Origin of the sequence: Frigoribacterium sp. MCBA15_019 (assembly GCF_001864945.1) — a bacterium.
Classification (GTDB): Bacteria; Actinomycetota; Actinomycetes; order Actinomycetales; family Microbacteriaceae; genus Frigoribacterium.
Genome location: NZ_MJGS01000001.1, coordinates 16,148 through 131,188, shown reverse-complemented (window position 1 = coordinate 131,188; position 115,041 = coordinate 16,148). Strand labels below are relative to the sequence as shown.

At 70.5% G+C, this 115,041-nt stretch carries 109 protein-coding genes and 1 tRNA gene (1 of these 110 running past the window's edge); 45 read left to right on the top strand and 65 right to left on the bottom strand.

The features are described from left to right. Nucleotides 1-62, bottom strand: partial view of a hypothetical protein gene (locus BIV04_RS00630; protein WP_071253345.1) — the beginning only. It extends 175 nt beyond the left edge of the window; only the first 62 of its 237 coding nucleotides appear in the window; its start codon is at nt 60-62; its stop codon lies off the left edge, out of view. Next, complete coding sequence (locus BIV04_RS17330) at nt 62-436, bottom strand: DUF3099 domain-containing protein (protein WP_071253343.1); 375 nt, start codon at nt 434-436, stop codon at nt 62-64. The genes BIV04_RS00630 and BIV04_RS17330 overlap by 1 nt, the downstream gene beginning before the upstream one ends. Before the next feature lie 205 nt (nt 437-641). On the opposite strand from BIV04_RS17330, the gene fabG reads away from it, so the two are divergent. Beyond that, the gene (fabG, locus tag BIV04_RS00620) at nt 642-1,352 is read left to right on the top strand and encodes a 3-oxoacyl-ACP reductase FabG (protein WP_056045191.1); all 711 of its coding nucleotides are present in this window, start codon (nt 642-644) and stop codon (nt 1,350-1,352) included. Between the two features lie 60 nt (nt 1,353-1,412). Here the strand turns inward: fabG and serB are convergent, their stop codons facing one another. After that, a complete protein-coding gene (gene serB, locus BIV04_RS00615) occupies nt 1,413-2,051 on the bottom strand; it encodes a phosphoserine phosphatase SerB (RefSeq protein WP_071253341.1) in 639 nt (212 codons plus the stop codon). A 53-nt stretch (nt 2,052-2,104) separates the two neighbouring features. Then, nucleotides 2,105-3,346, bottom strand: coding sequence for a glucose-1-phosphate adenylyltransferase (locus BIV04_RS00610; RefSeq protein ID WP_054146106.1), 1,242 nt, complete (start codon nt 3,344-3,346; stop codon nt 2,105-2,107). Nucleotides 3,347-3,393: 47 nt separating this feature from the next. On the opposite strand from BIV04_RS00610, the gene glgA reads away from it, so the two are divergent. The 3 genes from glgA (at nt 3,394) to BIV04_RS00595 (ending at nt 5,741) form a co-directional block, all read left to right on the top strand. Further along, the gene (glgA, locus tag BIV04_RS00605; RefSeq protein ID WP_054146191.1) at nt 3,394-4,578 is read left to right on the top strand and encodes a glycogen synthase; all 1,185 of its coding nucleotides are present in this window, start codon (nt 3,394-3,396) and stop codon (nt 4,576-4,578) included. A gap of 10 nt (nt 4,579-4,588) precedes the next feature. Then, nucleotides 4,589-5,374: an ABC transporter ATP-binding protein gene (locus tag BIV04_RS00600; protein ID WP_054146107.1), complete on the top strand. Its 786-nt coding sequence runs from the start codon at nt 4,589-4,591 to the stop codon at nt 5,372-5,374. A 118-nt stretch (nt 5,375-5,492) separates the two neighbouring features. Next, nucleotides 5,493-5,741: a type B 50S ribosomal protein L31 gene (locus tag BIV04_RS00595; protein ID WP_043594989.1), complete on the top strand. Its 249-nt coding sequence runs from the start codon at nt 5,493-5,495 to the stop codon at nt 5,739-5,741. Nucleotides 5,742-5,896: 155 nt separating this feature from the next. Here BIV04_RS00595 and BIV04_RS00590 read toward each other — a convergent pair whose 3' ends face one another. Beyond that, a complete protein-coding gene (locus BIV04_RS00590) occupies nt 5,897-6,619 on the bottom strand; it encodes a 3'-5' exonuclease (RefSeq protein WP_052505248.1) in 723 nt (240 codons plus the stop codon). 54 nt (nt 6,620-6,673) lie between these two features. Then, a complete protein-coding gene (gene treS / locus BIV04_RS00585) occupies nt 6,674-8,413 on the bottom strand; it encodes a maltose alpha-D-glucosyltransferase (RefSeq protein ID WP_071253339.1) in 1,740 nt (579 codons plus the stop codon). Between the two features lie 70 nt (nt 8,414-8,483). On the opposite strand from treS, the gene BIV04_RS00580 reads away from it, so the two are divergent. Together BIV04_RS00580 and BIV04_RS00575 are read left to right on the top strand one after the other, a co-directional pair. Then, a complete protein-coding gene (locus tag BIV04_RS00580; protein WP_255364097.1) occupies nt 8,484-9,389 on the top strand; it encodes an alpha/beta fold hydrolase in 906 nt (301 codons plus the stop codon). Then, nucleotides 9,386-10,474, top strand: coding sequence for a glycosyltransferase family 1 protein (locus BIV04_RS00575; RefSeq protein ID WP_071253337.1), 1,089 nt, complete (start codon nt 9,386-9,388; stop codon nt 10,472-10,474). The genes BIV04_RS00580 and BIV04_RS00575 overlap by 4 nt, the downstream gene beginning before the upstream one ends. A gap of 25 nt (nt 10,475-10,499) precedes the next feature. Here the strand turns inward: BIV04_RS00575 and BIV04_RS00570 are convergent, their stop codons facing one another. Both BIV04_RS00570 and BIV04_RS00565 read right to left on the bottom strand, forming a co-directional pair. Further along, nucleotides 10,500-11,147 (bottom strand): histidine phosphatase family protein, encoded by a 648-nt coding sequence (locus tag BIV04_RS00570; protein ID WP_071254579.1) that lies wholly within the window; start codon nt 11,145-11,147, stop codon nt 10,500-10,502. A gap of 29 nt (nt 11,148-11,176) precedes the next feature. Beyond that, nucleotides 11,177-12,019, bottom strand: coding sequence for an NAD-dependent protein deacetylase (locus tag BIV04_RS00565; protein WP_071253332.1), 843 nt, complete (start codon nt 12,017-12,019; stop codon nt 11,177-11,179). A gap of 103 nt (nt 12,020-12,122) precedes the next feature. On the opposite strand from BIV04_RS00565, the gene BIV04_RS00560 reads away from it, so the two are divergent. Together BIV04_RS00560 and BIV04_RS00555 are read left to right on the top strand one after the other, a co-directional pair. Then, entirely contained in the window at nt 12,123-12,950 is an 828-nt protein-coding gene (locus tag BIV04_RS00560) for an RNA methyltransferase (protein WP_071253330.1), read from the top strand. Then, nucleotides 12,947-14,179, top strand: coding sequence for a D-alanyl-D-alanine carboxypeptidase family protein (locus BIV04_RS00555; RefSeq protein WP_143048487.1), 1,233 nt, complete (start codon nt 12,947-12,949; stop codon nt 14,177-14,179). The genes BIV04_RS00560 and BIV04_RS00555 overlap by 4 nt, the downstream gene beginning before the upstream one ends. 54 nt (nt 14,180-14,233) lie before the next feature. Here BIV04_RS00555 and BIV04_RS00550 read toward each other — a convergent pair whose 3' ends face one another. Then, nucleotides 14,234-15,022 (bottom strand): SGNH/GDSL hydrolase family protein, encoded by a 789-nt coding sequence (locus tag BIV04_RS00550; RefSeq protein ID WP_071253326.1) that lies wholly within the window; start codon nt 15,020-15,022, stop codon nt 14,234-14,236. A gap of 22 nt (nt 15,023-15,044) precedes the next feature. On the opposite strand from BIV04_RS00550, the gene BIV04_RS00545 reads away from it, so the two are divergent. From BIV04_RS00545 to BIV04_RS00530, 4 genes are all read left to right on the top strand, one after another. Continuing rightward, nucleotides 15,045-16,247 (top strand): acyl-CoA dehydrogenase family protein, encoded by a 1,203-nt coding sequence (locus BIV04_RS00545; RefSeq protein ID WP_071253324.1) that lies wholly within the window; start codon nt 15,045-15,047, stop codon nt 16,245-16,247. A gap of 79 nt (nt 16,248-16,326) precedes the next feature. Continuing rightward, nucleotides 16,327-17,610: a DNA polymerase IV gene (gene dinB, locus BIV04_RS00540; protein WP_071253322.1), complete on the top strand. Its 1,284-nt coding sequence runs from the start codon at nt 16,327-16,329 to the stop codon at nt 17,608-17,610. An 11-nt stretch (nt 17,611-17,621) separates the two neighbouring features. Beyond that, nucleotides 17,622-19,478: a DEAD/DEAH box helicase gene (locus tag BIV04_RS00535; protein ID WP_071253321.1), complete on the top strand. Its 1,857-nt coding sequence runs from the start codon at nt 17,622-17,624 to the stop codon at nt 19,476-19,478. Nucleotides 19,479-19,496: 18 nt separating this feature from the next. Continuing rightward, nucleotides 19,497-19,751, top strand: a complete 255-nt coding sequence (locus BIV04_RS00530; protein WP_043594977.1) for a hypothetical protein — start codon at nt 19,497-19,499, stop codon at nt 19,749-19,751. On the opposite strand, the gene BIV04_RS00525 is transcribed toward BIV04_RS00530, so the two are convergent. From BIV04_RS00525 to BIV04_RS00475, 11 genes are all read right to left on the bottom strand, one after another. Further along, nucleotides 19,700-20,266 (bottom strand): hypothetical protein, encoded by a 567-nt coding sequence (locus BIV04_RS00525; protein WP_071253319.1) that lies wholly within the window; start codon nt 20,264-20,266, stop codon nt 19,700-19,702. The two genes, BIV04_RS00530 and BIV04_RS00525, sit on opposite strands and share 52 nt — an antisense overlap. A gap of 91 nt (nt 20,267-20,357) precedes the next feature. Next, complete coding sequence (locus BIV04_RS00520; RefSeq protein WP_255364096.1) at nt 20,358-20,906, bottom strand: adenylyltransferase/cytidyltransferase family protein; 549 nt, start codon at nt 20,904-20,906, stop codon at nt 20,358-20,360. Nucleotides 20,907-20,944: 38 nt separating this feature from the next. Beyond that, nucleotides 20,945-22,393: a hypothetical protein gene (locus BIV04_RS00515; protein ID WP_071253317.1), complete on the bottom strand. Its 1,449-nt coding sequence runs from the start codon at nt 22,391-22,393 to the stop codon at nt 20,945-20,947. Beyond that, complete coding sequence (locus tag BIV04_RS00510; RefSeq protein WP_255364095.1) at nt 22,390-23,211, bottom strand: CDP-alcohol phosphatidyltransferase family protein; 822 nt, start codon at nt 23,209-23,211, stop codon at nt 22,390-22,392. The genes BIV04_RS00515 and BIV04_RS00510 overlap by 4 nt, the downstream gene beginning before the upstream one ends. Beyond that, complete coding sequence (locus BIV04_RS00505) at nt 23,208-24,470, bottom strand: glycosyltransferase family 4 protein (RefSeq protein ID WP_071253315.1); 1,263 nt, start codon at nt 24,468-24,470, stop codon at nt 23,208-23,210. Before BIV04_RS00505 ends, BIV04_RS00510 begins: the two co-directional genes overlap by 4 nt. 77 nt (nt 24,471-24,547) lie before the next feature. Beyond that, nucleotides 24,548-26,119, bottom strand: a complete 1,572-nt coding sequence (locus BIV04_RS00500) for a sugar transferase (protein WP_083396027.1) — start codon at nt 26,117-26,119, stop codon at nt 24,548-24,550. A gap of 696 nt (nt 26,120-26,815) precedes the next feature. Further along, nucleotides 26,816-27,829 carry a glycine betaine ABC transporter substrate-binding protein gene (locus tag BIV04_RS00495; protein WP_071253313.1) on the bottom strand — a complete coding sequence of 338 codons (1,014 nt, stop codon included), beginning with the start codon at nt 27,827-27,829 and terminating at the stop codon, nt 26,816-26,818. Continuing rightward, on the bottom strand, nt 27,826-28,614 hold the full coding sequence (locus tag BIV04_RS00490; RefSeq protein WP_083396026.1) for an ABC transporter permease: 789 nt from the start codon (nt 28,612-28,614) through the stop codon (nt 27,826-27,828). The genes BIV04_RS00495 and BIV04_RS00490 overlap by 4 nt, the downstream gene beginning before the upstream one ends. Continuing rightward, the gene (locus BIV04_RS00485) at nt 28,611-29,873 is read right to left on the bottom strand and encodes an ATP-binding cassette domain-containing protein (protein ID WP_071253311.1); all 1,263 of its coding nucleotides are present in this window, start codon (nt 29,871-29,873) and stop codon (nt 28,611-28,613) included. The genes BIV04_RS00490 and BIV04_RS00485 overlap by 4 nt, the downstream gene beginning before the upstream one ends. Continuing rightward, nucleotides 29,860-30,510: an ABC transporter permease gene (locus BIV04_RS00480; protein WP_255364094.1), complete on the bottom strand. Its 651-nt coding sequence runs from the start codon at nt 30,508-30,510 to the stop codon at nt 29,860-29,862. The genes BIV04_RS00485 and BIV04_RS00480 overlap by 14 nt, the downstream gene beginning before the upstream one ends. 243 nt (nt 30,511-30,753) lie before the next feature. Then, nucleotides 30,754-32,142, bottom strand: a complete 1,389-nt coding sequence (locus BIV04_RS00475; RefSeq protein WP_071253308.1) for an LLM class flavin-dependent oxidoreductase — start codon at nt 32,140-32,142, stop codon at nt 30,754-30,756. 82 nt (nt 32,143-32,224) lie between these two features. On the opposite strand from BIV04_RS00475, the gene BIV04_RS00470 reads away from it, so the two are divergent. Further along, complete coding sequence (locus BIV04_RS00470; protein WP_255364093.1) at nt 32,225-33,436, top strand: MFS transporter; 1,212 nt, start codon at nt 32,225-32,227, stop codon at nt 33,434-33,436. On the opposite strand, the gene BIV04_RS00465 is transcribed toward BIV04_RS00470, so the two are convergent. After that, nucleotides 33,437-34,894, bottom strand: a complete 1,458-nt coding sequence (locus BIV04_RS00465; protein ID WP_056226540.1) for an MFS transporter — start codon at nt 34,892-34,894, stop codon at nt 33,437-33,439. A gap of 81 nt (nt 34,895-34,975) precedes the next feature. Between BIV04_RS00465 and BIV04_RS00460 the strand changes: the two genes are divergently transcribed. Continuing rightward, on the top strand, nt 34,976-35,548 hold the full coding sequence (locus BIV04_RS00460; RefSeq protein ID WP_071253305.1) for a TetR family transcriptional regulator: 573 nt from the start codon (nt 34,976-34,978) through the stop codon (nt 35,546-35,548). An 89-nt stretch (nt 35,549-35,637) separates the two neighbouring features. Here the strand turns inward: BIV04_RS00460 and BIV04_RS00455 are convergent, their stop codons facing one another. The 5 genes from BIV04_RS00455 to BIV04_RS00435 form a co-directional block, all read right to left on the bottom strand. Continuing rightward, nucleotides 35,638-36,969, bottom strand: coding sequence for an NAD(P)/FAD-dependent oxidoreductase (locus BIV04_RS00455; protein WP_071253303.1), 1,332 nt, complete (start codon nt 36,967-36,969; stop codon nt 35,638-35,640). Nucleotides 36,970-37,083: 114 nt separating this feature from the next. Continuing rightward, nucleotides 37,084-37,371, bottom strand: a complete 288-nt coding sequence (locus tag BIV04_RS00450) for a hypothetical protein (RefSeq protein WP_071253301.1) — start codon at nt 37,369-37,371, stop codon at nt 37,084-37,086. A 97-nt stretch (nt 37,372-37,468) separates the two neighbouring features. After that, nucleotides 37,469-38,446, bottom strand: a complete 978-nt coding sequence (locus tag BIV04_RS00445) for an aldo/keto reductase (RefSeq protein ID WP_071253299.1) — start codon at nt 38,444-38,446, stop codon at nt 37,469-37,471. A gap of 54 nt (nt 38,447-38,500) precedes the next feature. Beyond that, nucleotides 38,501-39,418, bottom strand: coding sequence for an alpha/beta hydrolase fold domain-containing protein (locus BIV04_RS00440; RefSeq protein ID WP_071253297.1), 918 nt, complete (start codon nt 39,416-39,418; stop codon nt 38,501-38,503). Between the two features lie 168 nt (nt 39,419-39,586). Then, a tRNA-Leu gene (locus tag BIV04_RS00435) sits at nt 39,587-39,671 on the bottom strand. A gap of 109 nt (nt 39,672-39,780) precedes the next feature. Between BIV04_RS00435 and BIV04_RS00430 the strand changes: the two genes are divergently transcribed. From BIV04_RS00430 to BIV04_RS00410, 5 genes are all read left to right on the top strand, one after another. Further along, nucleotides 39,781-41,109, top strand: coding sequence for a M20/M25/M40 family metallo-hydrolase (locus tag BIV04_RS00430; protein ID WP_071254569.1), 1,329 nt, complete (start codon nt 39,781-39,783; stop codon nt 41,107-41,109). A gap of 28 nt (nt 41,110-41,137) precedes the next feature. After that, nucleotides 41,138-41,980 carry an undecaprenyl-diphosphate phosphatase gene (locus BIV04_RS00425; protein ID WP_056045103.1) on the top strand — a complete coding sequence of 281 codons (843 nt, stop codon included), beginning with the start codon at nt 41,138-41,140 and terminating at the stop codon, nt 41,978-41,980. Then, nucleotides 41,977-43,239 (top strand): cysteine--1-D-myo-inosityl 2-amino-2-deoxy-alpha-D-glucopyranoside ligase, encoded by a 1,263-nt coding sequence (gene mshC, locus BIV04_RS00420; RefSeq protein WP_071253295.1) that lies wholly within the window; start codon nt 41,977-41,979, stop codon nt 43,237-43,239. Before BIV04_RS00425 ends, mshC begins: the two co-directional genes overlap by 4 nt. Before the next feature lie 130 nt (nt 43,240-43,369). After that, nucleotides 43,370-44,713, top strand: a complete 1,344-nt coding sequence (locus tag BIV04_RS00415) for a sensor histidine kinase (RefSeq protein WP_143048486.1) — start codon at nt 43,370-43,372, stop codon at nt 44,711-44,713. Further along, entirely contained in the window at nt 44,710-45,405 is a 696-nt protein-coding gene (locus BIV04_RS00410; RefSeq protein ID WP_071253288.1) for a response regulator transcription factor, read from the top strand. Before BIV04_RS00415 ends, BIV04_RS00410 begins: the two co-directional genes overlap by 4 nt. A gap of 57 nt (nt 45,406-45,462) precedes the next feature. Here the strand turns inward: BIV04_RS00410 and BIV04_RS00405 are convergent, their stop codons facing one another. Further along, nucleotides 45,463-46,374: a PAC2 family protein gene (locus BIV04_RS00405; protein WP_071253286.1), complete on the bottom strand. Its 912-nt coding sequence runs from the start codon at nt 46,372-46,374 to the stop codon at nt 45,463-45,465. A gap of 121 nt (nt 46,375-46,495) precedes the next feature. On the opposite strand from BIV04_RS00405, the gene BIV04_RS00400 reads away from it, so the two are divergent. The 9 genes from BIV04_RS00400 (at nt 46,496) to lnt (ending at nt 56,795) form a co-directional block, all read left to right on the top strand. After that, complete coding sequence (locus tag BIV04_RS00400; RefSeq protein WP_255364092.1) at nt 46,496-47,188, top strand: HAD family phosphatase; 693 nt, start codon at nt 46,496-46,498, stop codon at nt 47,186-47,188. Between the two features lie 67 nt (nt 47,189-47,255). Further along, complete coding sequence (locus tag BIV04_RS00395; protein ID WP_071253280.1) at nt 47,256-48,293, top strand: tRNA (adenine-N1)-methyltransferase; 1,038 nt, start codon at nt 47,256-47,258, stop codon at nt 48,291-48,293. A gap of 105 nt (nt 48,294-48,398) precedes the next feature. Further along, a complete protein-coding gene (locus BIV04_RS00390) occupies nt 48,399-49,328 on the top strand; it encodes a hypothetical protein (protein ID WP_071253279.1) in 930 nt (309 codons plus the stop codon). A gap of 24 nt (nt 49,329-49,352) precedes the next feature. Then, nucleotides 49,353-50,375 (top strand): YafY family protein, encoded by a 1,023-nt coding sequence (locus tag BIV04_RS00385; RefSeq protein ID WP_071253278.1) that lies wholly within the window; start codon nt 49,353-49,355, stop codon nt 50,373-50,375. Continuing rightward, entirely contained in the window at nt 50,368-51,360 is a 993-nt protein-coding gene (locus BIV04_RS00380; protein WP_071253276.1) for a YafY family protein, read from the top strand. The genes BIV04_RS00385 and BIV04_RS00380 overlap by 8 nt, the downstream gene beginning before the upstream one ends. 104 nt (nt 51,361-51,464) lie before the next feature. Next, nucleotides 51,465-51,758, top strand: coding sequence for a twin-arginine translocase TatA/TatE family subunit (tatA, locus tag BIV04_RS00375; RefSeq protein ID WP_071253274.1), 294 nt, complete (start codon nt 51,465-51,467; stop codon nt 51,756-51,758). A 78-nt stretch (nt 51,759-51,836) separates the two neighbouring features. After that, nucleotides 51,837-52,592 (top strand): twin-arginine translocase subunit TatC, encoded by a 756-nt coding sequence (gene tatC / locus BIV04_RS00370; protein ID WP_071254567.1) that lies wholly within the window; start codon nt 51,837-51,839, stop codon nt 52,590-52,592. A 4-nt stretch (nt 52,593-52,596) separates the two neighbouring features. Then, nucleotides 52,597-55,092: an RNA helicase gene (locus tag BIV04_RS00365; RefSeq protein ID WP_071253272.1), complete on the top strand. Its 2,496-nt coding sequence runs from the start codon at nt 52,597-52,599 to the stop codon at nt 55,090-55,092. A 74-nt stretch (nt 55,093-55,166) separates the two neighbouring features. Beyond that, entirely contained in the window at nt 55,167-56,795 is a 1,629-nt protein-coding gene (gene lnt / locus BIV04_RS00360; protein WP_083396025.1) for an apolipoprotein N-acyltransferase, read from the top strand. A gap of 84 nt (nt 56,796-56,879) precedes the next feature. On the opposite strand, the gene BIV04_RS00355 is transcribed toward lnt, so the two are convergent. The 4 genes from BIV04_RS00355 to BIV04_RS00340 all read right to left on the bottom strand — a co-directional run bounded on the left by BIV04_RS00355 (nt 56,880) and on the right by BIV04_RS00340 (nt 59,773). Next, entirely contained in the window at nt 56,880-57,245 is a 366-nt protein-coding gene (locus tag BIV04_RS00355) for an RNA polymerase-binding protein RbpA (protein ID WP_043594952.1), read from the bottom strand. 116 nt (nt 57,246-57,361) lie between these two features. Beyond that, the gene (locus tag BIV04_RS00350) at nt 57,362-58,150 is read right to left on the bottom strand and encodes a glycerophosphodiester phosphodiesterase family protein (protein WP_071253270.1); all 789 of its coding nucleotides are present in this window, start codon (nt 58,148-58,150) and stop codon (nt 57,362-57,364) included. Next, nucleotides 58,150-59,289, bottom strand: coding sequence for an SPFH domain-containing protein (locus tag BIV04_RS00345; RefSeq protein WP_083396024.1), 1,140 nt, complete (start codon nt 59,287-59,289; stop codon nt 58,150-58,152). The genes BIV04_RS00350 and BIV04_RS00345 overlap by 1 nt, the downstream gene beginning before the upstream one ends. Before the next feature lie 4 nt (nt 59,290-59,293). Further along, on the bottom strand, nt 59,294-59,773 hold the full coding sequence (locus tag BIV04_RS00340) for an NfeD family protein (RefSeq protein WP_071253268.1): 480 nt from the start codon (nt 59,771-59,773) through the stop codon (nt 59,294-59,296). 124 nt (nt 59,774-59,897) lie between these two features. Here BIV04_RS00340 and BIV04_RS00335 point away from each other — a divergent pair, with 124 nt between their 5' ends. From BIV04_RS00335 to BIV04_RS00310, 6 genes are all read left to right on the top strand, one after another. After that, nucleotides 59,898-60,665 (top strand): SDR family oxidoreductase, encoded by a 768-nt coding sequence (locus BIV04_RS00335; RefSeq protein WP_071253266.1) that lies wholly within the window; start codon nt 59,898-59,900, stop codon nt 60,663-60,665. Between the two features lie 13 nt (nt 60,666-60,678). After that, nucleotides 60,679-61,143 (top strand): NUDIX hydrolase, encoded by a 465-nt coding sequence (locus BIV04_RS00330; protein WP_255364091.1) that lies wholly within the window; start codon nt 60,679-60,681, stop codon nt 61,141-61,143. 141 nt (nt 61,144-61,284) lie between these two features. Next, nucleotides 61,285-61,785, top strand: a complete 501-nt coding sequence (locus tag BIV04_RS00325; RefSeq protein ID WP_071253263.1) for a hypothetical protein — start codon at nt 61,285-61,287, stop codon at nt 61,783-61,785. A 12-nt stretch (nt 61,786-61,797) separates the two neighbouring features. After that, nucleotides 61,798-62,385, top strand: coding sequence for a GTP cyclohydrolase I FolE (gene folE / locus BIV04_RS00320; RefSeq protein ID WP_071253261.1), 588 nt, complete (start codon nt 61,798-61,800; stop codon nt 62,383-62,385). Beyond that, nucleotides 62,378-63,319, top strand: coding sequence for a dihydropteroate synthase (folP, locus tag BIV04_RS00315; protein WP_255364090.1), 942 nt, complete (start codon nt 62,378-62,380; stop codon nt 63,317-63,319). The genes folE and folP overlap by 8 nt, the downstream gene beginning before the upstream one ends. Beyond that, nucleotides 63,316-64,080 (top strand): pyrimidine reductase family protein, encoded by a 765-nt coding sequence (locus BIV04_RS00310; protein WP_071253259.1) that lies wholly within the window; start codon nt 63,316-63,318, stop codon nt 64,078-64,080. The genes folP and BIV04_RS00310 overlap by 4 nt, the downstream gene beginning before the upstream one ends. Before the next feature lie 71 nt (nt 64,081-64,151). On the opposite strand, the gene dhaM is transcribed toward BIV04_RS00310, so the two are convergent. From dhaM to dhaK, 3 genes are all read right to left on the bottom strand, one after another. Next, on the bottom strand, nt 64,152-64,838 hold the full coding sequence (gene dhaM / locus BIV04_RS00305) for a dihydroxyacetone kinase phosphoryl donor subunit DhaM (RefSeq protein WP_071253257.1): 687 nt from the start codon (nt 64,836-64,838) through the stop codon (nt 64,152-64,154). A gap of 2 nt (nt 64,839-64,840) precedes the next feature. After that, on the bottom strand, nt 64,841-65,491 hold the full coding sequence (gene dhaL, locus BIV04_RS00300) for a dihydroxyacetone kinase subunit DhaL (RefSeq protein ID WP_071253255.1): 651 nt from the start codon (nt 65,489-65,491) through the stop codon (nt 64,841-64,843). A 98-nt stretch (nt 65,492-65,589) separates the two neighbouring features. After that, nucleotides 65,590-66,591, bottom strand: coding sequence for a dihydroxyacetone kinase subunit DhaK (gene dhaK, locus BIV04_RS00295; RefSeq protein WP_071253253.1), 1,002 nt, complete (start codon nt 66,589-66,591; stop codon nt 65,590-65,592). A gap of 198 nt (nt 66,592-66,789) precedes the next feature. Between dhaK and BIV04_RS00290 the strand changes: the two genes are divergently transcribed. Continuing rightward, complete coding sequence (locus tag BIV04_RS00290; protein ID WP_082383341.1) at nt 66,790-67,527, top strand: MIP/aquaporin family protein; 738 nt, start codon at nt 66,790-66,792, stop codon at nt 67,525-67,527. A gap of 157 nt (nt 67,528-67,684) precedes the next feature. Beyond that, nucleotides 67,685-69,205, top strand: a complete 1,521-nt coding sequence (gene glpK, locus BIV04_RS00285; RefSeq protein WP_043594942.1) for a glycerol kinase GlpK — start codon at nt 67,685-67,687, stop codon at nt 69,203-69,205. Nucleotides 69,206-69,283: 78 nt separating this feature from the next. Here the strand turns inward: glpK and trpD are convergent, their stop codons facing one another. Then, nucleotides 69,284-70,339: an anthranilate phosphoribosyltransferase gene (gene trpD / locus BIV04_RS00280; protein WP_071253252.1), complete on the bottom strand. Its 1,056-nt coding sequence runs from the start codon at nt 70,337-70,339 to the stop codon at nt 69,284-69,286. Between the two features lie 106 nt (nt 70,340-70,445). Between trpD and BIV04_RS00275 the strand changes: the two genes are divergently transcribed. Genes BIV04_RS00275 through BIV04_RS00260 form a run of 4 tightly spaced genes read left to right on the top strand, consistent with a single transcriptional unit; the run spans nt 70,446 to nt 74,690 of the window. Beyond that, nucleotides 70,446-71,090, top strand: coding sequence for a heme-copper oxidase subunit III (locus BIV04_RS00275; protein WP_082059958.1), 645 nt, complete (start codon nt 70,446-70,448; stop codon nt 71,088-71,090). Nucleotides 71,091-71,111: 21 nt separating this feature from the next. Beyond that, a complete protein-coding gene (locus BIV04_RS00270; RefSeq protein WP_054146200.1) occupies nt 71,112-71,927 on the top strand; it encodes a c-type cytochrome in 816 nt (271 codons plus the stop codon). A 37-nt stretch (nt 71,928-71,964) separates the two neighbouring features. Then, nucleotides 71,965-73,032 carry a ubiquinol-cytochrome c reductase iron-sulfur subunit gene (locus BIV04_RS00265; protein ID WP_083396023.1) on the top strand — a complete coding sequence of 356 codons (1,068 nt, stop codon included), beginning with the start codon at nt 71,965-71,967 and terminating at the stop codon, nt 73,030-73,032. A gap of 47 nt (nt 73,033-73,079) precedes the next feature. Next, nucleotides 73,080-74,690 (top strand): cytochrome bc complex cytochrome b subunit, encoded by a 1,611-nt coding sequence (locus BIV04_RS00260; RefSeq protein ID WP_055977003.1) that lies wholly within the window; start codon nt 73,080-73,082, stop codon nt 74,688-74,690. A gap of 1,296 nt (nt 74,691-75,986) precedes the next feature. On the opposite strand, the gene BIV04_RS00255 is transcribed toward BIV04_RS00260, so the two are convergent. The 5 genes from BIV04_RS00255 to BIV04_RS00235 all read right to left on the bottom strand — a co-directional run bounded on the left by BIV04_RS00255 (nt 75,987) and on the right by BIV04_RS00235 (nt 81,206). Beyond that, nucleotides 75,987-76,403, bottom strand: a complete 417-nt coding sequence (locus BIV04_RS00255; protein WP_054146161.1) for a cytochrome c oxidase subunit 4 — start codon at nt 76,401-76,403, stop codon at nt 75,987-75,989. Between the two features lie 5 nt (nt 76,404-76,408). Then, nucleotides 76,409-78,154, bottom strand: coding sequence for a cytochrome c oxidase subunit I (ctaD, locus tag BIV04_RS00250; protein WP_082059957.1), 1,746 nt, complete (start codon nt 78,152-78,154; stop codon nt 76,409-76,411). 11 nt (nt 78,155-78,165) lie between these two features. Beyond that, entirely contained in the window at nt 78,166-79,023 is an 858-nt protein-coding gene (coxB, locus tag BIV04_RS00245) for a cytochrome c oxidase subunit II (protein WP_082059956.1), read from the bottom strand. A gap of 246 nt (nt 79,024-79,269) precedes the next feature. Next, the gene (erpA, locus tag BIV04_RS00240) at nt 79,270-79,632 is read right to left on the bottom strand and encodes an iron-sulfur cluster insertion protein ErpA (RefSeq protein ID WP_043594936.1); all 363 of its coding nucleotides are present in this window, start codon (nt 79,630-79,632) and stop codon (nt 79,270-79,272) included. Nucleotides 79,633-79,790: 158 nt separating this feature from the next. Further along, nucleotides 79,791-81,206, bottom strand: coding sequence for a dipeptidase (locus BIV04_RS00235; protein WP_071253250.1), 1,416 nt, complete (start codon nt 81,204-81,206; stop codon nt 79,791-79,793). 41 nt (nt 81,207-81,247) lie between these two features. Here BIV04_RS00235 and BIV04_RS00230 point away from each other — a divergent pair, with 41 nt between their 5' ends. Beyond that, nucleotides 81,248-81,826 carry a DUF3043 domain-containing protein gene (locus BIV04_RS00230; RefSeq protein ID WP_054146162.1) on the top strand — a complete coding sequence of 193 codons (579 nt, stop codon included), beginning with the start codon at nt 81,248-81,250 and terminating at the stop codon, nt 81,824-81,826. A 94-nt stretch (nt 81,827-81,920) separates the two neighbouring features. Here the strand turns inward: BIV04_RS00230 and BIV04_RS00225 are convergent, their stop codons facing one another. From BIV04_RS00225 to hisD, 3 genes are all read right to left on the bottom strand, one after another. Further along, complete coding sequence (locus tag BIV04_RS00225) at nt 81,921-82,973, bottom strand: quinone-dependent dihydroorotate dehydrogenase (RefSeq protein WP_255364089.1); 1,053 nt, start codon at nt 82,971-82,973, stop codon at nt 81,921-81,923. Next, nucleotides 82,970-83,452: a transcriptional regulator NrdR gene (gene nrdR, locus BIV04_RS00220; RefSeq protein WP_071253248.1), complete on the bottom strand. Its 483-nt coding sequence runs from the start codon at nt 83,450-83,452 to the stop codon at nt 82,970-82,972. The genes BIV04_RS00225 and nrdR overlap by 4 nt, the downstream gene beginning before the upstream one ends. An 83-nt stretch (nt 83,453-83,535) precedes the next feature. Next, nucleotides 83,536-84,846 (bottom strand): histidinol dehydrogenase, encoded by a 1,311-nt coding sequence (hisD, locus tag BIV04_RS00215; RefSeq protein ID WP_071253245.1) that lies wholly within the window; start codon nt 84,844-84,846, stop codon nt 83,536-83,538. A gap of 33 nt (nt 84,847-84,879) precedes the next feature. Here hisD and BIV04_RS00210 point away from each other — a divergent pair, with 33 nt between their 5' ends. Continuing rightward, nucleotides 84,880-85,398: a flavin reductase family protein gene (locus BIV04_RS00210; RefSeq protein WP_071253243.1), complete on the top strand. Its 519-nt coding sequence runs from the start codon at nt 84,880-84,882 to the stop codon at nt 85,396-85,398. A gap of 41 nt (nt 85,399-85,439) precedes the next feature. On the opposite strand, the gene dnaE is transcribed toward BIV04_RS00210, so the two are convergent. The 21 genes from dnaE to BIV04_RS00105 form a co-directional block, all read right to left on the bottom strand. Continuing rightward, complete coding sequence (gene dnaE / locus BIV04_RS00205) at nt 85,440-88,904, bottom strand: DNA polymerase III subunit alpha (RefSeq protein ID WP_071254552.1); 3,465 nt, start codon at nt 88,902-88,904, stop codon at nt 85,440-85,442. A gap of 98 nt (nt 88,905-89,002) precedes the next feature. Then, complete coding sequence (locus BIV04_RS00200) at nt 89,003-89,926, bottom strand: RluA family pseudouridine synthase (RefSeq protein ID WP_071253241.1); 924 nt, start codon at nt 89,924-89,926, stop codon at nt 89,003-89,005. Then, nucleotides 89,923-90,594: a signal peptidase II gene (lspA, locus tag BIV04_RS00195; RefSeq protein WP_071253239.1), complete on the bottom strand. Its 672-nt coding sequence runs from the start codon at nt 90,592-90,594 to the stop codon at nt 89,923-89,925. The genes BIV04_RS00200 and lspA overlap by 4 nt, the downstream gene beginning before the upstream one ends. Before the next feature lie 4 nt (nt 90,595-90,598). After that, a complete protein-coding gene (locus BIV04_RS00190; RefSeq protein ID WP_071254550.1) occupies nt 90,599-91,375 on the bottom strand; it encodes a DivIVA domain-containing protein in 777 nt (258 codons plus the stop codon). A 145-nt stretch (nt 91,376-91,520) separates the two neighbouring features. Further along, nucleotides 91,521-91,823, bottom strand: coding sequence for a YggT family protein (locus BIV04_RS00185; RefSeq protein ID WP_071253237.1), 303 nt, complete (start codon nt 91,821-91,823; stop codon nt 91,521-91,523). Nucleotides 91,824-91,916: 93 nt separating this feature from the next. Beyond that, nucleotides 91,917-92,444, bottom strand: coding sequence for a cell division protein SepF (locus BIV04_RS00180; RefSeq protein WP_054146793.1), 528 nt, complete (start codon nt 92,442-92,444; stop codon nt 91,917-91,919). A gap of 37 nt (nt 92,445-92,481) precedes the next feature. Beyond that, on the bottom strand, nt 92,482-93,180 hold the full coding sequence (locus BIV04_RS00175) for a YggS family pyridoxal phosphate-dependent enzyme (RefSeq protein WP_071253236.1): 699 nt from the start codon (nt 93,178-93,180) through the stop codon (nt 92,482-92,484). Between the two features lie 6 nt (nt 93,181-93,186). Next, nucleotides 93,187-94,347 (bottom strand): cell division protein FtsZ, encoded by a 1,161-nt coding sequence (gene ftsZ / locus BIV04_RS00170; RefSeq protein WP_054146791.1) that lies wholly within the window; start codon nt 94,345-94,347, stop codon nt 93,187-93,189. 138 nt (nt 94,348-94,485) lie between these two features. Then, complete coding sequence (locus tag BIV04_RS00165) at nt 94,486-95,529, bottom strand: FtsQ-type POTRA domain-containing protein (RefSeq protein ID WP_255364087.1); 1,044 nt, start codon at nt 95,527-95,529, stop codon at nt 94,486-94,488. A 148-nt stretch (nt 95,530-95,677) separates the two neighbouring features. Further along, nucleotides 95,678-97,108: a UDP-N-acetylmuramate--L-alanine ligase gene (gene murC / locus BIV04_RS00160; protein WP_071253234.1), complete on the bottom strand. Its 1,431-nt coding sequence runs from the start codon at nt 97,106-97,108 to the stop codon at nt 95,678-95,680. Continuing rightward, on the bottom strand, nt 97,105-98,220 hold the full coding sequence (locus BIV04_RS00155; protein WP_071253233.1) for a glycosyltransferase: 1,116 nt from the start codon (nt 98,218-98,220) through the stop codon (nt 97,105-97,107). The genes murC and BIV04_RS00155 overlap by 4 nt, the downstream gene beginning before the upstream one ends. Beyond that, nucleotides 98,217-99,524 carry a putative lipid II flippase FtsW gene (ftsW, locus tag BIV04_RS00150; RefSeq protein WP_071253231.1) on the bottom strand — a complete coding sequence of 436 codons (1,308 nt, stop codon included), beginning with the start codon at nt 99,522-99,524 and terminating at the stop codon, nt 98,217-98,219. The genes BIV04_RS00155 and ftsW overlap by 4 nt, the downstream gene beginning before the upstream one ends. After that, nucleotides 99,481-101,046, bottom strand: a complete 1,566-nt coding sequence (gene murD, locus BIV04_RS00145) for a UDP-N-acetylmuramoyl-L-alanine--D-glutamate ligase (protein ID WP_071254546.1) — start codon at nt 101,044-101,046, stop codon at nt 99,481-99,483. The genes ftsW and murD overlap by 44 nt, the downstream gene beginning before the upstream one ends. Beyond that, nucleotides 101,043-102,146, bottom strand: a complete 1,104-nt coding sequence (mraY, locus tag BIV04_RS00140) for a phospho-N-acetylmuramoyl-pentapeptide-transferase (RefSeq protein ID WP_071253225.1) — start codon at nt 102,144-102,146, stop codon at nt 101,043-101,045. The genes murD and mraY overlap by 4 nt, the downstream gene beginning before the upstream one ends. Next, nucleotides 102,143-103,549, bottom strand: a complete 1,407-nt coding sequence (gene murF / locus BIV04_RS00135) for a UDP-N-acetylmuramoyl-tripeptide--D-alanyl-D-alanine ligase (RefSeq protein ID WP_071253223.1) — start codon at nt 103,547-103,549, stop codon at nt 102,143-102,145. The genes mraY and murF overlap by 4 nt, the downstream gene beginning before the upstream one ends. Then, nucleotides 103,546-105,096, bottom strand: coding sequence for a Mur ligase family protein (locus BIV04_RS00130; RefSeq protein WP_071253221.1), 1,551 nt, complete (start codon nt 105,094-105,096; stop codon nt 103,546-103,548). The genes murF and BIV04_RS00130 overlap by 4 nt, the downstream gene beginning before the upstream one ends. Before the next feature lie 14 nt (nt 105,097-105,110). Beyond that, nucleotides 105,111-106,877 carry a penicillin-binding protein 2 gene (locus tag BIV04_RS00125; RefSeq protein ID WP_255364086.1) on the bottom strand — a complete coding sequence of 589 codons (1,767 nt, stop codon included), beginning with the start codon at nt 106,875-106,877 and terminating at the stop codon, nt 105,111-105,113. Nucleotides 106,878-106,951: 74 nt separating this feature from the next. Then, nucleotides 106,952-107,608: a hypothetical protein gene (locus BIV04_RS00120; RefSeq protein ID WP_071253219.1), complete on the bottom strand. Its 657-nt coding sequence runs from the start codon at nt 107,606-107,608 to the stop codon at nt 106,952-106,954. After that, a complete protein-coding gene (gene rsmH, locus BIV04_RS00115; RefSeq protein WP_055973037.1) occupies nt 107,605-108,555 on the bottom strand; it encodes a 16S rRNA (cytosine(1402)-N(4))-methyltransferase RsmH in 951 nt (316 codons plus the stop codon). The genes BIV04_RS00120 and rsmH overlap by 4 nt, the downstream gene beginning before the upstream one ends. A 101-nt stretch (nt 108,556-108,656) precedes the next feature. Next, nucleotides 108,657-109,088, bottom strand: a complete 432-nt coding sequence (gene mraZ / locus BIV04_RS00110; protein ID WP_055973040.1) for a division/cell wall cluster transcriptional repressor MraZ — start codon at nt 109,086-109,088, stop codon at nt 108,657-108,659. A 272-nt stretch (nt 109,089-109,360) separates the two neighbouring features. Continuing rightward, entirely contained in the window at nt 109,361-109,762 is a 402-nt protein-coding gene (locus tag BIV04_RS00105) for a DUF3040 domain-containing protein (protein ID WP_071254542.1), read from the bottom strand. 110 nt (nt 109,763-109,872) lie between these two features. On the opposite strand from BIV04_RS00105, the gene BIV04_RS00100 reads away from it, so the two are divergent. Next, nucleotides 109,873-110,994, top strand: a complete 1,122-nt coding sequence (locus BIV04_RS00100) for a polyprenyl synthetase family protein (protein WP_071253216.1) — start codon at nt 109,873-109,875, stop codon at nt 110,992-110,994. A 61-nt stretch (nt 110,995-111,055) separates the two neighbouring features. Here BIV04_RS00100 and BIV04_RS00095 read toward each other — a convergent pair whose 3' ends face one another. After that, entirely contained in the window at nt 111,056-111,412 is a 357-nt protein-coding gene (locus tag BIV04_RS00095) for an Rv2175c family DNA-binding protein (RefSeq protein WP_055973046.1), read from the bottom strand. Between the two features lie 193 nt (nt 111,413-111,605). Between BIV04_RS00095 and BIV04_RS00090 the strand changes: the two genes are divergently transcribed. Then, on the top strand, nt 111,606-112,955 hold the full coding sequence (locus tag BIV04_RS00090) for a LysM peptidoglycan-binding domain-containing protein (protein ID WP_255364085.1): 1,350 nt from the start codon (nt 111,606-111,608) through the stop codon (nt 112,953-112,955). A gap of 87 nt (nt 112,956-113,042) precedes the next feature. After that, a complete protein-coding gene (gene pknB, locus BIV04_RS00085) occupies nt 113,043-115,001 on the top strand; it encodes a Stk1 family PASTA domain-containing Ser/Thr kinase (RefSeq protein WP_071253214.1) in 1,959 nt (652 codons plus the stop codon). Nucleotides 115,002-115,041: the final 40 nt, after the last annotated feature.

The following is a 115,041-nucleotide window of genomic DNA, read 5'->3' as shown; positions in this document are numbered from 1 at the left end:
CGTGCCTCGGCTCGACACGAGGCGCGAGAGCACTGCACGCCGACGGGATCGAGGCCGAGCATCAGGCGCTGCGCCGATCGTGATCCGCCTCGCCGGGCGCGTCGTCGGCCGAGGCGGCGGGGCCGGCAGGACCTGCGTCGCCGTCGACCACGGTCGGCCTGAACGGCGCCTGCGGCTCGCGGTAGAGCTCGATGCCGCCGGGACTCTCGACCGCGTCGCCCGCCTCGTGGCCCACGTTCGCGAAGACGACGGCGATGTAGGGGATGACGACGGCGCCGATGACGGGCAGCAGGGTCCACCAGCCGAGGGGGAAGACGAAGCAGAGGGCGATGCAGACCAACCTGATGCCCATCGCCACCAGGTACTTGACCATGCGGGAGTGCCGGTCGTCGGTGGGGGAGGGCGGGAGGGACGTGATCGTGTTCGAGGCCTTCACGGGGCACACCTCGATGTCGGGAAGAGGGCGGACGCACCACGGACGGGTGCCGGACGGATCTCGGGGACGAGACGCCCGGGGGAGCGCTTCGATCCTAAGACCCGGGTCCGACAGTAGGCTGGTCGGCGGCCTGCCGATCACAGGTTCGCCGATCCGCGCCGCGACCTCGCGGCCACCGTCGAGATCGCTCACGAGGAGACAACCCATGACCACGCCCCGCACCGTCCTCGTCACCGGCGGCAACCGAGGCATCGGCTTCGCCATCGCCGAGGAGTTCGTCGCCCAGGGTCACCGCGTCGCCGTCACGGCCCGCAGTGGGCAGGGCCCCGAGGGCACGCTCACCGTCGTCGCCGACGTCACCGACGCCGCGTCGATCGACGCGGCCTTCAGCACCGTCGAGGCCGAGCTCGGGCCGGTCGAGGTCGTCGTCGCCAACGCCGGCATCACGAAGGACGGTCTGCTCATGCGCATGACCGAGGACGACTTCACCTCGGTCGTCGACACCAACCTCGGCGGCGCCTTCCGCGTCGTCAAGCGGGCCTCCAAGGGCATGCTCAAGGCCCGCTTCGGACGAATCGTCCTCGTGTCGAGCGTCGTCGGCCTCTACGGCGGCCCGGGTCAGGCCAACTACGCCGCCTCGAAGGCGGGCCTGGTCGGCTTCGCCCGTTCGCTGACCCGCGAGCTCGGGGCCCGCGGCATCACCGCCAACGTGGTGGCACCGGGCTTCGTCGAGACCGACATGACCGCCGTCCTGCCCGAGGCGCAGCAGGCCGAGTACAAGAAGAGCATCCCCGCCGGCCGGTACGGCACCACGGCAGAGGTCGCCAAGACGATCACGTGGCTCGCCGGTGACGACGCCGCCTACATCTCGGGGGCCGTGATCCCGGTCGACGGCGGCCTCGGCATGGGCCACTAGGTCCGACCACGCAGGAGGCGCCGGTCGTCCCCTCGAGGGATGCCCGCCTCCTGCCGCGGGTCAGCCGCGCAGTCCGAGCAGGGGCAGCAGCTGGGAGAGGTCGTTCGTCCCGACGACCACGTCGGCTCGCTCGCGGACCCGCGGCTTGGCGTTGAACGCGACAGAGAGTCCCGCGACCGCCATCATCTCGAGATCGTTGGCCCCGTCGCCGACGGCGACGGTCTGCGCGAGGCCGACCCGCGCCTCCTCGGCCCATCGCCGCAGGGCGGCGGCCTTGGCGTGCGCGTCGATCACGGGGCCGGAGACCCGTCCGGTCAGCCGGCCGTCCCGCACCTCGAGGCGGTTGGCCCGGCGGAAGTCCAGGCCCAGGTCGTCGGCCAGCGGGTCGAGGGTCTCGTGGAACCCGCCCGACACGACGCCGACGAGGCCACCTGCGGCGTGGACGCCGTCGAGGAGTTCACGGACGCCGCGGGTCGGCGTGAGGCGCGAACGCACCTCGGCGAAGACGGACTCGGGCAACCCCTCGAGGGTCGCGACGCGCTCGGCGAGGCTCGTGGCGAAGTCGAGCTCACCCGCCATCGCCCGGGACGTGACGTCCTCGACGCGTTCTCGCGAACCGGCGGCGTCGGCCAGCAGCTCGATCACCTCGTCCTCGATCAGGGTGGAGTCGACGTCGAGGACGATGAGGAAACGCGGCACGTCGACAGCCTAGGGCCGCCGACGCACCGCGTCGCTCGTGTGACCTGGTACGACTACTGGTCGACCCGGACTCCCTTGCCGACCACCGTGATTCCGGATGGCGTGACGGTGAAGCCGCGGGCCCGGTCGGCCTCGGGATCGACTCCGACGGAGGCCCCGGCCGCGATGACGACGTCCTTGTCGAGGATCGCCCGGTTGACGACGGCGTTCGGGCCGACGTGCGCCCGCTCGAAGACCACCGAGTCGACGACCCGCGACCCGCTGTCGAGGGTGCACCAGGGGCCCAGGACACTGCGTTCCACGTGCGCACCCGACAGCAGCGAGCCCAGCGACACGATCGAGTCGATCGTCGTGCCGAGGTTGCCGTGGCCGTCGCGGACGAACTTCGCGGGCGGCGAGTTGAGCTGCTGGCTGAAGATCGGCCAGTCGGTGTTGTAGAGGTTGAAGATCGGCAACGCCGAGATCAGGTCACGGTGCGCGTCGTAGAACGAGTCGATGGTGCCGACGTCGCGCCAGTAGTACCGGTCGCGCTCGGTCGACCCGGGCACCTCGTTGCGGTTGAGGTCGTAGACGGCCGCGTCACCACGGGAGACGAAGTCGGGGACGATGTCGCCGCCCATGTCGTGGTTCGAGTCGGGCTTCTCGCCGTCGCGCAGCACGGCGTCGATCAGGACGTCCGCGTCGAAGACGTAGTTGCCCATGGACGCCAGGATCTCGTCGGGGGAGTCCGGTAGGCCCGTGGCGTCCGTCGGCTTCTCGAGGAACCGGCCGATGCGGGTCGGGTCGTCGGAATCGACCTCGATGACGCCGAACTGGTCGGCGAGGGAGATGGGCTGACGGATCGCGGCCACGGTGACCCCGGCGCCCGAGGCGATGTGCGCCTCGATCATTTGGGAGAAGTCCATGCGGTAGACGTGGTCGGCACCCACCACGACGACGATGTCGGGTTTCTCGTCACGCAGCAGGTTGAGGCTCTGCAAGATGGCGTCGGCGCTGCCGGCGAACCAGCGCTTGCCGAGCCGCTGCTGGGCCGGGACCGAGGCGACGTACGCGCCGAGCAGGCCCTCGATGCTCCAGGTCTGCGAGACGTGGCGGTCGAGGCTGTGCGACTTGTACTGGGTCAACACGACGATCTGCCGCAGACCCGAGTTGATCAGGTTCGACAGGGCGAAGTCGATGAGACGGTAGTTGCCACCGAACGGGACAGCGGGTTTCGCGCGGTCTGCGGTCAGCGGCATCAGGCGCTTGCCCTCGCCACCAGCCAGGACGATGCCGAAGATCTTCTTTGATGCCATGGGGCCAGAATGGCACGATTCGCGGTCGCACGACTACGGTGAACCACGTGCGAGTCGATGTCATCACCAAGGAATACCCGCCCAACGTCTACGGGGGCGCGGGCGTCCACGTCGTCGAACTCGTTAAGGCCCTGCGTCAGGGCGTCGAGGTGCAGGTGCGGGCGTTCGGCGAGGTCGACCCCGAACCCGACACGACCGGGTACCCCGACCTGCCCCAGCTCGATCAGGCGAACGCGACCCTGCGCACCCTCGGCGTGGACGTCACCATGGCCCAGGACGTCGCCGGAGCCGACGTCGTCCACAGCCACACCTGGTACGCGAACGCGGCCGGCCAGCTGGCCCAGATGCTGCACGGCGTCCCGCACGTCCTGACGGCCCACAGCCTCGAGCCGCTCCGCCCCTGGAAGGCCGAACAGCTCGGAGGCGGCTACCGCGTCTCGAGCTGGATCGAGCGCCAGGCCTACGAGACCGCCGATCGCGTGATCGCCGTCAGCGACGGCATGCGCCGCGACATCCTGCGCTCCTACCCGTCGATCGACGAGTCGAAGGTCCAGGTCGTGTACAACGGCATCGACCTGGAGGGGTGGCAGCGCGTCGACGACGCCGAGCTGGTCCGGGGCCTGGGCATCGACCCCGACCGACCGTCGGTGGTCTTCGTCGGTCGCATCACCCGCCAGAAGGGTCTCCCGTACCTGCTGCGCGCGGCGAAGCTGCTGCCCGCCGATGTCCAACTCGTGCTGTGCGCCGGTGCGCCCGACACCCCCGAGATCATGGCCGAGGTCACGGGCCTGGTCCGCGAGCTGCAAGAGGAGCGCACCGGGGTCGTCTGGATCGACACCGTGCTGCCACGGCACCAGCTGAGCGCGGTGCTGAGTCAGGCCACGACCTTCGTCTGCCCGTCGGTCTACGAGCCCCTGGGCATCGTCAACCTCGAGGCGATGGCCTGCGGCGTGCCCGTCGTGGGGTCCGACACGGGCGGCATCCCCGAGGTCGTCGCGGACGGCCTGACCGGTCGCATCGTGCCCCTCGAGCAGGTGCAGGACGGCACCGGAACCCCGGTCGACCCCGACCGCTTCGTCGCCGACCTGGCTGCCACCCTCACCGAGGTCGTCTCCGACCCGGCCCTCGCGCGCCTCATGGGCCGGGCCGGCCGCATGCGGGCCGAAGAAGAGTTCTCGTGGTCACGGATCGCCGAGCAGACCCTGGGGATCTACGAGGGCCTGCTCAACTAGGCTGAGCAGCATGCCTACCGTCCTGCAGCTGACCGATGTCTCGATCGTCCGAGGCGGCACCGCCGTCGTCGACAAGCTGACCTGGACGGTCGACTCCGACGAGCGCTGGGTCGTGCTCGGGCCCAACGGTGCCGGCAAGACCAGCCTGCTCCAGGTGGCCGCCGCGCAGAGTCACCCCTCCTCGGGCGAGGCCAGCATCCTCGGCTCCGACCTCGGCTCGGTGGACCTGTTCGACCTGCGGCCGCGCATCGGCTTCGCCTCGACGGCCATCGCCCGTCGCATCCCCGCCAAAGAGAAGGTGGTCGACGTCGTCCTGACGGCCGCCTACTCGGTCACCGGACGCTGGAACGAAGAGTACGAGGGCGTCGACGTCCGTCGGGCGCACCGCGTGCTCGACGAGTGGAAGCTCGACCACCTCTCGGACCGCACGTTCGGCGAACTGAGCGACGGCGAGCAGAAGCGCGTCCAGATCGCCCGCTCGGTCATGACCGACCCCGAACTGCTTCTGCTCGACGAGCCGGCCGCGAGCCTCGACCTGGGCGCCCGCGAAGAGCTGCTGCAGATGCTGTCGGGCTACGCCTCGTCCGAGGGCGCTCCGGCGATCGTCATGGTGACCCACCACGTCGAAGAGATCCCCCGGGGCTTCACGCACGCCCTGCTGCTCGACCACGGCTCCGTCGTCGCGGCCGGTCCGCTCGACGAGGTCATCACGGCCGAGACCCTCGGCGCCACCTTCGGCGTCGAGCTGCGCGTCGAGTCCGACGGGGGCCGGTACTCGGCCCGCGCAGCCGGCTGACCCGCGCCTCCTACGATCCGGGCCGTCGGTCTGGTATCGTTGACAGCTGGTCCGCAGCGTCGCTGCGCGTGCCTCCTGAACTCACCATCATCACTCGTTCGCTAGACCTAGGACAATCATGAAGACCGACATCCACCCCGAGTACAAGCAGATCGTCTTCCGGGACCTCGCGTCGGGCGCCACGTTCCTCACGCGCTCCACCACGACGAGCGACAAGACCATCGAGCTCGACGGTGAGACCTACCCGGTCATCGACGTCGAGATCTCGTCCGAGTCGCACCCGTTCTACACGGGCAAGCAGCGCATCCTCGACTCGGCCGGTCGCGTCGAGAAGTTCAACTCGCGCTACAAGAACTTCGGCAAGTAGGCCTCGGCCAACTGCCCTGTCAGAGGCGGTCCACTTCGGTGGGCCGCCTCTTTCGCGTCCCCGGGCGACACACCTCAGGTAGGGACGCGACGTCAGGCCACCTGGAGGGCACGGACGGCCCGGAAGGCCCGAGGAGGCGCGGGGCACGACCCCGCTCAGGCGAACGGCAGCGGGCGGTGCGGCCAGTCGCCGTGCGCCGTGAAGGTGGGGTCTTTCGCACGGCGCATGTACTGCTGGAAGCTCTCGGCCTGGGTCGAGCACCAGCCGACCTGGAGGTCGTGCAGCTCGGTGACGGGCACGTCGAGCCGGTCGGGGTACCGCTTCGCCATGGCCTGGGCCACGCGACCTGCGGCGATCGCGTCGGCCCCGGCATCGTGCGCGTCGTCGAGCGACACACCGTAGACCGCGGCGGCGGCCTCGAGGGTGCGCTTGCCCTTGCGGTAGGTGTCGACGGCCTTGTCGATGACGAGGGGGTCGACGACGCAACCGATCTCGCCGACCTCGCCCAACGGCTCGACGCCGTGACGACGGGCCTCGCGGTCGAGCAGGGTGAGGTCGTACGGCGCGTTGTAGACGACCAACGGCACGCCACGGGCGAAGACGGCCCGGATGGCCGCGACGATCTCGGCCACGACCTCGGCGGCCGGACGCCCCTCGGCGCGGGCCCGCTCGGTGGAGATGCCGTGCACGGCACTGGCCTGCTCGGGGATCTCGACGCCCGGGTCCGCCAGCCACTCGCCGTGCGCGACGGTGGCCCCGGTGGCGTCGATCAGGCCGACGTGGGCGGTCACGATGCGGGCCGTCTCGACGTCGATGCCGGTGGTCTCGAGGTCGAAGACGCCGAGCGCCTGCCACCAGGCGGCCGGCGGCTCGCCCACGGCCGCGAGGTCGGGAGCGGTGCCGGTCGTCTCCGTGTCAGTCACCCTGCGAGTTTAGGAGGCGCCACCGACAGCGGGTGCCGCCGCAGCGGGCACGTCGCCGACGTGCAACCAAAAGAACGCCTGCGTCCCGAGGGTCAGCGTGACCTTCCCCTCGTCGTCGAACGAGGGGAACTGCGCACCACCGAACAGGTCGAACAACGTGCGCCCGGCGAACTGCGGGGCCACGATGTCGACCGAGGTCGGGTTGTGACCGAACGAGAACACGCAGAGGATGTCCTCGGCCGAGTCGCCGAACTGCGTCCCGGCCCCCTCGTACGAGCGGACGAACGACAGGACGGACTCCTGGTTGGTCTCGAGCACCTCGAGGGTGCCGAGGCCGAACGTCGGGTGGGCCTTGCGCACGTGGATGACGTTGCGCACCCAGTGCAGCAGCGACCGTGACTGGGCCAGCTGACTCTCGACGTTCACCAGGTTGTAGTTGTAGACGAGCGACTGGACGACCGGCAGGAAGAGCTTGCCCGGGTCGGCGGTCGAGAAGCCGGCATTGCGGTCGGGCGTCCACTGCATGGGCGTGCGGGACGAGTCGCGGTCCGGCAGCCAGATGTTGTCGCCCATGCCGATCTCGTCGCCGTAGTAGAGGAACGGGCTGCCGGGCAGCGAGAACAGCAGCGCGTGCACGAGTTCGAGTTCGGCGCGCGAGTTGTCGAGCAGCGGGGCCAGACGGCGGCGGATGCCGATGTTGGACCGCATGCGCGGGTCGTAGGCGTACCAGCCGTACATCGCCTGCCGGTACTCCTCGCTGACCATCTCGAGGGTGAGCTCGTCGTGGTTGCGGAGGAAGACGGCCCACGCGGCCCCCGGCGGAACCTCGGTGGTCTCGGAGAGGATGCGCTTGAGCTCGTCGGCGCTCTGGGCGCGGAGCGAGTAGAAGATGCGGGGCATGACCGGGAAGTCGAAGGCCATGTGGCACTCGGGCTCGTCCTCGGTGCCGAAGAACGCCGCCGTCTCGGCCGGCCACTGGTTGGCCTCGGCGATCAGCACGCGTCCGGGGAACTCTTCGTCGACCATCGCGCGCAGGCGCTTGATCAGGTCGTGCGTGGCCGGCTCGCCCTCGCCGTTTCCCTCTTCGGTCTCGAACAGGTAGGGGATCGCGTCGAGCCGGAGGCCGTCGACGCCCATCGACAGCCAGTGCCGGACGACGTCGAACACGGCCTCTTGGACGGCGGGGTTCTCGAAGTTGAGGTCGGGCTGGTGCGAGAAGAAGCGGTGGAAGAAGAACTGACGGCGCACCGGGTCGAACGTCCAGTTGGACTCTTCGGTGTCGACGAAGATGACGCGGATGTTCGAGTACTCGTCGTCGGTGTCGCGCCAGACGTAGAAGTCGCCGTAGGGACCCTCGGGGTCTTCGCGGCTCTGCTGGAACCACTCGTGCTGGTCGCTCGTGTGGTTCAGCACCATGTCGATGACGATGCGCATGTTGCGCTCGTGCGACTTGGTCACGAGGTCGCGGAACTCGTCGAGCGTGCCGAACTCGGGCAGGATCGCCTTGTAGTCCTGGATGTCGTAGCCGCCGTCGCGCAGGGGCGACTGGAAGAACGGCGGCAGCCAGAGGGCGTCGACGCCGAGCCACTGCAGGTAGTCCAGGCGGGTGAGCAGACCTTGCAGGTCGCCCGCCCCGTCGCCGTTGCTGTCGACGAACGACCGCACCATCACCTCGTAGAACACCGCCCGGCGGTGCCAGTTGGGGTCGAGGGTCAGTCCGGGCTGCTGGATCGGGGCAGTGAAGCTCACCCGCCCACCCTACGGGCGCGCGCCCCGGGGCGCGCACTCCGCCCAGCGCGTCGCTCGTAGACTCGGGCCCGTGATCGTCCGACCCCCGCGCGTGAAGTCGCCGTACCGTGCCCGCCTCGACGCCCGACCGGTGCGCGACGACGCCGTCGAGGTCGCCGGCAGCCTCACCCGCTACTGGACGTACGAACCGCCCGAGGGGCAGGAGGCGCGGGTCACCGTCGTCGCGGTGCACGGCTTCCGGGGCGACCACCACGGTCTCGAACCCGTCGTGGCGCACCTCGACCACGTGCGGGTGGTCATGCCCGACCTGCCGGGCTTCGGCGAGTCGAACCCGTTGGACGGAGAGCACAGCGTCGCGGCGTACGCACGCTGGCTGACCGCGTTCGTGGCGACCCTCTCGCTCGGTGACGACGTCGTGGTGCTGGGACACTCGTTCGGCTCGATCGTCACGTCGGCCGCGGTGGCCGACGGACTCCGCGCCTCCCGGTTGATCCTGGTCAACCCGATCGCCGCCCCCGCCCTGCAGGGCCCGCGCGGCGTGGTGACCCGCCTGGCCGTCTTCTACTACTGGGCCGGCGCCGCCCTGCCCGAGCGCGCCGGGCAGCAGGTGCTTCAGAACGCCGCCGTCACGCGGATCACGAGCCTCGCGATGGTCAAGACGCACGACCGGGCCCTGCGCCGGTGGATCCACGACCAGCACGACAGCTTCTTCTCGCGGTTCTCGGACCGTCGCGTGGTGCTCGACGCGTTCCGCGCCTCGGTCTCGAGCGACGTGAGCACGTACGCCGCCCGCGTCACCGTGCCCACCCTGCTGATCGCCGCCGACCGCGACGACATCACGGCCCTGCCGGCGCAGCACCGGCTGCAGGCGCTCTTCCCCGACGCGACGCTCGACGTCATCGAGGGGGTCGGCCACCTGATCCACTACGAGAAGCCGCGCCAGGCCGCCGCCGCGATCGAGGCGTTCGTCCGATGAGGGTCGTCGTCGACTGCCGGTACGTCCGCGTCGGACGCCACGACGGCATCAGCCGGTTCAGCGCCGGCGTCGTGTCGGCCCTGGCCGAGCGCCACGAGGTGACGATGCTCGTCAGCGATCCACGCCAGCTCGACAAGCTGCCCGACCAGCCGCACCTGCTCGTCAGCGCGCCCACGAGCGTCCTCGAACCCCTCGTGGCCCGGCAGGTGAACCGACTGCGCCCCGACGTCGTCTGGTCGCCCATGCAGACCATGGGCTCGGCAGGGCGCCGGTACCCGCTCGTGCTGACCCTGCACGACCTGATCTACTACACGAACCGCACGCCACCGCCCGAGTTCGCCCTGCCCATCAAGCTGCTGTGGCGGCTGTACCACCTGGCCTGGTGGCCGCAGAGGGTGCTGCTGAACCGGGCCGACGCGGTCGTCACGGTGAGCCGCACGACACGTGACGAGATGCGACGCCACCGGCTGACGCGGCGTCCCGTGACGGTGGTGTACAACGCGGCCGATCCGGTCGGCGCGGTCGAGCCGCGCAGCGCACCCGCACGGCGCGACCTCGTCTACATGGGGTCGTTCATGCCGTACAAGAACGTGACCGCGCTGGCCAGGGCACTGCCGTTGCTCGACGGGTACCGACTGCACCTGATGAGCCGGGTGTCCGAGGCCGAGCGCGCCTCCTTGACGGCCCTGGCACCCGCCGGGGCGCTGGTCTTCCACGACGGCGCGAGCGACGACGAGTACCGCGAGACCCTGCTCGGTGCGACCGCCGTCGTGACGGCCTCGCGCGCCGAGGGGTTCGGCATCCCACTCGTCGAGGGCATGGCGCTCGGCACGCCCGCGGTGGTCAGCGACATCCCGATCTTCCGCGAGATCGGCGGCGACGCGGCGCTCTACTTCGACCCGTCGTCGCCCGCGTCGATCGCCGCCGCCGTTCGCCGGCTCGAGGGGGAGTGGGAGGCGCGCTCGGCCGCGTCGGTCGACCAGGCCGCCCGGTTCGATTGGCGTGACTCGGCAGACGTGCTGCTGCGTCTGCTGGCCGACGTCGCCGCGACGGGCAGCCACCGGCGTCGGCGCTGGGGACGCTGACCGGCCAGCAGCTCGGGCAGGGGACTCAGGCCGGGTCGGCCGCGTCGCGCTCGAGGGCGTTCTGGTACTCGAAGGCATAGGTGCCGGGTCGTTCGGACTCGACCTCGATCGGGTCGTCGAACTCCCGCAGCGTCAAGGCGTCGCCCACGAACTCGAACGAGTGGATGGACCCGTTGCGGATGGGCACGCCGAGGTGCGCGTCGGTGTCGGGGGAGACGTGGTTCACCACCGCCCGGATGACCGCGCCGTGCGTCGCGACGACCACGGACGCGCCGTCGCCGTACCGGGCGGCGATCGCGGCGAGGGCGGGCAGCACCCGCGCGACGAGGGCCCCGCGGCTCTCGCGACCGGGCACCGGGGTGCCCGTGGGGAACCGTGCCTCGACCTGTTCGCCGGTCAGGCCCTCGGCGTCGCCGTAGCGTCGCTCGGCGACCTCGGGGACGAGCTCGGGCGCGGTCAGGCCCAGGCGCTCGGCGATGATCGACCCGGTCTCGGCCGCCCGCGAGAGAGGGCTGGCGACGACGGCGTCGAACCGACGACGCGCGAGCAGGTCGCCCGCCTCTCGGGCCTGCGACCGACCGAGGTCGTTCAGGGGGATGTCGGTGGAGCCCTGGATGCGTCGTGCGCGGTTCCAGTCGGTCTCGCCGTGGCGGACCAGGTACAAGAGCGTCATCGTTCCTCCGGTGGGCACGGCCCCGGAGGTCACGCGACCAGGTGCTCGGCCAAGGCCGCCAGGGTCTCCGACGTGCCGGCGTCCAGCTTAACCGTGGCCCGCGAGTCGCCCTTGGTGACGCCCCGGTTCAGGACGACCACGGGCAGTTTGCGGCGCGTGGCCTGGTCGAGCAGGCGGATGCCGCTGTTGACGACCAGCGACGAGCCAGCGACGAGGAGCGCCTCGGCACCGACGACCATCGACCGCGCCTCGGCGAATCGCTCGGTGGGCACGAACTCGCCGAAGAACACGACGTCGGGCTTGAGCAGGCCACCGCAGACCGTGCAGGTCGGCACGACGAACGCGTCGATGTCGTGCACCTCGACGTCGCCGTCCGGGGCGAGTCGCACCTGGTCGGGCTCGTCGATCCACGGGTTCTCGGCCGCGAGGCGCGCCGCGACCATGTCGCGGGCGAACGCCTGGCCGCAGGTGAGGCAGACCACGCGGTCGACGGTGCCGTGCAGGTCGACCACCCGGCGCGACCCGGCGCGGACGTGCAGGTTGTCGACGTTCTGGGTGATCACGCCGTTCGTCACGCCGGCGGCCTCGAGCCGGGCCAGCGCCCGGTGCCCCTCGTTGGGCCCGGCCGCGCGGAAGGACTTCCAGCCGAGGTGGCTGCCGGCCCAGTAGCGCTTGCGGTAGCCCTCGCTCGAGAGGAACTGCTGGAAGGTCATCGGGTTGCGCGGGGGAGCACCTGCGCCCCGGTAGTCGGGGATGCCCGAGTCGGTGCTGACCCCGGCCCCGGTGAGCACGGCCACCCGGCGCCCGCGGAGGGCCTCGACCGCGGCCTCGAGGGCCTGCTCGTCGGTGGGGACCGCGGGGGCGTTCGACACGGGTGGGACTCCTTCGGGTGCGGTGACGCTAGCCTAAACGCGTCCCCCTCCGAATCGATTCCAGCGGTCGCCCGTCCGCCGGGGCCGTCCCCCGTGGAGCACCGTGCACGTCACCCGCATCACCGACCTCGACCACGAGGCCCTCGCCGACTACAACCGGCTCACCGACGTCGCCCTGCGGCGCGTGTCCGAGCCCGAGGGCGGGCTCTACATCGCCGAGTCCACCAAGGTCATCGAGCGGGCGCTGCGGGCGGGCCACGTGCCCCGGTCGGTGCTGATGACCGACCGCTGGCTGCCCGACATCGAGCCCCTCGTGGCCGACCACGAGGGCGAGATCTTCGTCGGCGACGCGGCCCTGCTCGAGACCCTCACCGGCTACCACCTGCACCGTGGGGCCCTCGCCGCCATGCACCGTCCCGAGCTGCCCTCGGTCGGGTCGGTGCTCGACGGCGCCCGGCGCGTCGTCGTGCTCGAGGACATCGTCGACCACACGAACGTGGGCGCCATCTTCCGGGCCGTCGCGGGCCTGGGGGCGGACGCCGTGCTGATCACCCCGCGCTGCGCCGACCCGCTGTACCGTCGCAGCGTCCGCGTCAGCATGGGCACCGTCCTGCAGGTTCCGTGGACGCGCCTCCCCGAGTGGCCGGCCGGAGCCGGGCTGCTGCGCGAGGCGGGGTTCGAGGTGGCCGCCCTGGCGCTGAGCGACGACGCGGTGACCCTCGACGCCTACGCGGCCGCGCCTCCGGACCGCGTCGCCCTGCTGCTCGGCACCGAGGGTGACGGGCTCAGCCGCGCCGCCCTGCAGGCCGCCGACACCGTCGTCACCATCCCGATGCTGCACGGCGTCGACAGCCTCAACGTGGCCGCCGCCTCGGCCGTGGCCCTCTGGGCACTCCGCGTGCCGACGGGCGGGTCGGAGGCGGTCGCGTGACCGGCGTCGACGGGCGACGTCGCCCGGGTGTCGTCCGGAGGCGCGTGGGCGTGATCGCGCTGCTCGCCCTGGTCGTCGCCGTCGGCGGGTACGTCCCCCTCGCGCTGCTCAGCCCGCTGGCGCCCGCCGCGGCGGACGTCGCCGCCTACACCGCACCGGCCGAGGCGAGCCCCGACCTGACCTTCCCCGCGTACGGCGCGACGGCGGTCGAGGCGATCGGCTGGGACGACAGCCTGACGACGAGCGGCGACGAACGGCCCCGCCCCATCGCGAGCATCAGCAAGGTGGTCACGGCCCTCGTCGTCCTCGACGAGAAGCCGCTCGACGGCGGCGACGGCCCGACCCTGACCTTCGGCCCGGCCGAGGCGGCCCTGGTCGACGCGTACCGGGCGCAGAACGGCAAGGTGGCGCCGATGGCGGCCGGTCAGGCCCTCACCGAACGCCAGGTCCTCGAGGTGATGCTGATCGAGTCGGCGAACAACTACGCCGAGGTGCTGGCCCGGTGGGCGTTCGGCAGCGACCAGGCGTTCGTCGACGCCGCGGCGTCCTGGCTCGCCGACCACGGCCTCACCTCGACCACGCTCGTCGAGCCGACGGGGCTGTCACCCCAGAACACGAGCACCTCGACCGACCTGATCGAACTCGGCCGGCTGGCCCTGGCCGACCCCGACGTCGCCCGCACGGTCGGCACGACGACGACGACCGTGCCCGGCATCGGCGAGATCAGCAACAGTAACGAACTGCTCGGGCTGGACGGCGTCGTCGGCATCAAGACGGGCACCCTCGACGAGGCCGGGGCCTGCCTGTTGTTCGCGGCCGACTACACGATCGGGGGGCAGCAGGTCACGGTCGTGGGCGCCATGCTCGGTGGAGTGGACCACGACCAGCTGGACCGTGACGTCCAGGCCCTGCTCGCCAGCGTGGCCGATCGTTTCCGGACCGTCACGCTGACCACCCGCGGCGACGCCTTCGCCGACTACGACCTGCCCTGGGGCGACGCCGCCCGCGCAGTCGCCGCGGAGGACGCCAGCGTGCTCGTCTGGGGCGACGAGACCGTCAAGGCCTCGGTCGAGACCGACGACGTGGGGGCGGCCCCGGCCGGCACCCGCGTCGGTGACGTCACCTTCACCGTCGACGGAGAACGGCACGTCGTGCCCCTCGAGCTCGACTCGACCATCGGCGAGCCCGGGGCGTGGTGGCGGCTGACGCACCCCGACGAGGTGCTCTGACGCGACCGCTCGGACTGCGACCGTTCTCACCGTGACCGCTCGGACGCCGACCGATCAGACGTCGTCGCGGTAGACCATCGTGACGGCGTCCGGCCGCTTGGCCTGGACGAAGTCGCCCGACGACTGGTGCCGGATGCGGCGCACGACCCAGGGCACGAGGTACTCGCGGGCCCAGCCCATGTCGTCGGCCCGGGCGCTGCGCCACGGTCGACGCTCGAGCGGCTCGGGCGAGTAGGGGGCGAGGTCGTTCTCGACCGCGAGGGCCTGCAGGACCATCCGTGCGATCGTGTGGTGGCCGAGAGGGCTGAAGTGCAGCCGGTCGGGTGCCCACATCCGTGGGTCGACGAGCTGCCGCAACGCCCACATATCCGCCACCACGGCGTCGTGCCGCAACGCGATGGCGTGGACGTGTTCGTTGTAGATCGCCACCTTGCCGCGGAGGCGACCGAGGACGGGGGTGAGGCCGATGTCGGGCCCGGTGAAGACCACGACCGTGGCGCCGTCGGACCGCAGCCGTTCGACCAGCCCCTCGAAGCGCGCGGCGACCTCGTCCGGGTCGGTGCCGGGGCGGATGATGTCGTTGCCCCCGGCCGAGACCGAGATGAGGTCGGGTCGCAGGGCGAGAGCGGCCTCGGACTGCTCGTCGTCGATCTGCTTCAGAAGCCGTCCCCGGACGGCGAGGTTCGCGTAGGCGAAGTCCTCGGTCGAGGAGCCGAGCACCTCGGCGACGCGGTCGGCCCACCCCCGGTGGCCCCCGGGGGAGCGCTCCTCGGGGTCGCCGATCCCCTCGGTGAACGAGTCGCCGAGGGCGACGTAACGGGACCACGGGTGTTGCTGACTCATGCGACCAAACTACTCTCGACGCGTGCCCGCACCGAAGCCCGCCTCCGCGTCCGACCCGACCCGCGCCTCCTGGTCGCCCGACGAGCTGCTGCCCGACGGGCTGCTCGAACGCTTCCGGGGGAGGGCCGCGCGCCACGACCACGAGAACACGTTCCCCCACGACGACCTGGCCGAGCTGCGCGAGCGCGGCTACCTGCGGGCCTTCGTCCCGACCGACCGAGGAGGCGCGGGTCTCGGACTCGAGCAGGTCGCGTCCCTGCAGTCGCGCCTCGCGACCGCGGCCCCGGCGACCGCGCTGGCGGTCAACATGCACCTGGTCTGGACCGGGTGCGCGGCCGTGCTGCAGGCCCGGGGCGACGACTCGCTCGACCTCGTCCTCGAGGACGCCGCGCACGACGAGGTCTTCGCCTTCGGGGTGAGCGAGCCCGGCAACGACCTCGTCCTGTCCGACTCGACGACCTCGGCCGAACCCACGGGCGACGGCGGCTACCGGTTCACCGGCACGAAGGTCTCCACCTCGCTCTCGCCGGTCTGGACGCGCCTCGGCGTCTTCGGACGGGACGACTCCGACCCGGACTCGTCGACCCTCGTCCACGGGTTCGTGCACCGCGACCAGCCGGGCCACGCCTCGCTCGAGGACTGGGACACGATCGGCATGCGCGCGACACAGAGCCACACGACCCGACTCACCGGGGTCGAGGTTCCCGCCTCGCGCATCGTCCGTCGACTGCCCGTGGGCCCGAGCGCCGACCCGTTCCTCTTCGCCGTCTTCGCCGTGTTCGAGACGACCGTCGCCGCCGTGTACCGGGGCATCGCCCGCCGGGCCCTCGAGCTCGCCGTCGAGTCCGCACTCGGGACGACCTCGCGGCGCGCCGGGGGAGCGGCCCGGGCACTCGACCCGGTCGTCCGGTGGCGCGTCGCCGACGCGGGACTGGCGGTCGACGGGCTCGAACCCCAGGTGGACCAGGTCGCCCGGGACGTCGACGCGCTCGTCGACCACGGGGCCGACTGGCCGAGGCTCGTGGTCGGGCTCAAGACGCGCGCCACCGAGACGGCCCGCGCGGTGGTCGAGCAGGCGGTCACCGTCGCCGGGGGCTCGTCGTACCAGTCGTCCTCCGAACTCGGACGCCTGCAGCGCGACGTCCTCGCCGGTCGCTTCCACCCGTCGAGCACCGACTCGGCGCACGCCACGATCGCCGCCGCGCTGCTCGGACCGGGGTCCTGACGGGGTCGTTCTCCGGGGCGACCCAGGGCGCCGCGGCCCGGGCGACGCCGATGTCGGTGGCGCATGTGAGGATGCTCCGGTGAGCAAACAAGACGGCAGCGGGCGGCTCGTCACCACGGTGCCGACCGACGACGCGACCGCGCCGATCTTCCACGTCGACATGGACGCCTTCTTCGCCTCCGTCGAACTGCTCGACCACCCCGAGTTGCGGGGCCGACCCGTGGTCATCGGGCACCGCTCCGACCGATCGGTCGTCACGGCCGCCACCTACGAGGCACGCAAGTACGGGGTCAACTCGGCGATGCCCATGGCGATCGCGTTGCGTCGCTGCCCGCAGGCGATCGTCCTCGAACCGCACTTCGAGAAGTACCAGCACTGGTCCTCGCGCGTCATGTCGATGTTCGACGACGTCACGCCGCTGGTCGAGCGCCTCGGCATCGACGAGGCGTTCCTGGACGTCAGCGGATCGATCCGCCTCATGGGCTCCCCGTTCGAGATCGCGACGGCGCTGCGTCGACGGGTGCACGCCGAGACCGGCCTGCATTGCAGCATCGGTGCCGCGTCCACCAAGTTCGTCGCCAAGCTCGCCTCGAGCGTCGCCAAGCCCGACGGGCTCCTGCTCGTACCGCACCGCCACACCCTGGCCTTCCTGCATCCTCGGCCGATCAGCGCCCTCTGGGGCGTGGGCGGCAAGACCGAGCAGGTGCTGCTCGACCGCGGCCTGCGAACGGTCGGTGACGTCGCCGCCGCCCCCCTCGACATGCTCGTCCATGCGGTCGGGCCGGCTGCCGGCGCGAAGCTGCACGACCTGGCGTGGGGCCGCGACCCGCGCAGCGTCCACACCGAGACGGCCGAGAAGAGCGTCGGCAACGAGAACACCTTCGGCACCGACGTCGTCGACCCGGTCGTCGTCCGGCGCGAACTCCTCCGCCTGAGCGACAAGGTCGGCACCCGCCTGCGGGCCGCCGGTGTCAGTGGTCGCACGGTCGTGCTCAAGCTGAGGACGACCGACTTCGTGACCATCACGCGATCACGCACGCTCGCCGATCCGACCGACCTCGGTCGCCGCATCTACGACGAGGTCGTCTCGTTGTACGAGGCCACGGGCAAGCAGCACGAACGCATCCGGCTCGTCGGCGTGCGCGTCGAACAGCTCAGCGAGGGGACGGGCGGCGACTCGCTCGGCCTGTGGGACGACGACGCCGACTGGCGCGAGGCGGAATCGACCATGGACGCCCTCCGGGCCAAGTTCGGGTCGGCCATGCTGACGCCGGCCTCGCTGCTCGGCGCCTCGCGACGTCGGCCCGGCGCATCCGGTCGGGACGCGGGCGCCGCGTCCGTGGACGACGCCGGTCGAGGGTAAACTCGGGTCGAGTGAGCACCGCCAACGCATCCGACCCCGCCGGGGGTGAGCAGAACCTCGACGGCACGTCGTCCGACCCGCTCGACGTCGGCGTCTCGGCAGGCAACTCGGCTGCTGAACACCTCTCGCCCGCGTTCCCCGAGCGGGCCGCCTGGGGCACCGCCAGCAAGTTGCGCGCCTGGCAGGCCGACGCCCTCGAGCTCTACTTCTCGACGATGCCGAGGGACTTCCTCGCGGCGGCCACTCCGGGTGCCGGCAAGACGACCTTCGCACTCCGCCTCGCCACCGAGCTCCTGTCCCGCGGCGAGGTCGACCGCGTCGTCGTCGTCGCCCCCACCGAGCACCTCAAACGCCAGTGGGCGGACGCCGCCGACCGGGTCAACCTCCGCCTCGATCCGATGTTCAAGAACGCCGACGGCACCTTCGGGCGGCACTACCACGGCATCGCCGTCACCTACGCCCAGGTCGGCATGAAACCCGAAGTGCACAAGGCCATCACGACGGCCGGTCGCACCCTCGTGATCCTCGACGAGGTGCACCACGGCGGTGACGCGCTGAGCTGGGGCGACGGCATCCGCGAGGCCTACACCGGCGCGACCCGCCGCCTCTCGTTGACGGGCACCCCGTTCCGGTCCGACACGGCGCCGATCCCGTTCGTGCAGTACGCCCCCGACGAGCACGGCATCCGCACCTCGAGGGCCGACTACTCCTACGGCTACGGTCGCGCCCTCGCCGACGGCGTCGTGCGCCCCGTCCTCTTCATGGCGTATGCCGGGCAGATGCGCTGGCGCACCCGGATGGGCGACGAGATGAGCGCGTCCCTCGGCGAGGCCGTGACGAAGGACATCACGGCTCAGGCCTGGCGCACGGCACTGTCGCCCCAGGGCGACTGGATCCCGGCCGTCCTCTCGGCGGCCGACAAGCGTCTCACCGAGGTGCGCCGGGGCGTTCCCGACGCCGGCGGTCTCGTCATCGCCACCGACCACACCGCGGCTCGGCAGTACGCGGCCGTGCTGCAGAAGATCACGGGCGAGCGCCCGACCGTCGTCCTGAGCGACGAGAAGGCCGCCTCCGACCGCATCCAGGCCTTCTCCGACGGTGACAGCCGCTGGATGGTCGCCGTCCGCATGGTGTCCGAGGGCGTCGACGTCCCCCGCCTCGCCGTCGGCGTGTACGCCACCTCGGCCTCGACGCCGCTCTTCTTCGCCCAGGTCGTCGGTCGTTTCGTCCGTGCGCGGCGGCGGGGTGAGACCGCGTCGATCTTCCTGCCGAGCGTGCCCAGCCTGATGGCCCTGGCCAACCAGCTCGAGCTGCAACGCGATCACGCACTCGACCGGCCCACCGACGCCGACGACGGGTTGTTCGCGCCCGAAGAAGACATGATGGCCGCGGCCAACCGTGACGAGAAAGCGTCGAGCCTGCTCGAGCAGCAGCCGTTCGAGGCCCTGGACTCGCAGGCCTCGTTCGACCGGGTGCTCTACGACGGTGGCGAGTTCGGTACCGGAGGCGAGATCGGCAGCCTCGAAGAACTCGACTTCATCGGCATCCCCGGTCTGCTCGAGCCCGATCAGGTGCGCGACCTGCTTCGACAGCGCCAGGCCACCCAGGCCCGACGGGCTCCGAAGACGGGGTTGCCCACGACGACTCCGGTCGACGAGGCCCGGCCGCTCTACCAGACCATCAAAGAGCAGCGGCAGGAGCTCAGCCGGCTGGTGTCGATCTGGTCGCGTCACTCGAACGAGCCGCACGGGCTGATCCACGCCGACCTCAGGCGCATCAGCGGGGGCCCGTCGGTCGCCCAGGCCAGCACCGACCAGATCCAGAAACGCATCGACGTGCTCCGCGGTCGTCTGGGCCAGCGCGCCTGACCCGGGTACGATCGACCGATGCTCGACGAGAACGTCCCCGATCGGTGGACCGTGCGCGCCGACCCCGAGGCGGCACCCGAGGCGGTCGTCGAGCGCTTCGGCGGCGGGTACCGGCTGAGCCGGTGGAGTCCGACCGACGCCGAGCCGGCCCGGCTGGGCGTCTACACGTCCCCTGAACTCGCCGAGACCGCCTGGTGGCGACTCGTCGACCGCGAGCAGGGTCAGGGCAGGCGGACGATGTCGACCAGGCGGACGGGGCTCGAGGACGCCTGAGGGACGCCGCCCCGGGCCACGCGGGCCTCGGTTCCGCTGATCGGGTCGAGCACCGACACGCCGTCGTCGACGCACAGCAGCACCGGTCGGACCTCGAACGGTCGTCCTCGGCCGAGTGCATGGAGCCCCTCCGCCCACCGACGGTCCGAGGGACGAGGCGTCGCGGCCCCGACCCTCTCGAGGACGAACGCCACGGTCCCGGCGCCGAACTCCGTGGCGACGGCTGCCAGGGCATCACCGTAGTGGTCCAGGGCGGAGGTGTCGGGCACCTCGGGGATGCCCTCGAGCGGCACCATGAGGGGCAGGGGGACGTCGTCGTCGTCGAAGAACAGCGTCCAGAGCTGACGACGCACCGCCACGGGGACGATGGCCTCGACGTGCCGGACGAGGTCGCGGACGTCGCGGACGGGCGCGTGCGGATCGGCGACCCCTGCCGGGTCGGACGCGTCGCGGGACCCGATCGCGTCGGCGGGAGGGCGGTCGAGGGTGGTGGCGAGGACCGAGGTGAGTGTCATGGGTCGAGCATCTCGGGCCGCCACCACGCTCGGGGGGTTCTCCCCAGCCGCACCCGTCGACGACGGTCGATGCCCGGCTGGGGAGGACCGGTCAGCCCTGGAGCCGGACGGAGTCGCCGACGGTGACCGGTTCGGCGCCGTGGCCCGGTGCACCGGAGAGGGCCCGGAGCGCCCGGCGGAGGACCGTGCTGGACGTGCTCATCGTGTACGGGAAGTACACGACCTCGACCCCGACCGCGCCGAACTCACGTTCGAGTCGGAGGCCCTTCTCGGTGCCCCGCCAGTCGTCGCCCTTGAAGAACACGTCGAAGCGCAGCTCACGCCAGACGTCCATCTTGTCGGGCACGGTCTCGGCGTGGACGCCGTCCACGACGTCGATGTGACGCACGATCTCGAGTCGTTCGGCGAGGGGGACGACGGGCGAGATCCCCTTCGTCACCTGCAGCATCTCGTCGGACACGACCCCGGCGATGAGGTGGTCGCACTGCGCGGACGCGTGCCGCAGCAGGTTCAGGTGGCCGATGTGGAACAGGTCGAAGGCGCCGGCCGCGTAGCCGACCCGGCCCGCGCCTCCTCGTCCGTTCCCGACCTCGACGGGGTCGAGGGCGAGGCCGGTGGCGGGGGTGGGGATGACGTCCACGGGTGTGGTCCTCTCGTCAAGGTGGTGCTCGGGTGTGGTCACGACAGGGCACCGGGCCGACGTCGGAGGCGGGGGAGGTCCTGGAGCGGACGGGACCCGCCGGCGTGGTCGACCAGGTCGGCGATGCTGAACGAAGGAGCGGGTTCCTCGACGGGGTGACGGACGTCGTCGTCGAGCCAGGTGGCACGCACCAGGACCCGGCGCCACGGGGGCACGCCGGTCAGCACGACGCCCACGGGCCGGACGTCCAGGCTGAGCAGCTCGGCGCTCAGGCTCCGGAGGGACTCCACGGTCGTGACCCCGGAGCGGACGACGAGCAGCACGCCGTCGACCTCGTCGGTCACGCTGCGCAACGCGAGCGGGTGGGAGTCGCTCGAGGCCTGGACGACGGAGACGTCGTAGTCCTCCCGGAGGGCGGCAAAGAACGCGTGGGTCCCGGAGCGGACCAGGTGGCGGGACGACGCCACGACCCCGTCGGGCACCGGCACGCGGTCGTACCCGTGCCGATCGGCCTCGACCTCCTCGGGCACGGCGCCGACGGGCACCGTCGACGGGCGCGAGAGGGTCCGGGTGTCGAAGTCGGACTGGACCAGGGCGCAGGTGGCACCGAGTTCGACGACGGCGCGCGCGAGGCCGCCGTCGACGCCGACCGCCTCGCGGACCGAATCCGTGCGTGCCAGCAGGAGCGTGGCGGGCAGCGCGCCGCCGCGCAGTGCCCGCGTGTTCTGGACGACCTCGCGCAGGGCCGTGCGGGTCCGGGCGGAGGAGACCCCGGTGACCGGATCGTCGCCGTGTCGGAGAGCCCCGGGGAGCTGTCCCACGACCGGGAGCCCCGTGATCCGGCGGACGTCGTCGACCGTGTCGACCGTCGGTCGGGCACGGGACAGGACGAGCGCGCCGGCGAGACCGACGGCCAGGCCGGCCAGGAGTCCCGAGAGGACCGTGAGCGCGAGGCCGGGTTCGTCGGGCGTCGTCGGCACGGCCGCGGGGGAGGTCAGGTCGAGTGCGACGGTCTGACCGCCCGACCCGGCCTGCGACTCGACGCGGTCCACGACAGCCGAAAGGCTCTCGGCGACGTCGTCGGCCAGCGAGGCCGCTCCGTCGGCCGTGCCGGCCGTCGTCTGCACTCGGAGGACGGCGGTGCCGCCCGGGTTGACCACCGAGACCCGTTCGGCGAGTTCGTCGACGGGGACGCCGAGGTCGGCCGCGACCGGCCCGAGGACCTCGGGGCTCGTACCCAGCTCGGCGTAGGACGACACACGCTGCTGCGCGAACTGCCCGCGGGCCGCCAGGCCCGATTCCGGCGACTCGACGCGGACGAGGAGGGTCGCCTCGGCGCGCCATCCCACCGGGGCGAGCTGCGACGCGCCGACGCCGGCGGCCACCCCGAGCAGGGCCGCCACGCCGACGAGTGCGGCATGGCGTGACACGGCCCGACCGAGGCCGCCGACGAGGGCACGTCGGGCCGGGGCGCCCTCGCGACTCACGGCCTCGACCCGATCGACGGGGGCGTCACGGACTTCAGTTCGCGGAACCACTTCGGCAAGGCGAGGACGAGGTAGCCGGCGTTGGCGACGAGGAGGGCGAGGTAGACCACGGTGAACGCGGGCGGCCAGGCCAACAGGACGAACGCGAGGCACATCAGGCCGTAGTCCGTCGGGACGACGGCCAGGGAGTAGAGCAGTCCCGTACGTCGTCCCACGGGCGCGGCGACGCCCGTCCGGACCGCCTCCGCGCGGCGGAGCTGGTCGGTCAGGACGATGGCGAAGAAGGCCACCGTCGCCACGACCTGGTAGACGAGCGGCGCGGCCAGCAGGGCCTCGCGACCGTCCGGTTCACGCAGCCACGACGCGAAGACGGCCAGGTGCAGCACCGCGATCTTGGTCGCGTCGATGACGTGGTCGAGCCATTCACCCGCGGGGCTGCCGCCACCGCGGAGGCGGGCGACCTGCCCGTCCGCCGAGTCGAGCGCGTATCCCACGACGAGGAGCAGGACGACGGCCAGGGCCGTGCCGATGCCGGACGGCGCGAGGGCGAGGACGGCGATGCCCGCGAAGGTGCACGCGGCACTCAGTGCGGTGACCTGGTTCGGCGTCGCACCCAGCGTGTAGGCCACCGCGGCTGCCCAGCGACCGAGGCGGCGGTTGACGAAGCGGGAGTACGCGGGCGCACCCGTCGACGGCTTCTGGGCCGACGCGAGGGCGGCGAGGGCGGGTCGCACGGCACGGGGCACGGCCGGTCGGGCCGAGGCCGCCTCGGCGGTCGCGGTCGCCTCGGCGGTCGCGGTCGCGGTGGTGTCGCTCACGAGGCCACCGCCAGCGAATCGACGTCGGCCGTGTGCAGTTCGCGCGTGACGACGGCACCGATGCGGCGGCGCATGCGTTCCGGCGTGAATCGCTGCAGGTAGGCCTCGCGAGCGTGGCGCCCGGCGACGGCCAGGGTGACGACGTCCATCGACGCGAGGATCGACGTCAGGCCGTCGACGTCGCGACGGTCGAAGAGCCAGCCCGTGCGGCCCTCGTCGACGACCTCCTCGGGACCGCCGGAGCGGCTGGCGATGACGGGACGCCCCTGGCTGAACGCCTCGAGCGTCACGAGTCCGAACCCCTCGAGGGTGTCGGTCGGCAGGATGACCGCGTCGGCGTCGCGCAGGTAGGGCGACGCGTCGTCGACCTCTCCCACGACGGTGACCGTCTCGGGCCGCGAGACGATCGCGGCGACCAGAGCGGGCACGTCCACGGAGGAGCCGACGGCCGGGGGACCGCCCAGGACGACGAGCTGGCCGGGGCAACCCGCCGCGTTCCAGGCGGTGAGAAGCGTCGCGTGGCCCTTGTGACCGTTCCATCGGCTCGCCACCACGTACTGGGGCACACGACCCTCGGTGCGCTCGATCGCGTCGATCGACCGGTCCGAGACGCCGTTGTGGACCACGACGGCGCGCGAGTCCTCCGAGAGGCCGGACGAGTCGAGCACCGAACGCGACACGGCGACCAGCGAGGTGCAGGCGCGGGCCAGGGGACGGAGGCCACGTCGGTCACCGTCGCTCCAGGGCTCCTGCAGGTGTCCCACGACGCGGCGGACACCCATGGCCCGGGCGACGGGAGCCACGACGAGACAGGCGCTCGTCGCGCAGTAGACGAGGTCGAAGTGGCGTCCCGACAAGCGGAGCGCCGTGCGAGCCGCGTCGCGGGCCAGACGGACGAGTCCGAGCGGCCCGAGCCGGGTCCGGCGAAGGATCGGCAGGGGCGTCCGCTCGACGCGCGCCCCGAGCTCGCGCAGCCTCGGGCCCAAGGGCCCGACCGCGACGTCGGAGGGCAGCCAGACCGTGACGTCGAGGTCGTCGCGGGCGGCGAGCTCGCCGACCACCTCGAGGACGATCCGGTCCGAGCCGTACATCTCGTCGGACGAGTGCACGAGCAGCACGCGGCTGCGACGCGATCCCCTCCGGCGGCGGGGGAGCTCGGGCAGGTCGACGCCCGGGCTGGCGTCCTCCCGCGTGGCCGGTGCGGCGGTCGCCGCCGGTGCGGACTCGCGGTCCCGGTAGTGCCTGATGTCGACGGACATGCTTTCTCCCCTGTCGTCGTGAGCGTGGTCCGGGCCCGTGAACGGCCCGTGGTGGTCTCGGATGCTGCTGGAGGGGCTCAATACGCTCCCCGGTGTTCGAAGAGCACGCGCACGGTCCGCCACATGATGACGAAGTCGACCGTCAGCGACCAGTTCTCGACGTAGTAGAGGTCGAGGCGGACGCTCTCCTCCCAGCTGAGGTCGCTGCGCCCGTTCACCTGCCACATGCCCGTGAGACCGGGCTTGATGTAGAGACGTCGGTGGACGTGGTCCTCGTATCCCTCGACCTCGCGCGGGAGGGGCGGCCGGGGCCCGACGACGCTCATCTCGCCCCGGACGATGTTCCACAGCTGGGGCAGCTCGTCGAGCGACCAGCGGCGGAGGACACCGCCGACGCGGGTGACCCGGGGGTCGGACTTCATCTTGAAGAGGAGGCCGGCGCCCTCGTCGGCCTGCGTCAGGTCGGCCAGGCGGCTCTCGGCGTCGACGACCATCGAACGGAACTTCAGCATCTCGAAGGTGCGCCCGTCCCGGCCGACCCGTCGCTGACGGAACAGCACCGGGCCGGGGCCGTCGAGCCGCACCGCGAGGGCGACCACCGCGAACACCGGCGCGAGGACGACGAGGGCGGCGGACGCCAGCACCAGGTCGGACAGACGCTTGAGGGCGTGCCTCGGGCCGTCGAACTGAGGCAGCTCGACGTGCATCAGGGGAAGACCCTCGACCGGACGGTAGTGGATGCGCGGCCCGGCGACGTTCGTCAGTCGCGAGGCGATGACGAGCTCCGTCGCGCGTCCTTCGAGCGACCATCCGAGGTCGCGGAGGTACTCGCGGCCACGACCGGGTTCGCCGGCGACGATGACGCTCTCGGCGCCGAGACGCCAGACCGCACGGGGGACGCCGTCGAGGTCGGCCACCACGGGGACGACACGGCTTCCGACGACGATGCCTCGCGGGTCGGCGTCCGGGACGGCGGCCCCGACGACGTCGTACACGGCACCGCTCGTCTTGTCGATGCGACGGACGACGTCGGCGATGTCGTCGCGCGATCCCACGATGACCGCCCTCGAGAGGTAGTGGCCCTTCGCACGCTGGCGCTCGAGCCAGCGCCGCATCGTCCACCGGCCGACGACCAGGCCGGCCCCGCCGACGGGCAGCGCCACCAGGAAGTACCCCTCGCCGCCGATGTGCCCGACCGAGGCGAACCCGATCGCCACGACGGCGAAGGCCCAGACGCTGGCCGTGAGCAGGCGCTTGTACTCGACGACGCCGCTGCCCACGACCGCGAGGTCACGGGTGCGGTGCAGCGTCAGGCACAGGGTCCAGACCAGTCCCACGACGACGGGCAACCCGGGCGAGCCGACCGACTCGACGAGGGTGGACGCGTCCGAGCCCCGACCGGCGGCGATGGCGCGCGCGGCATCGACCGCGACGGCACCGACGATGCTCAGGGTCAGGACGACGGTGTCGACGAGGCGGAGACGGCGCCGGTAGCGGCGGGCCCAGGCCGCGCCGGACTCGGCGTCGTGGGTCGCGGCCGGGGAGGCGAGGGGCGCCTCCGACTCGGGCAGGTCGAACGGGGGGTCGATCCGTCGGGGTGACGACGGTCCGACCAGGACTGAGCGGAGTTCGCTCTGCGTGCTGGACATCGGGTCTCGGGTTCGGGTAGGGGACGGCACGCCCACGTCGGTGGTGGCGACGGGGCGGTGGCGGGCGGTCGATCGAGGTTCGGGTTCGATCGACCGCCCAGGCGTCGCGCCGGAGCACGGGCGTCACGAGGGTGCGGGACGTCCGGCGGGGCGGCGACGGGCGCGTCGGGCAGCGGGTCTGCTCGACGCACGATTCGGGTCGGTGCGGTGATGCGGGAGCAGATGCTCCCGGTGAGAGGGTCGGGTTTCTCGGTTCCTGGTGATTTCGGGTCGACCAGGAGGATGCTGTGACTCTAGTTCGGGGGGCACCCGACACAAGAGCCTATCAAGACCCCCCGTTCGGGGGCGGTCGTGTCCCCCCTGTTGCCGACACCCGAACGGGTGACTCTCGACCCCCGTCGTGTCACCCGTGCGGGGGTGACAAGGAGCCGTGAAACGCGCCGGCGCGGCGTGTCCCTCCGCGGGCAGGACGTGGAGACCACCGCGGTCTCGGCGAAATGCCTGGTCAGATGCCGGTACTCGCTCACGGATCGATGCCCGACACGCTCACGGGGACGGCGTTCACCATCCCGACAGGTGTCGTTCATCTCGCCCCGTCCCCCTCCTGGCGGACACCGATGGGGTACAGACGGAGAACGCCCCCCGACCGATCGGTCGAGGGGCGCATCACCCGTCACAATCACCCTCGTCCGCGTGTCACGGACGGGTGACGAATCCCTGCTCGACCATCCAGTCGAAGGCCACGTCGGCCGGCTCCTCACCCTCGACGTCGACCGCCAGGTTGAGGCGACGCATCTCGGTGTCGGTGAGGGCGGGCGAGATCTCGTCGTACACCTCGGCCAGCTGCGGGTACTCCTCGAGCGTGGCCGTCGAGAGCACCGGTGCCGCGTTGTAGGCGGGGAAGAACCCACGGTCGTCCTCGAGCACGTCGAGGTCGAGAGAGTCGATCCGACCGTCGGTCGTGAACACCTCGCCGAAGTTGCAGCTGCCCCGGTCGGTCGCGGTGTACACCGTGCCCGTGTCGAGGATGCTGACGTTGCTCGTCGGCACGCCGTCCGCGGCCCCGAGTTCGAGCCCGTAGGCGGCGAGCATGGGGGCGAAGCCGTCGGCCCGCGAGTTGAACTCGGCCTCGACGCAGAAGGTGCGCTGGTCGACGGGCAGGTCGGCGATCTGCGAGAGCGACGTGATGTCGCCCAGCTCGGGCACGGCCTCCGCCCGGACGGCCATGGCGTAGGTGTTGTTGAGCGGCGCCGGCTCGAGCCAGGTCAGTCCGTTGTCGGCGTCCGCGTCGCGGACGGCCTCGTACTGCTCCTGCTGGTCGGGGATGCCCTCGGCCTCGGCGAGGTAGGTCAGCCAGGCAGTCCCGGTGTACTCGTAGGTCATGTCGGCCGTGCCGTCGAGCATCAGCTGTCGTACCGCCACCGACCCCGGCACGTTCGTCATGTCGGTCACCTCGAAGCCCGCTGCCTGGGCGGCGAGCACCGCGATCTTGCCGAGGATGAGCTGCTCGGTGAAGTTCTTCGCCGTCACGGTGATGGCCGCGTCGTCGGGCAGCCCCTCGATGACGCGGATCGAGCCGGGCGCCACCGCGGGCACGAACGCCGTGGCCGGCTGCAGGCCGCACCCGGTCAGCGCGAACGTCGCCGCGGCGACGACGGCGAGGGACGAGGAGGCGCGGCGCAGCCGGCCGGGGAGGCGGGAGGTGGTCATGCGCGGAGTCCCTTCGGACGGGCGACGTACTCGACGACGCGACCCAGCCAGTCGATCATGAGGGCGAGGAGGGCGATGAGCAGTGCCCCGGAGACCAGGACCCGCGGCATGAAGAGGTTCACCCCGGTGGTGATCAACAGGCCCAGCCCGCCGGCACCGATGAAGGTGGCGAGGGCAGCCGACCCGACGAGCAGCACGAGGGCCGTGCGGATGCCCGAGAGCATCACCGGGACGGCCAGCGGAAGCTCGACCTTGAGCAGGACCGACGACGCGCTCATGCCCATGCCTCGACCGGCTTCGACGAGGCGGGCGTCGACGCTCTGCAGGCCGATCATGGTGTTGCGCAGCACCGGCAGCACCGCGTACAGCACGAGCGCGACGACGGCCGCCCAGAAGGTGAAGCCGAGCCAGAACGCGAGCAGCACGATCAGACCGATGGCCGGTGCGGCCTGCCCGAAGTTCGCGACGACCAGCACGGGCCCGCTGATGCGGACGAACGGGCGCCGGGTGAGCAGCACCCCGAGGGGGATGGCGAGCACGAGCACGATCGCCGCCGACACGAACGTCAGGGCGAGGTGCTCGCCCGTGTAGGCCAGCAGGTCGGAGGGGTTGAGGGTGGTGCGTTCGGCCGTCGTCAGGTCGGCCGTGGTCAGCCAGACGACGAACGCCGCGAACACGGCGAGCACGGCCACGGGTTGCACGAGCAGTCCGAGCCACGCCGGGCGGGGCGTACCCCGTCCGGACGAGCGCCCGTCGACCGAGGCCGGGGCGACCGTGGCGGTCACGCCGCGTCCTCGTCATCCGCGGGGGCCCCCGGCACGACGTCGAACGAGCCCGTGTTGGTGCCCACCGGCGCGTCGTGCTGGGCCTCGGCGGCCGACGCGCGTGCCCGGGTGATGGCCTCCATCACGACCTCGACCGTGATGACGCCGATGAAGGCGTCGCGCCGGCCCGTGACGAGTGCGGCACCCGCACTCGAGACCAGCATGGTGTCGAGCGCGTCGTTCAGCGTGGCGCCGCTGCCGATGACGGGCAGGTCGGCGTCGGGTGTCGAGCCCAGCACGCCGAGACGGCCGAGCTGCCGGCGCGAGGGCCACGAGACCGGTCGCTCCCGATCGTCGACGACGACCGCGTGGCCGTGGCCGGCCGCCTCGACCCGGGCGAGGACGTCGGCGGCGGACTCGCCCGAGCGGGCGACGACGGCCTCGGCGAGGTCGACGTCGCGGACGCGCGTCAACGTCAGCTGCTTGAGGCCGGCCCCCGACCCGATGAAGTTCTCGACGAACTCGTTCGCCGGCTCCGCGAGGATGCGCTCGGGGGTGTCGTACTGCACGATCCGCGCGCCTTCGGAGAAGATGACGATCCAGTCGCCGAGCTTGACGGCCTCGTCGAAGTCGTGGGTGACGATGACGATGGTCTTCTGCAGCTCGTGCTGGATGTTGATCAGCTCGTCCTGCAGGCGCTGACGGGTGATCGGGTCCAAGGCACCGAAGGGCTCGTCCATCAGCAGCACGGGCGGATCCGCGGCCAGTGCCCGGGCGACGCCGACGCGCTGCTGCTGACCGCCGGAGAGCTCGCGCGGGTACCGGTCGCGGTACGTGGCCGGATCGAGCGACACGAGTTCGAGCAGCTCGTCGACGCGGGCCGCGATGCGCTCCTTCGACCAGCCGAGCATCTTCGGCACGATCGCGATGTTCGCCGCGACGCTCATATGCGGGAACAGTCCGCCGGCCTGGATCACGTAGCCGATGCGACGGCGCAGCTCGTCGCCGTCGATCGAGGTGACGTCGTCGTCGCCCAGGACGATGCGCCCCTCGGAGGGCTCGATCAGCCGGTTGATCATCTTCAACGTCGTGGTCTTGCCGCAGCCCGAGGGCCCGACGAGCATGACGATCTTCCCGGCGGGGATCTCGAGTGTGATGCCGTCCACGGCCGGCTTCGCCTGGCCGGGGTACCGCTTCGTGACCTGGTCGAGGGTGATGCTGCGACCCGAGACCTCGTCCGAGGGGGACGAGGAGGTGCGGGTGGGGTCAGTTCTGGACACGGATGCCTCTCGAGACGGTCAGGCGGCCGAGGCCGACGAGGAGGAGGTCGAGGACGAGGGCGAGCAGGACGACGCCCACCACGCCCGTGACCACGGAGGCGAGCGCGTTCGCCCCGCCGAGTCGGGACAGGCCCGAGAAGATGAAGCCGCCGAGGCCGGGCCCCAGCGCGTAGGCCGCCACCGCGGCGATGCCCATGACCATCTGCGCACTCACGCGGATGCCCGTGAGGATGATCGGCCACGCGAGGGGCATCTGCACGGTCGCGAGGGTGCGGAACCGGCCCATGCCGATGCCCCGTGCGGACTCGACGACGGAGCCGTCGACCTCGTGGAGTCCGACGACGGCGTTGCGCAGGATCGGCAGGGCGGCGAAGAACGTCACGACGATGACGGACGGCGCGACGCCGAAGCCCGCGAAGGGGATCAGGAGGCCGACGAGCGCGAACGAGGGGAGGGTCAGCCCGACGGCGGAGACGCCGTTCGCCAGCGCGTAGAGTCTCGGGCTGCGGTGGACGAGGGCGGCGAGGCCGACCGAGATGAGCACGGCCAGCACGAGGCACTGCACCACGAGGGAGAAGTGCTGCCACGAGGCGAACCAGATCTGGCTCCACCGGTCCACCACGAAATCCCACGCCACGCAGACCATCTCCCCATCACCGGCAACGACCGTCAGTCCGAACGGCCGCTCCTCTGGAGGCGACCGGCGTCCACACTAACCGCGGCCACCGCGCCGCGTCATGTCGCCGACCACCCCCCATGGGGCTCGAGACTTCCCTCCCGTTATCGAATCGAGTAGAGGAAAGACCAGGTGACGACGGCGTGTCGGCCTCAGCCGACACGCCGTTGTAACGATCCTCGGATTCCGCCCGGGAGGCCTCCCTCAGGGGGCCGACACCCCGGAGGTGACCTTGTACCGCGCTCCGTGGTGCTCGTCCGGCAACCGGTCGCCGCGGCCGAACAGCTTTTGCCGCAGGGTGCCCGGCTCGTACTCGGTGGGGTAGACACCCCGGGCCTGGAGAACGGGGATCACGTGTTCGACGACGTCCTCGAACGTGCCGGGCGTGATCGCGTAGGCGAGGTTGAACCCGTCGACGTCGGTCTCGTCGACCCATTCCTGCAACTGGTCCGCGATCTCCTCGCCGGACCCGACGATGCGGGGCCCGAGACCGCCGATCCCCGCCGCCTCGGCGATGTCGCGGATCGTCCACTCCTTGCCCGTGTCGCCCTCCTGCGCCTGGAAGTTCGCGAGTGCCGACTGGATGGCGTTGCTCTCGACGTCACCCACGGGGTCGTCGAGCGAGTAGGTCGACAGGTCGACGCCCATCCAGCCCGACATCAGCGTCAGGGCCCCTTCGTGGGAGGCGTAGCGCCGGTACTCGTCGTGCTTGGCCCGGGCCGCCTCGGGGGTGGCGTCGGTGATGATCGTCAGCAACGTGTAGATGCGCGCGGAGTAGCGGTCCCGACCCGCGGCCTCGAGGGCGTCCCGGATCTTCCCGACGGTCGCGGCCAAGCGTTCCTTGGTCGGGGCGGCCACGAAGATCGACTCGGCGTTGCCGGCGGCGAAGCGGATGCCCCGCGGCGAGGCACCGGCCTGGTAGATCACGGGCGTGCGTTGGGGGCTGGGCTCGGCGATGTGGATGCCGGGCACCTTGTAGTAGGTGCCGTCGTGGCCGATCTCGTGGACCTTCGTCGGGTCCGTGAAGACGCCCGATTCGCGATCGCGCACCACGGCGTCGTCCTCCCACGACCCCTCCCACAACTTGTAGAGGACCTCGAGGTACTCGTCCGCCTGGTCGTAGCGGGTGTCGTGGTCGAGCTGGTCGTCGGCACCCATGTTGCGGGCGGCGCTCGGCAGGTAGCCGGTGACGACGTTCCAGCCGACCCGCCCCTCGGTCAGGTGGTCGAGCGTGGACATGCGCCGCGCGAACGGGTAGGGGTGCTCGTAGGCGGTGCCGGCCGTGATGCCGAAGCCGAGGTGCTCGGTCGCGGCGGCCATGGCCGAGACGAGCAGCACCGGGTCGCCGACCGGGGTCTGGGTGCCGTTGCGCAGGGCCGCGTCGTGGTTGCCGCCGTAGACGTCGTAGGTGCCCAGCACGTCGGCGATGAAGAGGCCGTCGAAGACGCCCTTCTCGAGGAGGCGCGCGAGGGAGGTCCAGTAGCTCAGCTTCGTGTAGTCGGCCGAGCGGTCGTCGGGGTGCCGCCAGAGACCGGGGGACTGGTGCCCCACGCAGTTCATGTCGAAGGCGTTGAACCGGATTCGTCGAGTCATGAGGCCATCCTCACGACCCGGGCTCGTGCTGTCGTCCGCCCTGACACACGACGTCACACTCCACGCCCCGTAGCCTGTGTCGGTGCTCCCGTTCCGCCCCCGCCTCGCCGACGTCGACCGCCCCCGTCTCACCCGCGACGTCTACGTCCTCGGCGTGATCGCCTTCTTCGTCATGGTCGGCTTCGGCGTGGTCGTCCCCGTCCTGCCGGTCTACGCCCGCAGCTTCGGCGTCGACCACGCCCTGGTGGGCGCCGTCCTCTCGGCCTTCGCCCTCATGCGCCTCGTGGCGAGCCCGTTCGTGGGTCGACTCATCGACCTGATGGGCGAGCGGGTCGTGCTCTCGGTGGGCATCGGCATCGTGGCGCTGTCGAGCGGGCTCGCCGGGCTCGCCCAGACCTACCCGCAGCTGCTGCTGCTCCGGGGTGCGGGCGGCATCGGCTCGGCCATGTTCAGCATCGCGGCGATGACGTTGTTGCTCGGTGCGACCGACCCGTCGCTCCGAGCCCGGGCCGTCGGCTTCTACCAGGGCGGGTTCCTCGTCGGCGGCATGGCGGGTCCGGCACTCGGCGGACTGCTCGCCACCATCTCGTTGACGGCACCGTTCTTCTTCTACGCGGGCACGCTCGCCGTGGCCGGCCTGGTGGGCGTCGTGCTGTTGCGCCGGGCTCCGCAGCAGTCCTCGACGACCGTCACCGCGCCTCCGGTGCCCCTCGGGGTCGTGCTGCGCGACGTGCGGTTCCGGACCGCGTGCGTGGCCAACTTCGCGCAGGGTTGGTCGTCGCTGGGAGTGCGCAGCGCCCTCGTCCCCGTCCTCGTGGTCGAGGTCCTGCGCGGACCGACGGCGTGGACGGGCCTGCTCTTCGCCGCGTCGGCGGTGGCCCAGACCATCGCTCTGGCACCGGCCGCGCGCTTCGTCGACACGGTCGGCCGTCGACCGGCCGTGATCGGTGCGTTCGCGGTGGCCGCCGTGACCCTGTTCGCGGTGTCGCTCGCCCCGGACGTCTGGACCCTCGGTGCCCTGCTCTGCGTCTACGGCGTGGCGACGGCGTTCATGGGCACCGCGCCCGCGGCGCTGGTGGGCGATGCCGCGGGCGCCCGGGGCGGTCGTCCGGTCGCGATCTTCTCGATGTGCTCCGACGTCGGGGCGATCGCCGGGCCGCTCGTCGCCGGGCTGCTGGTCGACACGGTCTCGTACCCGGCGGCGTTCGGCGTGGCGGCCGTCCTGCTGGCGGTGGCGGCCGGGGCGGCGGTCCGTCTGCCCCGGACCACCGCCGCCGCCCCGACGCCCGCCTGATCAGCCGAGGTGGACGGGCGCCTCGGTGGGCAGCAGGTCCTCCTTGCGGCCTCGGATGAGGAAGAACGAGATCGGCGCCGCGAGCAGCATGGCGATCGCGGCAGCCAGGAACGCCACCGAGTAGCCGTCGACCAGAGCACCGAGCGGCCCGCCCACCGTCGACGTCGAGGACGCGACGGCTCCGGCGTAGAGGTTCGTGAACACGGCCAGACCGATCGATCCGCCGATCTGCATCATGGCGTTCGAGGTCGCGCTGGCGGCACCGGCGTCGTGCGGGGCGACCCGGCTGAGCGCCAGGTTCTGCATGGGCACGAAGACCCCGGCGAGACCGACGCCCATGACGAGCAGGGCCGGGAGCACCTGCACGGCGTACGAGCCGTCGGCCGTGATCTGCGTGGCGAGCCAGAGCAGCCCCGCCCCGGCGACGAGCGGCCCGACGATCATCATCGGGCGAGGGCCGACGACCGGCAGCAGCTTGGTCAGCAGGGGAGCGCAGACCATGATGACGAGCGTCATCGGCAGGCTGGCGAGCCCCGCCTCGAGCGGACCGAAGCCGAGCACGATCTGCAGGTGGAAGGTCAGGTAGAGCAGGGCGCCGATCATGACGCTCCCGACGATCAACTGCACCAGGAAGGCCCCGCCCCGGACGCGGTCGGCGAGCACGCGCATCGGCAGAAGCGGGTGGTCGCTCCGTCGCTCGACGACGACGAACAGGGCGAGCAGGCCGGCCCCCAGGGCGATGAAACCGATGACGACGGCCGACCCCCAGCCGTCCTCGGCCCGGGTGAAGCCGTAGACGAGGCTCGCGAGGCCGGCGGCGACGACGATCGTCCCGACGACGTCGAGACGATTGCGTCCCTCGGCCCGGCTCTCGCTCACCACGAAGGCGGCGGCGACGATGGCGACGAGCACGATGGGCACGTTGACGAGCAGGCACCAGCGCCAGCTGACGAACTCGGTCAGCACTCCGCCGAGCACGAGCCCGACGGCGGCACCCGCGCCCGAGATGGCACCGAAGACCGCGAAGGCGGTGTTCCGGTCACGGCCGGACGCGAAGGTCGTGGTGAGCACGGCGAGGGCCGCGGGGGCGAGCAGGGCGGCGAACACGCCCTGGAGGCCACGGGCGAGGATGAGCTCGCCCCCGGTCTGCACGAGGCCGCCGAAGGCCGAGGCGGCCCCGAAGCCGACCATGCCGACGATGAAGGTGCGCTTGCGCCCCCAGAAGTCGGCGATGCGGCCGCCGAGCAGCAGCAGGGCGCCGAACGCGAGCGCGTAGGCCGTGACGACCCACTGGCGGTTCTCGTCGCTGAGGCCGAGGTCGGCCTGGGCGTCGGGCAGGGCGATGTTGACGATGGTGCCGTCGAGGACGACGACGAGTTGCGCGAGGGCGACGATGACGAGCACCCACCAGCGGCGCGACGAGCGCGTCTCGGTGGGAGCGGGGGCGACGGTGGTCACTGCGGTACCTGTTTCTCTGAGTGGACGACGAATTACCCTACCTACTAGTTGGTTGGTTCGTAAGTCGGCTACGGTGATCCGATGCGAACCGATGCCGCCGAGACCCGTCGAGCCATCCTCGCGGCGGCGACCGCCGAGTTCTCGCGACACGGGCTGGCCGGGGCGCGCGTGGACCGCATCGCGGCCGAGGCCGGCTGCAGCAAGGAGCGCCTGTACGCCAACTTCGGCGACAAGCGTTCGCTCTTCACGACCGTCCTCAACGGCACCTTCGAGACGATGGGCGACGCGGCGTCGCGCCCGGCCGTGAGCATCGAGGAGTTCGCCCTCGCCGTCTTCGACCACATGCAGGCCCACCCCGACCACAGCCGTCTGATCGCCTGGGCCCGACTCGAGGGAGAACACGACTGGGAGGCCTCGGTCCCCACCCTGCGCGCCGTCCAGGACGCGGCCCTGTCCCAACTCGACCGCCTCCGTGACGACCCGGCCGTGACGGTGTCCTGGAGCAGCGACGACATCTTCGCCCTCGTCATGTCGCTCGCCCGCGCCTGGCAGAACCTCCCCGGTCTCGGCGAGGCACACCCCGGTGTGGTCCTCGACCCCGCCCTGCAGCGCGAGATCGTGCGCGAGGCCGTGCGGCGCCTCACCACCGCCTGAGACGGACCCGGGGCAACCGACCGCACCGACGACGAAGGAGGCGCGCCCCGGTCACCCGGGACGCACCTCCTTCGCACGGTCGGTCGCGTCTACTTCTTCGCGTCGACCTTCGGGGTGACCTTGAGGAAGCCCGCGCGCGGGTCGCCGAGGCCGACCAACGGGGTCGTGTCGCGGCCGCCGACAAAGTTCGTCACCCAGCCGGACAGGATGCGGAACTTGCGGTTGAGCGTCGGCATCGCGTACAGGTGGTAGCCGCGGTGGGCCATCCAGGCCGGCACGTTCTTGAGCTGCAGGCCGAACATGCTGGCCGCGCCCTTGCCGATGCCGTAGCTCGCCACGGTGCCGAGCGACTCGTGGCGGTACTCCTTGACGGGCTCGCCCGAGAGGGTGGCGATGACGTTGTCGGCCACGGTGACCGCCTGGCGCACGGCGTTCTGCGCGTTCGGCGGGTAGTACGCGGGCTGCTTCTCGGCCAGGAGGTCGGGGACCTGCGCGCCGTCGCCGAGGGCCCAGACACCGTCGAGCTTCTGGCCGTCCTCGGTCTGCACCTGCAGCGTCGCGCTGACGTTGACGTGCCCCTTCGGGCCGAGGGGCAGGCCCATGTCGCCCAGGACCGGGTTCGGCTTGACGCCGGCCGTCCAGACGATCGTGCCCGCGGGGATGGTCTCGCCGTCGCTCAGCACGACGTCGCCGTCGATGCACGAGGGCATCGTCGTCTTCAGGCGGATGTCGATGCCGCGGCCGCGGAGCTGGCCGAGCGTCCACTTCGAGAGCTCGGGGCCGACCTCGGGGGCGACGCGGTCGAGGGCCTCGACCAACACGAAGCGCAGTTCGTCGCGCGACAGGTTCGGGAACGTGTCGACGGCCGAGTTCGCGGCGTCGGACAGCTCGGCGAGGGCCTCGACGCCGGTGTAGCCGCCACCGACGAAGACGACGGTCAGGAGCTTGCGACGGACGGTTGGGTCCTTGACGCTGGCCGCCTCGGCGATGTTGCCGAGGATGCGGTCACGCACGTACTGCGCCTCTTCGACGCTCTTGAAGCCGACGCCGTTCTCGGCGAGTCCCGGGGTCGGGAAGGTGCGGGTGACCGCGCCGAGGGCGACGACCAGCTGGTCGTAGGCGATGTCGCTCGACTCGCCGTCCGCACTGGTGACGGTGACCTTCTTGGCCTCGCTGTCGAGCCCGGTGACGGACGCCTCGACGACCTTCGTGCGCTTGAGCGTCTTGCGCAGCGGCACGGTGACGTCGCGCGCAGCGATGTGGCCACCGGCGACCTCGGGCAAGAACGGCTGGTAGGTGAAGTACGGGGCCTGGTCGACGAGGGTGATGCTCGCCGCCTGGGGTGGGTGTCGCTTCTGCAGCTCGAGTGCAGTGGTGAGCCCGGCGGAACCGCCGCCGAGAATTACGATTCGCTTGGTCATGTATGTGTTCCTCCCTCAGACGACCGTACCCCCGGGGCCGGTCGACGGGACGCCACGCGCCGAACGGCCCGGCACCCGCAGGGGGCCGGGCCAGGGAGCCGGTGGGCGGTGGGGTCAGCGGCCGCCGTCGACGTCGCTCTGCGTGAACGACCCGTCGGGCTCGCCGTCGTGGGGTCCGCCGTCCGCGGCGGGCTCGTCCGGCACCTGGGCGTCGACGTACGAGCCGTCGCCCTCGCTCGTGCCGGCTTCCTCGGTGTAGGTGCCGTCGGCCTCGCCGTCGTGCGGACCGCGGGTGCGGGCACCGTCCTCGAGGTCGTCGTCGACGTACGAGCCGTCCTCACCGGAGGTGGGTCCGCCCGTGCTCGACCGGTCGTGCTCGTGGTGGTTGGCGTCGCTGCCCATGGGTGCTGCCCTTCGTCGAGGTCGGCCGGCGTCCTCGCCGCCCGTGCCGCTCACCCTAGACCGACGCGACCACGATCGACCGGGCGGAGCGGTCGCGTCAGAACCCTTCGTTCTCGCGCGTCACGTAGGGCGACTCGAGCGCGTCCAGCTCCTCGTCGGTGAGCCACAGGTCGACCGAGGCCACGGCGTCGTCGAGGTGCTGCATCTTCGTGGCTCCGACGATGGGCGAGGTGACCGCCTGCTGCTGCCGGACCCAGGCCAGCGCGACCTGCGCGCGTGAGACGCCCCGCGCCTCCGCGACGTCGGCGACGGCACGGGCGACCGCACGGTCGCCGTCCTCGCGCTGCTTGTAGAGCGTCTGACCGAAGCGGTCGGTCTCGGTCCGGGCCGTGGTGGCGTCCCAGTCGCGGGTCAGCTTCCCGCGGGCCAGGGGCGACCACGGAAGAACGCCGACGCCCTGGTCGAGGCAGTAGGGGTGCATCTCACGTTCTTCCTCGCGCTGGATCAGGCTGTACTGGTCCTGCATCGAGACGAAGCGCGTCCAGCCGCCGAGGTCGGCCGCGTGCTGCATCGAGGCGAACTGCCAGGCCCACATGCTCGAGGCGCCGATGTAGCGGGCCTTGCCGGCCTTGACGACGTCGTGCAGCGCCTCCATCGTCTCCTCGACCGGCACCTCGGGGTCGAAGCGGTGGATCTGGTACAGGTCGACGTAGTCGGTGCCGAGCCGGCGCAGGCTGTCGTCGATCGCGCTCATCACGTGGCCCCGGCTGAGCCCGGCGCCGTTGGGCCCGGGGCGCATGCGCCCGTGCACCTTGGTCGCCAGCACGACCTCTTCGCGGGTGGCGAAGTCGCGCAGCGCCCGGCCGACGATCTCCTCGCTGGTTCCGTCCGAGTAGACGTCGGCGGTGTCGAAGGTCGTGATGCCGAGCTCGAGCGCCCGGGCGATGAACGGGCGGCTCTCGTCCTCGGGCAGGCTCCACTCGTGCGTGCCGCGGTCGGGCACGCCGTAGCTCATGCAGCCGAGGGTCACCGCCGAGACGGTCAAGCCGCTCGTGCCCAGTCGTGCGTACTCCATGTGTGCTCCCTCTCGTCGTGGGGCGGGGCACCGACGGCCGCGCCGACTGCGACCCTACGCGCGGGGCGGCGCGGCCCGACCCGCGGTGGACGCGTCGCCGCGGACGACCGAGGCGGCGTGTCGGAGGGCCCGCCGCGCCTCCGGCGTCCAGGGCGCACCGACGAAGACGTGGAACGCTCCGCGGTAGAGCCGCAGCTCGGCGCGTCCACCCGCAGCGGTCACGCCGCGGACCAGCCGCTTCACGTCGGGCGTGAGCAGGTCGCGGTCGCCGGCGTAGGCGGACACGGGAGGCAGACCCGAGAGATCGCCCCGCAGCGGGCTGACCTCGGGCGAGGCCGGGTCGCGGTCGCCGGCCCACCATCGACCTGCTGCGACGAGGCCGTCGCGCCCCAGCATGGGGTCGATCCGTGCGACCTCCTCCACCTCGGCGGAGTCGAGCAGGGCGTCCACCCACGGCGAGAAGAGCACGAGGGCGTCGGGCACGGGCCGACCGGCGTCGCGTTCCCGCATCGCCGCGACGAGGGCGAGCGCCCCGCCCGCCGAGTCGCCGGCCACGACGACCCGGGACGGGGAGGCGCGGCGCACGTCCTCGAGGACGGCGTCCAACAGCGGCAGCACCTCGTCCACGTCGTGAGCCGGGGCGAGCCCGTAGAGCGGCACCGTCACGACGGCCCCGGAGGCGCGGACGAGTCGGGCGAGGAGGTTCCAGTGCGTGGTCAGGACGGGGTGCACGTAGGCACCGCCGTGCAGGTAGACGACGTGCACGCCGCTCGGGACCCGACGCGGCCGGAGGGTGACGACGCGGACCTCGCCGACCCGCGCCTCCTCGACGGTCGCGACCCGCCGCACTGCCCGCGTGGCCGGGGCCCCGGAGCCCTGACGGGCGACGGAGCGCACGAGGGAGTCCTCGGTCTCGGTCGAGCGGGGGCGGAAGCGCAGCAGGGCACGCGTGGCGGCCATCGAGAGCGACATGTCACGACCCTACGCACGTGCCGGGGGAGGGCGGGCGACCCGGGAACCCGACCCGGGAACCAAGGAAGGCCCGGACATCAGAGATGTTCGGGCCTTCCGTCGCTTGCGAACAAGCATCTGTCTCAACACAGATCTGGTGAAACGCCTCTCGAGAGAAGATGTTTCGAGTGTCCGAGGGGGGACTTGAACCCCCACGCCCTATACGGGCACTAGCACCTCAAGCTAGCGCGTCTGCCATTTCCGCCACCCGGACTGGATGGTGCCGACCGAAGCCGACACGAAAGATTAGCACGGCTCGGAGGGCCCTCGTGACCACGGGCCCGTCCGTCGGCGAGAGGGGCACGGCAGGTAGCGTGGAGCGCATGACGACGACCCCCACGAGCACCGGCCCCACCGAGTCCGAGCTCGACGAGACGGCCCGCATCGCCCGCGACCTCATCCGCTTCGACACGTCGAACTACGGCGGCGGGCGGTCGAACGGAGAAGCCGACGCGGCCGAGTACGTCGAGGCGGCCCTCCGCGACCTCGGCCTCGAACCGCAGCTGTTCGAGTCCGAACCCGGCCGGGTCAGCGTGATCGCCCGGGTCGAGGGTGCCGAGCCGTCGAAGCCCGGCCTGGTGGTGCACGGACACCTCGACGTCGTGCCGGCCGACCCGGCGAACTGGTCGGTCGACCCGTTCGGCGGCGTGGTCCGGGACGGCATGCTCTGGGGCCGTGGCGCCGTGGACATGAAGAACATGGACGCCATGATGCTGACGGCCGTCGGCGACATCCTGCGGGCGGGCGAACGACCGGCCCGCGACCTCGTGCTGGGGTTCCTCGCCGACGAGGAGGCCGGGGGAGTCCTCGGCTCGCACTTCCTGGTGAAGGAGCACCCCGGGTTGTTCGACGGCGCCACCGAGGCGATCAGCGAGGTCGGCGGCTACTCGACCTTCATCGACGGTCGCCGCTCGTACCTGCTGCAGACGGGCGAGAAGGCCCTGATCTGGGTCAAGCTCACGGCCAGGGGAACCGCCGGCCACGGCTCCCAGATGATCGAGGCGAACGCCGTGACGCGCCTGGCCGAGGCCGTCGCCGTGCTCGGCCGCCAGCAGTGGCCGATCGTGCTGACGGACACGACCACCGCGCTCCTGGGCGAGGTCGCCCGCATCCTCGACGTCGACGTGCACGAGGTCGCACCCGACGAGCTGGTCCTGCGCACCGGCACGGCCAAGGGCTTCATCCGCGGGTCGCTGCGGACGACGACGAATCCCACGATGCTGACGGCGGGCTACAAGCACAACGTCGTGCCCGACACGGCCGAGGCCCTGGTCGACATCCGGTGCATGCCGGGGCAAGAACAGTCCGTGCTCGCCGAGGTCCGGGCGCTGATCGGCGACGACGTCGAGATCGAGACGATGCACACCGACATCGGACTCGAGACGCCGTTCTCGGGCCCTCTGGTCGACGCGATCACCGCCACCCTCGACCGCCACGACCCGGGGGCACCCGTCCTGCCGTACCTGCTCTCGGGCGGCACCGACAACAAGGCCCTCAGCCTGCTCGGCATCGCCGGGTACGGCTTCGCCCCGCTCCGGCTCGACGAGGGCATGGACTTCCCGGCCATGTTCCACGGCGTCGACGAACGGGTGCCGCTCGACGCACTATCCTTTGGCAGTCGCGTCCTGCGGGACTTGTTGTCGACGTACTAGCAACCCCCGCACCAGAAGGGTCACCCGCGTGGAGCATCTCCTCCAGGCACTCCTGCTCGGCCTCGTCCAGGGCCTCACGGAGTTCCTCCCCGTCTCGTCCAGTGCCCACCTGCGGCTCGTCGGCCTGTTCTTCAGCGATCCCGGAGCGGCGGCCGAGTTCGACCCGGGCGCCACCTTCACCGCCATCACGCAGCTCGGCACCGAGCTCGCGGTCGTCATCTACTTCCGGCGCGACATCACCCGCATCGTCTCGCGTTGGTTCGCCGGTGTGACCGGCAAGATCCCGCGGACCGACCCCGACGTCCGCATGGGCTGGCTCGTGATCATCGGCACCGTGCCGATCGTGCTCGTGGGCTACGTCGCGCAGGAGTACATCCGCACGGTCTTCCGCTCCCTCTGGATCGTGGCGATCGTGTTGATCGTGTTCGGCGTGCTGCTCGGCCTGGCCGACCGTCTCGGCAAGAAGACCGAGCGCTTCGAGGACATGCGCTACGGCCACGGCATCGCCGTCGGCGTCGCCCAGGTGTTGGCGCTCTTTCCCGGCGTGTCGCGGTCGGGTGCCACCACGACCACGGCACTCGCCCTCGGCTACACGCGGCCGGCCGCCGCACGGTTCTCGTTCCTGCTGGCCGTGCCCGCCGTCTTCGGCAGCGGGCTCTACGAACTCGTCCAGAGCTTCAGCGACCCCGGGCCCTACTCGCTGGGTGAGACCCTGGCCGCCACGGTCGTCGCCTTCGTCGTCGGCTTCGTCGTCATCGCGTTCTTCATGAACTACATCTCGCGCCGCAGCTTCGCCCCGTTCGTGGCCTACCGCATCGTGCTCGGCGTCGTCCTGCTCGTCCTGCTCGGGACGGGCGTGGTGGCTGCATGAGGTCCTGGGCCGAACCCGTCGTCCCGCGCCTCCCCGGCCTCGGCGACCTCCCGGCACTCCACGACACGTCGACCGGCACGGTGCACCCGACCGAGGTCGACGGTTCGCGGGCCGGCCTGTACGTGTGCGGCATCACGCCCTACGACGCCACCCACCTGGGTCACGCGTCGACGTACCTGGCATTCGACACGCTTCTGCGCGTCTGGCGCGACGCCGGGGTCGAGGTGGTCTACGCGCAGAACACGACCGACGTCGACGACCCGCTGCTCGAGCGGGCGACGGCCACCGGCGTCGACTGGCGCGAGCTCGCCGACGGCCAGACCGACCTGTTCCGCAGCGACATGCAGCACCTGGCCGTGGTGCCGCCGACGCACTACGTCGCGGTGACCGAGGTGGTGACCGACGTCGCCGACGCCGTGGCGCGCCTTCTCGATCGTGGTCTCGCGTACCCCGTGCCGACCGACGCCTCCGGTGCGGGCGACGACCTGTACTTCGACGTCCGGGCCGCCGAGCGCGACACCGACTGGCACCTGGGCCTCGAGAGCCGGTACGACGCCGAGACGATGGCCCGGTTCTTCGCCGAGCGCGGTGGGGACCCCGACCGCCCCGGGAAGCGCGACCCGCTCGATCCGCTGCTCTGGCGCGCGGCCCGTGACGACGAGCCGTCCTGGCCCACCACGCTGGGGGCGGGCCGCCCGGGCTGGCACATCGAGTGCACGGTCATCGCCCAACAGCACCTCGACGTGCCGATCACGGTCAACGGCGGCGGCAGCGACCTGGTGTTCCCGCACCACGAGATGAGCACGGCGCACGGCACGGCCCTCACCGGCCGCTCCTATGCCGTGCACCACACGCACACCGGCATGGTCGCGTACCAGGGCGAGAAGATGAGCAAGTCGCTCGGCAACCTCGTGAAGGTCAGCGAACTCGTCGCCGCGGGCCACGACCCGCGCGCCGTCCGGCTCGCCCTCCTGGCGCACCACTACCGCTCCGACCGGGAGTGGTTCGACGCCGACCTCGTCGCCGCCGAGCAGCGCCTCGGCCGCTGGCTCGCCTGGGCGGCCACGAGCGAAGGAGGCGCGGTGCCGGTCACGGCCCTCACCCCCTTGGTCGTCGCCCTGCGTTCCTCCCTCGCGGACGACCTCGACACGCCGTCGGCACTCGACGCCGTCGACGCCGTCGTGAGCCGGGCAGGGGCCCCGTCCGAGGTCGACGTCGACGCCGTCCAGGCGCTGCTGGGCATCGACCTGCGCGCCTGAGCGCGTCCGGGAGCACGTACTCGCCCGACCGCGCGGGACGACTCGGGAAAACAGGTCGCCCGTCCCGTTCTCCATGCGTATGCATGAGTGTTCCTCAATCAGCACGGACGTCTGCCCTACGATGGTCGGCGTGGAACCGTCGATCACCGCTCCGGCCTCGGCCGCGACGTCGAGCGACGCCCGCCGCCCACTGACCCGACGCGACACGCGCGTCGACCTCTGGATCGCGGCGCTCACCGCCGTGCTCGGCCTCGCCACGCTCTGGCTCAGTGCCGTCATCGTCGCGGACACCGACGGGGCGACTTCTCCGTCGATCGTCGAGAGCGTGATGTGGCTCGTGGGCCTCTGCGCGCCGCTCGCCTTCCGTCGGCAGCGGCCCGTGGCCGTCCTCGTCGTCGTGTCGGCCGTGTTCCTGGCCGCCCAGCTGCGGGGCTATCCCGACACCCTGACGCCGTCCATCGTCGAGTTCGTGGCCATCTTCACCGCGAACGCCTGGGCGGCCCGGCGCGCCCGAGCGCTCGTCGTGAGCGTCGTCGTGACCGCGGTCATGTTCGTCTGGCTCGGGGTGTGGCTGCGCTCGGTCTACGTGTCCGACGCCGAGGCCCCCGACCCCGTGACCCTCGCCACGATCGCCTACACGCTCGTGTCGAACGGCATCGTCCTCGTCACGGCCATCGCCTTCGGCCGAGCGGCCCGCGTGTCGGCCACCAGGCTGCACGCGCTCGAACGCACGGGGGTCGAGCTGCGAGCCGCACACGAACTCGTCGCCGACCGGGCCATCAACGAGGAGCGCACGCGCCTCGCCCGCGAGTTGCACGACGTGGTCGCCCACCACGTCGCCGTCATCGGCATCCAGGCGGGGGCGGCCCGGCGGACCCTCGACCGGCCCGAGATCGCACGGGGTGCCCTCTCGGCCGTCGAGGGCACGGCGCGCACGACCATCGACGAGCTCGACCGCCTGCTGTCCGTGCTGCGGTCGCGCGACGGCGAGGCCGGGTCCGCCCCCGCGGGCCTCGGCGCCCTTCCCGAACTCATGGCCGACACGCGCGCACTCGGTCTCGAGGTCCGGTTCTCGGTCCACGGCGACGCGCACGACGTCCCCGAGAGCATCGGGGTCACGCTCTACCGCATCACCCAAGAGGCGCTCACCAACACCCTCAAGCACGGCAACGCCTCGCTCGCCGAGGTGCAGCTCCGCTACGGCGACCGCACCGTCGAGGTCGAGGTCGTCGACGACGGCCGTCCCGGCCCCACGCCCTACCCCGGGGCAGGCCCACCGCAGGGCGCGGCCGCGTCCGGCGCCGGACTGGGCCAACGGGGCATGCGCGAACGGGTCGACCTGCACGGGGGCGAGCTGCAGCTCGGCCCCCGACCGCGCGGGGGCTACCGGGTGCACGCCGTCCTGCCCGTGAGCGCGTGCGCCGACGCCCGCCCCCGCGACCACGTCGCCACCGACCCCTCCGGAAGATCATGACCGACACGACCGATCCCGTCACCGTCCTGCTCGTCGACGACCAGGACCTCGTCCGCACGGGTTTCCGCATCATCCTCGACACCGCGCCCGACGTCCGCGTCGTGGGCGAGGCCTGCGACGGGCTCGAGGCCGTCGACCTCGTCCGGCGGCTCCGCCCCGACGTCGTCGTGATGGACATCGAGATGCCCGTCCTCGACGGGCTCGAGGCCACGCGTCGCATCCTCGCGCAGTCTCACGAGGGCGGCCCGGCGGTCCTGGTCCTCACGACCTTCGGCCGGGACGACTACGTCTTCCGGGCACTTCAGGCGGGGGCGAGCGGCTTCCTGCTCAAGACGGCCACGCCCGAGGACCTCATCGAGGCGATCGCCGTCGTGCACCGCGGCGACGCACTGCTCTCGCCCCAACTCACCCGTGCCGTCGTCGAACGCGCCGTGGGCGACCCGGCGACGGCGCGGGTCGTCGTGCCCAGTCCGGCCCTGGCGACCCTCACCGAACGCGAACGCGAGGTCCTCGACCGGCTGGCCTCCGGGGCCTCGAACGCCGAGATCGCCCGTCGGCTGTTCCTCGGCGAGGCGACGGTCAAGACCCACGTCTCCAACGTGCTCGGCAAGCTCGGCCTCCGTGACCGGACTGCGGCCGTGGTGTTCGCCTACGAGAACGGCGTCGCCGTCCCGGGAGAACCCGCCACCTGAGCGAGGTCGCCGAGCCGGGCCGTCGAATCCGGTCCGACGGGGTCACGGCACGGTGACTCAGGGGACCGGGGGATACCGCGGGTCGTCCGGTCGGCCGTCCCCGCCCTTGCCGTCGCGCCGCCGCAGGTACCGTTCGAACTCCTGCGCGATGGCCTCCCCGCTCGCCTCGGGGCTGTCCACCGTGTCGCGAGCCTGCTCGAGCTGCTCGATGTAGCCGGCCATGTCGTCGTCGTCGGCCGCGAGGGCGTCGATGCCGGACTCCCAGGCCGTCGACTCGGCGGCGAGCTCGCCTCGGGGGATCGTCACGCCCGAGAGTTCGTCGAGCTTCTCGATGAGCGCGAGCGTCGCCTTGGGCGACGGGGCGTTGTGGACGTAGTGCGGCACCGAGGCCCAGATCGAGAGGGTCGGCACGCCGGCGGCCTCGACGGCGTCGGCGAGGACCGACAAGATGCCCACCGGCCCCTCGTAGGTGCTGCGCTCGAGGGTGTACTCGTCGCGGACGGCCTCGTTCTCGCTGCTGACGAAGACCGAGATGGGCCGCGTGTGGGGGACGTCGGCGAGCATGGCCCCGAGGAACACCACGCCCGTGACGTCGTGCACGTCGATCAGGTCGACGATCTCGGCGGCGAAGCCCCGCCAGCTGCGTGACGGTTCGGCCCCCAGCAGCACGAGAACCTCGGTGGCGGGCGACGCGGGGTCGCGGGGGAGGACCGTCGCGGCGTCGGCGGCCGCGTGCAGCTGGATGCGGGGCCACACGAGGGTCCGCACCCCGTCGTCGTCGAGCCCCACCTGGGGCCGGTTGAACTGGTAGTCGATGTACCGTTCGCCGTCGAGCTCGGCCACCGGTTCGAGCGAGAGCGTCTCGACCAGGCTGCGCGCGACGCCGCTGGCGGCCTCACCGGCGTCGTTCCAGCCCTCGAAGGCCACCACCAGCAGGCGTCCCGCAGCGAAATCCGACGTGTTCGTCAACCTGAGTCCTCACCGTGCCGGAAGGGCGTCCGGCGCTTGACCCTCCACGATAGACCGTGACCGCCACCAGGAGGCGCGGGCCGGGAGGCCACGCCGGTCACGCCCGGTAGACTCGTCCGCCGTGACCGAAACCCTGCCTGCCGCCGTCCTGTGGGACATGGACGGAACCCTCGTCGACACCGAGCCGTACTGGTTCCTCTGCCAGGTCGAACTGGTCGAGTCGTTCGGCGGCACCTGGAGCCGCGAGGACGGCGACGCCATGATCGGCAGCGGCCTGTGGCAGTCCGCCCGCGTCCTGCAGTCCCACGGCGTCGACCTGTCCGAGGACGAGATCATCGACCGCCTGACCACCGCCGTCCTCGAGCGTGCCGCGGTCGAGATCCCCTGGCGTCCCGGCGCGAAAGAGCTCCTCGCCGAGCTCCGCCGCGAAGGAGTCCCGACGGCCCTCGTCACCATGTCGATCCGTCGCATGGCCCAGTTCATGGTCGACGCCATCGAGTTCGAGGCCTTCGACGCGATCGTCGCCGGCGACGACGTCGAGCACGCCAAGCCGCACCCCGAGGCCTACCTCCGGGGCGCCGCACTGCTGGGCGTCGACCCCGCCGACTGCATCGCCATCGAGGACAGCACTCCCGGCCTGGCCTCGGCCGTGGCCGCCGGCACCGTCGCGATCGGGGTCGAGCACCACGCGCCGCTCGCCGACGACGGCCCCTACATCCGTCGCGACACCCTCGTCGGCACCACGGTCGGCGACCTCCGCGAGCTGCACCGTGCCGGGCGCGCCGTCCGCGACCAGGCGACCTCCGACTCCTGACCCCGGTGCGCACGCCGCGCCTCCTGCGCCCCTCGGGGTGCGACCCGATCGAAAGCAGCACCCCCGCATGACCGCGTTCCGCCGCCAGTCCGGCCCCTTCGTCGAAGGCGACAAGGTCCAGCTCACGGGCCCCAAGGGCAAGATGAACACCATCGTGCTGACCCCGGGCGCCGTGTTCCACACGCACCGCGGCATGATCGCGCACGACGACGTCGTCGGCCTGCCCGACGGGTCGGTCGTCCCGAGCACGACCGGCGACGAGTACCTCGCGCTCCGTCCGCTGCTGAGCGACTTCGTGATGTCCATGCCCCGGGGCGCCGCCATCGTCTACCCGAAGGACGCCGCACAGATCGTGGCGTTCGCCGACATCTTCCCCGGCGCGACCGTCGTCGAGGCGGGCGTGGGGTCGGGTGCGCTGTCGCTCTGGCTGCTGCGCGCCGTCGGCCCCGAGGGACGCCTGGCGTCCTTCGAGCGCCGTCAGGAGTTCGCCGACGTGGCCGAGGGCAACGTCGCGAGCTTCTTCGGCGCCGAGCCCGAGAACTGGTCGGTCACGGTCGGCGACCTGGCCGACGAGCTCCCGGCGGCGATGCCCGACGGGACGGTCGACCGGGTCGTGCTCGACATGCTCGCGCCGTGGGAGAACGTCGACGTCACGGCCGACGCGCTCAAGCCGGGCGGCTTGGTGATCTGCTACGTCGCCACGGCCACCCAGCTCTCGCGGACGGCCGAGGCCCTGCGTGCCTCGGGGTCCTTCACCGAACCCGACGCGTCCGAGACCCTGGTCCGCGGCTGGCACGTCGAAGGCCTCGCCGTCCGCCCCGACCACCGGATGATCGGGCACACCGGCTTCCTGATCACCGCCCGCCGGCTGGCCCCCGGCGCGGTGCTCCCGCAGCTCAAGCGCCGCCCCTCCAAGTCCGACTACAGCGACGCCGACGTCGAGGCCTGGACCCCCGGGGCCCTCGGCGAGCGGTCGGCCAGCGACAAGAAGCTGCGCAAGACCGCCCGCCAGGCCCGGACGGCCGCCGACGCCGCCATCGCGGCGACCGGAGCCGTCGACGTCGGCACCACCGACGGGCCGTCGACCGGTTCCACACCGGCCTGAGCGTCACGGGGCGCCCCGATCGCCCCCGCTAAGCTGTCCCCGCATCCGAACGACCCGACCGGTCGCCCCACTCGACCCCCGGTCGCCTCCACGAAATGAGTCCCCGTGCGCAAGATCCCCGCCCTCGTCGTGACGGTCGGCCTGCTCGCCTCGATGACGGCCTGCTCGACCACGGCCGGACCCGGCTCGACCGGCTGCCCCCCCACGGGCGACGCCGCCTCGGTCGTCACGGCGACCGGTGACTTCGGCACGAAGCCCGACGTCGACGTGCCGACCCCGATCGTGACGAAGAAGACCGAGGTCTCGACGCTCATCGAGGGCGACGGCCAGCGACTCGTCGACGGCACCCCGGTCGTCATCGACTACACCCTCTTCGACGGCTCCACGGGGCAAGAACTCGAGGACAGCGGCTACGACGGGTCGACGAACGTCCCGTTGACCGTCGGCGGCCAGACCCTCGCCCCGCTCGTCGACGCGCTCGAGTGCTCCACGGTGGGCTCGCGCGTGGCGGTCGCCGTCAAGGCGAGCGACCTCTCCGCATCGATCAACGGTGCCGCCGCGACCCCGAACGACGACCCCGACGCCGCCTACGTCGCCGTGGTCGACGTCAAGCGGGCGTTCCTCGCGAAGGCCGACGGGGCCCTCCAGCTCGGCGCGAACGGCCTCCCGGCCGTCGTCACGGCGCCCGACGGCGCACCCGGCATCACGATCCCCGCGGGCGACGCACCGGCTGACGAGGTCGTGCACCTCGTCCGCAAGGGCCACGGCACGACGCTGACCGCCGACGACACGGCCGTGGTGCAGTTCACCGCCGTCACCTGGAGCCAGCCGTCCACGGTCGCCGGTTCGACCTGGACGAACGGCGGTTCGGCGACGCCGGTCGACCTCGGCGACGAGCAGATCCCCGACGACATCCGCTCGGCCCTGGTGGGGCAGCAGGTCGGCTCGCAGGTCATGGTCGTGCTCCCCGCGTCCGCCGAGAGCGGCGGCTCCGCCTACGTCTACGTCTTCGACGTGCTCGGGGCGATCCGATGACGCTGCCCTGCTGAGCCGGTCGCCGTGCCCGCTGCCCGCACCCCCCGCGTCCCCGTCGAAGAGCGCCTGTTCAGCCTCGTGCTGGCCCTGCTCGCGACGGATTCCGGGCTGAGCAAGACCGAGATCCTGTCGACCGTCCAGGGCTACCGCCAGAAGTACTCACGTGCCGGCGACAACGCCGCTCTCGAGCGGCAGTTCGAGCGGGACAAGGACGACATCCGTGAACTCGGCGTCCCCCTCGAGACGATCGACGACCCCTCGGCGGCGGGCAACAACCAGGCCTTGCGCTACCGCATCCCGCGCGGGGCGTACGAACTGCCCGAGGACATCTCGTTCTCCTCCGAAGAGACCGCTCTCCTCACCTTGGCCGCGATGGTCTGGCGCGAGGGGTCCCTCTCGCACGAGTCCCGACGGGCCCTCCTCAAGCTGCGGTCGCTGGGGGGCTCCGCCAGCGTGCCCGAGCTCGAGTACGCTCCTCGACTCCGATCCCGGGACGCGGCGTTCGAGCCCCTCCGCACGGCGCTCGACCGAGGCGTCGTGGTGCGGTTCGACTACCTCAAACCCGGTGACGAGTCCGCCCGTCGACGCGAGGTCGCCCCGGCGGCACTGGTGCAGCACCACGGTCGCTGGTTGGTGTCGGCGGTCGAGGTCGGCACCGGAGCGCTCAAGACGTTCTTGCTGTCGAGGGTGGTCGGTCCCGTCCAGCTGACGTCCTCCCCGTACACGCGCCCCGACGACGCCACGGCCGAGCGCGCGCTGGCCGACCTCGAGCAGGTCTGGCGCGACCGAACCGCGACCCTCCGCGTCGAGCCGATGTCCGACGCCGAGACCCGACTCGGCAAACGTCGCGGCACCACGCGCGTCGATCCCGACACGCTCACCGTCCACTGGACCGACGAACACCTGCTCGCCGACGAGCTGGCCTCCTTCGGCCCCGAGGTCACGGTCGTCGAGCCCGAGAGCCTGCGCTCCCTGGTCCGGTCCCGTCTCGCGACCGTGCTCGCCGCGCACACCGCCGACCCCGTCGAGGGGAGGGCCCGTGGCTGAAGCCCGAGGTGCCCTCCACGCGGCCGACAAACTCGCCTTCCTGCTGTCGCTCGTCCCCTGGCTCATGGACCACGAGCGCGTCAGCGTGGCCGAGGCCGCCGCCCACTTCGGCGTGAGCGTGGCCGAGATCCGTCGAGCGGTCGAGCTCATCGCCGTCTCGGGCATCCCCGGCGAGACCACCCAGTACCAGCACGGCGACCTCTTCGACATCGCCTGGGACGACTTCGAGCAGAACGACGTGATCGTGCTGACCAACCTCGTCGCCATCGACGACTCGCCGCGGTTCTCGGCTCGCGAGGCCGCCGCACTCATCGCCGGGCTGCAGTACCTGTCGTCGCTGCCCGAGAACGCCGATCGCGCGGCCATCGCCACCCTGATGAGCAAGCTCTCCCGAGGGGCCTCCAGCGAACCGAGCCAGGTGGCCGTCGACCAGTCCGAGACGAACGAGGTCCTGGGTCTCGTCGGACGGGCGGTCGAGGCCGGTGTGCAACTCGAGTTCGACTACCGCGGCACCCGCGGCGTCGCCGAACGCCGCAGGGTCGACCCGCTGCGGGTCGAATCGGTCGACGCCGATTGGTATCTCAGGGCCTGGGACCACCTGCGCGAGGCCCCCCGCACGTTCCGGCTCGACCGGATCGCCGCACCGGCCCTCACCTCGACGCCCATCGCCCATCGGGCCGACGACGTCGCCCTGCCCGAGACGCTCTTCGAGGGGTCTCCGGACGACCTCGTCGTGGTGCTCGACCTCGACGCGGCCGCGGCGCCGCTCCTCGCGGACTACGGCCCCGACGAACCCGAGCCCCTCGAGGACGACCGCGTGCGGCTCCGACTGCGCGTCAACCGCCTCGGCACGCTCTGTCGCCTGGTGGCGGGGCTGCCGGGTCGCCCCGAGGTCGTCGCGCCCGAGTCGGCACGCACGGCCGTGGCGGACTGGGCCCGCCGCGCGATCGAGAGTTATGACGCCGACCCGCCCCGCGCCTCCTAGGCTCTCCGGCTCCGCCGGCGCTGTGGATCGTCTGCGCCGCGCCCGTCGCGGCCGACCCCGCACGATAGACTGATCGTCACCCTGCCCCGCAAGGAGACCCCATCATGTTCGGAAACGCACTCTCAGGCTGGCACCTGATCATCATCCTGGCGATCGTCCTGCTCCTCTTCGGTGCGCCGAAGCTCCCCGCCCTCGCGAAGAGCATCGCCCAATCGATGCGCATCTTCAAGAACGAGGTCAACAGCGACAAGAAAGAGTCGGCAGTCGACGACGACTTCGACGACCGTCCGGTCCGTCGCTCCGACGACTCGACCGCCCGGTACACCGACGGGTCGACCGCTCGCCGCTCCGACGACGGCTACCCGTCGCCGAATCGCGACGTCCCGCCGAAGTCCTGACGCGTGGCCACGACGACGACTCGTGGCGACAGCACCCGGGGGAGGGGCACCGGCCGCAGCCGTGGCCGCGACGGCAAGATGTCGCTCGGCCAGCACCTGCTCGAGTTGCGCAAGCGCCTCTTCATCTCTGCCCTCGCCCTCATCCTGGCCGCTGTCGCCGGCTGGTTCCTCGCGCCCTTCGTCCTCGACGCCCTGAGGTCACCGGTCGAGGCCATCGCCGCGGCGCGGACGGGTGAGACCACCCTCAACTATTCGAACATCACCGGCGCGTTCGACCTCAAGCTGCAGATCGCGGTCACCGTCGGGGTCGTCATCTCGAGCCCCGTCTGGCTCTACCAGGTCTGGGCCTTCATCGTCCCGGCTCTCGTGCGCAAAGAGAAGCTCTACGCGGTCGGCTTCATCGGCACCGCCATCCCTCTCTTCCTGGGCGGCTGCCTCGCGGGCTGGTACGTCCTTCCCCACATCGTCGAGGTCATGACCGGCTTCGTCGACACCCAGGACGCCACGATCATCGAGTCGAAGGTCTACTACGACTTCGTCCTGAAACTGGTCCTCGCCGTGGGCATCGCCTTCGTCATGCCGGTGTTCCTCGTGCTGCTGAACTTCGTGGGCGTCGTCTCGGCCGCCGCGATCGTCAAGGGGTGGCGCGTGGCCATCCTCGTCATCGTCCTGTTCACCGCCATCGCGACGCCGTCCGCCGACATCTTCTCGATGTTCCTGCTGGCGATCCCGATGATCATCCTCTTCTTCCTCGCAGCCGGAGTGGCCTGGCTGCACGATCGCCGGGTCGCCAAGCGCGCCGCAGCCCTCGACGCCGAGCTGGCGGCGGAGTGACCCGATGAGCCCCGACCTCAGCCCGGCGGAGCGCTTCGCCGCGGCGAAGACACGCGTGAAGACCCCCAAGCTCCAGGCCTTCCGGTCCCGCCTGGGATTCACCCTCGACCCGTTCCAGATCGCCGCCTGCGCCGCCCTCGAAGAAGGCGACAGCGTCCTCGTCGCCGCTCCCACGGGCGCCGGCAAGACGCTGGTGGCCGAGTACGCCATCCACCTCGCCATGCAAGACCCTCGGGCCAAGGTCTTCTACACCGCCCCGATGAAGGCTCTGAGCAACCAGAAGTTCCAAGAGCTCGTGGCCGAGTACGGCGCGTCCGAGGTCGGGCTGCTGACCGGCGACACGAACGTCAACTCGAGGGCTCGCATCGTCGTGATGACGACCGAGGTCCTCCGCAACATGATCTACGCAGGGTCCGAGATGCTGACCGACCTGCGCTACGTCGTCCTCGACGAGGTCCACTTCCTCGCGGACCGGTTCCGGGGCGCGGTGTGGGAAGAGGTCATCATCCACCTGCCCCTCGACGTCAGGCTCATCTCGCTCAGCGCGACGGTGTCCAACGCCGAAGAGTTCGGTGACTGGTTGCAGACGGTCCGTGGCAGCACCGAGGTCATCGTCTCCGAGGACCGCCCCGTGCCCCTCGACCAGCACGTCCTCGTCGGGGGCAAGTTCCTCGACCTGTTCGACTCCTCGGGGCAGGCGGCGACGAACCGGGTGAACCCCGAACTCCTCCGGGCCACCTCGCTCGGGCGGCGTGGCGGTCGCAGCGGCGGACGCCGGGACTCCCATTCCAGCGGACGGACAGGCCCCCGGGGCCACGTCGTCCCGCCCACGCAGGGCGGCCCCGGACGCCTCGACCGCTGGAAGATCGTCGAGATGCTCGACGACCAGAACCTGCTTCCCGCCATCTTCTTCGTCTTCAGTCGGGTGGGCTGCGACCAGGCCGTGTCCCAGGTACTGAGGTCGGGCATCCGCCTGACGACCGCCGACCAGCGTCGAGAGATCCGCGAGATCGTCGAGGCCCGCTGCCGCACCCTGCGCGACGAAGACCTGGCCGTGCTCGGCTACTGGCGCTGGCTCGACGGGCTCGAACGGGGCGTGGCCGCCCACCACGCCGGCCTGTTGCCGGCGTTCAAAGAGGTGGTCGAAGAGCTGTTCCAGAAGAAGCTCGTCAAGGTCGTGTTCGCGACCGAGACGCTCGCACTGGGCATCAACATGCCGGCCCGCACCGTCGTGCTCGAGAAGCTCGAGAAGTTCAACGGCGAGGCCCGGGTGCCCATCACCCCCGGTGAGTACACCCAGCTGACCGGTCGCGCCGGCCGTCGCGGCATCGACGTCGAGGGCCACTCGCTCATCCAGTGGCAGCAGGGCCTCGATCCGCAGGCCGTCGCCTCCTTGGCCTCGCGGCGCACCTACCCGATGAACAGCAGCTTCCGGCCCACGTACAACATGGCCGTGAACCTCATCGAGCAGTTCGGTCGATCGCGCACCCGCGAGGTGCTCGAGACCTCGTTCGCCCAGTTCCAGGCCGACCGCTCGGTCGTCGACCTGGCGCGCAAGGTGCGGTCGCAGCAGCAGTCGCTCGACGGCTACGCCGCGTCGATGGCCTGCCATCTGGGCGACTTCGGCGAGTACACGATGTTGCGTCGCGAGGTGGGCGACCTCGAGAAGCAGGGGGCTGCTCGCGCCGACTCCCAGTCGCGGGCCGAACGCGACAAACGTCAGCGACGCATCGTCGAACTCCGACGGCAGGTCCGGCAGCATCCCTGCCACGCCTGCCCCGATCGCGAGCAGCACGCCCGCTGGTCCGAGCGCTGGTTCAAGCTCAAGAAGCAGACCGACCAACTGTCGGCGCAGATCCGCAGCCGGACCGGCGCCGTGGCCAAGGTCTTCGACCGCGTCACCGACGTGCTGCTCGACCGCGGCTACCTCCTCCCGACGGGCACGAACGCCGGAGGCGCGGGCCGCGTCCCCCGGGACGCCGAGGTCACCGTCGCCCCGACCGGTCGCACGTTGCGCCGCATCTACGGCGATCGCGACCTGCTCGTGGCCGAGAGCCTCCGCCTCGGCCTGTGGAACATGCTCGACGTGCCGTCGATGGCCGCGATGGCCGCCACGCTCGTGTACGAGCCCCGGCGGGACGAGGGCCAGCTCTCCGAGCGGTTCCTGCCCCGGGGCGAGTTCCGTGCCGCCCTCGACGCCACCCAGTTGCTCTGGGCCGAGCTCGACGACCTCGAGCACGAACACCGCCTGCCAGGCAGCCAGCCCCCGGCTCCGGGTCTCGCCCTGGCGATGCACCGTTGGGCCCGAGGTGCTGCACTCGACTCGGTGCTCGACGACGCCGACCTCGCAGCCGGCGACTTCGTGCGCTGGACGAAACAGACGATCGACCTGCTCGACCAGCTGTCGGTCGTGGGCGACCTGCCGGTCGGCCCGACGGCGCGACAGGCGCTCGACGCCGTCCGTCGCGGCATCGTGGCCTACACCGCGGTCGGCCCCTGAGTCCTCTTCCCACCGAGGCCGGGCGACGACCGACGACGACCGGCCTCCCAGACGCCGCCACCTAGAATCGCGGGGTGTCTTCCCGAGCGACCGACGTCCGACTGCCCCTCTGGCTGGCCCTGATCGTCGCGCTCGGCGCCGGTGCCGTCCTCGACGGCGGCTTCCCCGACGGTGACGTCTGGCCACTGACGTTCGTCGGCATCGGATTCGTGCTGTTGGCACTCCGAGGCCGGTCGCTCGGCGGTTCCTTCCTGGTCGGCCTCGTGGCGGGCCTGTCGTTCTACCTGATCCACATCTCGTGGGCGACGCTCTTCCTCGGCGTCGTGCCCTGGGCCGCCCTGTCGACGCTCGAGGCACTCTTCTTCGCCGCGGGGGCGATGCTCATCACCCTGGCGTACCGCTGGGTCCCGCGCGTCTGGCCCGGCACCCTGGGTCGTACGGTCCTCCTGCCGGTGGTCGTCGGGGGGCTCTGGACGCTCCGGGAGTTCGTCGCCGGAACCTGGCCCTACGGCGGGTTCGCCTGGGGCCGGGTGGCGCTGAGTCAATCCGAGAGCCCGTTCGCCGGCCTCGTCGCCTGGCTGGGCATCTCTGGCCTGTCGTTCCTCATGGTGGCGATCGTCGCCGCACTGATCCAGCTCGCCCTCCAGACGACCGTCCGGGGTTCGACCCGTGTGCTGGCGGGTGCCACGGTCGTCGTCGCCGCCCTCGCGGTGCCCGCCTGGCCGACGCACTCCTCCGGCACGGCCACCATCGCCGCCGTCCAGGGTGACGGTGACGCCGGCTACTTCGCCGACCGGCAGTACGGCGACCTGACCAACGCCCAGGTGCTCGCGATGAGCGACCTGCAGGCCCAGCTCGCGCAGTTGCCGGAAGACCAGCGCTCCCTCGACATGATCGTCTGGCCCGAGGGCGGCAGCGACCGCGATCCCACACGCGACGCCACCGGCCGGTACGTCTTCGACGCGATCTCCCGAGGCTACGACGCACCCCTCGTCTCGGGTGTCATCACCGAGAGCGACGACGGCGAGACCGTCTACAACTCGTCCCTCCTCTGGTCCGACGGAGGCGTGCGAGACCAGTACGACAAGAAGCACCCGGTCCCGTTCGGCGAGTACGTCCCCGACCGTGACTTCTGGCGACCCTTCGCCCCCGATCTCATCGACCTGATCGGCCGGGACTACACCCCGGGCACGCGTGACGAGGTCTTCGACCTGGGCGACTTCCGGGCCGGCATCTCGATCTGCTTCGACATCGTCGACGACCAGCTCATCACGAACATGATGGACGAGGGCGCCCAGGTCATCATCGGCCAGACGAACAACGCCGACTTCGGCACCCGTCCCGGCCAGACGGACGAGAACGAGCAGCAGCTCGCGATCGCCCGCCTGCGAGCCATCGAGACGGCCCGACCCCTCGTCAACGTCTCGACCGTCGCCTCGACGCGGGCCATCGACGCTTCGGGCAGGACGACCGCGAGCATCCCCGACTACGAGCCCGGCACCATGGTGGCGGTGGTCGACCTCGGCACCGGGACGACGCCCGCCGTCGCGGCGAGTCGTGCGATCGAGCTGCTCGTGTCGTTCTTCGGTCTCGCGATGCTGTTGCTGTCGCGTTCGTTCATCGGTACCCGCCGATCGGCTCGTCGACGCCGGCTCGACGAGGCACCCGATCCGATCCTGCCGCGGTGGCGCGTCGTCGACTGACGTCTCGCGACGCCCGGCGCGAGAGAAGGCCCGACCACCGTGAGGTGGTCGGGCCTTCTCGTCTTCGTGGTTCAGGCTGGGCCGTCAGGCGCCGATCTTGTGCTGACCCTTGCGGGCCCGCAGGAAGTCGAGTCGTTCTTGGAGGAGCTCCTCGAGCTCGTCACGGCTGCGGCGCTCGAGCAACATGTCCCAGTGACTACGGGGGACCTTCACGTCACCGGCGTCGATCTCGACGGGCTTGCCGTCGGCCGACAGCAGACGACCCTCCTGGCCACTCTTGGGGGACTGCCAGATGTCCGGGATCTCGGCGTCCGCAGCGAACACCATGTCGAACGTCTGACCGTCGGTCGTCTGGTAGACGGCCTTCTTGCGGGGCGAGAACTCCACGCCCTCTTCGCTCTGCAGGCTCTGGCTGCCGAGCCTCATTCCGCGCAAACTGCGATCTGCCATTGTGTGGTCTCCTCTCGCGTTGCAATCACCCGTTGTAACCCGTTCTGGACCTCCGCCGTTCCGAGCCGTGCGATTTCACAGTCCCTTCACAGTGCCCCGGCAGACCGGGACGGCGGTCACGGAGCGCGCCGACGTACCTCGTCGAGGGCCAGGTCGGCACGGTCGGTGACGATCCCGTGGACGCCCAGGGTGAGCAGCCGAACCATGTCGACGGGCTCGTTGACGGTCCAGACATGCGTCTCGACGCCCAGATCCGCCCATTCGGCGACGCGTGCGGCCGTGACGATGCGGACCGGACCCTTGCGCTCGGGGACCTGGACCGCCCGGCACCCGACGAGGGCGCGCCGCACCAGCGTCCGCCTGAGCCCGGGGAGGGGGACGAGGCCCGCGGCCATCGCCGCGACGATGCCCCGGGACGAGGCCGACGTCGCGACTCCCGGCAGGGCCCGGACCGCCCGCAGACGCCTGCGGTGGTCGAAGGAGGTCACCAGGACGCGGTCCGTCGCCCGGACCCGGGCGATCGCGCGGACGGCCGGCGCGACGGCCTCGTCGGACTTGAGGTCGACGTTGAACCGGGTCTCGGGGAAGGCGTCGAGCGCCTCGTCGAGGGTCGGGATCTCGTGCTCACCGTCGAGACGGATCGCCTTGACGTCCGCGAGGTCGAGGTCGAGGAGGCGCTGCTCGCGTCCCGCGACCCGCTTCAGGTCGGGATCGTGGCTGATGACCGCGATGCCGTCGCGCGTGGCGTGCACGTCGGTCTCGACGTAGGTCGCCCCGGCCGACACGGCCAGGGCGAACGCCAGCATGGTGTTCTCGGGAGCCTCGACGGCGAGGCCCCGGTGCGCCAGCACCCGGGGGCCGGCCGGCGCGAACCAGCCGGCCGAGACCGGGGGAGCGGACGGCACTACGAGGTCGCCGGGGGAGCGGTCGGACCGGAGCCCGGGGCACCCGTCTCGGGAGCCGGGCCGGCGGGACCCGCGGCACCCGCGCCTCCGGACCCCGTGGCGGTGCCCGTCCCACCGGGCGTGGTCACCGTCGGGAAGCCGAGGTCGGGTTCGGCCTCGAGGTCGACGGTCGAGGCCAGGTCGGGCGTGACGTCCATCTCGGAGACCTTGGGACCCTCGGCCGGGGTCCACCCGGGTGCGTTCGGGTCGCGAGGCGCGAAGAAGCCCTGCCCGATGCCCTTGAGGGCCTCGGTCAGCTCGCTGGGGATGATCCACATGGTGTTGGCCGAGCCGTCCGCGATCTTCGGCAGGGTCTGGAGGTACTGGTACGCGAGCAGCTTCGGGTCGGGGTCGCCGGCGTGGATGGCGTTGAAGACCGTCGCGATGGCCTCGGCCTCACCCTGGGCCCTCAGCACCTGTGCCTTCGCGTCACCCTCGGCCTTGAGGATCGACGACTGTCGCGACCCCTCGGCCTCGAGGATCTGCGACTGCTTCGTGCCCTCGGCGGTGAGGATGGCCGCACGACGACTGCGCTCGGCACGCATCTGCTGCTCCATGGAGTCCTGGATCGACAGGGGCGGGTCAATGGCCTTCAGTTCGACGCGTCCGACCCGGATGCCCCACTTGCCGGTCGCCTCGTCGAGCACGATGCGCAGTTGGCCGTTGATGTTGTCCCGGCTGGTGAGGGCCTGCTCGAGGTTGAGCCCACCGACCACGTTGCGCAGCGTGGTGGTCGTGAGCTGTTCGACGGCCCCGAGGTAGTTGGCGATCTCGTAGGTGGCCGCGCGCGCGTCGGTCACCTGGAAGTACACGACCGTGTCGATCGAGACGACCAGGTTGTCCTCGGTGATGACGGGCTGCGGGGGGAACGAGACGACCTGCTCGCGCATGTCGATGAGGGGCCGCACCCGGTCGATGAACGGCACGAGCAGGTTGAGGCCGGGGGAGAGGGTCTTGTGGTAACGCCCCAGTCGTTCGACCACGCCGGCACTCGCCTGCGGGATGATGCGGACCGAGCGGAACAGGATGACGAGGACGAGCACGACGACGATCGCGACGACCACGATGGTGACGACGGTGCCGGCACTGATGGTGTCCATGGCTTCAGGACCTCTCTGCGGGGGCGACGAAAGCCGTCGACCCCTCGATGGCGGTCACGACGACCGGGGACCCGGTGTCGAGTGCGAGGTCGGCGCCGACCGACGTCGCGGGGGAGGACAGCACCCGTGCCGTCCAGGTCTCGCCGTTCGACAGCTTCACCTGGCCCGGGTCGGAGCCGATGGGCACGACGACCGTGCCGCGCAGCCCGAGCAGCGCCTCGACGTTGCTGGGGGTCGGATCGCCCCCGCGGCGGAGCGCCCGCAGCAGCGGCGGCCGCACGGTGAACAGCAAGAGGACGGCGAGGACGCCCGCGATGATCGCCTGCAGCCACCACGGGGCGCCGAAGAGTCCGGCGAGCAGACCGCCGACGCTGCCGATGGCCAGCATGAGGAAGGTGAACTCGAGCGTCGTCACCTCGACGATGACGAACACGAGGATGAGCGCGATCCACGCGACCCATGCGTAATCGTTCAGGACGTCCATGTCGACCTTCTCTCGTTCCCCTGTTATGGAAACTACCACCCACCACCGACGGTGACGAGGGGGATTGGTAGGGTCGAGTCCGGTCCGCGGACCGATCGACCCCCCGCACAGTCTGGAGCACGCCTTGTCCAACCCCCTCGCCGCAGAGTCCCTCGCCGGAGCCCGAGTCCTGGTCACCGGGTCGTCCCGGGGGATCGGCGCCGACACCGTGCGCTACTTCGCCGAGGCCGGCGCCAAGGTCGTCGTCAACTACCGCAACAAGGAGAAGCGCGCCCTGCAGCTCGTCGCGAAGATCGAGGAGGCCGGGGGCGAGGCGATCGCCATCGGGGCCGACCTGACCGACGAGGCCAGCCTGGCGACGATGTTCGAGACCGTGCGCGACGCCTGGGGCGGCCTCGACGTCCTCGTCATGAACGCCTCGGGCGGCATGGAGACGGGCATGGCCGAGGACTACGCGCTCAAGCTGAACCGCGACGCCCAGGTCGCGTTGCTGACCGCGGCCCTGCCACTCCTCGCCCCGGGCTCGCGCGTCGTCTTCGTCACGAGCCACCAGGCTCACTTCATCCGCACGACCGAGACCATGCCCGAGTACCTTCCCGTCGCCCTCAGCAAGCGCGCCGGCGAGGACGCCCTGCGCGAGATGCTGCCGCAGCTCGAGACCGCGGGCGTCGAGTTCGTCGTCGTCTCGGGCGACATGATCGAGGGCACCATCACGGCGACCCTTCTCGAGCGGTCGAACCCCGGCGCCATCTCGTCGCGGAAAGAGAGCGCGGGCAAGCTGTACAACGTCGCCGAGTTCGCCGCCGAGGTCGCGTCGGCCGCCGTCGAGCCCGTCCCGGCCGACCACACCCGGCTGGTGGGCGACACCAGCGACTTCGCGCCGATCGTCTGAGACGGGGCCCCTCGTGACCGAGCGCATCGTCCGACCGACCTCGCGCCTCCTCGTCCTCGACGGGGACGACCGCGTGCTGCTCATGAAGACGGTGGCGCCCGACACCAGTCGGTCAGCACGCTGGATCACCCCGGGTGGCGGGGTCGACCCGGGCGAGACCCACGTCGAGGCGGCCGTCCGCGAGCTGCACGAAGAGACCGGCCAGGTGATCACCGAGGTCGGCGACGTCGTGCGCGTGGACGACTTCGAGGTGGCCTGGGACGACGCCGACCACACGCACGGTCACGCGGAGTTCTTCGTCGTCCGCCTGCCGCACTTCGAGGTCGTCGACGACGACTGGACCGACGAGGAGCGCACCGACATCCTCGAGTCGCGCTGGTTCAGCCTCGACGAGCTGACGACCATCGACGAGCCGGTCGAGCCCGGCGACCTGGCCGAGCTGCTGCGCGAGGTGCTGGAGGGATCGTCCGGCGCCTGAGGGTCAGAGGACGCCCGTGCACCCCTTCCGGTTGTCACGGTTGGTGACTGATAATGCACATTATGTCAAGTAATGTGAAATCGTGCGACGGAAGCACTCCCCGCTGACGCACGCCGCGCCTCCTCGGAGTTGCCTGGTCGCATGACGACCGATGCGACCCATACACCGCCCGACGACGCGCACCGCCGACCCGACGGACTCGACGACGACACCGTCGCGGCGCTCGGCGAACTCTCGGCCGCGCTCGAGATCGTTGAACAGGCCCGAGGATTCCTGTACGGGTTCCACCGACTGACCGGCAAGGCCGACCTGGCGCTCGGCGACGCCGTCGAGTCGCTCCGTCGAGCCGGCCACGTCGAGGTCGCGGACCTGCTCGATCAGGATCTCGTCGGTCGAAACGTCGTCGAGGGCCGCTGGACCTACCAGATCGTCGAGGACTACGACGACGGGTACTACGCCGCGTTCCGCGACCACGAGCAGAACATACGTGATTCTCTCGCGGGCGGCAAGAGGCATCTCTTCGAGGCCGAGATGAAGGAGGCGCGGCGCAGCCACGGACGACGGCACCACGAGGCGCTCCCCCGCGAATCGACGACACCAGGCGCGGACGGGAACGACTCCGCGGTCGATCCCGTCGCCTGAGAAGATGGTCCGATGACTCCCCCGCCCATCGACCGGCCCCGCATCGAGGCCGCCGTGCTCGAACTGCTCGCCGCGATCGGTGAGGACGTCGACCGTCCGGGGCTCGAGTCCACCCCTCGACGCGTTGCCGACGCCTACGCCGAGTTCTTCTCCGGTCTGTCCGTCGACGCGTCCGATCTCGTCCGCCAGGCCACGGTCCCGGCCGAGGCCCACCAACTGGGCGAGGTCGTGATCGTGCGAGACATCTCGTTCCGGTCGGTGTGCGAGCACCACCTGCTGCCCTTCGTCGGCGTCGCGCACGTGGCCTACGTGCCGGGCGAGACGATCGTCGGGTTGGGCGCGCTCCCCCGGGTGGTCGACGCCGTGGCCTCGCGCCCGCAGCTCCAGGAGCGCCTCGGCGAGGAGATCGCCGAAGCCGTGCAGGCGGGCGCCCGCCCGGACGGCGTCCTCGTGGTGCTCGACGCCTCGCACGGGTGCGTCACGACCCGGGGCCCCCGTCAGACCGGCAGCACGACGGTGACGCTCGCGAGTCGGGGCGTCCTGTCCGAGCCGTCGGCGCGGGCCGAGGCGGTCGCCCTGATCGGCGCGCCTCGTGTCTGAGGCCGCGGCGCAGCACCGCGAGGGCGACTCCCCCGGGCTCGCCCTCCCCCCTCTGCTCGTCCCCCGACGGCGCATCGGGTCGCGGACCTTCGACTTCTCCCGCCAGGTCGCCGTGATGGCGATCGTGAACCGCACGCCCGACTCGTTCTTTGACCGGGGTGCGACCTTCGCCCTCGACCGCGCCGTGCAGGCCGCCGTGGACGCGGCCGCGGCGGGCGCCGACTGGGTCGACATCGGGGGCGTCCCCTTCGCGCCCGGGCCCGAACTGTCCGCCTCCGACGAACTCGACCGAGTCCTGCCCGTGGTGGAGGCGCTCGCGAGTCGGTCGGACGTCGTGATCTCGGTCGACACCTTCCGCCCCGAGGTCGCCGAACGCGTCATCGCCGCCGGAGCCCACGTCGTCAACGACACGACGGGGCTCCACGACCCGCGGTTGGCCGACGTGGTCGCCGACAGCGGCGCCACGCTGGTCGTCACCCACAGCCTGGCCGCACCCCGACGCCCGCATCCCCGGCCGCACTACGACGACGTCGTCGCCGAGGTCGTCGAGTTCCTCGCGCGGCGGGTCGACGTGGCCCGCGGCCACGGGGTGCCCGACGACCGACTCGTCGTCGACCCGGGGCACGACCTGAACAAGACGACCCGGCACTCGCTCGAGCTGACCCGGCGCCTGTCCGAGGTGGCCGCCCTGGGCCACCCGACGCTCGCCGCGGTCTCCAACAAGGACTTCGTCGGCGAGTCCCTCGGTCGCGACAAACCCGACCGCCTGGCCGGCTCGCTCGCGGCGGCCACGATGAGCGTGCTGCAGGGCGCGCGCATCGTCCGGATGCACGACGTCCGGTCCAGCGTCGACGCCGTCCGCATGGTCGAGGCGATCCTCGGCTGGCGCGACCCCGTCGTCGAGCGCCACAACGTCGCCGAGGACGTCTCGTGACCGCGGCCGCCATCTCGCAGTTGCATCCCGCTCCCCCGGTGGGCGGTGGCACGCTGACCATGGACGATCTCGTCGAGCTCCACCGGCCCCACGACCGGACGACACCTCGCGTGCGAGCGAACTTCGTCGCGAGCGTCGACGGCTCGGCGACGGCCGCCGGGCGGACCCGCGACCTGGGCGGCCCCGCCGACCTGCTCGTCTTCGACCTGTTGCGTCAGCTCTCCGACGTCGTCGTGGTCGGTGCGGGCACGGTCCGCGACGAGGGCTACGGCCCGATGCGGCTCGGCGACGAGGCCGTCGCCTGGCGGCGCGAGGCCGGCCTGCCCGATCATCCCGTCTTCGCCGTCGTCTCCGGGCGGCTCGGGCTCGACCCGACGAGCGACGTGTTCGCCGATGCGCCCGTCCGGCCACTGGTGCTCACCCACGACGAGGCACCTCGCACGGCTCGGGCCCGCCTCGACGAGGTCGCCGACGTCGTTTCGTGCGGTCGCGACCGGGTCGACCCGCGCCTCCTCGTCCGGGCCCTGGTCGAGCGGGGACTGGCGCAGATCCACACCGAGGGCGGCCCTGCATTGCTCGGCGACCTGGTCGCCGCCGACGTCGTCGACGAACTGTGCCTCACCGTCTCGCCGAACCTCGAGGGCGGAGCCGGGCCGCGCATCGTCGCGGCCCGTGAGGCCATGGCGCTGCGCGGCCTCGCCCTCGACCACGTCCTGCTGTCGGGCGACATGCTGCTGACGAAGTGGTCGCGACGGCGCTGACCCCGGCGTGCCCACGACCCCGAGGGTCAGCCGACGACCCCGAGGTCAGGAGGCGCGGTTCCGGCGACCGATCAGCTCGCCTTCTCGCCGAAGCCGCCCTCGATCAGCGTGATGAGGTCGTCCACGGCGGCCGCGGCGTCCGGGCCGGTCGCCATCACGGCCACCGTCGAACCGACGCCCACGTTCAACCCCATGATGCGCAACAGGCTCTTGGCGTCGACGCCGTTCACCGTGACGTCGGCCTGGAACCGCGACGCGTGCGTGACGAGGTCGGCGGCCGGGCGGGCGTGCAGCCCCGACGCGTTGACGAGCACGGCCGATCGCTCGACGGCGTCGCCACCGCGGAGGTCGCGCTCGTCGGCATGGGCGTCGGCGACGCCGGTGGCCGTCCGGGCCGCCGCCGCGACGGCCTCGAGGTCTCCCCCGGTCTCGGCGGAGACGGCTGCGGCCACCGTGCCCTCGACCAGAGGGGCGTCGGCGATGACCACGCGCTGCTTGTCGGCGTCGTCGAGGAAGTCGACGGCCGTCTCGCTCGTGAGGATGGCTGAGCCGAGGTCGCAGAGCACCACCGCTCCGCCGCCTTGCGATGCCTCGGCGAGGGCGGCGGAGATCTTGTCGAAGCTGGTGCCGATGGACCCGTCGTCGGTCCCTCCGGCAGCCACGAGGGTGGTCGTGGGGGCCATCTGGCGGGCCAGGTCGACCACGCCCTCGGCGATCTTGGCACTGTGCGAGACGACGACGATTCCGATGGTGGGCATTCTCAGGACTCCTTGCTCGAGCGGTCGGCGGCGTCGGCCGCCGCGGCGATGATGAGGGACGACGACTGCGCGCCGGGGTCGCGGTGACCCACGGCACGGTCGCCGAGGTAGCTGGCTCGACCCTTGCGGGCGACGAGGGGTTCGGTCGACTCGGCACCGGTCGCCGCGGCGTCGGCTGCGGCGCGGAGGACGGCTGCGGGCGACGCTCCGTCCGCAGCGGCCGCGGCAGCCGCGTCGACGGCCGGGGTCCACGCGTCGATCATGGTCTTGTCGCCGACCTCCGCCTTGCCTCTCAGCACGACGCCGTCACGGGCCGCCGTGAGGAACGCGACCAGCGCCTCCGCGTCCAGCTCGGTTGCGTCGCCCAGAGCGGCCGACCCTTTGAGGTACGCGGTGCCGAGCAGGGGGCCCGACGCGCCGCCCACCGTCGAGATGAGGGTCGTGGCCACGAGCTTGAGCGCGGCCCCGGGCGTCGCATCGGCGGGGAGGTCGGCGAGCTTGGCCCGGACGGCGGTGAAGCCCCGCGACAGGTTCTCACCGTGGTCGCCGTCGCCGATCTGCCGGTCGAGCTCGCTGAGTGCCGTGTGTTCGGCAGCGACGACGTCGGCCGTCCGGTCGATCCAGGCCCGGGTCCAGGTGGCGTCGAGTGTCATGCGGTGGTCGTTCCTCTCGTGGTGCGGTGATGCGGTGCTGCGCGCCCGCGGTCGGGGCTCCGGGGTCCGGGGTCCGTGCCCGAGGTCCGGGCAGACGTCTATCGGCCTCGGCGCAACGCCACGGTCTCGACCGGGGCGTCCCAGAGCTCGGTCAGCTCGTCGTCCAGACGGGTCAGCGTGATCGACATGCCCTGCATCTCGAGCGACGTGACGTACGAGCCGACCAGGCTGCGGTACACCTCGACGCCTCGTGCCTCGAGCGCCTCGGCAGCCCGGCGGTAGGCGATGTACAGCTCGACGAGAGGCGTGCCTCCCATGCCGTTCACGAAGAGCAGCACCCGGTCGCCGGATGCGAGCCCCAGATCGTCGGTGACGGCGTCGAGCAGGCGATCGACGATGGCGTCGACCGGCTCGAGGGGGATGCGCTCACGGCCCGGTTCACCATGGATGCCGATGCCGATCTCGACCTCGTCGTCGGCCAGCGTGAAGCTCGGCTCACCGGCATGCGGGACCGTGCCCGCGGAGAGCGCGACGCCCATCGACCGGGTCGCCGCGTTCGTGCGTCGGGCCACCTCGGCGACGGCGTCGAGCGAGTCGCCCCGCTCGGCGGCGGCCCCTGCGGTCTTCTCGACCACGACCGTTCCGGCGACGCCTCGGCGTCCGGCGGTGTACAGCGAGTCCTTGACCGCCACGTCGTCGTCCACGAGCACCGTCCGGATCGTGATGCCCTCGGCCTCGGCGAGGTCGGCCGCCGTCTCGAAGTTGAGCACGTCGCCCGTGTAGTTCTTGACGATGTACAGGACGCCTGCGCCGGCGTCCACGGCCTGCGTCGCGGCGACGATCGGATCGGGCGTGGGCGACGTGAAGACGGGGCCCGGCACCGCGGCCGACAGCATGCCGAAGCCGACGAACCCCGCGTGCAGGGGCTCGTGACCGCTGCCGCCGCCGCTGACGAGTGCGACTTTCCCCGGCACGGGAGCGGCCGAACGGCGGACGAACGTCGGATCGTGTGAGACGACCACGAGGTCGGCGTGCGCCGCGCCGAAGCCGGCGACGGCCTCGTCGACGACGTCGGACGGATCGTTGATGAGCTTCTTCATCGAAGTCCCTTTCTCGGCGCGAGAGACGGTGCTCGGGTGCACCAGGCTGCCGCTCAACCTACTCCCAGGACCCCCTGATGCACATATGTGCAAACACCTGATCTTTCCTTCTCGTCGCATGTGATCACAGCACTAAGGTGTTGACACACGCTCACCGCGGGTGCACTGTCGCCCCGCCGTACGACAAGGAAGGTCGACGTGAACCTGGGATTGATTTTTCTTTCAGAAACGGTGGGCACCGCATTGCTGCTCACCCTCGGTGGCGGAGTCGTCGCCAACGTCGCCCTGACGAAGACGAAGGGCTTCAACGGCGGCACGCTCATGGTCAACTTCGGCTGGGGCCTCGCGGTCTTCGTCGGAATCCTGGCCTCGTACTCGTCCGGGGCGCACCTGAACCCGGCCGTCAGCATCGCGCAGCTGATCCTCGGCAACATCACGTTCGCCGCGTTCCTGGTCTACGTCGCGGCGCAGATGGTCGGTGCCATCATCGGTGCGGTCGTCGTCTGGCTGGCCTACAAGCAGCACTTCGACGACGAGCCCGACCCCGCCACGAAGCTGGGCGTGTTCTCGACCGGCCCTGCGATCCGCAATTACGGCTGGAACCTCGTGACCGAGATCATCGGCACCTTCGTGCTGGTCTTCACGATCATCGCCATCACCAACGGCGCCTCCCCGAACGCTGCCAACCTCGGTCCGCTCGGCGGCCTCGCCGTCGCGCTGCTCGTGGTCGGCATCGGCGCCTCGCTCGGTGGCCCCACCGGCTACGCCATCAACCCCGCCCGTGACCTCGGACCCCGCATCGCCCACGCGTTCCTGCCCATCAAGGGCAAGGGCGGCAGCGACTGGTCCTACGCCTGGGTGCCGGTCGTCGGCCCTCTCGTCGGTGGCGCCCTCGCGGCGCTGCTGTCCTTCCCGCTCCTCCCCCTCGCCGCCTGACCCGGCGACCCACTGATCGGTCGAGGCCGGCTCCCCCGGGCCGCCCGACGCCGATCGATCCACCCGCTCCCAGCAGAGGCTCGGGCCCGTCCGCTCGAATGGACCGACCCGAGCCTCCGTGCGAGCCGCATCCATCAACGACGAAGGAGTTCCACCCGTGAGCGACACCGACTACGTCCTGGCCATCGACCAGGGAACCACCAGCACCCGCGCCATCATCTTCGACCACTCGGGTTCGATCGTGGCCACCGGCCAGAAAGAGCACGAGCAGATCTTCCCCCGCGCCGGCTGGGTCGAGCACGACCCCGCCGAGATCTGGGAGAACACCCGCGAGGTCATCGGTCAGGCCCTCTCCCGCGCCGACATCACGCGCCACAACATCAAGGCCGTCGGCATCACCAACCAGCGCGAGACCGCCGTGGTCTGGGACAAGACCACCGGCAAGGCCGTCTACAACGCCATCGTCTGGCAGGACACCCGCACGCAACCCATCGTCGACCGCCTGGCCGCCGACGGAGGCGTCGAGCGCTTCAAGCCCATCGTCGGCCTGCCGCTCGCGACCTACTTCTCGGGCACGAAGGTCGTCTGGATCCTCGAGAACGTCGAGGGCGCCCGCGAGAAGGCCGAGGCCGGCGACCTGCTGTTCGGCACGACCGACACCTGGGTCCTCTGGAACCTCACCGGTGGTACCGACGGGGGCGTCCACGTCACCGACGTCACGAACGCCTCGCGCACCCTCTTCATGGACCTCGAGACGCTCGAGTGGCGCGACGACATCCTCGAGGCGTTCGACGTGCCGAGGTCGATGCTTCCCGAGATCAAGAGCTCGTCCGAGGTCTACGGCACGGTCGAGGCCTCGAGCCTGCTGCGCGAGGTGCCCATCGCCGGCATCCTCGGCGACCAGCAGGCCGCCACGTTCGGTCAGGCCGCCTTCGACCAGGGCGAGTCGAAGAACACGTACGGCACCGGCAACTTCCTGATCTTCAACACGGGCGAAGAGATCGTCCACTCGAAGAACGGGCTGCTCACGACGCTCGGCTACAAGCTCGGCGACGCCGCACCGCACTACGCCCTCGAGGGGTCGATCGCCGTCACGGGCTCGCTGATCCAGTGGCTGCGCGACAACCTGGGCATGATCGGCTCGGCCCCCGAGGTCGAAGAGCTGGCCAAGACCGTCGAGGACAACGGCGGGGTCTACTTCGTGCCCGCGTTCTCGGGTCTGTTCGCGCCCTACTGGCGCTCGGACGCGCGAGGCGCCCTCGTGGGCCTCACCCGTTACGTCAACAAGGGTCACATCGCCCGTGCCGCCCTCGAGGCGACCGCGTTCCAGACCCGTGAGGTGCTCGACGCGGTCAACGCCGACTCGGGCGTCGACCTGACCGAGCTCAAGGTCGACGGCGGCATGACCGCCAACGACGCGCTCATGCAGTTCCAGGCCGACATCCTCGACGTCCCGGTCGTCCGCCCGGTGGTCGCCGAGACCACCGCCCTCGGCGCGGCCTACGCGGCCGGTCTCGCGGTCGGCTTCTGGGAGACCCTCGACGACCTCCGTGCCAACTGGCAGGAGGACAAGCGCTGGACCCCGAACATCGACGCCGACGAGCGTGACCGCACGCTGCGTCTCTGGAAGAAGGCCGTCACGAAGACCTTCGACTGGGTCGACGACGACGTCAACTGATCCCCCGCGCGAAGGGCCCGTCCGACCGGACGGGCCCTTCGTCGTCCGCCCCCTCAGGACGAGGAGGCGCGGTGCACCTCAGGAGGCGCGGGTCGCCGCCACCCACTGGTCCAGTTTCGCGATCGCCGCGCCCGAGTCGACGGCCCGGGCCGCGACGTCCAGCTGCTCCCGGAAACGAGCGAGGAGGGGCCGTTCGCGCTGGCCCGGATCAGCCGCCAGCCCGTAGGACACCAGTCCGGCCGCGGCGTTGAGCAGCACGATGTCGCGGACCGGACCGCGCTCCCCCGCGAGGACCTCACGGGCGATGCCCGCGTTGTGCGCCGCGTCCCCCCCGACGAGGTCGGAGATGCGCGCGCGGGGGATGCCCAACTCGAGGGGATCGAGGTCGTGCTCGGTCACCGACCCCCCGGTGACCTCCCAGATGTGGCTGTGACCCGTCGTGGTCAGTTCGTCGAGGCCGTCGTCCCCGCGGAACACGAGGGCGGTCGCGCCGCGCGTCTGGAACACGCCGACGATCAGCGGCACCTTGTCGAGCGACGCGACGCCGACCGCGCTCGCCTCGGGTCGTGCCGGGTTCACCAGGGGCCCCAGGAAATTGAAGACCGTCGGGACGCCGATCTCGCGACGTACGGCGGCGGCGTTGCCGAAGCCCGGATGGAAGGCGGCGGCGAAGGCGAAGGTCAACCCCGCCTCGCGCAAGACCTCCGCCACGCGGTCGGCCCCGATGGTCAGGTCGATGCCGAGGGCCGACAGCACGTCCGACGAGCCGGACGACGAGCTCGCCGCCCGGTTGCCGTGCTTGATGACCGGCACACCGGTCGCCGCCACGACGACCGAGGCCATTGTCGAGACGTTCACCGTCCCGAAGCGGTCACCACCCGTTCCGACGATGTCGACCGCCATGCTGTCGACCGGGAGGGGCACGGCATGAGAGAGGACGGCATCGCGGAAGCCAACGATCTCGTCCACCGTCTCGCCCTTGGCACGGAGGGCGACCAGGAAGGCCCCGAGCTGGGCAGGGGTCACGTCGCCCGTCATGACCTGCTCCATGGACCACGTGGCCTCGCTGATCGAGAGGTCGCGCCCGGTGAGGAGCGCGTCGATGATCGAGGGCCAGGTGAGCTCGGAGGTCATGGGCCCAGGCTACCGGCGGATCATATGGCGCTCCGATGTCTCGGCGTCAAGGGAAATTCCCGACCCGGGGTTTCGAGCGCAAACCCAAGGCGACTTACCAGGCATAATGGACCTCGTGACAAGTACCTCTCTCTCGAGACCTTCTGGCGGCCCTGTCGTCAATCGACCCAGCACGGTTGCCGTGGGCACCATCGTGTGGCTCGGCAGCGAGGTCATGTTCTTCGCCGGCCTCTTCGCGATCTACTTCACGCTCCGCTCGACGTCTCCCGGCCTGTGGGCCGATCAGACGGCCCTGCACAACGTGCCGTTCGCGCTGACCAACACCATCACCCTGGTGCTGTCCTCGGTCGCCTGCCAGTTCGGAGTGTTCGCCGCCGAGCGCATGCAGCCGCACCGCACGGGCCGCCTGTTCCAGGTCAGCCGCTGGGGCATGGTCGAGTGGTTCTTCCTCACCTACGCCATGGGCGCGGTCTTCGTCTGCGGTCAGGTCTTCGAGTACGCGACCCTCATCTCCGAGCACGTCACCCTCAGCTCGAGCGCCTACGGCTCGGCCTTCTACATGACGACCGGCTTCCACGGGGCCCACGTCATCGGTGGTCTGATCGCCTTCCTGCTCACCATCGGTCGCGCGTACGCGGTCAAGAACTTCGGGCACAAAGAGGCGACGACGGCCATCGTGGTGTCGTACTACTGGCACTTCGTCGACGTGGTCTGGATCGGCCTCTTCATCGTCATCTACCTCCTCAAATAGGCATTGGATCGTCTGCACAGCATGTTCACGAGAACCTCGTCCTCCCGACGCACCAAGAAGGCCGGCCGTCGCGGCCCCGTCGCCACCGCCTCCCTGTTGCTGGTCGGTCTGCTCACCACGGGCGGTGCCTACGCACTCTTCTCCTCGACCGCCTCGGCGGACGAGAGCAGTGCGACCGCGACCTCGCAGCAGAGCATCGACGAGGGCCAGAAGCTCTTCGCCTCGAACTGCGCGACCTGCCACGGCCTGAGCGCGGCCGGCACCGACAGCGGTCCGAGCCTGATCGGCGTCGGAGCCGCCTCGGTCGACTTCCAGGTCGGCACGGGACGCATGCCCATGGCCGTCAACGGCCCGCAGGCCGAACAGAAGCCGACGCAGTTCTCCGACGAGCAGGTCGCCGCCATGGCCGCCTACGTCGCGTCGCTCGCCCCCGGGCCCGCGATCCCCGACGAGTCGCTGCTCCAGGCCGACGGCGACACGACCAACGGTGCCGAGCTGTTCCGCATCAACTGCGCCATGTGCCACAACGTGGCCGGAGCGGGTGGGGCACTCACCCAGGGCAAGTTCGCCCCCGCACTCGACGGGGTGACCGCCCACCACATCTACGAGGCCATGCAGACGGGCCCGCAGAACATGCCGGTCTTCAACGACCTCAACCTGTCGCCCCAAGACAAGGCCGACATCATCACGTACCTCAAGTACGTCGAGAACAACCCGTCGCCGGGTGGATTCGAGCTCGGGAGCCTCGGCCCCGTCGCCGAAGGTCTATTCATCTGGATCTTCGGGCTCGGTGCGATCGTCGCGATCACCATCTGGCTGACCGCCCGGTCGAACTGACCCGCGTTCTCTCCGTACTTCACGAAAGGCAGAATCAATGGCAGAGCACGACGACGAGGCCCCCATGGCGGGCTCGGCTGTCGAGAAGCGCGAGCCTCGACAGGTCTCGGCCGGCACGGCGGTCGTGACGTCCGACGTGTTCCAGAACCCGGGTGAGCCGCCGCACCGCGATCGCGTCACCGACATCGACCCCAAGGTCGAGAAGCGTGCCGAACGCCAGGTCAGCCTGTTCTTCTTCCTGTCGATCGTCGGCAGCATCGCCGCCATCGGCGCCTACGTCGCGTTCCCGATCACGTCGGGCGACTCGGGTTCGGTCCGACTGAACAACCTGTTCCTCGGTCTCGGGATCGCCCTCGGACTGCTGTCGGTCGGGATCGGTGCGGTTCACTGGTCCAAGACGCTCATGCCGGCTCGAGAGATCACCGAGATGCGCCACGACACGCGCGGCTCCGAGCCGACGCGTGAGAAGGCCGTCGAGGTCTTCGCGTTGGGCAACCACGAGAGTGGCTTCGGTCGCCGTTCGCTCATCCGCAACAGCCTGATCGGTGCACTCGTCGCGACTCCCCTGCCGGCCGTCGTGCTGTTCCGCGACCTCGCGCCCGCCGAAGATCCCAATGCCGTCCTGCGCCACACGCTGTGGGAAGAAGGCATGCACCTCGCCGCCGACCCCTCCGGCACCCGCATCAAGGCGTCGGACGTCACCCTCGGATCGGTGTTCCACGTCATCCCCGAGAACCTCAACGAATCAGAACACCTGCTCGAAGAGAAAGCCAAAGCGGCCGTCCTTCTCATGCGCCTCAAGCCGGAAGATCTCAATCCGGCCGAAGGACGCGAAGACTGGCAGTACGACGGAATCGTCGCCTACTCCAAGATCTGCACGCACGTCGGGTGCCCCGTGGCCCTCTACGAACAGCAGACACACCACCTGCTCTGCCCCTGCCACCAGTCCACGTTCGACGTGACGAACAACTGCGAAGTGATCTTCGGGCCCGCCAAGCGCCCCCTGCCGCAGCTGCCCATCACGGTCGACGCCGACGGGTACCTCGTCGCGCAGAGCGACTTCCACGAACCTGTGGGCCCGAGCTTCTGGGAGCGCGAAAAGTGATCACCACCACCCCGGCACAGGGTGCCGAACCGGCCACGTCGGACAACATCGGCAAGGCTCCGGCCTTCGCCCCGACGAAGACCAACAAATTCCTCGGCGCTACGGCGAACTACATCGACGAGCGCACGAGCATGTCCGGCCTGGTCAAAGAGGTGGGTCGCAAGATCTTCCCCGACCACTGGTCGTTCATGTTGGGCGAGGTCGCGCTGTACTCGTTCGTCGTCATCCTGCTCTCGGGCACGTTCCTGACGTTCTTCTTCCAGCCGTCGATGGCCGAGGTCAACTACAACGGTTCGTACGTTCCGCTCAAGGGCCTCAACATGTCGGCCGCCATGGCGTCGACGCTCGACATCTCGTTCGACATCCGCGGTGGTCTGCTCTTCCGGCAGATCCACCACTGGGCGGCCCTGCTGTTCGTCGCGGCGATCATGCTGCACATGCTGCGCGTCTACTTCACCGGCGCGTTCCGCAAGCCCCGCGAGATCAACTGGGTCGTGGGCTTCACGCTGTGGATCCTCGCCATGGCCGAGGGCTTCACCGGATACTCGCTTCCCGACGACCTGCTCTCGGGCAACGGTGCGCGCATCATCGACGGGATGATCAAGGGCATCCCCGTGATCGGCGTCTGGATCTCGTACCTCGTGTTCGGCGGTGAGTTCCCGGGGACCGACATGGTCGGCCGCTTCTACTCGCTGCACATCATGCTGCTGCCCGCATTGCTGATCGCCCTGCTGGGCGTGCACCTGCTGCTGCTGATCATCAACAAGCACACGCAGTTCGCCGGTCCCGGCAAGACCAACCAGAACGTCGTGGGCGTTCCGGTCATGCCCGTGTTCGCTGCGAAGGCCGGTGGATTCTTCTTCATCGTCTTCGGCGTCATCGTCCTGATCGCCTCGCTGTTCACGATCAACCCCATCTGGAACTACGGGCCCTACGACCCCTCCCCCGTGTCGGCAGGTACACAACCTGACTGGTACATCGGCTTCGCGGACGGGGCCCTGCGCCTCGTGCCCCCGGGTTGGGAGTTCGTCGCCTTCGGCTACACGGTCTCGATGAACATCCTGGTTCCGATCACGGTGCTCGGTCTCTTCATCGTCGTGGTCCTGCTCTACCCGTTCTTCGAGGCCTGGGTGACCGGCGACAAGCGCGAGCACCACATCCTCGACCGACCTCGCAATGCCCCCACACGCACCGCCATCGGTGCGGCCGGCATCGTGTTCTACGCCAGCCTCTGGGCGGCGGCGAGCTCGGACATCATGGCGACCCACTTCCACCTGTCGTTGAACTACGTGATCCACGCTTGCCAGGCAGCGTTGATCCTCGGCCCGTTCATCGCCTTCTGGGTCACGAAGCGTGTCTGCCTCGCCCTTCAGAAGAAGGACCGCGAGATCGCTCTGCACGGCTACGAGTCGGGACGCATCGTCCGTCTGCCGGGTGGCGAGTACATCGAGGTGCACGAGCAGCTCGACGAGTACGAGCGCTGGCGTCTGCTCGACTTCAACGAGTACGAGCCCCTCATGGTCCGTCCGAACGCCAACGGGAAGATCACGGCCCTGCAGCGGGCTCGTGCGTCGGCATCGTCGTTCTTCTTCGAGGACCGCATCGCTCCGGTGAAGCGTTCCGAGATCGAGGCATCGCACCACGACGAAGGCCACTGACCTTCCGATACCCGAGGCCCGGTTGCACGCTCTGTGCAGCCGGGCCTTCGGCATTCCCTGGGGAAACCGGCATGCCCCCGGCCGTACTCACAGGGAGCGCCGAGTTGCCCTCCCGGCTCAGCCGTACCAGCGCCGGCATGCACCCCCGGGAGACGGCCACGAGCGGACGTGAGCAGCCCCCGCCCCTCGTAGAGAGCCCGCCCGACTCAGCATCTCTCGGCCGCGTCCACGACGTTCGCTCGAGGTGGTGGGCTGCCCGGGGCAGACCAGGGCCTCTTCGTCTCGCCACGACGACGCGCCCACCAGGTCGGCCTTGCCCGCTCGTCGGGCTCCCGTCCTCGTCCCTGCCGTCCGACCCTCAGCTGGCGCGTACGCAGTCGAGGATCACGACAGGTCCCTCCCCCGCTCATGGCCTCCGTGCCGGCGCTCGTCGTCGACAGGACGTGACTCGGCCCGGTGGCTGCCGGTTCCTCCCGGTCAGTGAGCAGACACGGGCTCGACCTCCCGGGCGCCACTCCGCCTGCCCTCATCTGACGACTGTCTTCTGTCCTCGCCTCACAGAGCATGGTCCCGCGGGTCCCATAGCACCGGTGAGACGCTTCCTGGTCGCGCCGAAGGCGGATTCCCTACGCGGATGAGGTGCAGAGCGTCATGGCTGCTCCGTGGGCGTGACCCACTGCCGGAGGACGGTATGCACGCGGCCTCCGTCGGCCCCGCCGAGACCGGCCAACCTCGCGGACTCTAGATGGCCCTCAGGCTGGCCCCTAGTGGCCAGCAAAGATCCTGGGCCGAGTCGTCGCCAGGAGCCATGACGGCGAGGAGCTTCACGTGGACCAGATACCGGAAGAGCGGGCCTCTGCTTTATCGAAGAGGTCTCTCCCCCACGAGTACGGCCTTGCTTGCCACCCCGCGGTGAGGCCTGGTCTACCACCCCCACGGTGCGGCCTGGCCTGCCCCGCGCGGTGCGGCTTGGCCTGCCACGTACGGTAGGGCCTGGCTTGCCGCCCACGGTACGGGCTGGCTGGCCGCCCACTGCCGGCCAGAGCGTCGGGATCAGGGGCCCCTGCAGCAGCGCGTGCTGCTGTCGTCGCCAGGGCCGTCGAGACCCACACTCCCCAACTGGTCTTGTGGGTCTACCGTCAGTCGCGGGGCTGACGTCATGAGATCGTCAGGTTGATGACCGACGGCCGATGGCGCTCCCTCGAGGCTGCCGTCGTGAGCCTCTCGCCAGACGTGAGACGACGAAGGGCGCCGGTCCGAAGACCGACGCCCTTCCCGCTCGAACGAGCAGGCGAACTAGTGTGCGAAGTTGCCGCGGTAGTACTCGTAGACCCAGCCGACGAGGGCCACGGCCGTCAGAGCGGCACCGATGTAGATGATCCACATGCCGACTGCCAACGCCAGGAAGATGAGACTGCAACCAGCAGCGAGGATGATGGGCCACCACGACCACGGGCTGAAGAAGCCCATCTCGGGGTCACCGTCGTCGATGTTGGCGTCCAGACGGTCCTCGGGCAGCTCGCCCCCCTGGGTGGCGTGCGAGCGGCCCATGTAGAAAGCCAAGAAGGCGCCGAGCATGCCGGCCAGACCGATGCCCAGCGTGCCCGCCCATTCGACCTGGCCGGTGTCGAGCAGGCTCCAGAGCACGTAGACCGCGCACATGAGGAAGAAGAAGATCGCGAGGATCCAGAACAGCGTCGCGTTGGTCTTCATCGGGGCTACTTCACTTTCTCGCTGGACGCGTCGTACGTGGGGGCGTCAGGTGCGTCCTTCACCGGGCCGATGCCGACGGGCAGTCCGGCCTCGGGGTGGTTCAGGTCGAAGGCCGGCGACTCGGAACGGATGCGCGGGATCGACGTGAAGTTGTGCCGCGGCGGCGGGCAGGACGTCGCCCACTCGAGCGAACGTGAGTAGCCCCACGGGTCGTTGACCTCGACCTTGGGCGCGCGACGAGCCGTGATGTACACGTTGTAGAGGAACGGCAGGATCGAGACACCCAGCAACATGGCGCCGATGGTCGAGAGCTGGTTCATCCACGTGAAGTGGTCCTCGGGCTGGTACGTGGCGTAGCGACGGGGCATGCCCATGACGCCGAGCCAGTGCTGCACGAGGAACGTCGTGTGGAAACCGACGAACAGCATCCAGAAGTGGATCTTGCCGAGGCGCTCGTTGAGCATCTTGCCCGTCCACTTCGGCCACCAGAAGTAGAAGCCCGAGAACATGGCGAAGACGACCGTGCCGAAGACGACGTAGTGGAAGTGCGCCACGACGAAGTACGTGTCGGACACGTGGAAGTCGAGCGGGGGCGACGCCAGGATGACGCCGGTGAGTCCACCGAAGGTGAAGGTGATCAGGAAGCCGATGGCCCAGAGCATGGGCGTCTCGAAGGTGACCGAACCACGCCACATGGTGCCGATCCAGTTGAAGATCTTCACACCGGTGGGGACCGCGATGAGCATCGTCATCAGGGAGAAGAACGGCAGCAGGACGGAGCCGGTGACGTACATGTGGTGAGCCCACACCGTGACGGACAGGGCCGCGATCGAGATCGTGGCGTAGACGAGCGTCTTGTACCCGAAGATCGGCTTGCGGCTGAAGACCGGGAACACCTCGGACACGATGCCGAAGAACGGCAGGGCGATGATGTACACCTCGGGGTGGCCGAAGAACCAGAACAGGTGCTGCCAGAGGATGGCGCCACCGTTGGCAGGGTTGAAGACCTGAGCGTCGAAGACGCGGTCGAAGCCGAGCCCGAACAGAGCCGCGGCCAGAACCGGGAAGGCCATGATCACGAGGATCGAGGTGATCAGGGTGTTCCAGGTGAAGATCGGCATGCGCCACATGGTCATGCCCGGGGCGCGCATCGAGACGATCGTGGTGATGAAGTTCACCGAACCGAGGATCGTGCTGAACCCGGTGAGGCCGAGACCGAACACCCACAGGTTTCCACCCAGTCCTGGAGAGAACGTCGTGTCGCTCAGGGGCGCATAGGCGAACCAACCGAAGGACGCTGCCCCCTGGGGGGTGAGGAAGCCGGCGACGGCGATGATCGAGCCGAAGGAGTACAGCCAGAAGGCGAAGCCGTTCAGACGCGGGAAGGCTACGTCCGGCGCACCGATCTGGAGCGGCATGAGGACGTTCGCGAAGCCCGAGAACAGGGGGGTGGCGAACATGAGCAGCATGATCGTGCCGTGCATCGTGAAGAGCTGGTTGTACTGCTCTTTGGTGGCGACGATCTCGAGGCCGGGCGCGAAGAGTTGTGCGCGGATGATCAGCGCCATGACCCCGCCGAGGCAGAAGAAGAGGAACGACGTGATCAGGTACATGTACCCGATGGTCTTGTGGTCGGTCGACGTGATCCAGTTGACGACGACGTTGCCCTTGCGGCCGACCTTCGAGGCTCCGAAGTTCTGGCCGGACGAGGTCCCACCGGTGGTGGGACGGGTGGCGGTGGCTGAGCTCATCGAACCGTGCCTTACTTCTCGGAGTCTTCGGTGCCGGCGGCGTTGGCAGGTGCCTCGGTGCCGGGCTGGTTGGTGTTGGTGTTGTACTGGTCGCCCAGCAGGCCGGTGTTGCCCTCGGCGTCGAGCGTCTGCAGGTACTGGTCGTACTCGGACTGCGAGACGACCTTGACGTTGAAGAGCATCAGCGAGTGGTACTCGCCGCACAGCTCAGCGCACTTTCCGCTGAACGTGCCCTCTTTCTCGGGCGTGAAGTACATCGAGTTGGTCTTGCCGGGGATCGTGTCCTTCTTGTAGAGGAAGTCGATGATCCAGAAGGAGTGGGCCACGTCGCGCGACTTGAGGTCGATCTGCACGGTCTTGCCGACGGGAAGGTAGAGCTCGGGGAGCTGGCTCTCGTCGATCGTGCCGTCACCCAGTTCTTGTGCCTGGATGCCCTGGTAGTAGACGCTCTCGTCTTCGTTCTGCTGGTCAATGTAGTTGAAGTCCCAGGCCCATCGCTTGGCGTAGACGTCGATCTTCACGTCGGGGCTCGCGGTCGGCGCCTCGATGGCGGCCTGGTCGCGTGCGGTGAAGGCGAAGAAGCCCAGGACGAGGATCAGGGGCACGACCGTGTAGAAGATCTCGATCGGCATGTTGTAGCGCAGCTGGACGGGCAGGCCCGTCTGGCCCTTGCGTCGGCGGTAGGCCACGCACACCCAGATGATCAGGCCCCACACGATGACGCCGACGATCAGCAACACGATCCACGAGGTGACCCAGAGGCCGATGACGCGGTCCACGTGGTTGGTCGTGCCCGCGGTGGTGGGCAGCCACCCCTGCAGCTGGTCGGTGGTGCACCCCGCTAGCACGAGAGCCAGGACGACTGCCATGGGGGCGGCAGCCCAACGAAGACGGCGGTTAGAACGCACTGTTACCTCTCGGATGACACGACAGTGGAGGGTGTTCCCAGTGTTGACGGGGACCTGCCTAGCTTACTCGCAGGTTCGACCCCCCAGCGCACGGCACGCGCCGGAAGCCTCTCGACGTCGAGCGAGAAGACACCGGGACACGCGAGAGGGGACCACCCTCGCGGATGATCCCCTCTCGACGCGCGGCTCGACGCCGCCCCTCGACGATCAGTGGAAGCTGTCGCCGCAGGCGCAGCTGCCCTGCGCGTTGGGGTTGTCGATGGTGAACCCCTGCTTCTGGATGGTGTCCTCGAAGTCGATGGCTGCGCCGTCGAGGTAGGGAACGCTCATCTTGTCGACGATGACCTCGACGCCGTCGAAGTCGACCGTCGCGTCGCCGTCGAGCATGCGCTCGTCGAAGTACAGCTGGTAGATGAGCCCCGAGCAGCCACCGGGCTGCACGGCCACACGGAGGCGGAGGTCGTCCCGACCCTCTTGCGTGAGCAGGCTCTTCACCTTGTCCGCGGCGGTGGACGTGATCGTCACGCCGTGCGCCTTCGCGTCGACGGGAGCGGTTGCGATGTCGGTCATGGTGCCTCCTTCGGGCCGGGTCGAGTGCGGGGCACTCGTCGTCGACCAGTGTAAGCAGCCGGGGGCCGGTTTTGTTCCGGACCCGCGCCTCCCCCTGTCGTCCGGCCCCGCGCCTCCCCCGGTCGTCGCCGGTGCCGAGGAGGCGCGGGTCGCGCCGGTCAGCCCCTCGCGTCGAGGCGCGCCAGCAGGATCGCCTCGCTGAGGATCGCTCGATGCAGCACACCCAGGTGCTGCGATTCGTTCGGGCTGTGCGCTCGAGTGTCGGGGTCCTCGACGCCGGTCACGAGGATCTGGGCCTCGGGGAAGGTCCGGACGAGGTCGGCGATGAACGGGATCGACCCGCCGATGCCCGTCTGGACCGGCGCCTCGCCCCAGCCCTCGGTCATCGCGACGGTGGCGTCGGCGATGGCCGTGCCGGTCGTGTCCACCAGGAAGGGATCGCCCTGGTCGACGTCGTCGATCTCCACGTGGGCGCCGAACGGTGCGTGCTCACGCAGGTGCGCCTCCAGGGCGGCGTAGGCGTCCTCCGCGGTCTGCCCGGGAGCGATGCGGGCGCTGATGCGGACAGACACCTCGGGGCTCAGCGTGTTGGACGCGTTGGCCACCGAGGGGGCGTCGATGCCGGTCACGGTGATGGACGGCTGCGACCACACCCGGCTCAGGACGGGACCGCGTCCGATGGGGGTCACGCCCTCGAGCAGACCGCTCTCGTCCCGCAGCTGCTGCTCGCTCTGCTCCGGGTGCTCGGCCTCGCGACTCGTCAGCCCAGCCACGGCCACGCTGCCGTCGTCGTCGTGCAGGGTCGCGAGCAGCTTCACCATGGCCAGCATGGCGTCGGGGACCGCCCCGCCGAGCATGCCGGAGTGGGACGCGTGGGCCAGGGTGCGGACGGTCAGGCGGAAGGTCACGTTGCCACGCAGGCCGACGGTGATGGCGGGCACCGTCGTGCTCCAGTTGTCGGAGTCCGCCACGACGATGACGTCGGCACGGAGCTCGTCCTCGTGCTGCACGAGGAAGTCGGCGAAGGAGCGGGAACCGAACTCCTCCTCGCCCTCGATGAACAACGAGACGCCGACGCCGAGGTCGTCTCCGAGCACCTCGTTCACCGCACGGAGGGCCGCCACGTGCGTCATGACGCCGGCCTTGTCGTCGGACGCTCCGCGCCCGTACAGCCGGTCGCCCTTGACCGTCGGCTCGAAGGGAGGGGTGTCCCAGTCGGCGTCGTCTCCCTGCGGCTGCACGTCGTGGTGCGCGTACAGGAGGATGGTCGGCTTGCCGTCCCGAGCCGGACGGCGCGCGAGCACGGCGGGCTGACCGAGGGTTCCGCTGCCACCGATGGGGGCCCTGCTCACGGTCACCTGCTCGAAGAGACCCGTGCCCTCGACGAGGGCGGCGACCGCGTCGGCGCTGCGTCGCACGTGCTCGGGGTCGAAGGCGTCCCACGAGACGGAAGGGATGCGCACGAGGGCGCCGAGGTCGGCGATCGTCGCGGGCAGGCCCGCGTGCACGGCCTCCGCGAGTTCGCTGACAGTACGGGGATCGGTGGGTCGGACGGGATGCTGCGAGTCGCTCATGCAGGTAATCTTAGGAACTCGGACAACCCTGAGGATCTCCCGTGGCCAAGCCAGACAGCAAGACGACCGAGACGACCACCGTCGCCGAGCCCGAGTCGACCGCGGTCGGCAAGGGTCGCCCGACGCCCACGCGACGCGAACGCGAAGCCGCCAACCAGAGGCCCCTCGTCGCTTCGGGCAAAGAAGCCCAGAAGGCGCAGCGTGCCCGTCTCGCCGAGCAGCGTGACCGTGCCCGCGTCGGCCTGGCCAACGGCGAGGAACGCTTCCTGCCCGACCGTGACAAGGGTCCGCAGCGTCGATTCATCCGCGACCACGTCGACGCCCGCTTCAGCGTGGGCGAGGCCATGATCCCCATCATGGTCGTCGTCATCGCCATGACGCTCGTGCAGTCGGCGGCCATCCAGTCGATCACGTTGCTCGTGCTCTGGGGATTCTTCGCCCTCGCCGTCGTCGACTGCCTGATCGTCGGCCGGAGCGTCAACCGCAAGCTCGCCGCCAAGTACGGGGCCGAGAACGTCCGCAAGGGCAACCGGTGGTACGCCGCCATGCGAGCGATGCAGCTCAAGCCCATGCGCCTCCCCAAGCCGCAGGTCAAGCGCGGCGAATACCCGACCGCCTAGGCGGCACATCGCCCCGGCCGACGAACGACGAACGGCGTCACCCCTCGCGGGTGACGCCGTTTCGCGTCGGCGGCTGCATGGACCGGAGGTCTCGTCAGGCGGTGGGCCGTCGCCGACGCAGGGCGACGAGCCCTCGGTTGACCTGGCGCGCCCAGAGCGGCCCCCGGTAGAGGAAGGCCGTGTAGCCCTGCACCAGCGTGGCCCCGGCGCGTAGTCGTTCGTCGACGTCCTCGGCGCTCGAGACGCCCCCGACGGAGATGACGCACGTCTCGCTCGGGACGGACTCCCGGACGAGCCTCAAGACCTCGAGGGATCGTGTGGCGAGTGGCGCACCCGACAGGCCACCGGCTCCCGCGGCCTCGACGACGGCCCCCTCGGTGACCAGGCCCTCTCTCGACACCGTCGTGTTGGTCGCGATCACGCCTGCCAGGCCGAGCTCGGTGACGAGGGCACCGATGCGGCGAACCCCGTCGTCGTCGAGGTCGGGTGCGATCTTGACCAGCACCGGGGTGTGCCCCGCGGCGTCGCGGACGGCCTCGAGGAGCGGGGCGAGCCTGTCGAGCTCTTGGAGCCCGCGGAGTCCCGGGGTGTTGGGCGAACTGACGTTGACGGCGAGGTAGTCGGCCAAGGGAGCAAGGAGGCGCGTGCTGGCGAGGTAGTCGTCGATCGCGTCGTCGACGTCCACGACGCGACTCTTGCCGATGTTCACGCCGATGACGGGCCGTGACGGAGCTGATCGTGCACGGCTGAGTTCGAGGGCCGCCGCGTGGGCACCGGAGTTGTTGAACCCCATGCGGTTCACGACGGCGAGGTCGGGCACGAGGCGGAAGAGCCGAGGACGCTCGTTGCCGGGCTGCGGCCGAGCCGTCACCGTGCCCACCTCGACGTGCCCGAACCCGAGCGCGCCGAGACCGGCGATGCCCTTGGCGTCCTTGTCGAAGCCTGCCGCGACGCCGAAAGGTGAGCCGAAGCGGAGTCCGAGCGCCTCGACTGCGAGGGACGGTGCCGGGGCCGTCAGGCGTCCGACGACGCCGGCCAGGCCCAGCTTGGGGATTGCCTTGATGACCCGGAACGCGAGATGGTGGGCGTCCTCGGGGTCCATCTTGGCGAAGACGACGTCGAAGAGGACGCGGTACGGGGTCCTCACTCGTCGACCGACCGGGTGGACGGCGGACGGGACGCGTGCTCTTCGCGCAGTTGACCGATCGAGGCCTCGAAGTCCTCGAGCGAGTCGAAGGCCTGGTACACGCTGGCGAAACGCAGGTACGCCACCTCGTCGAGATCGCGGAGCGGAGGCAGGATGGCGAGTCCGATGTCGTTCGCCTCGATCTGCGACGCACCGCTCGCCCGGACGGCCTCCTCGACCTTCTGCGCCAGGACGGCGAGGTCGCCGTCGGTCACCGGACGACCCTGGCAGGCCTTGCGAACGCCCGAGATGATCTTGTCGCGGCTGAACGGTTCGAGGACGCCGTTGCGCTTCACCACGTTGAGGCTCGCGGTCTCGGTCGTGCTGAACCGACGACCGCAGTTCGGGCACTGCCGGCGACGACGGATCGACGTGCCGTCGTCACTGGTGCGGGAGTCGACGACTCGGGAGTCGGGGTGGCGGCAGAAGGGGCAGAACATGGTGCGGCCAGATTATCGGACGACCGGGACGACGTCGGACGCCCGGGCCACCCGAGAGCCCTACCGCGGGGACGGTACCCGGTTCAGGGGCGCGACAGCCGGGCCGCGACGGCCTCGCCGTGGGCGGGCAGCAGTTCGGCGTTCGACAGCGCCACGAGCCGTTCGGCCACGACTCCGAGGGCCTCGGCGTCGTATCGGACGATCTGCTGGGGCCGGAGGAACGTGAACGCGCCGAGCCCGGACGAGAAGCGCGATTGCCCGCTGGTGGGCAGGACGTGGTTCGAACCGGCGAGGTAGTCGCCCAGGCTGACGGGCGTGTCGGGCCCCACGAAGATCGCTCCGGCGTCGGTGATGTCGGCCAGGACCGCGTCGTCGTCGCGGGTCTGCACCTCGAGGTGCTCGGGCCCGTAGGCGTTGCTGAAGGCGGCGGCCTGCCGCAGGTCGTCGACCAGGACCACCGCCGATTGGCGACCGGAGAGGGCGGTCCGGACTCGGGCGGCGCTCAGGGTGCGGGGCACGAGCCGGGTCAGCTCGGCGACGACGGCCTCTCCGAAGGCGGCTGAGTCCGTCACGAGGACGGCCGAGGCCTCCTCGTCGTGCTCGGCCTGGCTGATGAGGTCGACGGCGACCAGCGTGGCGTCCGCCGAGTCGTCGGCGATGACGAGGATCTCGGTCGCGCCGGCCACCGAGTCGATGCCGACTCGACCGCGCACGAGCTGCTTCGCCGCGGCGACGAAGTTGTTGCCGGGACCCGTGATGACCTGGACCGGCTCGAGTTCGAGCTCGGGCACGCCGTAGGCGAGCGCACCGATCGCTCCGGCACCACCGATGGCGTACACCTCGTCGATTCCCAGCAGGCCGGCGGCACCCAGGATGACCGGGTGGACTCCCCCGCCGTGCTCGCTCTGCGCGGGCGACACGAGGGCGATCGACGACACTCCCGCCACCTGTGCGGGGACGACGTTCATCACCACGCTGGAGGGATACACGGCCTTGCCGCCTGGGACGTAGACCCCGGCGCGCGTGACGGGTTGCCACCGCTGCTCGATGACGGCTCCCGGGGCGGGGCGGGTCGTGGTCGGCGCCGGGACCTGGGCGCGGCTGGCCTGCGTGACCCTCGCGATCGACTCGACCAGCGCCTCCTTGACCAAGGGGTCGAGGGCCGCCACGGCGTCGTCGATGGTCTGCGTCGTGACGCGCAGCGTGTCGGGACGGACGCCGTCGAAGCGTGCCGCCTGGTCGCGCAGGGCGGCGGCACCCCGCTCACGGACGTCGTCGACGAGACGCCGGGCGGCGTCCGTCGCGGCGCCGACGTCGGCGTGGGACCGCGGGACGAGGTCGAGCAGCTGGGCGTGGGTCGGCGCGAGACCGCGCAGATCTGTGGTCTGGATCATGGCCCGTCCAGCCTAGTCAGTAGGGTCGGGAGCATGACGGACGACAACGCGACGACCTCGCGGCCCGACGACTCCCTCGAGGTGTTCAAGGACGCCTTCCGACGACACGCCGCCGGCGTCGCGATCGTGACGGCGCGAGACGGCGACGGCGCGCCGGTCGGGTTCACGGCCACGTCACTGGCGTCGCTGGCCGCCGTGCCGCCGCTCGCGACCTTCAACATGGCCAGGACGGCGAGTTCGTGGCCCGCCCTCTCGGAGACGGACCAGGTCATCGTGCACCTGCTCGGCCTGCGCAACCGGGACCTCGCCCGACGCATGGCGGGTCCCGCCGCCGAGCGCTTCGCCGGGGACCACTGGACCGACGGCCCGAACGGAGTGCCGCTGCTGACGGGTGTGACCGCCTGGATGACCGGGACCGTCGTCGAGCGGTTGCCCGTCCACGGGAACGCCGTCGTGGTCGTGCGCATCGGGACGGGCGGCGTCGGCGAGGACGACGACGCCCTGCTGTACCACGACCGACGGTACCTGAGGCCTGTACACCTCGACGACTGACACCGGGCACACCTCACGACGGCAGCCGGGTGCCGACCACCTCACACGAGGCAGCCGGGACCCAGCAGGCTCTTGAGTTCGCCGAACAGGTCGGCCGTGACGTCGACCGGCATGGGGATCTCGAACACGCGGGCGGCCTCGCCCTTGACGAGTCGGAGACGGACCTCGGTGCCGCCGGCGTGACGACCGAGCACCGCCGCCAGTTCGGTGACCGTGTCGTGCGTGGCCCGGTGTTCGGGCATCTGCAGGAGCAACGGCCCGTGGTTCACGCCGACGCCCAGGTCGGGCATGAACATGCTCGCGGCGTGCATGTTCATGCCGTCGTCGCGGACGCTGACCCGGCCCTTGAGCACGATGATCGAGTCGCCGACGAGCGACGGCCCGAACTCTTGGTAGGTCTTGCCGAGGAACATGGCCGAGATCTCGCCCCCGAAGTCCTCGACGGTGATGATGCCGTAGGGGTTGCCCGAGTTGCGCGCGACGCGGTGCTGCACGCTGGTGATGAGCCCGGCGATCGTGACCGTCTCGCCGTCGATCGTCGCGGGGTCGCTCGCCAGGATGTCGGTGACCGTCGTCTGGGCGTGCTTCGCCAGGGGCAGCTCGAGACCGGCGAGCGGGTGGTCGGAGACGTACAGGCCCAGCATGTCTCGCTCGAACGCCAGCTTGTCGCGTTTCGACCACTCGGGACGTTCGGGCACGTGCTGGACGTCCTGGGGCTCGTCCCACAGCGAGTCGAAGTCGAAGCCGACCTGGCCGTTCGCCTCGGCGCGCTTCTCGCTGACCGCGGCCTCGACGGCGGATTCGTGGATCTCGACGAGGGCACGCCGCGTCGACCCCAGCGAGTCGAATGCTCCTGCCTTGACGAGCGACTCGACGGTGCGCTTGTTCGCCACGGGCAGCGGTACCTTGCGCAGGAAGTCGTGGAAGGAGGTGAACGCACCCTCTTTCTTGCGCGCGGCGATGACGTGGTCGACCACGTTGAAGCCGACGTTGCGCACGGCCCCCATGCCGAAGCGGATGTCGTCGCCGACGGCCGCGAAGAACCCGATGCTTTCGTTGACGTCGGGCGGCAGCACCTTGATGCCCATCCGGCGGCACTCGTTGAGGTAGAGGCCCAGCTTGTCTCGGGAGTCCCCCGTGCTCGTGAGCAGGGCGGCCATGTACTCGGCCGGGTAGTGGGCCTTGAGGTAGGCCGTCCAGTACGAGACGACGCCGTACGCGGCCGAGTGCGCCTTGTTGAAGGCGTAGTCGGAGAACGGCAGCAGGATGTCCCAGAGCATCTTGACGGCATCGGGCGAGAACCCGTTGTCGAACATGCCCTGCTCGAACCCGGCGTACTGCTTGTCGAGCTCGGACTTCTTCTTCTTGCCCATGGCACGTCGGAGGATGTCGGCCTGACCCAGCGAGAAGCCGGCGACCTTCTGGGCGATGGCCATGACCTGCTCTTGGTAAATGATCAGGCCGTAGCTGGTCGAGAGGATCTCTTGCAGCGGCTCTTCGAGCTCGGGGTGGATCGGGGTGATGTCTTGCGCGCCGTTCTTGCGCAAGGCGTAGTTCGTGTGCGAGTTGGCGCCCATGGGGCCCGGCCGGTAGAGCGCGATGACTGCCGAGATGTCCTCGAAGTTGTCGGGCTTCATCAGGCGGAGGAGCCCACGCATGGGCCCGCCGTCGAGTTGGAACACCCCGAGCGTGTCGCCGCGCCCCAGCAGTTCGTAGGCTCCCCGGTCGTCGAGCTCGAGGTCTTCGAGCACGAGGTCGAAGCCACGGTTCGTCTTGATGTTGTCGAGGGCGTCGTTGATGATCGTGAGGTTGCGCAACCCCAGGAAGTCCATCTTGATGAGGCCCAGCGACTCGCAGGCCGGGTAGTCGAACTGCGTGACGATCTGACCGTCTTGCTCGCGCTTCATGATCGGGATGATGTCGATGAGCGGATCGCTCGACATGATGACCCCGGCGGCGTGCACACCCCACTGGCGCTTCAGCCCCTCGAGGCCGAGCGCCGTGTCGAAGACGGTCTTGGCCTCGGGATCGGACTCGACCACGGTGCGGATGTCGCCGGCCTCTTTGTAGCGCTCGTGCTGCTTGTCGAAGATGCCGGTGAGGGGGATGTCCTTGCCCATCACGGCGGGGGGCATGGCCTTGGTGAGCTTCTCACCCATGCCGAAAGGGAACCCGAGCACTCGAGAGCTGTCCTTCAGGGCCTGCTTCGCCTTGATGGTGCCGTACGTGACGATCTGGGCGACACGTTCGTCGCCGTACTTCTCGGTGACGTACTGGATCACCTCGCCGCGACGACGATCGTCGAAGTCGACGTCGAAGTCGGGCATGGAGACGCGGTCGGGGTTGAGGAACCGCTCGAAGATGAGACCGTGGCGCAGCGGATCGAGATCGGTGATCCGCATGGCGTAGGCGGCCATCGAGCCTGCCCCCGAGCCACGGCCCGGCCCGACCCGGATGCCGTTCTCCTTCGACCAGTTGATGAAGTCCGCGACCACGAGGAAGTAACCGGGGAATCCCATGCCGGTGATGACGCCGATCTCGTACTCGGCCTGCTTGCGCACGTCGTCGGGGATGCCCGCCGGGTAGCGGTACACGAGACCCTTCTCGACCTCTTTGATGAACCAGGTCTCTTCGGTCTCGCCCTCGGGCACCGGGTAGCGCGGCATGTAGTTGGCCGAGGTGTTGAACTGCACGTCGCACCGCTCGGCGATGAGCAGCGTGTTGTCGCAGGCCTCGGGGTGGTCGCGGAAGAGGTGTCGCATCTGCTGGGCGGACTTGAGGTAGAACTCGTCGGCGTCGAACTTGAACCGGTTCGGGTCGTTCAGCGTCGAGCCGGACTGGACGCAGAGGAGTGCCGCGTGACTCGTGGCATCGTGCTCGTGCGTGTAGTGGAGGTCGTTCGTCGCGACGAGCGGCAGGTCGAGGTCTTTCGCCAGGCGCAGCAGGTCGCCCATGATCTGGCGCTCGATGCCGAGTCCGTGGTCCATGATCTCGGCGAAGTAGTTCTCTCGGCCGAAGATGTCGCGGAAGTCGGAGGCCGCCTTGAGCGCCTCGTCGTACTGGCCGAGCCGCAGGCGGGTCTGCACCTCGCCGCTCGGGCAACCGGTCGTGGCGATGAGACCCTCGGAGTACTGCGACAGCAGTTCGCGGTCCATGCGGGGCTTGAAGTAGTAGCCCTCGAGCGAGGCCCGGGACGAGAGGCGGAACAGGTTGTGCATGCCCGTGGTGTTCTCGGACAGCAGGGTCATGTGCGTGTAAGCACCGGAGCCCGACACGTCGTCGCGTCCGCCGTCGCCCCATCGCACGCGCGTCTTGTCACCCCGGTGCGTGCCCGGCGTGATGTACGCCTCGGTGCCGATGATGGGCTTGACGCCCGCCTCGGTCGCGGTCTTCCAGAAGTCGTAGGCGCCGAACACGTTTCCGTGGTCGGTGACCGCAACCGCGGGCATTCCCTGCGCCGCGGCCTCGGTGACCAAGGGCTTGACCCGGGCCGCACCGTCGAGCATCGAGTACTCGCTGTGCACGTGCAGATGGACGAATGAGTCTTTGCTCGAGGCCACAGGGCTCCTCGTCTGGTGGTGGATCTGGCGACTAGGGGAACAGCCTAACTCCGACGGAGGACATCGAGAGCGTGCTGCAGGTCGGTGGGGTAGGTCGACCGGTACACCACCGGCTCACCCGTCCCGGGGTGACGGAAACCGAGCTGTACGGCATGGAGCCACTGTCGGGTGAGACCGAGCGTCGTCGAGAGCGTCGGGTCGGCCCCGTAGGTCGCGTCACCGACACAAGGGTGTCGCTGGGCCGCCATGTGGACCCGGATCTGGTGGGTCCGCCCCGTCTCGAGGTGGACCTCGAGCAACGAGGCCGACGGGAACGCCTCGACCGTCTCGTAGTGGGTGACCGACGGCTTGCCGTCGACGACCACCGCGAATTTCCAGTCGGACGACGGGTGGCGTCCGATGGGCGCGTCGATCGTCCCGGTCAACGGGTCGGGGTGTCCCTGGACGACCGCGTTGTAGATCTTCTCGACGGTCCGTTCACGGAACGCCTGCTTGAGCAGCGTGTAGGCCCGCTCGGTCTTGGCCACGACCATGAGTCCGCTGGTGCCGACGTCGAGGCGGTGGACGATCCCGGCCCGTTCGGACGCGCCCGACGTCGACACGGTGAAGCCCGCGGCGGCGAGCCCGCCGAGCACGGTCGGGCCCGTCCACCCCACCGAGGGGTGAGCAGCGACGCCGACGGGCTTGTCGACGACGACGATCTCGTCGTCGTCGTGCACGACCGCCATGCCCGGTACGTCGACCGCGACCACGGCGGGGGCCTCGCGTGGTGACCACGTGACGTCGAGCCACGCACCGGCCTCGAGCCGGTCCGACTTGCCGACGGTGCGACCGTCCACCGTCACCCCACCCGAGGCCGCGACCTCGGCCGCGAAGGTACGGCTGAAGCCGAGCAGCTTCGCCAGGGCGGCGTCGACCCGCTCGCCGGCGAGCCCGTCGGGCACCGGGAGGGCGCGCGTCTCGCTCACGTAGTGCTCCGGCGGTCGGCAGGAGGCGCGGCGTCGGCAGGAGCGCTCGGCTCACCGTCACGAGTCGTCGGCCGGCCGTCCGGCGCCGAGTCGGCCATCGGAGAACTGCCGTCGCGCCCGTCCTCTACCGAACCCCGAGCCTTCTTCGTGCTCGGTGTGCGCGTGCCGTCGAGCCCGATGCCCAGCAAGGTGAGCAGGAGGAGCAACCCCATGCTCGAGACGATGAAGACGTCCGCCACGTTGAAGATGGCCGGCAGGAGCGAGGGGAAGTAGATGAAGTCGATGACGTGCCCCTGCCCGAAGGAGGGCTCACGGAGCAGGCGGTCGGTGAGGTTGCCGAGGGTACCGCCGAGCAGCATGCCCAGCATGATCGACCAGGCCAGCGATCGGATGCGCCGGGCCACGATCAGGATCGCGACGGCGACACCGGCGGCGGCGATCGAGAAGATCCACGTCGAGCCGCTCGCGAACGAGAAGGCGGCACCGGGGTTCTTGACGAAGTGCAGTTGGAAGAACTCGCCGACGACGTCGACGGACCCGCCTTCGACGAGAGTGCGGGTGACCAGCAGTTTGGTGCCCTGGTCGAGGCCGTAGGCCACGACCGCGACGAAGGCCAGCGTCGCGAGAACGCGGACGCTGGCCTTCGTGGTGGGCTTGTCGCTCGACAAGACCTTAGTTCGAGCCGAAGCCCTGGGCGCTGGCCGGAGTCGACCGGGCGGCCTCACCCGTGCCGTCGCCGTCGAGCTCGTGGAGCTGGCCTTCGATGTAGCTCTTGAGCTTGGAGCGGTAGTCACGCTCGAACGACCGCAGGTCGTCGATGCGACGTTCGACGCTCGAGCGCTCGGTGTTGAGGCGGTCGAGGATCTCGCGCTGCTGGGTCTCGGCGGCACCGACGATGTCACGCGACTTCGTCTCGGCCTCGGCGACGACCTCGCGCTGACGCGCCTCGCCCTCGGACACGAGTCGTGCGGCGGTGGCGTGGCCTTCGGCGATGAGCGCGTCGCGCTTCTCGACACCCTCGCGGACGTGCTCTTCGTGCAGACGGCGTGCGAGCTGCAGCAGGCTGTTGGTGCTGCTGGTCTCGTCGGCCTCGGACACGGCCGGGGCCGAGTAGGCGGGAGCGGACGCCACCGCGGCGGGGGCCGCGACGACGGGCTCGGGCTCGACGACCGGTTCGGGCTCGACGGCCTCGGGAGCCGAGGCGGGAGCCGGTGCCGACGCAGGAGCCGGGGCGCTGGCCACGGGGGCCGACACGGGGGCGGCCTGCGTCACGGGGGCCGAATCGCCCGACGAGAGGCGCTGACGCAGCTCGTCGTTCTCCTGGTTGAGACGTCGCAGCTCGGCGACGACCTCGTCGAGGAAGTCGTCGACCTCGTCCTGGTCGTATCCCTCGCGGAACTTCGTCGGCTGGAACCGCTTGTTGACTACGTCTTCCGGCGTCAAAGCCATTGCCGTCACCTCGTGCATCTGTTGGATCGTGTGATCGTGGTCTGTGTCGTTCTTCTACACCGTAGAGGAACGGGACCCGGTCGGGCCGGGGTCGTGCCGTTCGGGCGCTGCAGTGAGCCTACCCTGTCGCTCGCCGACGACGTGGTCAGCCGAAGGTGCGGAGCCCGGAGGCGACGCTCATCAGGATGATCACGGCCAGCATGATGATGCTCCAGCCGAAGTCGAGTGCCACCGAACCGAGCCGCACGGGCGGCAGGATCTTGCGCACGCGACGGATGGGCGGGTCGGTCACGGTGTAGGCCACCTCGGCCAGCACGAGAACCGGCCCTCGGGGCCGCCAGCCGCGACTGAACGACTGAGCCAGGTCGAGCACGAAGCGCGCCCACATGAGCAGGAAGAAGATCAGCAGCACGTAGTACGCGATCGTGGCGATCAGGTAAGTGATCATCGGGGGGTCATCAGCTCACACGAGTCGGCGCGAGGGGACTCGCGGGCGGGCAGGTCGTCACGTCGACGCGGAGAAGCCGCGACGACGGACTCGTCACGACTGGGCGAAGAACGACGCTTCGATGTCGGATTCTACCTCAGCCTGCTCGCCGCTCACCGCGATGTGCGCCGGTGACAGAAGGAAGACCTTGTTGGTCACGCGCTCGATCTTGCCGTACAGGCCCTGCGAGAGTCCGCTCGCGAAGTCGACCAGACGACGGGCGTCAGCCTCGGTCATCTGCGACAGGTTGATGATCACCGGGATGCCGTCACGGAAGCTCTCGGCGATCGCCTGGGCGTCCTTGTACTCGCGGGGGTGGACCGTCAGGATCTCGTTCATGTCGTGGGGCACCGTGTTCTTCGGGGGCGAGGAGCGACGCAGGGGCGTCACGGGGGCGCGGGTGGGCGCGGGGGCGGCAGTGGGTGCCGAATGGACCGGGGCGACGGGAGCCGGAGCCTGAGCGGCCGCCTGCGGTCGCGACGACTGCTGGGGCTGCGCTCGCTCGTGGGGCTGCTCGTCGTACTCGAGCTCTTCGTCGGCGAGGCCCAGGTAGACCATCGTCTTGCGCAGCGGGTTGGCCATGGTGTTCCTCCGAGTCAGTGGATCGTCAGGACCGACATTAACGAGCATCGGGGCGAGAACCCGTGATTGCCGTGCCGATCCGTAGGTGTGTCGCGCCCTCGGCGACGGCCTCGGCGAAGTCGGGGGACATGCCGGCCGAGATCGCGTCGGCCGTGGCCTCGAGGGACCGCACCCGTTCGGAGACCGCTCGGAGGCGCGCGAAGGCGGGTCGCGCCTCCTCGTCCAAGGGCGCGACGGCCATGACGCCCCGCAGCCGCAGCCCGGGGGTCGAGAGCACTCTCTCGACCAGGCGCTCGACGTCGCGTTCGGCGACTCCCCCGCGGCCGGGGTCGTCGGTCAGGTTGACCTGGACGAATCCGTCGACGACGAAACCGGACTCGTCGGCCAGCGCGTCGACCACGGAGTCACGGTCGAGCGAGTGCACGGCGTGTGCGTAGCGCCGGGCCTGCCGCGCCTTCTTCGACTGCAACTGACCGACGAAATGCCACCGGAGTCCCTCGAGGTCGCTCAACTCGGCGGCCTTCGCCTGGGCCTCCTGATGACGGTTCTCACCGACGTCGCGGACGCCCAGGGAGTACAGCGCACGGATCAGGCCGGGCGGGTGGAACTTCGTGACGACGATCGTGGTGAGCTCGTCCCGAGACCGCCCCGCGGACGCGCAGGCGTCGTCGACGGCCGCGGCGACCCGGGCGAGACGCTCGCCCAGGTCGCCGTCGACACTCGTCGGATCGGTCACTCGTCGTTACTTGAGGAAGTCCGGGACGTCGAGGTCGTCGTCACCGTCGTCGAAGGCCGGGTCGACGGCCTGGGTCGCGGGCTCTTCGGGCCGCTTCCAGGCGGCGGGCTCGTGCGTCGCACCGCTGTCGGCGATGGCCGAGACACCGGCGACCGAGGTCGCCGTGGGGCCCTCGGAGTCGACGAAGCTCGACCGGCGGTCCTTCACCTTGGTCGAGGGCTCCCCACCGTCGAAGCCGGCCGCGATGACCGTCACGCGCACCTCGTCACCGAGGGTGTCGTCGATCACGGCACCAAAGATGATGTTGGCCTCGGCGTGGACGGCCTCTTGGACCAGACGAGCTGCGTCGTTGATCTCGAAGATTCCCAGGTTCGAACCGCCCTGGATGGACAGCAACACCCCGTGCGCACCGTCGATGCTCGCCTCGAGCAACGGGGACGCCACGGCCAGTTCGGCAGCCTTGATGGCGCGGTCGGCACCCCGCGACGAACCGATGCCCATGAGGGCCGAACCCGCGCCCTGCATGACGGACTTGACGTCGGCGAAGTCGAGGTTGATCAGACCGGGCGTGGTGATCAGGTCGGTGATGCCCTGGACACCGGCGAGGAGAACCTGGTCGGCCGTCCCGAAGGCCTCGACCATGCTGATGCCGCGTTCGCTGATCTCGAGCAGACGGTCGTTCGGGACGACGATGAGGGTGTCGACCTCGTCCTTCAGGGCGGCGACCCCGGCCTCGGCCTGGGCCTGACGGCGCTTGCCCTCGAAGCCGAAGGGCTTCGTGACGACACCGATGGTCAGGGCGCCGATCGACTTGGCGATGCGGGCGACCACCGGGGCGCCGCCCGTGCCGGTGCCACCGCCTTCGCCGGCCGTGACGAAGACCATGTCGGCACCCGCGAGGGCTTCTTCGATCTCTTCGGCGTGGTCCTCGGCCGCACGGCGTCCGACCTCGGGGTCGGCACCGGCGCCGAGGCCCCGGGTGAGCTCGCGACCGACGTCGAGCTTGACGTCGGCATCGCTCAACAGCAGCGCCTGGGCGTCGGTGTTGATGGCGATGAACTCCACCCCGCGGAGCCCGAGTTCGATCATGCGGTTGACGGCGTTGACGCCACCGCCGCCGACACCGACGACCTTGATCACGGCTAGGTAGTTATGGTTCGTTGTCACGTCCGGGCCTCCGCTTGAACCTTAACTCTGCAGTTGAAGGTTAAAGTTGTACATGGTATGCAAGTTCTGCAGTCACAAGGTATGGGTGCGCTGCAGGCGCCGTCGCCAGGGTGTCCAGCGTGTCGCGAACACACCCTCTCATCTCGTCCTGATGATCCCGTTGTCGGGGGCGGACACGTCGTACTCGACGCTCGCGCCCGGGTCGCGCCGGGCCTGGTCCGCGATCAGCCCCGCGAGCACCTGTGCTTTCTTCGCCGACTCGTCGGCGCTGCCCCACACGACCCGTTCACCGGAGGTGAGCTGCAGGGTCACGTCGTCGGCCGTCGATGCCGTCACGGTGTCGACGGTGGACCGCAGGGTGACCGGCAGCGCCAACAGCACCTCGGCGACCGAGCGGTACGCGGGGCCGTCCAGGGCCGCTCCCCCGACGTCGACGAGGGGTACCCCCTCTTGCCGGGCCTCGAGTTCTTGGACGACGACGCCGGCCGGGTCGACGAGTTCGAAGCCCTCCCCCGCGGCGACCGTGGCGACGGGCTGGCGCTCCTGGATGCGGACGACGAGCGTGTGCGGCGGAGCGGTCTCGGTCACGTAGCTGGCGATCAGGGGGAAGGCCGCGAGCTCGCGGGTGACCTCGTCGAAGTCGATCATCGCGAGCGGCGTCCCGAGCTGTCCGTCGAGTGCTGCCTGGACGGCCGAGGCGTCGACGCGTTCGGTCCCTTCGACGCGGATGGTCTGCAACGACAGGAGCGGGGAGAACACGGCGACCGCGACGGACGCGACGAGGAGGAGGACGACGGCCCCGAGCGACACCAGGGTCGCTCGACGGTGTCGGCTGCGCCGCGTGAAGCGACGGACCTCGACACGTTCGACGCGCCTCCGTTCGCTGGACGCCCGACGTGCCTGCTTGCGGGCCGCGGCGGCTCGCGCCTTGGCCTCGGCGGCCGTGCCGTCGGGTGCCACGATGCGTGGCGGCTCGGAACCGCCGGGGGCACCCGACGTGCGCGGGTCGGTCGCATCCGTCGACGCGGGCTTCGCCAGGCGGTCACGCCAGGCCGCGGGGGCTCCGGCGACGGTCCCGAGACGGTCCCTCAGCGTGGACGGGGACGACGACGGGTCGGTGCCCCCGTCACCCCGTGCCGTCGAGCCACCCGTCGCCCCGAGTGGAGGACGCGGATCACCCACGACGGGGACGGGTCCCGTGGCGTCCGCGTCCCGGCCTCGCCGGCGACGGGTCGGAGCCGCCGGAGGGGTCGCGGCGGGTTCCGGCTCGTCGAATCCGTCGGGCCGCTTCATCGGAGGGCCCCCGACGCCACGGACCTGCTGTGACGAGTCACTCCGCGGAGTCCTCCGCGACGGCGACGACGGGCTCGTGAGCCGCGTCGAGCGAGCCGAGCAGTTGCGGCACGATGCGGTAGACGTCGCCGCAACCGAGCGTGATGACGAAGTCCCCGTCGCGCGCGACCTCGGCGGTGCGGTCGGCCGCGGCCTGCCAGTCGGACACGAAGTCGACGCGGTCGGGGTCGGCGAAGCGTTCGGACACGAGCGCGCCGGTGACGCCGGGCTCGGGGTCCTCGCGCGCACCGTACACGTCGAGCACGATGGTGTGGTCCGCGAGGCGCTCGTAGGTCTCGGCGAACTCGCCGGCCATCATGCGCGTCCGGCTGTAGAGATGGGGTTGGTGCACGGCGATGAGGCGCCCGTCGCCCACCACGGAGCGCGCGGCCTGCAGGGCGGCGGCGACCTCGGTGGGGTGATGGGCGTAGTCGTCGTACACGCTGACGCCTCGGACGACACCGTGCAGTTCGAACCGTCGTTCGGTTCCCCCGAACGTCTCGAGACCCGCGATGGCGGCCTCGGGGTCGACCCCCAGACCGGCGAGGACGGCGAAGGCACCGGCGGCGTTGACGGCGTTGTGCCGCCCGGGCACTCGCAACTGCACGGGCCACGAACGACCCTCGGCGTGCAGCGTGAACGAGACCGGACCGGTCGAGGCGATGTCGCTCAGCCGCACGTCGGCGTCGGCGGCCTCGCCGAAGGTCACGACGTGCGGGTGATCGAGACGCCCGGCGACACGGACGGCACCGGCGTCGTCGCTCGAGACCACGACGAACTCGCGCGCGGCCGACGCGAACCGGACGAAGGCGTCGTCGAACGCCTCGTGCGAACCGTAGTGGTCGAGGTGGTCGGCGTCGACGTTCGTGATCAGGGCGACCGAGGTGTCGTAGAGCAGGAACGACCCGTCGGACTCGTCGGCCTCGACGACGAACAGGTCGTCGTCGCCGCCGCGCGCGCTGACGCCCAGCGACTGGATGACCCCGCCGTTCACGAAGCTGGGGTCGTGCCCCGCGGCGAGCAGGGCGGTGACGATCATGCCGGTGGACGTGGTCTTCCCGTGCGCACCCGCCACCGAGACGAGCCGCTGCTGCCCGATGAGCCAGGCGAGTGCCTGCGAGCGGTGCAGGACCGGCAGGCCCTTCGCCAGCGCGAGTTGGTACTCGGGGTTGTCCTGCCAGAGCGCCCCGGTCACCACGAGCGTGTCGGCGTCGCCCACGTTGGCGGCGTCGTGGCCGATCGCGATCTCGGCGCCCAGCGACCGGAGCGACTCGACGGCTGCGCTGTCGCGGGCGTCCGACCCCGTGACCCGGTGGCCGGCGGCCAGGAACACTCGAGCGATGCCGCTCATGCCGGAGCCGCCGATGCCGACGAAGTGGACGGCGCCGAGTTCGGCGGGGATCGATTGGTCGAGGTCGGGCTTGATCATGATGTCTCGCTGAGGTCGGAGTTCTGGGAGGACGAGGAGGCGCGGCCCACGGCGTCGAGGACGAGGTCGACCGTGCGGTCGGTGCCGTCGCGCACCCCGACCGAGGCGGCACGGACCGCCATGTCGGCCACGACGGCCCGGTCGAGCAGCAGCGGGACGAGCGTGCGCTCGACCCACGCGGGCGTGAAGTCGGCGTCGGCGACGAGCAGTGCTCCCCCGGCACCGACGACGTCGGTGGCGTTGTGGCGCTGCTCGCCGTTGCCCACCGGGTAGGGCACGAGCACCGAGGGCAGGCCGAGCGCGGTGAGCTCGCTGACCGTGGCCGACCCGGCCCGGGAGACGACGAAGTCGGCCGCCGAGAGCGCGAGGTCCATGCGGTCGCAGTACCGGACCAGGTGGTGGCCGTCGAGATCGGTCGAGGTGAGGTCGGATTTCTCACCCGTGATGTGCAGGATCTGCCAGCCGGCGCCGAGCACGCTGACGGCTGCCTTCGACATGGTCTCGTTGAGGCGTCGGGCACCGGTCGAGCCGCCCGTGACGAGCAGCGTCGGCCGCGAGGGGTCGAGGTCGAACGTCGCGGCGGACTCGTCGCGGTGGGCTCGACGGTCGAGGGACTCGATCTCGTCACGCAACGGCATGCCGACCTGCCGTCCGCCCCGGAGGCGGGTGGAGCGGAAGACGACGCCGACGTGGGACGAGAGGAACGAGCCGAGGACGTTCGCCATGCCGGGCTTCGCGTTGGCTTCGTGGACGACCACGGGCACCTTCGACCGCCATGCGGCGACGTAGGCGGGGGCGGCTGCGTAGCCACCGAAACCCACGACGACGTCGACGTCGTGCTGTGCGAGCAAGGACCGGATGCCGCCGATCGCGCCCGCGAGTCGACCCGGGAAGCGCAGGGCCGCCGCGGAGGGCCTGCGGGGGAAGGGCAGCCGGGGCACGGTCAGCAGCTCGTACCCTCGTTGCGGGACGAGCCGGGCCTCGAGCCCCTCGGCCGTGCCGAGCACGAGGACGGTCGCGTCGGGCTCGCGTCGTCGGAGCCGATCCGCCACGGCGAGGAGGGGGTTCACGTGCCCGGCGGTGCCACCGCCGGCGAGAAGATACGTCGTCACCGCAGAGACCCTACCCGCTGTCGCGGGAGCCCCTGCGGCGCGTCGGCCTCTTCGGGCACCCGGGCGAACGAGAGAACCACGCCGATGGCCACGAGCGTGACGATCAACGCCGACCCACCCGCCGAGATGAGCGGCAGGGGGACGCCCAGCACGGGCAGCAGCCCCAGCACGACCGCGATGTTGACGAGCGCCTGGCCGATGATCCACGCCGTGATGGCGCCGGTCGTCACGCGGACGAAGGGGTCGTTCGTGCGGCGGATGATCTTGACGAAACCCACGGCGAGGACGATGAACAGCGCCAACACGACCATCGCACCGATCAGCCCGAGCTCTTCACCGACGATGGCGAAGATGAAGTCGTTGTCGGCCTCGGGCAGCCAGGACCACTTCGACTTCGAGTTGCCGAGGCCGACGCCGAAGAGTCCCCCCGAGGCCAGGGCCCAGGTGCCGTGCAGGGTCTGCCAGCACTCGGCCTGGTACTGGCTCGAGTCGGTGCAGCCCGACAGCCAGGCGGCGATGCGTGAGTTGCGCGAGCTAGAACCCTGGGCGATCAGGGGCACGACGATCGCCAGGAACGCGAGCGGAGCGAGCAGGTAGCGCAACCGGACACCGGCGAACCAGACGGCCGCGAAGACGAGCAGGAGCATGATCATGGTCGTCCCGAGGTCGCCGCCGAGCACGACGAGGCCGATCGCGACGCCGGCCACGGGCACGAGCGGGATCGCCAGGTGCTTCCAGTCGTCGAGCAGGTCGCGTTTGACCGAGAGGATCATGCCGAGCCAGATCGCCAGCGCGAGCTTGACGGCCTCGGATGGCTGCGCCGTGAAGGAACCCAGGTCGATCCAGTTGCGGTTGCCGCCGATCTCGTAGCCGAGGGGCGAGAACACGAGGAGTTGCAGGACGATCGTCGCGCCCAGGACGTGCCACGCCCAGCGCTTGAGGAACGACACGGGCAGCCGCGACACGATGAGCATGAGCGGGATGCCCACGGCCGCGTACGTGCCCTGTCGGATGAACGCGCCGAAGAACGACGTGTGTCGTGACGAGATGTACTGCTCGACCGACGAGGACGAGAGCACCATGACGAGCCCGAGCACGACCATGAACAGCGTCGTGCCGAGGATCACGAAGTACGAGCCGGTCTCGGCGGCGAAGAGCTTCTTGACACGGACGACGGCACCGGCGGTGCGCTTCGACGACCCCGGGCCGCTCGACGCGTCCTCGGTCGGCTGGACGGGCCCGCGGCTCGTGCGACCGGACTCAGTCGGCCGACGGCGCGGGAGGCTGGACGGCGGGTTGGCCATCGACGTCACCCCTCAAGTGTTCGTGTACGGCCTGGGCGAAGGATCGCCCGCGGGCCGTGTAGTCGGTGAACTGGTCCATGGACGCCGCCGCCGGGGCCAGGAGCACGGTGTCTCCGGGTCGGGCCACGCTCGCGGCGAGGCGCACGGCCGTCGGCATCACCTGCTCAGTGTCGGTGGCGTCGACCTCGAAGACGGGGATGCCGGGCGCGTGTCGGGAGAAGGCCTGCCGGAGGGGCTCACGGTCGACCCCCACGAACACGGCCGCCCGGACGGCGCCCGTCGACTCGAGGACGAGCGGCTCGACGTCGACGCCCTTGAAGAGGCCGCCGACGATCCATACGACCGACGGGAAGGCCGTCAAGGAGGCGCGCGCGGCGTGGGGGTTGGTCGCCTTCGAGTCGTCCACCCACGTCACTCCGCCGGACTCGGCGACGACCTCGGTGCGGTGGTGGTCCACCGCGAAACCGGCGAGGGCGTCCCGGATCGAGACCGGGGCGACGCCCACCGCACGCACGAGCGCGGCGGCGGCGAGCACGTCCTCGACGAGGTGGTCGGCACCGAGGCCGACGCCCTGGAGCGCCTCCCGGGTGGTCAGTTCGAGCGCCTGGGTCCGACGCTCGGCGAGGAACGCCCGGTCGGCCAGCACGGCGACGCCGTCGCCCGTCACGATGCCGACCTCGCTCGGGCCCGGGGCGTCGAGCCCGAAGCCCACGGCACGGCAGCCCTCTTCGACGTCGGCGTCCTCGACCATGCGGAGGGTGGCCTCGTCGGCCTTGTTGTAGACGCAGGCCACGACCGTGTTCTCGTACACCTTCGCCTTGGCGGCGCGGTAGGCGTCCGCCCCGCCGTGCCACTCGAGGTGGTCCGCCTCGAGGTTGAGACAGACGGAGGCGCGGGGCCGGAGGGCACCGGGGCCCGCGGTGGGCAGGTAGTGCAGTTGATGGCTGGAGAGCTCGACGACGAACAGGTCGAAGCCGTCGGGGTCGCGCACCGCGTCGAGGACGGGGACGCCGATGTTGCCGCAGGGCGCCACGCGGCGGCCGTCCGCGGCGGCCATCGCCGCCGCCAGCTGCGTCGTCGTGGTCTTCCCGTTGGTCCCCGTGACGAGCACCCAGTCGGCCACGCGCTCGACCTTGTCGCGGACGCGCCAGGCGAGTTCGACGTCGCCCCAGACGGCCAGGCCCGACTCGACGGCCCACCGGACCAGAGGGTGATGCGGGGCGAAGCCCGGACTGGCGACCACGAGCTGCGCGTCGAAGGCCGTGAGCGTGGACGAGGGCGCCTCGAGGGACTCGACCTCGTCGAGACGCGCCCCGATCAGCTGCAGCAGTTCGGCCTTGTCGGGCTCGACCGCGGGTGCCACGACCAGGACGTCGGCGCCCAGCTCGGCCAGGGTGTCGGCCACCGAGAAGCCGGTCGTGCCGAGTCCGAGGACGGCCACGCGCAGGCCCGACCAGTCGGCGTGCCAGCTGTCGAGCCCGGCCAGTCGCTCGACCAGGGGGGCGGTGCTGCCGTCGCTCATGAGGTGCGGAGGATCCATTCGAGGTAGAAGGTGCCGACGCCGGCGGCGACGAAGAGCCCGGCGATGATCCAGAAGCGGACGACGACGGTCACCTCGGCCCAGCCCTTGAGCTCGAAGTGGTGGTGCAGCGGGCTCATCAGGAAGATGCGCTTGCCCTTCGTGATCTTGAAGTACGCGCGTTGCAGGATCACCGATCCCGTGACGACGATGAAGAGACCACCGATCAGGACGAGCAGCAGTTCGGTGCGGCTGAGGATCGCCAGGGCGGCCAGCGCCCCGCCGAGGCCGAGCGACCCCGTGTCGCCCAGGAAGATCTGGGCGGGTGAGGTGTTCCACCAGAGGAAGCCGATGAGCCCACCGCAGATGCAGGCGGCGACGACGGCGAGGTCGAGCGGGTCGGCCACCTGGTAGCAGGCGGCACGAGTGGCCTCGTCGAGACGCACGCTGGTGCAGAGCTGGTTGTTCTGCCAGAAGCCGATGAAGATGTACGACGCGATCGCGAGGATCGACGCACCCGTGGCGAGGCCGTCCAGGCCGTCGGCGACGTTGACGCCGTTCGAGGTGCTCACGGTGATCAGGACGACCCAGATCAGGAACAACCCGCCGCCGACGATCGTCCCGAAGAACATGAAGTCGAGCCACGGGATGTCCCGGAGGCCGGAGATCATCGTCGACGCGGGCGCGAGCCCGCGCTCGTTCGTGAACGAGAGCGCCAGGACGGCGAACACCGCCCCCACGACCACCTGCCCGGCGATCTTCGCCCAGCCGCCGAGCCCGAGGCTGCGCTGGTTGCGCACCTTGAGGAAGTCGTCGAGGAACCCGACCACGCCGAGGCCGACCATCATGAAGAGAACGAGCATCCCGCTGAGCGTGAGCTCGTCCCGGCCGACCAGGTGACCGATGAAGTAGCCGAGCACCGTGCCGATGATCAGGACGATGCCGCCCATGGTCGCCGTGCCGCGCTTCGTGTGGTGCGACTGCGGACCGTCGTCGCGGATGAACTGACCCCAGCCGAGGCGATGGAAGAGCTTGATGAACGCCGGCGTCATCAGAAGCGTGAAGGCGAGGGAGAACCCGCCGCCGATCAACAGCGCGATCATGCGGTCACCCCGGCCAGACGGTCGCCCAGGAGGCGCAGGCCGGCCGACTTGGACGACTTCACGAGGACGACGTCCCCGGCTCGCAGGGTGCCCTGCAGGAGGTCGTAGGCCTCGTCGATCGTGTCGACCAGCACGCTTTCTCCGTCCCACGAGCCTTCGAGGCCCGCCGCCATGTGGATGTGCCGCGCCTCGTGGCCGACGACCACGAGTTGGCGGACGTTCAACCGGACGACCAGTCGGCCGACGCGGTCGTGCTCGTCACGCGCGTACTCGCCGAGCTCGGCCATCTCGCCGAGGACGGCCACCGAGCGGTGGTCGGGACCGGTGATCTGGGCGAGCGTCTTCAGGGCCGCGGCGACCGAGTCGGGGCTCGCGTTGTAGGCGTCGTTCACGACGGTGACGCCGCCGGGTGCGTCGAGGACCTCCATGCGCCAACGCTCGGCCCGCGTCACGCCCTCGAGGACCTCGACGGCCCGGTCGAGGTCGACGCCCCATTCTCCGACGACGCTCAGGGCCGCCAGGGCGTTCATCACGTGGTGCTCGCCGAGGATGCGCAGCGACACCCGGCGACTCGTGTCGCCGTACTCGAAGGTGAAGGAGGTGCCGGCGGCCGAGACGTCGATGTCGGATGCCCGGTAGTCGGCCGACGGGCTCTGCCCGAAGGTCACGACCCGGGCGGCGGTCACGGACGCCATGCCGGCGACGCGGTCGTCGTCGGCGTTGAGGACGGCCGTTCCCGTGGCGGGCAGGTCGGTCACCATCTCGGCCTTGGCCGCACGGGTGCCCTCGATGCCGCCGAAGCCGCCCGCGTGGGCGAGCCCGACCTTCAGCACCACCCCGGTGTCGGGACGGGCGATGTCGACGAGACGGGCGATCTCGCCCGGCCCGCTCGCACCCATCTCGACGACCAGGTACTCGGTGGCCTCGTCGATGCGCAGCATCGAGATCGGAGCACCGACGTGGTTGTTGAACGACCCCTGAGGGGCGACGGTGGCCGCGACGTCGCCGAGGACGGCACGCAGCATGTTCTTGGTGCTCGTCTTGCCGTTGGAGCCCGTGACGCCGACGACCTTCAGCCGGCCGAGACCCCGGACGTGCTCGACGACGGCAGCGGCGAGGCGCGACAGCGCGACGACTCCGTCGTCGACGACGACGAGCGGTGCGGTCGTCTCGACCTCGCGCTCGGCGACCACGAGGGCCGCGCCGTTCGCGGTGGCGGCCTCGACGAAGAGGTGGCCGTCGGTGACCTCACCACGCAGGGCGAAGAAGACGGACCCCGGGGTGACCAGACGCGAGTCGGTCTCGACCGTGCCGTCGACCGGGGTCGCGACCCGCGCCTCCTCGGGGTGGACCAGGCGTCCGCCGGTGATCTCGGCGATCTGGAGGGGCGTGAGCGCGATCACTCGGACCACCCGGCTTCGCGCAGGGCCGCTCGGGCCTCGTCGCGAGCGGAGTACGGGGTGCGCTCGCCACGGATGTCGCGGTAGTCCTGGTGGCCGGGGCCGGCCCAGAGGATCGAGTCCCCCGCACCGGCCAGGGCCACGGCCGCACGGATGGCGGCCTCGGGCGGGCTGACCTCGTGGATCTCGTGCTCGGGGTAGGCCTCGCGGGCGGCGTCGACGAGGGTCTTGCGGATCGAGGCCGGGTCCTCGAAGCGGGGGTGGTGGTCGGTCACGACGAGGATGTCGGAACCGGCGGCGGCCACCCGGGCCATCTCACCGCGCTTCGTCGTGTCGCGGTCGCCGTCCGCACCGAACAGCATGATGACCTTGCCGGGCGTGAAGGTGCGGACCGCGGCGAGCGTGGTCAGGAACGCGTCCGGGCTGTGGCCGAAGTCGACGTAGACGCTCGGGCCGGTGTCGCCCGAGACGCGCTCGGTGCGCCCGGGCAGGTAGGCCACGATGCCGCCGTCGGCGTCGAGGGCCTGACCGATGGCCTCGAGCTCGAAGCCCGCCTCGACCAGCATGACGATCGCCAGGGCCGCGTTCGCGACCATGTGCCACCCGATCAGCGGGACGCGCGTCACGAGCGAGCGCTGCTCAGGGCCCGACAGGCGGAACTCCGTGTACGCGGCCTGCTCGTCGAGGATCTGGACCGTCCAGTCGGCCTCGACGTCGGGGAGGATCGTGATCGTCGTCAGGGGGATGCGAGCGTTGTCCACCACGCGCTGCCCGTACGGCGAGTCGAGCGACACCACGGCACGACGGGCACGGTCGGGCTGGAAGAGCGGCAGCTTGGCCTGGAAGTACTCCTCCATGTCGGCGTAGTCGTCGAGGTGGTCGTGGCTGAGGTTGGTGAAGGCGGCGACGTCGAAGACGAGACCGTCGACGCGGTTGCGGCTGAGTGCCTGCGCACTGACCTCGACGGCGACCGCACGCACCTCGCTCTCGCGCATGCGGGCCAGCAGGGCGTGCATCTCGCTGGCCTCGGGGGTCGTGAGGCGGCTGACGACGGTGAGGTCGCCGATGTGACGCTCGGCCGTGCTGCTGAGGCCGGTGACGAGGCCCAGCTGCCGCAGGACGCCCTCGAGCAGGTACGACGTGCTGGTCTTCCCGTTGGTGCCGGTGACCGCGAGGAGCAGGGGCGCGTCGTCGCTGTCGGTGCGATAGATCCAGGCCGAGAGCTCGCCGAGGGCCGCCCGGGGCGAGTCGACGAGGACGACGGGCAGACCGCTGGACCGGGCCAGCTCGGCACCCGCGGCGTCGGTCAGCAGGGCCACGGCACCGCCGTCCCGTGCCTGGTCGGCGAACTCGGCTCCGTGCCGGTGCGCGCCGGGCACGCCCACGTACAGGTCGCCGGGGTGGAGGTCCGCCGTGCTCAGCGTGATGCCGGTGATCTCGATGCCGTCGAGGGAACCCTCGTGCTCGAGTCCGAACTCGCTGACCAGTTGGGCGAGTGACCTCGCCGACGGATGTTCCGGTCGAAGGACCGGGGGGATCCGGGCGCTCAAAGAATCCTCTTCTCTCACCAGGTCTCGGGCAGGCTGGGTGCCGGCTCCGTCGACGGAGGGACCCGATACATCTCGAGGACCTGGGACATGATCTTGTTGAAGGTCGGCGCCGCAGCGGCCGACGTCTTGATGGTACTGGGCTTGGTGAAGGTCACGACGACGACGTATTGCGGGTTCTCGGCCGGAGCGATGCCCGCCACCGAGACGATGCGGTCAGAACCGTAGCCGGTTCCGTCCGAGCGCGCGACCTCGGCGGTGCCGGTCTTGGCGGCGACACGGTACCCGGGGATCGTCAGGACGTCCTTGAGGTCGCCGTCGCTGACGACCTTCTCGAGCATGTTGACGGTCGTGTCGGCGGCCCACGGGGAGACGACGCTCGTGCCCTCGGCCGAGGGGGTCTCGGTGACCGTGCCGTCGGGAGCCGTGCACCCGGCGACGAGGTTGACCGGCAACCGGGTCCCGTGGTTGGCCAGCGTCTGGTAGATGCTCGCGATGTGGATGGCGGTCGTCGAGACACCCTGCCCGAACATCGTGTTGATGCTCGTCTGCTGGTCCCACTGCGAGGCCGGCCGGATGCCCGTCGTGGGCTCGCCGAGGAAGGCCACGCCGGTGGGGTCGTTCAGACCGAACTTGACCATGTAGTCGTGACGTTGCTGGGCCGACAGCGACTGGCCGAGCAGCGAGATGCCGACGTTGGACGAGTCGCGCAGGATGCCCGTGAGCGTGAGGTTCTCGGTCGGGTGGAAGGTCGCGTCGTGGATCTCGCCACCCCAGGGGAACGTGCGCGAGTACGGCACCGTCGCCCGCGTCGCGGGATCGGCCTTGCCCGAGTCGAGCAGCATGGCGGCGGTCATCGCCTTGAAGGTCGACCCCGGCTCGTACGAGTAGGTGAAGGCCTTGCTGCCGAGGTCGTCGACGGCAGTGCCGTTGACGTCGTTGGGGTCGACGGCCGGGTAGTCGGCGACCGCGAGAAGCGAGGCGTCGCTCGCCTTCATGACGACGGCCGTGGCCGACTCGGCTCCGATGGCCTCGGCCTGTTCGCCCAGCGCCTGCTGGGTCATGTACTGGAGGTCGCTGTCGACGGTGAGACGGAGCGTGCCACCGGCGACGGCCTTCTTGGTCGTGACGGTGCTGCCGGGCAACTGGACGCCGTCGGCTCCGCGCTCGTAGGTCTCGGAGCCGTCGGTGCCCGCCAGGCACGCGTTCTGGCTCAGCTCGAGTCCGGCCTGCGGCCCGTCGGTGCCGATGAAGCCCGTGAGGTTGCCCGCCACCGCGCCGTTGGGATAGGTGCGTGCGGCCTGGCGCTGGAAGTACACCCACGACACGTTCATCTCGCGGACCTCGCGGAAGGCGTCGACGTCGACGCCCTTGACCAGGTACGCGAAGTTCGCCTCGGGGTCGGTGGTCAGCGCCTTCGTCATGGTGGCGGCGTCGCCCCCCGTGATCTTCGCGATGCGCTCGACGACCTGGTCGACGGTCAGCTCGGTGGTCTTGCCGTCGTCGCCCTTCACCTTGGCCGTCGTGGCGAACGCCGGAGCGGCCGTGATGTTGTACCGGGTGACGCTGCCGGCGAGCACGGTCCCGTCCACGTCCGTGATGTCGCCACGATCGCCGTAGGTCGTCTGCACGATCTCGCGCTTGTTCTGGGACTGCTCGTTGAGCTCGGCCGCCTGCACGAGCTGGATGTCGGCCAAGCGCACCACGAACACGCCGACGAGCGCGATGATCAGCGCCATCGCCAGCGTCACGCGGAGGCGGCGGCTTCGGGGAGCTGCTTTCACGAGAGGTTCCTCACCGCGGCCGGGCGCCTGCCCGACCCGCTGTCGTCGATCGATGTACCGGTGACGGCACGTCGCTAGCGGGTCTGAGGAGCCGCCAGCTCGTTCGCGCCCGACGCTACCGACTCGTCGGCCGATCCCCCGTCCGCCGCGCCTGCTTCGGTCGGAACGGCCGCGACACCCGCCGTCGTCGGAGCACCGACGGATGTGGCGGCGGGGTCGGTGCCGGCATCGGCGTCGTCAGCGGCGGTCGCGGGCGCCTTGGTCGTGAGCGGAACGCCCTCGAGGAGGGTGTTCGGGATCAGGTTGCCGGACGTCGCCTCGTCGGCACCCGCCGCGGGGGCGGGTGAACCGTGGACCGCGCCCGTGGCGAGATCGAGGTAGACGGGATTCGAGTTGCGGACCATGCCGAGTTCGTCCGCGTTGGCGGCGAGGTTCTGCGGCGAGGACAGGACGTCGCGTTGCTCGCTGTACTTCTGCTGGTCGCGGACGAGCTCGGTCTTGGCGGCCTGCAGGTCGGAGATCTTGTACGCGCCGTCGCTGAGGGCGATGCTGATGGCCAATTGGGCCAGCAGGAGGACGAACAGCGCCGCCGTCGCGATGAGTGCGTAGGCGATCTTCGGTCGGGCCCGTCGCTGTGCACGACTCGTGACGATCTCGACCGGACGCGCCACCGGGGTGGACGACGGCTGCGGACGGGTCGACGGGGTCGCGATGGCCAGGTTGCTGCTCATGCTGTTCTCCGGATTCGTTCGGCGGCGCGCAGTCTCACGGGCTTGGCTCGGGGGTTGAGGTCGCGCTCGGCGTCGGAGGCCAGTTCGGCCCCGCGGACGAGCAGGCGGAAGTCGGGACGGTGCTCGGGCAGCTCGACCGGAAGACCCTGCGGTGCCGTCGACGTCGTGCGGGCGGCCAACTCGCGCTTGACGAAACGGTCCTCGAGGGACTGGTAGGCCAGCACGACGATCCGCCCCTCGACGGCGAGACGGTCGAGGGCCACCGGGACGGCCGCTTCGAGCGAGGCCAGCTCGCCGTTGACCTCGATGCGCAGCGCCTGGAACACGCGCTTGGCAGGGTGACCGGCACGTTGCAACGCCATGGGCGTCGCCGCGATCAGGAGGTCGACGAGCTCACCGCTGCGGGTGAGCGGCGAGTCGGCCCGGTGCTCGACGATCCGTCGGGCGTAGCGCGGAGCCAGCTTCTCTTCGCCGTACTGGTAGAAGATGCGTCGCAGTTCGCTCTCGGGGTACTCGGCGAGGACGCGCTCCGCCGTGACGGGAGAGGTGGGGTCCATGCGCATGTCGAGCGGGGCGTCCTTCGAGTACGAGAAACCGCGCTCGACCCGGTCGAGTTGCAGCGACGAGACGCCGAGGTCGAAGAGCACCCCGTCGACCGTGTCGAGGTCGAGGTCGTCGAGTGCCTCGGCGATGCCGTCGTACGTCGTGTGCACGAGGCGGGCACGCTCGCCGAAGGGCGCGAGCCGCTCGCCGGCCAGGGCGAGGGCCTCGGTGTCACGGTCGAGCCCGACGACGGTGAGCTCGGGGAAGGCCTGCAGCATCGCTTCGCTGTGACCCCCCATGCCGAGGGTGCAGTCGACGACGACGGCGCCGGGACGCGAGACGGCTGGGGCGAGGAGCTCGAGGGTGCGCTCGAGGAGGACGGGGGTGTGGATCTGATCGGCCATGACGACACGGGCTGTGCTCGTCGGCCCTGATCCCCATCCGTCGGGACCTGGCACCGGGGAAGGTGCGCCAGGGCTGACGGCTGAGGGTCGGGGCCCACGGGCTAGAAGAGCCCGGGGATCACCTCCTCGGTGGTGTTGGCGAACTCGGCCTCCTGGGCCTCGTAGTAGGTGTTCCACGCGTCGGTGGCCCAGATCTCGGCACGGTTGCCCGCGCCGATCACGGTGAGGTCTCGACCGAGGCCGGCGTACTCGCGCAGTGTCGCCGGGATGGTCACCCGGTGCTGCTTGTCGGGGATCTCGTCGCTGGCCCCGGAGAGGAAGAGACGCATGTAGTCACGGGCCTGTTTGCTCGTGACCGGCGCCTGGCGGATGCGCGAGTGCATGTCTTCGAACTCGCGCTGGCTGAAGACGTAGACGCACCGCTCTTGCCCACGGGTCATGACGAGGCCGGAGGCCAGTTCGTCACGGAATTTCGCGGGGAGGATGATGCGCCCTTTCTCGTCGAGCTTGGGCGAATAGGTGCCGAGGAACATGCGCCCGCCTCCCCTCGCCCCGCACCCCTCTGTGGCACGTGCCTCCACTTTACTCCACAACCCACCACCCAGCAACGAAAAGACGGGTGCGACCACGCGTGTCTCGCCTGCGGTCCGCTCCAGTTCGGGGGTCACGGGGGTGGAGGACGGTGGAGGGAGGACGACACGAGGAGGCGCGTCCTGCGTGTCGCAGACGTCCCACCGGCCGGTCCGGCGCACGAAAAAGGGGCCGGCCCGAAGGCCGACCCCTGAGGTCGTGGTGCTCGTGGAGGCTAGGCGTCGCGCCCGTCACCGTCTTGACGGCGATCCCACCGGTCGTTGAGACGGTCCATCAGACCACCCTTGGCGGGATGCGCCGGACGCGAGGTGGAGGAACGGGGAGCGGACGGCACGGAGGCCGCTGCCGCCCCCTTGCGCTTGGGCGGCGCGATGGCGAACAGGACACCGGCCAGCATGACCACGAAGCCCGCCACACCGATCAAGGGTTGGCGGAAGATGACGCCCGCGACGATCACGGCGATGCCGACGAGCGCACCGAGGACCCCGACCACGACGAGCGTGTAGTTGGGTCGGCCACCGCGGTTGCCGACCGTCGCCACGAAGTCGGAGTCGTTGTTGTAGAGACTCCGCTCCATCTCTTCGAGGAGCCGCTGCTCCTGTTCGGAAAGTGGCATCTTGGTGTTCCCTTCGAGCACGGGCTCTCAAGCGCGAGGCGGGAGCCTCGGGATCGACGCGATGAGTAGCTGCGAGTGTATGCCCGACAGCTATCGCTAGGCTAGGCAGCGTGGCTGAGAGTACGCGGTTAGTGGACGTCGTTCAAGAGCGAATCGACCGGTTCCTCGAGCGCCAGCGACCGGCCCTGACGGGCATCGCTCCCGACCTCGATCCCTTCTCCCTCTATTCGAGCGATCTGCTCCGCGGCGGGAAGCGGTTCCGTGCTCTCTTCTGCTACTGGGGCTGGCAGTCGGTCGCCGGGCTCGACACGGGCTTCGACCCGCTCGGAGAGTCCCGCGACGAACGCGAGATCGACGCGGTCATGACCGCCTCGGCAGGGCTCGAGTTCTTCCACGCGGCGGCGCTCGTGCACGACGACATCATGGACAACTCCGACACGCGCCGGGGGCTGCCCGCGGCGCACCGGCGCTTCGAGGCCCTGCACCGCGAGGGGTCCTGGCTCGGGTCTCCCGAGGCGTTCGGCCGGTCGGGCGCCCTCCTCATGGGCGACCTGCTGCTGGCATGGAGCGACGAACTGCTGAGCGAGGCCCTCGACTCCCTCCCGTCCCGCGAGGCCGCCCGCTCGGCTCGCCTCGAGCTCAACCGCATGCGGACCGAGGTCACGGTGGGCCAGTACCTCGACATCCTCGAGGAGAACGCCTGGCGGACGGTCGACGAGCTGCAGCTGTTGCCGCGTGCCCAGCGCGTCATCGTCTACAAGTCGGCGAAGTACAGCGTCGAGGCCCCCCTGACCGTGGGCGCGGCGATGGCCGGCGCCGACCCGTCCGCCCTCGAGTCCCTGCGGCACTTCGGACTGCCCCTCGGCATCGCCTACCAGCTGCGCGACGACCTCCTCGGCGTGTTCGGTGACCCGTCGGTCACGGGCAAGCCCGCAGGCGACGACCTCCGAGAGGGCAAGCGCACGGTCCTCGTGGCGACCGCACGTCGGGCCCTGCCCCCGGGTGCCGTCCGACTGCTCGACGAACTCCTCGGCGACCCCGAACTCGACGACGACCAGATCAGCATGCTGCAGGCGACGCTCCGCGACAGCGGTGCCGTCGACGCCGTCGAGCAGACGATCACCGATCAGGTCGAGCGCGCCGTCCACGCACTCGAGAGGTCCGGACTCGCGCCGTCGGCACGGACGCAGCTGACGCGACTCGCCGAGACCGTCACGCGCCGCGCCTCCTGAACCCGCCCACGGCTCGCCGGCCGTCGCCTGACGGCCCGCCGGGGGCGATGCGAGGTGGAGGCTAGAGCAGGCTCTGCGCGATGCGCCGGACCTCGGCCTTGCGACCGGCCTGGAGGGCCGCGACGGGACTCGTGCCGAGCGCCTCGTCGTGGGACAGCATCCAGTCGATGGCCTCGTCGTCGTCGAATCCGTTGTCCGAGAGGACCGTCAGGGTGCCTCGGAGGTCGTGCCTCGGCTCGGAGCCGTCGAGGAAGACGGCCGGCACCTTCGTGACGCCGTCCACGCGGGTCCCGACGAGGACGTGCTCCTCGAGCAGGCGACGCACGCGACTCACCCCGAGGCCGAGCCGCTCGACGAGGTCGGGCACGGTGAGCCATTCGGTGTCGGCGAACCAGGGGCGTTGAGAGAGATCGGTCACGCGACAACCTTGCCACGGGTTCGCGACCCTCGCCGCGCCTCCTCGGCCTCCTCCCCCGGCGCGAGTCACATGCGCAACATGCGTCCCACTGATTGACTTGGATATCCACGTGTGCCAACTTGGGACGACGTGGCACCGCGGCTCACCGATCACCCAGCGACCGTGTCCCCGCCCCCGAACCGAGGATCAGCCCATGAACGACGTCAGTCCCGCCCGCCCCGACTCCGAGTCCGCGACGACCCAGGACACCCGGTCGACCGGTGCGTTCGGCCCTCTCGACGGGGCCGACGAGCGCAAACCGCTCTCGCGCATGGCTCGGTCCATGCTCAACACGGTCCCCATCGTCCTGGCGGGGTCCATGGCCCTCAGCATGGGCGTCACCGGTCCCGTGTTCGCCCTCGACCAGAGCCCGACGAAGAAGCCCGACACGTCTCCGCGTCCCGTGCTGCCCCCTCGGCTGTCGGCGCCCGAGCAGAAGACCGCGACCACCGTCGAGACCGCGGCGAGCTCGGCCCGCGTCTTCGGTGCCGCCCCGGCCACCTACACCGTCAAGTCCGGCGACACCGTCGCGAGCATCGCCGGCTCGTTCGGCCTGAGCACCGCCTCCGTGCTCGCCCTCAACGGACTCAGCTGGAAGTCCACCATCTTCCCGGGCCAGACACTGAGCCTGAGCGCCGCCACGAGCGCCGCGGCCACACCGTCGTCCGCGCCCGCACCGGTGAAGGCGACGGGCGGTCGGTACGTCATCGTCCGCGGGGACACGCTGAGTTCCATCGCGCGAGCCCACGGGGTCACGACGAGCGCGCTCATCCAGGCGAACGGGCTGGGACTGTCGAGCATCATCTACCCGGGCCAGACCCTGACCGTCCCCACGGGTTCGTCCGCGTCCACCCCCACGACGCCGGCCCCTGCCGCAGGGCCCGCCGTGGGCAGCTACGTCATCCAGCGGGGTGACACCATCGCCTCCATCGCCTCGAAGTCGGGCACGAGCGTCAAAGCCCTGCTCGCCGCGAACGGGCTCTCGTTCACCAGCACCATCTACGCCGGCAAGACCCTCACGCTGCCCGGTGCCGCGGCGCCGACCGCCACGACCGTGGTCGCGTCGACCTCGGCCGCACCGCTGGGCGTCAGCGCGACGCTGACGGCCGAGCAGGCCGGCAACGCCCGGACCATCATCTCGGTGGGACGCCAGCTCGGGGTCGGAGACCGGGCGATCGTCATCGCCCTCGCGGCGGCCGCGCAAGAGAGCAGCCTCCGCAACCTGGACCACGGCGACCGGGATTCCCTCGGCCTGTTCCAGCAGCGCCCGAGCACGGGTTGGGGCACGCCCACCCAGCTGCGCGACCCGGTGCACGCGACCAAGCTCTTCTTCGGCGGTGCGAGCAACCCGAACACGGGCAAGACCCGAGGCCTCCTCGACGTCAAGGGGTGGCAGTCCATGTCCCTGACGAAGGCGGCGCAGGCCGTGCAGTACTCTGCGTTCCCCGACGCCTACGCCAAGTGGGAGGCTCCCGCCACCACCTGGCTCGCGACCCTCCGCTGAACCGTGGACGGCCTGCGCGTCGGGCGGTTTGCCGCCGTGCGGTGAGTTGAGGCACCGGCACGGCCCTCGGTCCGTAAAATCACGAGGGTGAGCGTGAACCAGACTGACCCGATGATCGGCCGTCTCATCGAGGGCCGGTACGAGGTCCGTTCACGCATCGCCCGGGGCGGCATGGCCACGGTCTACCTGGCCACCGACCTGCGACTCGAGCGTCGCGTGGCCATCAAGATCATGCACGGCCACCTCGCCGACGACGCGTCGTTCAAGGAGCGCTTCATCCAGGAGGCGCGCTCGGCCGCCCGCTTGGCGCACCCGAATGTCGTCAACGTCTTCGACCAGGGCCAGGACGACGACTCGGCGTACCTCGTCATGGAGTACCTGCCCGGCATCACGTTGCGAGAACTCCTGCAGGACCACAAGGTGCTGACGCCCGAGCAGGCGATGGACATCCTCGAGGCGGTCCTCGCCGGTCTCGCCGCCGCCCACCGGGCCGGCATCGTGCACCGCGACCTCAAGCCCGAGAACGTCCTCCTCGCCGACGACGGACGCATCAAGATCGGCGACTTCGGCCTGGCGCGGGCCGCGACGGCCAACACGGCCACGGGCGCCGCCCTGTTGGGGACGATCGCCTATCTCTCCCCCGAACTCGTGACCCGGGGCATCGCCGACACCCGCAGCGACATCTACGCGCTCGGCATCATGATGTACGAGATGCTCACGGGCGAGCAGCCCTACAAGGGCGACCAGCCCATGCAGATCGCGTACCAGCACGCCAACGACACGGTCCCCACCCCCAGCTCGGCGAACCCCCGCGTACCCGTCGAGCTGGACGAACTCGTCCTCTGGGCCACCGCACGAGACCCCGAGCAGCGCCCGCGTGACGCCCGAGCCCTGCTCGACCAGCTGCTCGACGTGCAACGGGTGCTCGCCGATCCGTCGGGACCGCCCGCCAACAGGACGATGGTGCTCCCGGCCGCAGGCGCGACCTCCGTCCTGCCGTCCGGAGGCACGGGCGAGACGCAGATCCTGCCGAAGGCTCGGCACCGGACCGGACCGGTCCAGGCGGAACCCGACGACGCCGCGACGACGCTCGCCGCCGTCGCCGACCGGCGTCGGCGACGGGGTCGGGTGCTCATGGCTCTCGTCGTCGTGGTGGCCTTGCTGGCGGGAGGGGTGGGCTGGTGGTTCGGTTCGGGGCCCGGCGCCCAGGCGTCCGTCCCCGACGTGACGGGACAGGACCCTGCCGCGGCGACGGCAGCCCTCACGTCGGCCGGGTTCGTGGTCGCGCCCGACCCCCGGTCGGACTTCTCCCCGGTGGTGCCCACGGGCCAGGTCACGCGCACGGACCCCGACGCCACGACCCGGGTGCAGAAGGGTTCCACGATCACCCTCGTGGTCTCCCAGGGACCCCGGCAGCTGCCGGTGCCTACGGTCGTCGGCGAGACCGAGAAGGCAGCCACGGACGCACTCTCGGACTTCACGCTGCAGCCCACGTCGAGCCAGTTCGACGCGTCGGCCGCCGGCACCGTCCTCGCGATCAGCGGCGTGGACGACGCCGGCACCCCGGTCGATCTCGCCGGGGCCGCCCAGTACGGCGAGCAGCAGCCCGTGACGCTCACCGTCTCGCTCGGACCCGTTCCGGACGTGGCCGGCCTCTCCGTGGCGGATGCCCAGAGCGCCCTCGCCGGGGTCCAGTTGACGGGCGTCGAGAGCGGGACGGAGTTCAGCGACGGAGTCGCCTCCGGGGAGGTCATCCGTTACGAGCAGCAGGCCGAAGGGGCACTCCGCCAGGGCGACACGGTCAACCTCGTCGTGTCGAAGGGCCCGCCGCCCATCACGATCCCGGACGTCCGAGGCAAGACCATCGACGCGGCCACGTCGCAGTTGCAGGGGCTCGGCTTCCGGGTGAGCTACCCCCGCTGCACGGCCTTCACCTGCGCGTTCTACGACTGGGAGGCCAGCCTGCCGGTCACCGCGACCGACCCCGAGGCCGGCCTGACCGCCACGAAGGGTGCCACCATCACCCTCTCGTACCGCGTGGAATGACACGCGACGCCGCCTGACGTCGGCGGCGCCCACACGACGA

What these genes read in the sequence shown, in the direction of transcription:
- fabG (WP_056045191.1), top strand. Translation starts at nt 642, where the DNA reads ATGACCACGCCCCGCACCGTCCTCGTCACCGGCGGCAACCGAGGCATC.
- BIV04_RS00610 (WP_054146106.1), bottom strand. Translation starts at nt 3,346, where the DNA reads ATGGCATCAAAGAAGATCTTCGGCATCGTCCTGGCTGGTGGCGAGGGC.
- BIV04_RS00600 (WP_054146107.1), top strand. Translation starts at nt 4,589, where the DNA reads ATGCCTACCGTCCTGCAGCTGACCGATGTCTCGATCGTCCGAGGCGGC.
- BIV04_RS00595 (WP_043594989.1), top strand. Translation starts at nt 5,493, where the DNA reads ATGAAGACCGACATCCACCCCGAGTACAAGCAGATCGTCTTCCGGGAC.
- BIV04_RS00575 (WP_071253337.1), top strand. Translation starts at nt 9,386, where the DNA reads ATGAGGGTCGTCGTCGACTGCCGGTACGTCCGCGTCGGACGCCACGAC.
- BIV04_RS00570 (WP_071254579.1), bottom strand. Translation starts at nt 11,147, where the DNA reads ATGACGCTCTTGTACCTGGTCCGCCACGGCGAGACCGACTGGAACCGC.
- BIV04_RS00550 (WP_071253326.1), bottom strand. Translation starts at nt 15,022, where the DNA reads ATGAGTCAGCAACACCCGTGGTCCCGTTACGTCGCCCTCGGCGACTCG.
- BIV04_RS00530 (WP_043594977.1), top strand. Translation starts at nt 19,497, where the DNA reads ATGCTCGACGAGAACGTCCCCGATCGGTGGACCGTGCGCGCCGACCCC.
- BIV04_RS00525 (WP_071253319.1), bottom strand. Translation starts at nt 20,266, where the DNA reads ATGACACTCACCTCGGTCCTCGCCACCACCCTCGACCGCCCTCCCGCC.
- BIV04_RS00505 (WP_071253315.1), bottom strand. Translation starts at nt 24,470, where the DNA reads ATGTCCGTCGACATCAGGCACTACCGGGACCGCGAGTCCGCACCGGCG.
- BIV04_RS00500 (WP_083396027.1), bottom strand. Translation starts at nt 26,119, where the DNA reads ATGTCCAGCACGCAGAGCGAACTCCGCTCAGTCCTGGTCGGACCGTCG.
- BIV04_RS00495 (WP_071253313.1), bottom strand. Translation starts at nt 27,829, where the DNA reads ATGACCACCTCCCGCCTCCCCGGCCGGCTGCGCCGCGCCTCCTCGTCC.
- BIV04_RS00475 (WP_071253308.1), bottom strand. Translation starts at nt 32,142, where the DNA reads ATGACTCGACGAATCCGGTTCAACGCCTTCGACATGAACTGCGTGGGG.
- BIV04_RS00460 (WP_071253305.1), top strand. Translation starts at nt 34,976, where the DNA reads ATGCGAACCGATGCCGCCGAGACCCGTCGAGCCATCCTCGCGGCGGCG.
- BIV04_RS00455 (WP_071253303.1), bottom strand. Translation starts at nt 36,969, where the DNA reads ATGACCAAGCGAATCGTAATTCTCGGCGGCGGTTCCGCCGGGCTCACC.
- BIV04_RS00450 (WP_071253301.1), bottom strand. Translation starts at nt 37,371, where the DNA reads ATGGGCAGCGACGCCAACCACCACGAGCACGACCGGTCGAGCACGGGC.
- BIV04_RS00445 (WP_071253299.1), bottom strand. Translation starts at nt 38,446, where the DNA reads ATGGAGTACGCACGACTGGGCACGAGCGGCTTGACCGTCTCGGCGGTG.
- BIV04_RS00440 (WP_071253297.1), bottom strand. Translation starts at nt 39,418, where the DNA reads ATGTCGCTCTCGATGGCCGCCACGCGTGCCCTGCTGCGCTTCCGCCCC.
- BIV04_RS00430 (WP_071254569.1), top strand. Translation starts at nt 39,781, where the DNA reads ATGACGACGACCCCCACGAGCACCGGCCCCACCGAGTCCGAGCTCGAC.
- mshC (WP_071253295.1), top strand. Translation starts at nt 41,977, where the DNA reads ATGAGGTCCTGGGCCGAACCCGTCGTCCCGCGCCTCCCCGGCCTCGGC.
- BIV04_RS00410 (WP_071253288.1), top strand. Translation starts at nt 44,710, where the DNA reads ATGACCGACACGACCGATCCCGTCACCGTCCTGCTCGTCGACGACCAG.
- BIV04_RS00395 (WP_071253280.1), top strand. Translation starts at nt 47,256, where the DNA reads ATGACCGCGTTCCGCCGCCAGTCCGGCCCCTTCGTCGAAGGCGACAAG.
- tatA (WP_071253274.1), top strand. Translation starts at nt 51,465, where the DNA reads ATGTTCGGAAACGCACTCTCAGGCTGGCACCTGATCATCATCCTGGCG.
- tatC (WP_071254567.1), top strand. Translation starts at nt 51,837, where the DNA reads ATGTCGCTCGGCCAGCACCTGCTCGAGTTGCGCAAGCGCCTCTTCATC.
- BIV04_RS00365 (WP_071253272.1), top strand. Translation starts at nt 52,597, where the DNA reads ATGAGCCCCGACCTCAGCCCGGCGGAGCGCTTCGCCGCGGCGAAGACA.
- BIV04_RS00355 (WP_043594952.1), bottom strand. Translation starts at nt 57,245, where the DNA reads ATGGCAGATCGCAGTTTGCGCGGAATGAGGCTCGGCAGCCAGAGCCTG.
- BIV04_RS00345 (WP_083396024.1), bottom strand. Translation starts at nt 59,289, where the DNA reads ATGGACACCATCAGTGCCGGCACCGTCGTCACCATCGTGGTCGTCGCG.
- BIV04_RS00340 (WP_071253268.1), bottom strand. Translation starts at nt 59,773, where the DNA reads ATGGACGTCCTGAACGATTACGCATGGGTCGCGTGGATCGCGCTCATC.
- BIV04_RS00325 (WP_071253263.1), top strand. Translation starts at nt 61,285, where the DNA reads ATGACGACCGATGCGACCCATACACCGCCCGACGACGCGCACCGCCGA.
- folE (WP_071253261.1), top strand. Translation starts at nt 61,798, where the DNA reads ATGACTCCCCCGCCCATCGACCGGCCCCGCATCGAGGCCGCCGTGCTC.
- dhaM (WP_071253257.1), bottom strand. Translation starts at nt 64,838, where the DNA reads ATGCCCACCATCGGAATCGTCGTCGTCTCGCACAGTGCCAAGATCGCC.
- dhaL (WP_071253255.1), bottom strand. Translation starts at nt 65,491, where the DNA reads ATGACACTCGACGCCACCTGGACCCGGGCCTGGATCGACCGGACGGCC.
- dhaK (WP_071253253.1), bottom strand. Translation starts at nt 66,591, where the DNA reads ATGAAGAAGCTCATCAACGATCCGTCCGACGTCGTCGACGAGGCCGTC.
- trpD (WP_071253252.1), bottom strand. Translation starts at nt 70,339, where the DNA reads ATGACCTCCGAGCTCACCTGGCCCTCGATCATCGACGCGCTCCTCACC.
- BIV04_RS00275 (WP_082059958.1), top strand. Translation starts at nt 70,446, where the DNA reads ATGGACCTCGTGACAAGTACCTCTCTCTCGAGACCTTCTGGCGGCCCT.
- BIV04_RS00270 (WP_054146200.1), top strand. Translation starts at nt 71,112, where the DNA reads ATGTTCACGAGAACCTCGTCCTCCCGACGCACCAAGAAGGCCGGCCGT.
- BIV04_RS00265 (WP_083396023.1), top strand. Translation starts at nt 71,965, where the DNA reads ATGGCAGAGCACGACGACGAGGCCCCCATGGCGGGCTCGGCTGTCGAG.
- BIV04_RS00255 (WP_054146161.1), bottom strand. Translation starts at nt 76,403, where the DNA reads ATGAAGACCAACGCGACGCTGTTCTGGATCCTCGCGATCTTCTTCTTC.
- ctaD (WP_082059957.1), bottom strand. Translation starts at nt 78,154, where the DNA reads ATGAGCTCAGCCACCGCCACCCGTCCCACCACCGGTGGGACCTCGTCC.
- coxB (WP_082059956.1), bottom strand. Translation starts at nt 79,023, where the DNA reads ATGGCAGTCGTCCTGGCTCTCGTGCTAGCGGGGTGCACCACCGACCAG.
- erpA (WP_043594936.1), bottom strand. Translation starts at nt 79,632, where the DNA reads ATGACCGACATCGCAACCGCTCCCGTCGACGCGAAGGCGCACGGCGTG.
- BIV04_RS00235 (WP_071253250.1), bottom strand. Translation starts at nt 81,206, where the DNA reads ATGAGCGACTCGCAGCATCCCGTCCGACCCACCGATCCCCGTACTGTC.
- nrdR (WP_071253248.1), bottom strand. Translation starts at nt 83,452, where the DNA reads ATGTTCTGCCCCTTCTGCCGCCACCCCGACTCCCGAGTCGTCGACTCC.
- hisD (WP_071253245.1), bottom strand. Translation starts at nt 84,846, where the DNA reads ATGATCCAGACCACAGATCTGCGCGGTCTCGCGCCGACCCACGCCCAG.
- BIV04_RS00210 (WP_071253243.1), top strand. Translation starts at nt 84,880, where the DNA reads ATGACGGACGACAACGCGACGACCTCGCGGCCCGACGACTCCCTCGAG.
- dnaE (WP_071254552.1), bottom strand. Translation starts at nt 88,904, where the DNA reads ATGCTCGACGGTGCGGCCCGGGTCAAGCCCTTGGTCACCGAGGCCGCG.
- BIV04_RS00190 (WP_071254550.1), bottom strand. Translation starts at nt 91,375, where the DNA reads ATGGCTTTGACGCCGGAAGACGTAGTCAACAAGCGGTTCCAGCCGACG.
- BIV04_RS00185 (WP_071253237.1), bottom strand. Translation starts at nt 91,823, where the DNA reads ATGATCACTTACCTGATCGCCACGATCGCGTACTACGTGCTGCTGATC.
- BIV04_RS00180 (WP_054146793.1), bottom strand. Translation starts at nt 92,444, where the DNA reads ATGGCCAACCCGCTGCGCAAGACGATGGTCTACCTGGGCCTCGCCGAC.
- murC (WP_071253234.1), bottom strand. Translation starts at nt 97,108, where the DNA reads ATGATCAAGCCCGACCTCGACCAATCGATCCCCGCCGAACTCGGCGCC.
- ftsW (WP_071253231.1), bottom strand. Translation starts at nt 99,524, where the DNA reads ATGGCCAACCCGCCGTCCAGCCTCCCGCGCCGTCGGCCGACTGAGTCC.
- murD (WP_071254546.1), bottom strand. Translation starts at nt 101,046, where the DNA reads ATGAGCGACGGCAGCACCGCCCCCCTGGTCGAGCGACTGGCCGGGCTC.
- mraY (WP_071253225.1), bottom strand. Translation starts at nt 102,146, where the DNA reads ATGATCGCGCTGTTGATCGGCGGCGGGTTCTCCCTCGCCTTCACGCTT.
- BIV04_RS00120 (WP_071253219.1), bottom strand. Translation starts at nt 107,608, where the DNA reads ATGAGCAGCAACCTGGCCATCGCGACCCCGTCGACCCGTCCGCAGCCG.
- rsmH (WP_055973037.1), bottom strand. Translation starts at nt 108,555, where the DNA reads ATGGCCGATCAGATCCACACCCCCGTCCTCCTCGAGCGCACCCTCGAG.
- mraZ (WP_055973040.1), bottom strand. Translation starts at nt 109,088, where the DNA reads ATGTTCCTCGGCACCTATTCGCCCAAGCTCGACGAGAAAGGGCGCATC.
- BIV04_RS00105 (WP_071254542.1), bottom strand. Translation starts at nt 109,762, where the DNA reads ATGCCACTTTCCGAACAGGAGCAGCGGCTCCTCGAAGAGATGGAGCGG.
- BIV04_RS00090 (WP_255364085.1), top strand. Translation starts at nt 111,606, where the DNA reads ATGAACGACGTCAGTCCCGCCCGCCCCGACTCCGAGTCCGCGACGACC.